Origin of the sequence: Rummeliibacillus sp. TYF-LIM-RU47, assembly GCF_008638315.1 — a bacterium.
GTDB lineage: Bacteria > Bacillota > Bacilli > Bacillales_A > Planococcaceae > Rummeliibacillus > Rummeliibacillus stabekisii.
On the sequence record NZ_VVIR01000001.1, the window covers coordinates 403701 to 519043 of the forward strand.

At 38.1% G+C, this 115343-nt stretch carries 113 protein-coding genes and 1 tRNA gene (1 of these 114 only partly in view); 75 read left to right on the forward strand and 39 right to left on the reverse strand.

What is annotated here, in order from left to right; genetic code table 11:
* On the forward strand, positions 1-69 hold the 3' end of the coding sequence (locus tag F0527_RS01905; protein WP_150283607.1) for a Ger(x)C family spore germination C-terminal domain-containing protein. Its footprint begins 510 nt before the window's first position; the window shows 69 of its 579 coding nt (coding positions 511-579); its start codon lies beyond the left edge, outside the window; its stop codon occupies positions 67-69.
* Between the two features lie 112 nt (positions 70-181).
* Here F0527_RS01905 and F0527_RS01910 read toward each other — a convergent pair whose 3' ends face one another.
* Both F0527_RS01910 and F0527_RS01915 read right to left on the reverse strand, forming a co-directional pair.
* Positions 182-1393: a SpoIIE family protein phosphatase gene (locus F0527_RS01910; protein WP_150283608.1), complete on the reverse strand. Its 1212-nt coding sequence runs from the start codon at positions 1391-1393 to the stop codon at positions 182-184.
* Between the two features lies 1 nt (position 1394).
* Positions 1395-2231: an alpha/beta fold hydrolase gene (locus F0527_RS01915; protein ID WP_150283609.1), complete on the reverse strand. Its 837-nt coding sequence runs from the start codon at positions 2229-2231 to the stop codon at positions 1395-1397.
* Positions 2232-2580: 349 nt separating this feature from the next.
* Between F0527_RS01915 and F0527_RS01920 the strand changes: the two genes are divergently transcribed.
* Positions 2581-3246, forward strand: a complete 666-nt coding sequence (locus F0527_RS01920) for a YoaK family protein (protein WP_147194995.1) — start codon at positions 2581-2583, stop codon at positions 3244-3246.
* Between the two features lie 89 nt (positions 3247-3335).
* Entirely contained in the window at positions 3336-4820 is a 1485-nt protein-coding gene (locus F0527_RS01925) for an FAD-dependent oxidoreductase (protein ID WP_150283610.1), read from the forward strand.
* 114 nt (positions 4821-4934) lie between these two features.
* Here F0527_RS01925 and F0527_RS01930 read toward each other — a convergent pair whose 3' ends face one another.
* The 3 genes from F0527_RS01930 to F0527_RS01940 all read right to left on the reverse strand — a co-directional run bounded on the left by F0527_RS01930 (position 4935) and on the right by F0527_RS01940 (position 9208).
* Positions 4935-6098 (reverse strand): oxalate decarboxylase family bicupin, encoded by a 1164-nt coding sequence (locus tag F0527_RS01930; protein ID WP_150283611.1) that lies wholly within the window; start codon positions 6096-6098, stop codon positions 4935-4937.
* Between the two features lie 46 nt (positions 6099-6144).
* A complete protein-coding gene (ggt, locus tag F0527_RS01935; RefSeq protein WP_150283612.1) occupies positions 6145-7776 on the reverse strand; it encodes a gamma-glutamyltransferase in 1632 nt (543 codons plus the stop codon).
* An 82-nt stretch (positions 7777-7858) separates the two neighbouring features.
* A complete protein-coding gene (locus F0527_RS01940; protein ID WP_223823508.1) occupies positions 7859-9208 on the reverse strand; it encodes a uracil/xanthine transporter in 1350 nt (449 codons plus the stop codon).
* Between the two features lie 184 nt (positions 9209-9392).
* On the opposite strand from F0527_RS01940, the gene F0527_RS01945 reads away from it, so the two are divergent.
* A complete protein-coding gene (locus F0527_RS01945; RefSeq protein WP_150283613.1) occupies positions 9393-10256 on the forward strand; it encodes a pentapeptide repeat-containing protein in 864 nt (287 codons plus the stop codon).
* Positions 10257-10448: 192 nt separating this feature from the next.
* Here the strand turns inward: F0527_RS01945 and F0527_RS01950 are convergent, their stop codons facing one another.
* The 4 genes from F0527_RS01950 to F0527_RS01965 form a co-directional block, all read right to left on the reverse strand.
* A complete protein-coding gene (locus F0527_RS01950) occupies positions 10449-11504 on the reverse strand; it encodes a DUF5776 domain-containing protein (RefSeq protein WP_150283614.1) in 1056 nt (351 codons plus the stop codon).
* 48 nt (positions 11505-11552) lie between these two features.
* Entirely contained in the window at positions 11553-12671 is a 1119-nt protein-coding gene (locus tag F0527_RS17175; protein WP_150283615.1) for a C39 family peptidase, read from the reverse strand.
* 183 nt (positions 12672-12854) lie between these two features.
* The gene (locus F0527_RS01960) at positions 12855-14396 is read right to left on the reverse strand and encodes a sodium:solute symporter family protein (protein WP_150283616.1); all 1542 of its coding nucleotides are present in this window, start codon (positions 14394-14396) and stop codon (positions 12855-12857) included.
* 91 nt (positions 14397-14487) lie between these two features.
* Complete coding sequence (locus F0527_RS01965) at positions 14488-15357, reverse strand: N-acetylneuraminate lyase (RefSeq protein ID WP_066784367.1); 870 nt, start codon at positions 15355-15357, stop codon at positions 14488-14490.
* A gap of 193 nt (positions 15358-15550) precedes the next feature.
* Between F0527_RS01965 and F0527_RS01970 the strand changes: the two genes are divergently transcribed.
* The 6 genes from F0527_RS01970 to F0527_RS01995 all read left to right on the forward strand — a co-directional run bounded on the left by F0527_RS01970 (position 15551) and on the right by F0527_RS01995 (position 19938).
* Positions 15551-16267 carry a FadR/GntR family transcriptional regulator gene (locus F0527_RS01970; protein WP_150283617.1) on the forward strand — a complete coding sequence of 239 codons (717 nt, stop codon included), beginning with the start codon at positions 15551-15553 and terminating at the stop codon, positions 16265-16267.
* A complete protein-coding gene (locus tag F0527_RS01975) occupies positions 16245-16916 on the forward strand; it encodes a FadR/GntR family transcriptional regulator (RefSeq protein WP_150283618.1) in 672 nt (223 codons plus the stop codon). Before F0527_RS01970 ends, F0527_RS01975 begins: the two co-directional genes overlap by 23 nt.
* Positions 16917-16925: 9 nt before the next feature.
* Complete coding sequence (locus tag F0527_RS01980) at positions 16926-17801, forward strand: ROK family protein (RefSeq protein WP_150283619.1); 876 nt, start codon at positions 16926-16928, stop codon at positions 17799-17801.
* Position 17802: 1 nt separating this feature from the next.
* Positions 17803-18477: an N-acetylmannosamine-6-phosphate 2-epimerase gene (locus F0527_RS01985; RefSeq protein WP_150283620.1), complete on the forward strand. Its 675-nt coding sequence runs from the start codon at positions 17803-17805 to the stop codon at positions 18475-18477.
* A 156-nt stretch (positions 18478-18633) separates the two neighbouring features.
* A complete protein-coding gene (locus F0527_RS01990) occupies positions 18634-19089 on the forward strand; it encodes a GNAT family N-acetyltransferase (RefSeq protein WP_150283621.1) in 456 nt (151 codons plus the stop codon).
* A gap of 135 nt (positions 19090-19224) precedes the next feature.
* A complete protein-coding gene (locus F0527_RS01995) occupies positions 19225-19938 on the forward strand; it encodes a CAP domain-containing protein (RefSeq protein WP_066784393.1) in 714 nt (237 codons plus the stop codon).
* A 34-nt stretch (positions 19939-19972) separates the two neighbouring features.
* Here the strand turns inward: F0527_RS01995 and F0527_RS02000 are convergent, their stop codons facing one another.
* Both F0527_RS02000 and F0527_RS02005 read right to left on the reverse strand, forming a co-directional pair.
* Positions 19973-20464 carry a TspO/MBR family protein gene (locus tag F0527_RS02000; RefSeq protein ID WP_150283622.1) on the reverse strand — a complete coding sequence of 164 codons (492 nt, stop codon included), beginning with the start codon at positions 20462-20464 and terminating at the stop codon, positions 19973-19975.
* A gap of 269 nt (positions 20465-20733) precedes the next feature.
* A complete protein-coding gene (locus tag F0527_RS02005) occupies positions 20734-22188 on the reverse strand; it encodes an MFS transporter (RefSeq protein ID WP_066784405.1) in 1455 nt (484 codons plus the stop codon).
* 423 nt (positions 22189-22611) lie between these two features.
* Between F0527_RS02005 and F0527_RS02010 the strand changes: the two genes are divergently transcribed.
* The 14 genes from F0527_RS02010 to F0527_RS02075 all read left to right on the forward strand — a co-directional run bounded on the left by F0527_RS02010 (position 22612) and on the right by F0527_RS02075 (position 39489).
* Positions 22612-23676, forward strand: a complete 1065-nt coding sequence (locus tag F0527_RS02010; protein ID WP_190323361.1) for a glycosyl hydrolase family 8 — start codon at positions 22612-22614, stop codon at positions 23674-23676.
* Complete coding sequence (locus F0527_RS02015; RefSeq protein WP_147194941.1) at positions 23660-24514, forward strand: diguanylate cyclase domain-containing protein; 855 nt, start codon at positions 23660-23662, stop codon at positions 24512-24514. The genes F0527_RS02010 and F0527_RS02015 overlap by 17 nt, the downstream gene beginning before the upstream one ends.
* Positions 24504-25952 carry a DUF2334 domain-containing protein gene (locus F0527_RS02020; RefSeq protein WP_150283624.1) on the forward strand — a complete coding sequence of 483 codons (1449 nt, stop codon included), beginning with the start codon at positions 24504-24506 and terminating at the stop codon, positions 25950-25952. The genes F0527_RS02015 and F0527_RS02020 overlap by 11 nt, the downstream gene beginning before the upstream one ends.
* Entirely contained in the window at positions 25945-27204 is a 1260-nt protein-coding gene (locus tag F0527_RS02025; RefSeq protein ID WP_150283625.1) for a glycosyltransferase family 2 protein, read from the forward strand. Before F0527_RS02020 ends, F0527_RS02025 begins: the two co-directional genes overlap by 8 nt.
* Before the next feature lie 11 nt (positions 27205-27215).
* On the forward strand, positions 27216-29255 hold the full coding sequence (locus F0527_RS02030; protein ID WP_150283626.1) for a cellulose biosynthesis cyclic di-GMP-binding regulatory protein BcsB: 2040 nt from the start codon (positions 27216-27218) through the stop codon (positions 29253-29255).
* 227 nt (positions 29256-29482) lie between these two features.
* Positions 29483-30457: a LacI family DNA-binding transcriptional regulator gene (locus tag F0527_RS02035; protein WP_150283627.1), complete on the forward strand. Its 975-nt coding sequence runs from the start codon at positions 29483-29485 to the stop codon at positions 30455-30457.
* 11 nt (positions 30458-30468) lie between these two features.
* Positions 30469-31344, forward strand: coding sequence for a ribokinase (rbsK, locus tag F0527_RS02040; protein ID WP_150283628.1), 876 nt, complete (start codon positions 30469-30471; stop codon positions 31342-31344).
* Between the two features lie 5 nt (positions 31345-31349).
* Positions 31350-31739 carry a D-ribose pyranase gene (rbsD, locus tag F0527_RS02045; RefSeq protein WP_150284891.1) on the forward strand — a complete coding sequence of 130 codons (390 nt, stop codon included), beginning with the start codon at positions 31350-31352 and terminating at the stop codon, positions 31737-31739.
* Positions 31740-31756: 17 nt separating this feature from the next.
* The gene (locus F0527_RS02050; protein ID WP_150283629.1) at positions 31757-33253 is read left to right on the forward strand and encodes a sugar ABC transporter ATP-binding protein; all 1497 of its coding nucleotides are present in this window, start codon (positions 31757-31759) and stop codon (positions 33251-33253) included.
* Positions 33219-34175 carry a ribose ABC transporter permease gene (gene rbsC, locus F0527_RS02055; protein ID WP_150283630.1) on the forward strand — a complete coding sequence of 319 codons (957 nt, stop codon included), beginning with the start codon at positions 33219-33221 and terminating at the stop codon, positions 34173-34175. The genes F0527_RS02050 and rbsC overlap by 35 nt, the downstream gene beginning before the upstream one ends.
* Before the next feature lie 11 nt (positions 34176-34186).
* Positions 34187-35107 carry a ribose ABC transporter substrate-binding protein RbsB gene (rbsB, locus tag F0527_RS02060; protein ID WP_150283631.1) on the forward strand — a complete coding sequence of 307 codons (921 nt, stop codon included), beginning with the start codon at positions 34187-34189 and terminating at the stop codon, positions 35105-35107.
* A 595-nt stretch (positions 35108-35702) separates the two neighbouring features.
* Positions 35703-36365 carry a hypothetical protein gene (locus F0527_RS02065; RefSeq protein ID WP_150283632.1) on the forward strand — a complete coding sequence of 221 codons (663 nt, stop codon included), beginning with the start codon at positions 35703-35705 and terminating at the stop codon, positions 36363-36365.
* A gap of 15 nt (positions 36366-36380) precedes the next feature.
* A complete protein-coding gene (locus tag F0527_RS02070) occupies positions 36381-37790 on the forward strand; it encodes an efflux RND transporter periplasmic adaptor subunit (RefSeq protein ID WP_150283633.1) in 1410 nt (469 codons plus the stop codon).
* A gap of 271 nt (positions 37791-38061) precedes the next feature.
* Entirely contained in the window at positions 38062-39489 is a 1428-nt protein-coding gene (locus tag F0527_RS02075; protein WP_150283634.1) for an aldehyde dehydrogenase family protein, read from the forward strand.
* Positions 39490-39542: 53 nt separating this feature from the next.
* Here F0527_RS02075 and F0527_RS02080 read toward each other — a convergent pair whose 3' ends face one another.
* The gene (locus F0527_RS02080; protein WP_150283635.1) at positions 39543-40364 is read right to left on the reverse strand and encodes a hypothetical protein; all 822 of its coding nucleotides are present in this window, start codon (positions 40362-40364) and stop codon (positions 39543-39545) included.
* 107 nt (positions 40365-40471) lie between these two features.
* On the reverse strand, positions 40472-40846 hold the full coding sequence (locus tag F0527_RS02085; protein ID WP_150283636.1) for a hypothetical protein: 375 nt from the start codon (positions 40844-40846) through the stop codon (positions 40472-40474).
* A gap of 146 nt (positions 40847-40992) precedes the next feature.
* Between F0527_RS02085 and F0527_RS02090 the strand changes: the two genes are divergently transcribed.
* The 3 genes from F0527_RS02090 to F0527_RS02100 all read left to right on the forward strand — a co-directional run bounded on the left by F0527_RS02090 (position 40993) and on the right by F0527_RS02100 (position 41922).
* Positions 40993-41232, forward strand: a complete 240-nt coding sequence (locus F0527_RS02090; protein ID WP_150283637.1) for a hypothetical protein — start codon at positions 40993-40995, stop codon at positions 41230-41232.
* 29 nt (positions 41233-41261) lie between these two features.
* Complete coding sequence (locus F0527_RS02095) at positions 41262-41537, forward strand: hypothetical protein (protein ID WP_150283638.1); 276 nt, start codon at positions 41262-41264, stop codon at positions 41535-41537.
* Between the two features lie 118 nt (positions 41538-41655).
* On the forward strand, positions 41656-41922 hold the full coding sequence (locus F0527_RS02100; RefSeq protein ID WP_446738968.1) for a YqhV family protein: 267 nt from the start codon (positions 41656-41658) through the stop codon (positions 41920-41922).
* A 41-nt stretch (positions 41923-41963) separates the two neighbouring features.
* Here F0527_RS02100 and F0527_RS02105 read toward each other — a convergent pair whose 3' ends face one another.
* Both F0527_RS02105 and F0527_RS02110 read right to left on the reverse strand, forming a co-directional pair.
* Positions 41964-43220, reverse strand: a complete 1257-nt coding sequence (locus F0527_RS02105) for an MFS transporter (RefSeq protein ID WP_150283640.1) — start codon at positions 43218-43220, stop codon at positions 41964-41966.
* A 52-nt stretch (positions 43221-43272) separates the two neighbouring features.
* A complete protein-coding gene (locus F0527_RS02110) occupies positions 43273-43902 on the reverse strand; it encodes a LysE family transporter (protein WP_150283641.1) in 630 nt (209 codons plus the stop codon).
* Positions 43903-44062: 160 nt separating this feature from the next.
* Here F0527_RS02110 and F0527_RS02115 point away from each other — a divergent pair, with 160 nt between their 5' ends.
* The 6 genes from F0527_RS02115 (at position 44063) to F0527_RS02140 (ending at position 48929) form a co-directional block, all read left to right on the forward strand.
* Entirely contained in the window at positions 44063-44320 is a 258-nt protein-coding gene (locus F0527_RS02115) for a hypothetical protein (protein ID WP_150283642.1), read from the forward strand.
* Positions 44321-44687: 367 nt separating this feature from the next.
* The gene (locus F0527_RS02120; RefSeq protein WP_150283643.1) at positions 44688-45338 is read left to right on the forward strand and encodes a C40 family peptidase; all 651 of its coding nucleotides are present in this window, start codon (positions 44688-44690) and stop codon (positions 45336-45338) included.
* Positions 45339-45537: 199 nt separating this feature from the next.
* Positions 45538-46992, forward strand: coding sequence for a methyl-accepting chemotaxis protein (locus F0527_RS02125; protein ID WP_223823572.1), 1455 nt, complete (start codon positions 45538-45540; stop codon positions 46990-46992).
* A gap of 155 nt (positions 46993-47147) precedes the next feature.
* Complete coding sequence (locus F0527_RS02130) at positions 47148-47555, forward strand: hypothetical protein (RefSeq protein ID WP_150283645.1); 408 nt, start codon at positions 47148-47150, stop codon at positions 47553-47555.
* Between the two features lie 122 nt (positions 47556-47677).
* Positions 47678-48016 carry a DUF5658 family protein gene (locus F0527_RS02135; RefSeq protein ID WP_150283646.1) on the forward strand — a complete coding sequence of 113 codons (339 nt, stop codon included), beginning with the start codon at positions 47678-47680 and terminating at the stop codon, positions 48014-48016.
* A 310-nt stretch (positions 48017-48326) separates the two neighbouring features.
* A complete protein-coding gene (locus F0527_RS02140; protein WP_190323362.1) occupies positions 48327-48929 on the forward strand; it encodes a competence protein ComK in 603 nt (200 codons plus the stop codon).
* 130 nt (positions 48930-49059) lie between these two features.
* Here the strand turns inward: F0527_RS02140 and F0527_RS02145 are convergent, their stop codons facing one another.
* Positions 49060-49446 carry a PaaI family thioesterase gene (locus F0527_RS02145; RefSeq protein WP_223823573.1) on the reverse strand — a complete coding sequence of 129 codons (387 nt, stop codon included), beginning with the start codon at positions 49444-49446 and terminating at the stop codon, positions 49060-49062.
* A 264-nt stretch (positions 49447-49710) separates the two neighbouring features.
* Here F0527_RS02145 and F0527_RS02150 point away from each other — a divergent pair, with 264 nt between their 5' ends.
* From F0527_RS02150 to F0527_RS02165, 4 genes are all read left to right on the forward strand, one after another.
* Entirely contained in the window at positions 49711-51453 is a 1743-nt protein-coding gene (locus F0527_RS02150) for a bifunctional metallophosphatase/5'-nucleotidase (RefSeq protein WP_066784486.1), read from the forward strand.
* 134 nt (positions 51454-51587) lie between these two features.
* Complete coding sequence (locus F0527_RS02155) at positions 51588-52067, forward strand: hypothetical protein (protein WP_066784490.1); 480 nt, start codon at positions 51588-51590, stop codon at positions 52065-52067.
* A complete protein-coding gene (locus F0527_RS02160) occupies positions 52055-52345 on the forward strand; it encodes a DUF2653 family protein (protein WP_066784491.1) in 291 nt (96 codons plus the stop codon). Before F0527_RS02155 ends, F0527_RS02160 begins: the two co-directional genes overlap by 13 nt.
* Before the next feature lie 738 nt (positions 52346-53083).
* On the forward strand, positions 53084-55522 hold the full coding sequence (locus tag F0527_RS02165; RefSeq protein WP_150283649.1) for a hypothetical protein: 2439 nt from the start codon (positions 53084-53086) through the stop codon (positions 55520-55522).
* 225 nt (positions 55523-55747) lie between these two features.
* Here the strand turns inward: F0527_RS02165 and F0527_RS02170 are convergent.
* From F0527_RS02170 to F0527_RS02190, 5 genes are all read right to left on the reverse strand, one after another.
* A tRNA-Thr gene (locus tag F0527_RS02170) sits at positions 55748-55818 on the reverse strand.
* 130 nt (positions 55819-55948) lie between these two features.
* On the reverse strand, positions 55949-56335 hold the full coding sequence (locus F0527_RS02175) for a potassium channel family protein (protein ID WP_066784496.1): 387 nt from the start codon (positions 56333-56335) through the stop codon (positions 55949-55951).
* A 161-nt stretch (positions 56336-56496) separates the two neighbouring features.
* On the reverse strand, positions 56497-57135 hold the full coding sequence (locus F0527_RS02180; RefSeq protein ID WP_150283650.1) for an O-methyltransferase: 639 nt from the start codon (positions 57133-57135) through the stop codon (positions 56497-56499).
* Positions 57119-57451 carry a hypothetical protein gene (locus tag F0527_RS02185; protein WP_150283651.1) on the reverse strand — a complete coding sequence of 111 codons (333 nt, stop codon included), beginning with the start codon at positions 57449-57451 and terminating at the stop codon, positions 57119-57121. The genes F0527_RS02180 and F0527_RS02185 overlap by 17 nt, the downstream gene beginning before the upstream one ends.
* A 181-nt stretch (positions 57452-57632) precedes the next feature.
* The gene (locus F0527_RS02190) at positions 57633-58346 is read right to left on the reverse strand and encodes a WecB/TagA/CpsF family glycosyltransferase (RefSeq protein ID WP_150283652.1); all 714 of its coding nucleotides are present in this window, start codon (positions 58344-58346) and stop codon (positions 57633-57635) included.
* Between the two features lie 320 nt (positions 58347-58666).
* Here F0527_RS02190 and F0527_RS02195 point away from each other — a divergent pair, with 320 nt between their 5' ends.
* Positions 58667-60148, forward strand: a complete 1482-nt coding sequence (locus F0527_RS02195; protein WP_223823574.1) for a S1C family serine protease — start codon at positions 58667-58669, stop codon at positions 60146-60148.
* Positions 60149-60227: 79 nt separating this feature from the next.
* Here F0527_RS02195 and F0527_RS02200 read toward each other — a convergent pair whose 3' ends face one another.
* The 3 genes from F0527_RS02200 to F0527_RS02210 all read right to left on the reverse strand — a co-directional run bounded on the left by F0527_RS02200 (position 60228) and on the right by F0527_RS02210 (position 64475).
* Positions 60228-60962 (reverse strand): C40 family peptidase, encoded by a 735-nt coding sequence (locus tag F0527_RS02200; protein ID WP_147194847.1) that lies wholly within the window; start codon positions 60960-60962, stop codon positions 60228-60230.
* Positions 60963-61262: 300 nt separating this feature from the next.
* On the reverse strand, positions 61263-62573 hold the full coding sequence (locus tag F0527_RS02205) for a C40 family peptidase (protein WP_150283654.1): 1311 nt from the start codon (positions 62571-62573) through the stop codon (positions 61263-61265).
* Between the two features lie 210 nt (positions 62574-62783).
* Complete coding sequence (locus F0527_RS02210) at positions 62784-64475, reverse strand: methyl-accepting chemotaxis protein (RefSeq protein WP_150283655.1); 1692 nt, start codon at positions 64473-64475, stop codon at positions 62784-62786.
* Between the two features lie 578 nt (positions 64476-65053).
* On the opposite strand from F0527_RS02210, the gene F0527_RS02215 reads away from it, so the two are divergent.
* Positions 65054-66370, forward strand: a complete 1317-nt coding sequence (locus F0527_RS02215) for an NAD-dependent malic enzyme (RefSeq protein ID WP_150283656.1) — start codon at positions 65054-65056, stop codon at positions 66368-66370.
* A gap of 321 nt (positions 66371-66691) precedes the next feature.
* Here the strand turns inward: F0527_RS02215 and F0527_RS02220 are convergent, their stop codons facing one another.
* Together F0527_RS02220 and brnQ are read right to left on the reverse strand one after the other, a co-directional pair.
* The gene (locus F0527_RS02220) at positions 66692-68269 is read right to left on the reverse strand and encodes an FMN-binding glutamate synthase family protein (protein ID WP_147194834.1); all 1578 of its coding nucleotides are present in this window, start codon (positions 68267-68269) and stop codon (positions 66692-66694) included.
* Positions 68270-68568: 299 nt separating this feature from the next.
* Complete coding sequence (gene brnQ / locus F0527_RS02225) at positions 68569-69891, reverse strand: branched-chain amino acid transport system II carrier protein (protein ID WP_150283657.1); 1323 nt, start codon at positions 69889-69891, stop codon at positions 68569-68571.
* 624 nt (positions 69892-70515) lie between these two features.
* Between brnQ and F0527_RS02230 the strand changes: the two genes are divergently transcribed.
* Positions 70516-71553, forward strand: a complete 1038-nt coding sequence (locus F0527_RS02230; protein ID WP_150283658.1) for a glycosyltransferase family 4 protein — start codon at positions 70516-70518, stop codon at positions 71551-71553.
* Between the two features lie 386 nt (positions 71554-71939).
* Here F0527_RS02230 and F0527_RS02235 read toward each other — a convergent pair whose 3' ends face one another.
* Together F0527_RS02235 and F0527_RS02240 are read right to left on the reverse strand one after the other, a co-directional pair.
* Positions 71940-73151 carry an LCP family protein gene (locus tag F0527_RS02235; RefSeq protein ID WP_150283659.1) on the reverse strand — a complete coding sequence of 404 codons (1212 nt, stop codon included), beginning with the start codon at positions 73149-73151 and terminating at the stop codon, positions 71940-71942.
* A 137-nt stretch (positions 73152-73288) separates the two neighbouring features.
* The gene (locus F0527_RS02240; protein WP_150283660.1) at positions 73289-73924 is read right to left on the reverse strand and encodes a YigZ family protein; all 636 of its coding nucleotides are present in this window, start codon (positions 73922-73924) and stop codon (positions 73289-73291) included.
* A gap of 186 nt (positions 73925-74110) precedes the next feature.
* Here F0527_RS02240 and F0527_RS02245 point away from each other — a divergent pair, with 186 nt between their 5' ends.
* The 17 genes from F0527_RS02245 to F0527_RS02325 all read left to right on the forward strand — a co-directional run bounded on the left by F0527_RS02245 (position 74111) and on the right by F0527_RS02325 (position 88688).
* Positions 74111-75256, forward strand: a complete 1146-nt coding sequence (locus F0527_RS02245) for a sensor histidine kinase (RefSeq protein ID WP_150283661.1) — start codon at positions 74111-74113, stop codon at positions 75254-75256.
* A gap of 32 nt (positions 75257-75288) precedes the next feature.
* Positions 75289-75963, forward strand: coding sequence for a response regulator transcription factor (locus tag F0527_RS02250; RefSeq protein ID WP_066784550.1), 675 nt, complete (start codon positions 75289-75291; stop codon positions 75961-75963).
* A 206-nt stretch (positions 75964-76169) separates the two neighbouring features.
* Complete coding sequence (locus F0527_RS02255; protein ID WP_150283662.1) at positions 76170-76799, forward strand: nuclear transport factor 2 family protein; 630 nt, start codon at positions 76170-76172, stop codon at positions 76797-76799.
* Positions 76800-76930: 131 nt separating this feature from the next.
* A complete protein-coding gene (locus F0527_RS02260; protein ID WP_150283663.1) occupies positions 76931-77773 on the forward strand; it encodes a DegV family protein in 843 nt (280 codons plus the stop codon).
* A 123-nt stretch (positions 77774-77896) separates the two neighbouring features.
* Positions 77897-79339, forward strand: coding sequence for an ATP-dependent helicase ComFA (locus tag F0527_RS02265; RefSeq protein WP_370454622.1), 1443 nt, complete (start codon positions 77897-77899; stop codon positions 79337-79339).
* Positions 79336-79935 carry a ComF family protein gene (locus F0527_RS02270; protein ID WP_150283664.1) on the forward strand — a complete coding sequence of 200 codons (600 nt, stop codon included), beginning with the start codon at positions 79336-79338 and terminating at the stop codon, positions 79933-79935. The genes F0527_RS02265 and F0527_RS02270 overlap by 4 nt, the downstream gene beginning before the upstream one ends.
* A 128-nt stretch (positions 79936-80063) precedes the next feature.
* Complete coding sequence (locus tag F0527_RS02275; protein ID WP_066784569.1) at positions 80064-80480, forward strand: TIGR03826 family flagellar region protein; 417 nt, start codon at positions 80064-80066, stop codon at positions 80478-80480.
* 170 nt (positions 80481-80650) lie between these two features.
* Positions 80651-80914, forward strand: coding sequence for a flagellar biosynthesis anti-sigma factor FlgM (gene flgM / locus F0527_RS02280; RefSeq protein WP_150283665.1), 264 nt, complete (start codon positions 80651-80653; stop codon positions 80912-80914).
* 12 nt (positions 80915-80926) lie between these two features.
* Positions 80927-81421, forward strand: coding sequence for a flagellar protein FlgN (locus tag F0527_RS02285; protein WP_150283666.1), 495 nt, complete (start codon positions 80927-80929; stop codon positions 81419-81421).
* Between the two features lie 29 nt (positions 81422-81450).
* Positions 81451-83046 carry a flagellar hook-associated protein FlgK gene (gene flgK / locus F0527_RS02290; RefSeq protein ID WP_150283667.1) on the forward strand — a complete coding sequence of 532 codons (1596 nt, stop codon included), beginning with the start codon at positions 81451-81453 and terminating at the stop codon, positions 83044-83046.
* 17 nt (positions 83047-83063) lie between these two features.
* Positions 83064-83933: a flagellar hook-associated protein FlgL gene (gene flgL, locus F0527_RS02295; protein ID WP_147194797.1), complete on the forward strand. Its 870-nt coding sequence runs from the start codon at positions 83064-83066 to the stop codon at positions 83931-83933.
* Positions 83934-83987: 54 nt separating this feature from the next.
* The gene (locus tag F0527_RS02300) at positions 83988-84542 is read left to right on the forward strand and encodes a DUF6470 family protein (protein WP_150283668.1); all 555 of its coding nucleotides are present in this window, start codon (positions 83988-83990) and stop codon (positions 84540-84542) included.
* 13 nt (positions 84543-84555) lie between these two features.
* Positions 84556-84993, forward strand: a complete 438-nt coding sequence (gene fliW / locus F0527_RS02305; RefSeq protein WP_150283669.1) for a flagellar assembly protein FliW — start codon at positions 84556-84558, stop codon at positions 84991-84993.
* Positions 84994-84997: 4 nt separating this feature from the next.
* Positions 84998-85210, forward strand: a complete 213-nt coding sequence (csrA, locus tag F0527_RS02310; RefSeq protein ID WP_147194788.1) for a carbon storage regulator CsrA — start codon at positions 84998-85000, stop codon at positions 85208-85210.
* A gap of 145 nt (positions 85211-85355) precedes the next feature.
* Positions 85356-86186 carry a flagellin Hag gene (gene hag, locus F0527_RS02315; RefSeq protein ID WP_150283670.1) on the forward strand — a complete coding sequence of 277 codons (831 nt, stop codon included), beginning with the start codon at positions 85356-85358 and terminating at the stop codon, positions 86184-86186.
* 471 nt (positions 86187-86657) lie between these two features.
* Complete coding sequence (locus F0527_RS02320) at positions 86658-88301, forward strand: pre-toxin TG domain-containing protein (RefSeq protein ID WP_150283671.1); 1644 nt, start codon at positions 86658-86660, stop codon at positions 88299-88301.
* Between the two features lie 12 nt (positions 88302-88313).
* A complete protein-coding gene (locus F0527_RS02325; RefSeq protein ID WP_150283672.1) occupies positions 88314-88688 on the forward strand; it encodes an immunity 22 family protein in 375 nt (124 codons plus the stop codon).
* A 129-nt stretch (positions 88689-88817) separates the two neighbouring features.
* Here F0527_RS02325 and F0527_RS02330 read toward each other — a convergent pair whose 3' ends face one another.
* The 10 genes from F0527_RS02330 to F0527_RS02375 all read right to left on the reverse strand — a co-directional run bounded on the left by F0527_RS02330 (position 88818) and on the right by F0527_RS02375 (position 98359).
* Positions 88818-89951, reverse strand: coding sequence for a bifunctional cystathionine gamma-lyase/homocysteine desulfhydrase (locus tag F0527_RS02330; protein WP_150283673.1), 1134 nt, complete (start codon positions 89949-89951; stop codon positions 88818-88820).
* Positions 89952-89953: 2 nt separating this feature from the next.
* Complete coding sequence (locus tag F0527_RS02335; RefSeq protein WP_150283674.1) at positions 89954-90877, reverse strand: PLP-dependent cysteine synthase family protein; 924 nt, start codon at positions 90875-90877, stop codon at positions 89954-89956.
* Positions 90878-90892: 15 nt separating this feature from the next.
* The gene (locus F0527_RS02340) at positions 90893-91363 is read right to left on the reverse strand and encodes an S-ribosylhomocysteine lyase (protein ID WP_150283675.1); all 471 of its coding nucleotides are present in this window, start codon (positions 91361-91363) and stop codon (positions 90893-90895) included.
* Positions 91364-91365: 2 nt separating this feature from the next.
* On the reverse strand, positions 91366-92010 hold the full coding sequence (locus tag F0527_RS02345) for a class I SAM-dependent DNA methyltransferase (RefSeq protein WP_150283676.1): 645 nt from the start codon (positions 92008-92010) through the stop codon (positions 91366-91368).
* Between the two features lie 461 nt (positions 92011-92471).
* Positions 92472-92687, reverse strand: a complete 216-nt coding sequence (locus tag F0527_RS16910) for a hypothetical protein (RefSeq protein ID WP_190323364.1) — start codon at positions 92685-92687, stop codon at positions 92472-92474.
* 56 nt (positions 92688-92743) lie between these two features.
* Positions 92744-93655: a D-alanine--D-alanine ligase gene (locus F0527_RS02355; protein WP_150283677.1), complete on the reverse strand. Its 912-nt coding sequence runs from the start codon at positions 93653-93655 to the stop codon at positions 92744-92746.
* Between the two features lie 4 nt (positions 93656-93659).
* Positions 93660-95108 carry a MocR-like pyridoxine biosynthesis transcription factor PdxR gene (pdxR, locus tag F0527_RS02360; protein ID WP_150283678.1) on the reverse strand — a complete coding sequence of 483 codons (1449 nt, stop codon included), beginning with the start codon at positions 95106-95108 and terminating at the stop codon, positions 93660-93662.
* A gap of 357 nt (positions 95109-95465) precedes the next feature.
* Positions 95466-97118, reverse strand: a complete 1653-nt coding sequence (locus F0527_RS02365; protein ID WP_150283679.1) for a peptide ABC transporter substrate-binding protein — start codon at positions 97116-97118, stop codon at positions 95466-95468.
* Positions 97119-97388: 270 nt separating this feature from the next.
* On the reverse strand, positions 97389-97592 hold the full coding sequence (locus F0527_RS02370; protein ID WP_066784624.1) for a zinc ribbon domain-containing protein: 204 nt from the start codon (positions 97590-97592) through the stop codon (positions 97389-97391).
* 89 nt (positions 97593-97681) lie between these two features.
* Entirely contained in the window at positions 97682-98359 is a 678-nt protein-coding gene (locus F0527_RS02375) for a TrkA C-terminal domain-containing protein (protein WP_150283680.1), read from the reverse strand.
* A 267-nt stretch (positions 98360-98626) separates the two neighbouring features.
* Here F0527_RS02375 and F0527_RS02380 point away from each other — a divergent pair, with 267 nt between their 5' ends.
* From F0527_RS02380 to paaX, 15 genes are all read left to right on the forward strand, one after another.
* Entirely contained in the window at positions 98627-99955 is a 1329-nt protein-coding gene (locus F0527_RS02380) for a phenylacetate--CoA ligase family protein (protein ID WP_150283681.1), read from the forward strand.
* Positions 99956-99980: 25 nt separating this feature from the next.
* The gene (locus tag F0527_RS02385) at positions 99981-101003 is read left to right on the forward strand and encodes an NAD(P)/FAD-dependent oxidoreductase (protein WP_150283682.1); all 1023 of its coding nucleotides are present in this window, start codon (positions 99981-99983) and stop codon (positions 101001-101003) included.
* 37 nt (positions 101004-101040) lie between these two features.
* Positions 101041-101280, forward strand: a complete 240-nt coding sequence (locus F0527_RS02390) for a ferredoxin (RefSeq protein WP_147194708.1) — start codon at positions 101041-101043, stop codon at positions 101278-101280.
* Between the two features lie 158 nt (positions 101281-101438).
* Positions 101439-102377, forward strand: a complete 939-nt coding sequence (gene paaA, locus F0527_RS02395; RefSeq protein WP_150284893.1) for a 1,2-phenylacetyl-CoA epoxidase subunit PaaA — start codon at positions 101439-101441, stop codon at positions 102375-102377.
* 24 nt (positions 102378-102401) lie between these two features.
* Positions 102402-102746 carry a 1,2-phenylacetyl-CoA epoxidase subunit PaaB gene (gene paaB / locus F0527_RS02400; protein ID WP_150283683.1) on the forward strand — a complete coding sequence of 115 codons (345 nt, stop codon included), beginning with the start codon at positions 102402-102404 and terminating at the stop codon, positions 102744-102746.
* Positions 102743-103555, forward strand: coding sequence for a 1,2-phenylacetyl-CoA epoxidase subunit PaaC (gene paaC, locus F0527_RS02405; protein WP_150283684.1), 813 nt, complete (start codon positions 102743-102745; stop codon positions 103553-103555). Before paaB ends, paaC begins: the two co-directional genes overlap by 4 nt.
* A 26-nt stretch (positions 103556-103581) precedes the next feature.
* Positions 103582-104082, forward strand: coding sequence for a 1,2-phenylacetyl-CoA epoxidase subunit PaaD (gene paaD, locus F0527_RS02410; protein WP_223823509.1), 501 nt, complete (start codon positions 103582-103584; stop codon positions 104080-104082).
* Positions 104083-104101: 19 nt separating this feature from the next.
* Positions 104102-104410 carry an EthD family reductase gene (locus F0527_RS02415; protein ID WP_150283685.1) on the forward strand — a complete coding sequence of 103 codons (309 nt, stop codon included), beginning with the start codon at positions 104102-104104 and terminating at the stop codon, positions 104408-104410.
* A complete protein-coding gene (locus F0527_RS02420; RefSeq protein WP_150283686.1) occupies positions 104407-105183 on the forward strand; it encodes an enoyl-CoA hydratase/isomerase family protein in 777 nt (258 codons plus the stop codon). Before F0527_RS02415 ends, F0527_RS02420 begins: the two co-directional genes overlap by 4 nt.
* Positions 105184-105195: 12 nt before the next feature.
* A complete protein-coding gene (locus tag F0527_RS02425; protein WP_150283687.1) occupies positions 105196-105969 on the forward strand; it encodes an enoyl-CoA hydratase-related protein in 774 nt (257 codons plus the stop codon).
* Positions 105970-105983: 14 nt separating this feature from the next.
* On the forward strand, positions 105984-107501 hold the full coding sequence (locus tag F0527_RS02430) for an aldehyde dehydrogenase family protein (RefSeq protein WP_150283688.1): 1518 nt from the start codon (positions 105984-105986) through the stop codon (positions 107499-107501).
* A 70-nt stretch (positions 107502-107571) separates the two neighbouring features.
* Positions 107572-108444, forward strand: a complete 873-nt coding sequence (locus F0527_RS02435) for a 3-hydroxyacyl-CoA dehydrogenase (RefSeq protein ID WP_150283689.1) — start codon at positions 107572-107574, stop codon at positions 108442-108444.
* On the forward strand, positions 108441-109646 hold the full coding sequence (locus F0527_RS02440) for a thiolase family protein (protein WP_150283690.1): 1206 nt from the start codon (positions 108441-108443) through the stop codon (positions 109644-109646). The genes F0527_RS02435 and F0527_RS02440 overlap by 4 nt, the downstream gene beginning before the upstream one ends.
* Before the next feature lie 97 nt (positions 109647-109743).
* Positions 109744-110520, forward strand: coding sequence for an enoyl-CoA hydratase-related protein (locus tag F0527_RS02445; protein ID WP_150283691.1), 777 nt, complete (start codon positions 109744-109746; stop codon positions 110518-110520).
* Between the two features lie 71 nt (positions 110521-110591).
* Complete coding sequence (gene paaX / locus F0527_RS02450; RefSeq protein WP_150283692.1) at positions 110592-111482, forward strand: phenylacetic acid degradation operon negative regulatory protein PaaX; 891 nt, start codon at positions 110592-110594, stop codon at positions 111480-111482.
* A 135-nt stretch (positions 111483-111617) separates the two neighbouring features.
* Here paaX and F0527_RS02455 read toward each other — a convergent pair whose 3' ends face one another.
* Positions 111618-112136: a gamma carbonic anhydrase family protein gene (locus F0527_RS02455; protein ID WP_150283693.1), complete on the reverse strand. Its 519-nt coding sequence runs from the start codon at positions 112134-112136 to the stop codon at positions 111618-111620.
* An 80-nt stretch (positions 112137-112216) separates the two neighbouring features.
* Here F0527_RS02455 and F0527_RS02460 point away from each other — a divergent pair, with 80 nt between their 5' ends.
* From F0527_RS02460 to F0527_RS02470, 3 genes are all read left to right on the forward strand, one after another.
* A complete protein-coding gene (locus F0527_RS02460) occupies positions 112217-113227 on the forward strand; it encodes an NAD(P)H-dependent flavin oxidoreductase (protein WP_150283694.1) in 1011 nt (336 codons plus the stop codon).
* Between the two features lie 217 nt (positions 113228-113444).
* Positions 113445-114803 (forward strand): sodium-dependent transporter, encoded by a 1359-nt coding sequence (locus F0527_RS02465; protein ID WP_150283695.1) that lies wholly within the window; start codon positions 113445-113447, stop codon positions 114801-114803.
* 47 nt (positions 114804-114850) lie between these two features.
* Positions 114851-115306, forward strand: coding sequence for an Lrp/AsnC family transcriptional regulator (locus tag F0527_RS02470; RefSeq protein WP_066784673.1), 456 nt, complete (start codon positions 114851-114853; stop codon positions 115304-115306).
* The last annotated feature ends 37 nt before the right edge of the window (positions 115307-115343 follow it).

Here is a 115343-nt window from a genome sequence, read left to right on the forward strand (position 1 = left end):
TTATATAAGGATATGGAAATAGAAGCGAAAGTAAATGTACAAATCGAAAGAAGTGGTAGCACTAGATAAGCTATCTGTCTACTGATTGTAATTTGGTTAGTATATTACTACTTATTAAAACAAACATGAATGTTACACATTCATGTTTGTTTAGTGAAAAGGCTATAGAATCTTGAATACTTCATTTTATATCAATAATAATAAAGCACTGATCATCACTTTTAGAGTTATCAATCGGACAGTTGGAAAGTGTTTGTAACATTTTTTTCTTAAATGCAGGCAAAGATAGAGATGCATTTTCCATAAGGAATGGATGCAAATACTCTGTACCAAGTGGGTCTACCCCATCTGTATATAGAAGTAGCCTACCACTGTTTTGATATAAAAGTGTTTGGGTTTCAAATTCCACATTTTTAAACAATCCAAGAGGAGGTGTAGTAGAGTGTAATTCAAATTGTGTACCATTCGCATCTTGCCACAGTGCAGATGGATGACCGGCATTTATGTAATCGATTTGCTGTTTATCTGTATCAATTAAAAGGAAAATAGCAGTACAATAATGCCTTGCATCTTCATTACTTTGAAACAATTCATGTAGATGATTATCCAACCCTTTCATCACTCTTTCAACTGTATGGCCTTCTTTCATAATTAATCTATGGAAAAGGGCATGAAGAGACATCGTGATTAATGCTGATGAGATACCATGTCCCATTACATCAAGAAGTATAATCCCGTATCGGGTTGAATCAAGTTGATATATCCCATAAATATCACCAGATAATTCTTTAGATGCTTTATAGAATGTTTCCATTTCAATATCTTCATTTTGAATAGGCATTGTTAAAGATGTCTGTTGGATTTTTCGAGCCAGTTCAAGCTCTCTTTTTGTTTCTATTTTGAATTGTTGGTTTTGTTCATTCAGTCTTAGAAGTTCCTCTGTTTGAGCTTCTAATGCTTCTAGTGTTACCTGTAATTCTTCAATCGCATCATGCTTAGCTTTTAGAGCTGCTTCAGCTTCTTTTTTTGCGATTAACAGTTCGTTTTCATACTTATTTCTTTGTCTAATTGGAATTAATATGCATGCCACATTGTTTCTTTCATTCATACTTTGTTTAGAAGCATTTATGAGTACAGGAATTTCTCCGCCATTCCTTGACTTTAAAGTTATATACAATTCTTCAACATGGCCCTCTAAAGCTATGAGTGGCATCAGATAAAGCTGAACAAAAAGACATGATGGGGAGGTAAGAATTAAATTAATATGTTCCCCTATCAAATTCTCTTTCTTATAATCTAGCAATTCTACTAAAGTTTGATTTACCAATGTGACAGTTCCGTCTTCTTCCATATTCAGAAAACCACATGGTGCACGATCCAATAGCTCATCCATTTCATAAAATCTCCTCTGTTTGTTTTTTCGTTAACTGTTCTTCTAAATATTGTCGGATCGTATTTGATAATTCTTCAGGATGGCTCATATGTGGACAATGTCCTATAGCATTCAATTGTTTTAACACACTGTTCGGTATATGCTGATGCGTATATTGTGTCACTGTTTCTGGAGCGATAATATCATTAGAGCATTGAACAATAAGTGTAGGATGTATTACATTTTCAAGATCTTTTCGGTTATCTGCAAAAAAAGTTGCCTTAGCAAAATTAAGCGCCATTATAGGGTCCGTCGAACAAAAACGGGTTTCTAGCTCTTGTTTAACTTGTGGACGACTTGGATTATTTGTCACGGTTGCTGCAAATATATTTGCCCAGCCTATGTAGTTTTTCTCCATTAATTCGATTAAACCAAGGAGCTCACTCTCTTGAAAGCCTCCGATGTATTGGGGTGGCTCATTAAGGTAACAAGGAGAAGGACCAACCATTATCAGATGCGAAAAGTATTCGGGATGTCTAAAACTTGCGAGCATGCCAATCATACAAGAAACAGAATGGCCCACGAAAATAGCATCTGTTAACTGTAAAGTAGCACAAATCTCTAATATATCTTGGGCATAGCCTTCAAGTGTACTATATCTATTTGAATCGTAGAAATTTATATCAGTATTTCCTGAACCGACGTAATCGAATAGAACTACTTGGTAATCGCCTTCAAATTTCTGTGAAACTGCACTCCACACTGTTTGATCGCAACCAAACCCTGGTGCAAAGATGATCGTTTTCGTACCTTTACCAGTTAATCGAACATTATTACGCAGTAAGATATTATTTTCCATACTGATATCCCTTTCTTCTATTATTCTAAATCGAGTTTAATCATAACATACTTAATCTATGGAAAGATAATTTTCAAGTTTTACAGTTTGGAGTCAAATAATTATTAAAAAAGTCCTAGGGGCTACACATTTTCTATGGAAAGAGCTTAAGCTGAAAGCTAAGCATTAAGCATGACGAGATGGAAGTCAAGACTGCGTAAGGTGATGTCTTTAGTACGAAGCAATTATGAATGAGCGAGGCAGAGTGGTTTACAATGTGGTCGAATACTTTTATAGTGTTGAGGGTAATGGGTAATCATACATACTTTTAAGCTTGAAATATAAAACCCTATTAATAGGAGAAGGTCTTATGTCAGAAAAACAAAAGTCATCCAATCGAGTTATTACACTTTTGACAATCATTGCAGCATTTTTGATGGGATTTATTGATGCCTATACTTTTATGGCGCAAAACCACGTGTTTGCGAGTGCTCAGACAGGGAATATGGTGACGTTTGCCGTGAAGCTGTTTTCTGGAGAATGGCGGCAAGCTGTCCGTAATATCATCGTGTTCTTTGGATTCGCGCTAGGTGTTTTCTTAGGAGAGATTTTTCTTGTGAAGTTTGCGGAGCTGAGAATGCTCAAATATCGATTGTTTCTCTATTTCCAGGCTGCTCTACTATTGTTGCTAGCTATATATCAGCTTCAATTAGATACGCGTGTGATGGGCGTATTACTTGGAATTTTATCAGGCTATGAATTAACAATGTTCCGGAAAATTAGAGATACACAAGTGAACAATGGAATTATGACAGGCAATGCGAAAAATTTAATGAACAGCTTATATCGTATTCTATTCAATAAAGAGAAGAAGGCAAAAAGCGATTTCCTCAATCAATTGACAGTCATTGTGATGTTTATCTTCGGCGTAGGTATTGGGACGCTCGTTGTGCAATGGCACGCTACCTATAGCTTATGGTTTGCCTTCTATCTTGTTTGCTTGTCCATTGTGAGCATGTTTTTTGTAAAAGAATAAGGGACAATCCTCCTATTTGGATGTTTACTTTTTACCATTAAAGGTAGAAGTATATAAGGTTTAAATATCCAGTATAGGAGGATTTTGTATTGAATAAATTAGTTGGTGAAAGCCGTTCCTTTTGGCGCATGTCAGCCAAAGGGCTAAGTTACACGAAGCTTGCCAATACGGTCGAAGTGGATGTGGCTGTTGTAGGTGGAGGAATTTCAGGTATTTTGGCATCTTACTTTTTAGCAAAGAAAGGCAAGAAGATAGCATTATTGGAATCAAGAGAATTAATTAGCGGCACAACTGGAGGTACGACTGCAAAGCTGTCGGCTCAGCATGAGCTCGTTTACAATAAACTAATTAAACAAAGTGGAGAAGAGTTAGCAAGACTTTATTATGAAGCGAACTCAAAGGCTATCGATATGGCCGAGTCCCTTGTAGAAGAATATGGGATTGATTGTGATTTTGAAAGAACAGATGCGTACGTCTTCTCACAAAAAGAACGTTCTCTAGAGCAATTAGAAAGTGAGGAAATTGCTTACCGGAAATTAGGAATAGATGGACAGATGGTCGATGACATTCCTATTTCTTTTGATATAAAAGGGGCGCTTGTTATGAGGAATCAAGCACAATTCCATCCGGTTAAATTTCTGCAGGGTATTTTAAGAGAATTGGAAGACATGGGGGCCCATATTTATCAGCACACTAAATATATAGGTTATGAAAGAGACGGGGATCGTCTTACTCTTAATACGGATACGCAATTCCAGGTTAGATGTGATGATATGATCCTAGCTACATTGTTCCCCGCAGAAGATCCAGAGTCATTTTATTCGAAAACCATGAAACCCTCTACAACACATTTAACCGCGTTTGCTCACCTGAATCGAAATTTGAAAGGTATGTATATAAGTAATGATAGGCCGGAGCTTTCTTTTAGGTCCGCGTATTATGAGGGAGAACCTGTTTTAATTATCGGTGGACAATCTCATCCAACTGGCGATAATGCCTCTACAGCGGAAAGGTATGAATCTATTAAAGAAAGAGTAGAAAAAGAATTTGGCTTAACCGAAATGATGGACTATTGGTCAGCACATGGTTATCTTACACCCGATTCACGTGCCTTCATAGGGAAATTGCATGAAGGAACTGATTCCATTTACGTTATGACTGGCTTTAATGAATGGGGTATGACAACTGGCATAGTGGGAGCAGAGTTGATTACCGATTTAATTATGGGAGAAGAAAGCCCATATCAGCCATTGTATGACCCAAATCGCAGTTTGCCAACGCAACAGGGTCATGAGAAGAAATCAACTCCAACTATTTTAGATGAAGCAGCTGAACTTAAGGAAGGGCAAGCGAAGAAGTTTGAAGTAGATGGAAAACCTGCAGGGATGTATAAGGATGCAAATGGCGAGGTTCATTTTATGAACTTAGCCTGTACACATCTCGGCTGCGAAGTGAAATGGAATGATGGAGACCATACATGGGATTGTCCATGCCACGGTTCTATCTTTGATGGAAAAGGAGAAGTCATATCAGGACCTGCAAAAGAACCGTTGAAGAGAGTGAACCCATTTTAAAGTATGAAAAGAAAGCTCTAAATCTTTTAAAAGATTTAGGGCTTTCCTTATGTTAAATCAAAGGAGGAAGATATAAAAAAGCCAGCAGGGTAAATCTGCATGGCTTTACGGTTATTATTTAAATTTTACATTCGGACGTTTATCGCTATGCAATGCATTTTTGATAAATTCATCGCTTAGAGGTAAGTGTTCTTTCAGAAGTGATTTTGGTGTTTGAGACATCCATTGATTAAGTGAGATATCTGCATAGTGATCACTCTTGAAGATTTCAAGGAAGCGGAGAGGAGTATCTCCTGTATTTTGGACATAGTGGCCCATCGCAAATGGAACATAGCCAACATCACCAGCTTGATAATCATATGTCCGTGCTTTGCCGCCAGAGGCAAACACAGTCATGCGGCCTTGTCCTTCAAGATAGTACTGCCATTCATCATTGTTTGGATGCCAATGTAATTCACGGACAGCACCAGGTTCTAATTCAACAAGGGCTGCTGCCACTGTCGTAGAGGCTGGGAAGTTATTTGAATCTGAAATCCATACTTTACCGCCGTTTGTTACAATTGGTTCTACATCATGGAGTTTGAAGCTATAAGGGTTTTTAACAAATTCATTTGCATCTTCCGGTAAGTCTTGCGCAATCGGTCCAGGTACCTTTCCTTGGAACATATAGCGTTCGCTGCTAGGGAAATTATCAAATTCCTCTTCTGAAACCCCAAAGTTTGCAGCAAGGACGTCTTTTGGTGTGTGTGCGAACCAATCTGTAATCGAGAATGTACTATTCTCTGAGAAACTACCATCATCAAATGCGAGCAGGAATTCGGCTCCTTCGCTTAGACCCTTGATAGAATGTGGAACACCTCTTGGGAAATACCACAAATCTCCTTCCTCTACATCGTCTACAAACTCACGGCCATCAGGAGAGATAGCTGTAATTCTCGCTTTTCCTTTAATCATGTAAGACCATTCGCCTTCTTTGTGCCAATGAAGCTCACGTACCCCTCCTGGCTCTAAATGCATATTAACGCCAGCGATAGTAGTAGATGCAGGCATCTCGCGAACTGTTACCTCACGAGACCAGCCGCCATATTCTACACGCATATGTGATAAAGCATACGGGAATTTTAAGTTTGGCATAGTCCCTTTATCAGTCGTAGGGGGAACTAAAATATCTGGATTTTGGCGGTCAATTTCCGGATTTTGGGCACCCCAAATTTCTCCTCCGCGCTCACCGCTCATTGGTTGTGGGTTAGTGTTTTCATTTTGTTTATTTAAAGTCATTCTTGAATTTCTCCTTTCAATATGATTGGATTTTTCAAAAAACGAGTTAGTTGCCAATTGCTAGTCCGCCAGCACGCGGATCTGCTCCTGACTCAAGGCGATCAGGCCAGATGCGAATTGCCTGCGCATGACCCATCAAGTCACTGAAGTTTTCTACCATGGAAACGTTAATATGCCCTAGCTCCTCGAGTTTTTTTGCAATTTCTTTATCATAACGGCTCTCTAAACGAAGTCCTCGTATATCATCTCCCCATGTACGGCCGAGAAGCCATCTTGGAGCATCGATTGCTTCTTGGACAGAGTAATGCTGGTTTAATATTCGCATGATAATCAGTGCTTGTGTTTGCGGTTCGCCGTCTCCGCCCATTGCTCCAACAACTAACTCGGGTTTGTCGTCTTTGAATACCATGGAACAAGTCAACGTATGGGCAGGGCGTTTATTAGGTTCTAAAGTGTTGTGCGCTTTTGGATCAAGCGAGAAGTAAGCACCACGGTTTTGAAGCATCATGCCTGTCCCTTCTGCGACGAAACCTGAGCCCCATTCCCAATAGAGGCTTTGGATGACTCCAACTGCATTGCCTTCTTCATCAACTGCACAACTAAATGTTGTATCGCCTTTCTTGGCATATCCGTTTTCCGGAGGTCCAAGCGATGGATCATGCATTTTTTTAACGCGTTCTTCAAAGTATTCTTTACTTAGTAAGATATCAGTTGGAACTTTATTGAATGCGGGGTCATCTAAATATTGGTCCCGGTCCATAAATGAAAATGCAGTAGCCCGAGTAAAGTAGTCAATAAATTTTTCCTCTTGGCCAATTAGGCTTGTGATATCTAAATGATCCATCATACCAAGAATTTGGAGTGTGACCATTCCAGCTGAATTGGGCGGCGGCGAAATGACTTTGCGGTCGCCGTATTCTACAGAAACAGGTTCCACCCATTCTGCTTTGTGATTAGCAAAGTCTTCTCTTGTTAGCAATCCTCCATTTTTTTGTAAAAATGCTGTAACCATATCGGCTATTTCACCTTTGTAAAAGGCATCTTTACCGTGTTCTGCTATTTTCTCGAGAGTTTTTCCTAGATCAGGATTCTTAAGGATGTCGCCTTTGATATACGGAGCGACACCATCTTTGAGGTAAACCTTAGCTGTCGATGGGTATGTGCGGAGTAATGTAAGAGCACTTTCTGAGAACTTAGCAAGAGAGTCTCCAACAGGGAATCCATTGTAAGCATAATCAATCGCTGGCTCTAAACAATCTTTTAATGGAAGCTTTCCAAACCGCTCATGCGCTTCAATCCATCCGCTGACAGCTCCTGGTACAGTAGTAACTGCTTTAGCTCCGCGGATGTCCATGCCATCTTCCCGATTGAATTGATCGCGCGTGACATTTTTGCCGGAATGTCCAGTTGCATTTAAGGCGTGACGTTTACTTGTTTTTGCATCATAAATTAACCAAAAAGAATCGCCTCCTGCTCCTGTCATATGAGGGAAAACAACACCTAGAACTGAGTTGGCTGTAACCATCGCATCAATGGCATTTCCACCTTTGATAAGAATCTGGTTTGCGGCCATGGAAGCAAGTTCGTTAGGTGTGGCAACTGCATTTTTGTTAGATATAAAGGAGTTGCCGTAGCGAGGATCAATATCTTCACCATATACACTGGATTTTTGAACCATTTAAGTACCTCCAAATTAGAAATTTTATAGGTAATTTTGTCCCTATAACTATGCATACCCTTTTACATATGGGTAAAACATATTAATTTTTAGAAGGTGGTTTAATACGATTCCATTTCACTACGTTTTCTAAAATAAGGGCCATCAATATGCCCATTAATAAGCCATTGCCGACAATTGGCTGAACTACCTTTGGAAGGGAAGAAAAATAAGAGTCAGGCATAATCATAATAACGATGGCTAAAAAAAGGGGAAGGGCAGAGCGATATACATTTCGCTTGTTCAGTTCTATTTTCTTAAAGAAATCCATGGATGATTTTAATAGCTGCAAATAAGCAACAAAGAGGACCATACTGCCTATGCTAAGAGGAATATTGGAAAAGAAATGCGCGGCAGGCGGTATCAATCCCATCATGAAAAATAGGACACTGCCTATTACAAAAGGAAGGCGCTTAACAATGCCTGATTGTTCTAAAAACCCGATTGATGAAACGAAGGGTGCATAAGGAACTAATCCAAATAGACCGCTCAATCCAGACAATACACCTGAAATGGTGAGGCTGCGCTTGTATTGTTTCTTGCTCGTTTCTTCATCATATAGATTTTCAGTTCCTTTTAAAGCACCAAATGTATTTGCCAAATTCATCAAGCCTGTAATGACAGCCATCACTATAATGCCAATATTCCAAGCGGGTTTGCCCAAATTAAATAGTTGGAACTTAAAGGTAGCATCTGTTTTAACAGAATGCTCTGGTCCAAAAATAAGAGCATAAGCAATCCACCCGACAACTATTCCGCCGAGAAGTGAATACTTGCTATATTTAGTGGGCGCTTTCACATTGATAAAAATCATTATGGCTGCGATGATAAACGTCAAGGCCGCTACTGATAATTTGATTTTTGCATCATCAGGCGCGTTACCCATTGGTATACCTAACATGCCTTTTAAAAAAATTTGGATTAATTGAATGCCAAAAAGTAACATAAATACAGCCATGACACCTGGTTTGAAAAGCTTTGAAATAGCAGGTCCCCAGCCAAAAAGCCCAATAGCTATATTTAAAACAGCGGAAATCAGGATTCCAACTGTCAAACTGCCCCCTAATTCCCCGAGGGAAGTCCCTTGTGCGGTAGCCATGCTGACAATTGATAAAATCATTCCCCACCATAATCCAGATTGACCTTCAAGAATGGCTCTTTTGTGGCCAATGAAAGCTTGCAATAAACAAGCTGCTCCTGTCACTAAGAAGGATAACTGTAACGTGGTAATAATACTGTCTTGTCCAAGCTTAAATGCTTTTCCCACTGTTAATGGGATGATGACAATATTGGCGAAAATAAAGAAAAACCACTCAATCCCTGCAATCCATTGAGATGGCTCCTTTAGGCCAGAAAACTCCTTCTTCATTTCTTTTTTCATATTTTGTTCCATTACCTAACCTCCAATCTTTTAGGTTAGTAGAAGATTCCCTAAAAAAATAAAATAAAACGAAATTAGGTTTATTAATACTATTAAAATCTAGATATATATACCTTAAAAATGTAAATACATGTATGAAATATTATGCTATATTTTAGGTGATAGACCATTGATGGGATGGAAGTGAGAAATGACAATGTCTAAAACTACTATAATTGATAAAGAAGCTGCTCGTCGGATCAGAGAGGGAATGAAAGCAGATTGCACAAAATGTTTTAGTCTCTGTTGTACTGCTCTAAATATTGTTGCTTCAAGCGATTTTTCAATTAATAAACCGGCAGGAACTCCCTGCCTGAATTTGCAACCTAATTACAGCTGTCAAATACACAGCCAGTTGAGAGATAAAGGCTTCAAAGGATGTACAGTTTTTGATTGCTTGGGGGCGGGGCAGGTCGTTTCTCAGGTTACTTTTAAGGGACAGAGTTGGCGAGGAAATCCTGAAATAGGGAAGAAGATGTTTCAGGTATTTCCAATTATGGAGCAACTCCATGAAATGATTGCATATGTTTCAGAAGCTCTGTCTTATGAAATACCGGAAGATATAGCAGATAAATTGAGCAAACAGTTAAAGAAATTGCAGTATTTAACTGAGTTGGATGCAGATGATTTACTTGCCCTTGATTTAATAATGTACCGTTTTTCTTTAAATGAGCTTCTAACTATAGCAAGTAATTTTGTTAGGGAAAAAGCGATTAGTAAACTGCCTGGTAATCGAAATATAAAAGATTTTGATCATGCAAGAGTCGACTGGATCGGAAAGAAACTAGAAGGAAAAGATTTAAGGGCTTCTGATTTTAGAGGAGCTTATTTGATTGCTTCAGATATGAGAAATTCAGATTTGAGAGAAGTAAATTTCATTGGTGCTGATTTACGAGATGTTAATTTGGGTGGAGCTGATCTTTCTACTAGTATGTTTTTGACTCAAATGCAAATCAATTCAGCAAAAGGAAATGAGATGACCCGGTTGCCAATATATATACAGAAACCTTCTCATTGGTAAAGGTAGCTATCGCTGTCTGTTCTATATTTTTAATCTTCAGGTAATATGAGCTGCTGAATAACCCTAGCGTTTGATAAAACCGTGCAGTTTCTCTGAGGGAAGCTCTGAAAAGCATGTATGCTTGCTTATTTACTTTTATTGATGACAATACAAAAAGGCCTTTGTTCAGCGTCTTGAACAAAGGCATTTCTCTTATACAAATGGACGTCTTACACCTGCAATTACATTACAGTGTGAATTGACAACTGGTGAAATCATTACCTTCTGTGGCCATGATTCGATTACTTTGTTGTCGCCGAGATAGATTGCTACATGCCAGATAGTGTGTGTACCTGGCTCATAGTAAAAGATTAAATCACCGCGCTGCCGCTTGTTGTAGCTTACTTTTTTAAATTTCGAAGAAGCAAACAGTTTGCGGCTGTTCCACTCATTGCCAGGGTGTGCGTGTTGGATGCTTGATACTGGGACAGGGTTAATCCCGCCTGCATACAATCCTTGCGTTACTAGCCCACTACAATCTAGTCCATAGCTTGGTGAAGAGGAAGCGCCGACGATATAGGGTTTTCCTAAATATTTATAGCTTTGTGTTATCATCGCTTCGATATGTTCTTTACGTCCATCCCAAGCAAAGGCTTTTAGTGGTGCAATATACTGGTCAATGCTATACCATGATGCTTCACTGAAACCTAATTTCTTCCAAGTTTTTATATCCACATTACCTGTAACGGGCAGATGATTTTTGGCTTGGAAATTACGTACGGCATTATATGTGGCATCGTTATATTTAGCATAGCCGTTGGGTCCGATAATCCCAAGTTTATTCATAACTTTCCATGTCTTGATTCCTTCGTAGCCTCGACTTAAATTATAGCCAACTTTCCCTGTGGGCTTGATTTGTTTATATTGAACTTGATAGTAGGCTTTGGGATTTTGATAACCCTTCGTTTTTACCACAAAGTGTTTATGAGCGGTAAAATAGTTGCCATTCGTCAATTGAAGGCGCGGTGTTCCTTTAGAAGAGGAGACAATTCGCTTAACATGCAAATAGGTGCCTTTCTTTTCAAAGCTTACTTTCTTTTTAAATTCAACATCTTTATACATGGAGGTACCTGCTATTACCTTTACAATCACAGGATTGGTCTTATAGAACGTTGATACTTCTTTTGCCTGTGCAGTAGATTCCTTGCCAATCGCAGGGGAGAGCAAGAGAATACTTGCCATCAAACCCATTAACCATTTTCGCTTCATCTGTTAACCTCAACTTCCATAGTAGAATAAAAGACTTAAGTTTCTCCTTTAATAGCTGATTGCCCGATATTTGTCATCTTTCCAATGTTTTTTAAATGTACTGATTTTCATGCTGCTTTTTTTACCTGTCCATGGGTCATTAAAATAAACTCTTGAATTATCATAACCTGTTACAGTTAATGCGTGATTTACAAAACCATCGACATTCGCTACCCATACAACTACCGGGTGATTACGATTGATTTGTTTTTTAATCGATGTAAACGATTTGCCTGTCATGTTCACCGAGGAACCGGCATATTTTTTGACTAGTTTCATCAATGCAGGAGGGAAGATCCACCAACCTGCTTTACTATAGGGACTGCCAACGAAGCCTAGATTGCCATTTAATGTACTAGTTCTTGGCATTTCCCTGGCCATTTTCATCTTATCCACTTTGGCTCCTTTATACTGGAGCATCATGGTGACGGCAGTAATTTCACAACCAGTTGGCAACTCAGGAAGCTGATTAATGACCTTTACGTTTAGGTTTTTATAATATTCGCTTAAGCCATTTGCTTCAATCCACCCTAACAATTTGCCATTATATGAAATTCTGTACCATAGTTTTCCGCCAGCTTTAGCAGATCTGCTTATGTACATTTTCTTGCTCTTATAGTTGAAGCTGCGGTGGCTTGGTTTCATGGAATTCTTGTCTACATTATAGGGATTATGTTTATAGATAGGGTAATTTTTCTTTTGCACTGTTTTGATTTTTAGATAGAAATTCTGCTTTTTTTCATCTATCTTTTTATAGTAAAAATGTTTTGCCTTTAAAGGTGTTTCCTTCGGTGGTTTCGTTTGTGGAACTTCTTTACTTTCATCTGATTCTTCAGAAGGAGTTTGTGGATTGGTTGGTTTATTTACCTCTCCGTCGCTTTCATCATCGGTTTTAGGAATAGCCTCTGTAGCACTGGTTGGTGTGTCCTCTAGCAACTGATCGACACGCTGATTTTCTTCGTGTATAGCTGGTGTCTGTTTTAAGATTCTTTGCTGATTTAGCTCATTTGCCTTTGGGAGTTTGGGTGTTTCATTTGCCGCATGAACAGAATAGAGAGAAGGCTCTGCAAATAGAAGCGAAGCAGCCACTATAGTAGATAAGCCAATTTTCTTCCTATTATTCTTCATTTATAGTCCCTCCAATGTTAATTTATTTATAATGTATTACCCATTCATGCTAAAAGTATATAGGTTAATGGGTTAATTTACAAAAAAATTAAAAAATGGAATGTAGCTTATAGTCCTTTTTCTTTATATTTATTTAAAAAAGTTCGCTTAAAAAATAAGCGAACTTGGTTAAGCTATTTTTGTTTAGCTGATGCTCTCGATTGAAGGCTCCACTCCTGCTTCTTGATTGGGTTTTTTATAAACTTCATCTTTGGTATAGATAGTTAAACCTGTTGTATCTTTTGTTGATCGTGAGAATAGCAGACTTATGATATATCCATATACATATGCAGAACAGAATGAAACGATACTAACTGTAAACGGCGTTAAATTAGTCTTTTGAACAAAATACGCTGTAATTGCACTTAAGAATAGGCCGATTAATACACCTGGTGTATTTGCGCGTTTTGTAAATATACCTAATGCAAAAATGCCGGCAATAGGTACACCAAACAATCCGGTAATAGCTAGGAAGAGATTCCATGTTTCTGCACGATTAGTTGAAATTAGATAAAGAGCTGCAGCCATACCGAGTAGGCCTGCTATGATGACGATGATACGAGCCAACCAAACATCTTTTTTCTCATCTTTTCCAAAGAAACGTTGTTTAAAATCAACCGTTACACAAGCAGAAATACTATTCAAGCTTGATGAAATAGTTGATTGGCAAGCTGCGAAAATAGCAGCAATCAGAAGACCTGCTACGCCTGCCGGCAAACTGGAAACGATAAAGTAAGGAACAAGAGCAGACGTATTAAAACCTTCGGGAAGTGAAGTAACATTGTTGTAATAACTGAAAAGCACAGTTCCCATACCGAAGAAAACAGGAATTGTTACCAAAGCTAAAATGCCGTTTGTCCAAAGAGATTTATTGGTTTCCTTAATGGAACTCGTGGTTTGATAACGCTGCACCACATCTTGGCTCGCCGTATATTGATGTAGATTATTAAAAATAGAGCCCAAGAAAATAATGGGAATGGCTGCAGCTGCACCTCCGAATTGGAAGTTTTTCGCCGTGATTAATTTATCATGGTCCATCGCGTTTTGCATCACCGTAGAAAAGCCGCCGTCAATCGCATGAATCCCTAAAAAGACAAGCAGAATTGCTCCGCCCAATAGAATAATTCCTTGGATAACATCACTCCAAATAACACCTTCCATACCACCTAGGAATGTATAGATGATACATAGACCGCCAACAGCTGTAGCGATAATAATCGGATTAATATCAGATACAAGTGTGATAGCCAATGTCGGCAAATAAATAACGATGGCTACGCGTCCAATATGGAACAGTGTGAATAGCAAGCTGCCAATAAAGCGAAGAGATACCCCAAATCGTGCTTCTAAATATTCATAGGCAGTTGTCACATTTAACTTTCTGAAGAAAGGAACATAAAAGTAGATTAAGACCGGAATAATCACCAAAATCGTGAGATTCCCGGCTGCATAGGACCAGTCAGATAAAAAAGCCTGTTCAGGTGTTGACATATATGTAATCGCACTTAAAGTCGTTGCATATATACTAAACCCGGCAGCCCATGCGGGAATTTTGCCACTAGCTGTAAAGAAAGCATCTGTATTTTTGCTTGATCTCTTTGTGAAATAAATCCCTACCGCCAACATAGCCAGCAAATAAAGAACAAGTACCGCCCAATTGGCCGTTCCAAAGCTAATTTTCTCCATCAAACTCACCCTTTCAATAAATAAAACATTTTTTATTTATACAAAATTCTTTCAATTTAGCCCGTAGCAATCTACTAAAAGATTGCTAAAATTATAGCTCATATTTTTCCACAAGGTGTTTAACTGCATCTTTCTTTGCTGGATCAAGAGAAGACATTGGCTGTTTGACGGTGCCGGCTTGAATGCCTTTTACGTTCAAAATTTCTTTTAACGTTTGATACAAGCCAAGCTCTAAAATCTTTTCAATCAAATCATTGGTTTTATGTTGTACTTCGTAGGCCTCTGCGACTTTGCCGGTTTGGCATAAATCCCATATTTGTTTTGCTTGTTTTCCGTTTACGTTATAGGTGCTGCCGATTGCTCCGTCGACACCGCTGATCGCTCCGTAAATTAACATTTCATCAAACCCTGAGTAAATAAGTTTATTAGGATATTGTTTTCTAAGACGTTCAAGTAAGAAGAAGTTACCGTCTGTATATTTCACACCTATAATCTTTTCATTTTGGAAAAGCTCATCAAACTGAGCCATTGACATAGAAACACCAGTAAGCGCAGGAATAGCGTAAATAATCATATCGTTGCCAGTTTCACGAATAATTGTTTCATAGTAAGCTTTGATTTCTTGGAATGTAAATTTGTAATAGAAAGGCGTGACGGCAGAAAGGCTATCATATCCAAGTTCTGTTGCATATTTACCAAGCTCAATTGCTTCATTAAGATTAAGCGAGCCAACCTGTGCAATTAATTTAACTTTACCTTTATTTTCATCGCTTACAATTTGAAAGATCTGCTTCTTTTGTTCCGTGGAAAGTAAGAAGTTTTCTCCTGAACTTCCATTTACATAAAGTCCATCAATTTGTTGAACATCAATGTTAAACCTTACGACATCACGTAAACCTTGTTCAATTATTTGACCATTTTCATCAAATGGTACAAGCAATGCAGAAAATAAACCTTTCATTACTCATTCCTCCTATTTACTAATTGATAAAACAATACGCAAAATATATAATATTGTCAGACCAATTTTTAGTTAGTACCATCATAAAAGGCTCAAATTGAAAAGTCAATATTTTTTGTAAGGGTTTTCATATAGTTGCGGCTTATAGATCAGAGTCGTTATGATAGAAAAAAAGAGGAGAAGAAGGTGAAAGATGGTTATCCAGAAGATATCTTTGGTCGACCTTGCAATTGATCGAATAAAAAATTATATCAAAGACCAAGATTACAAACCGAATGATAGATTCCTATCTGAAAAAGAGTTGGTAGCCAAGCTTCAGGTAAGTAGAACGGTTGTTAGAGAAGCGCTCATATCTCTCCAAACCATTGGCATATTGACTATCAAATCAGGTGGCGGAGTTTATATTGCAGAACCAAAGCTTGATTCCATTACAGAAATCTTGAAATTTCATTATGATACGTATGGGATAAAGCTTAAAGAATTAATTGAAACGCGAGAGATTGTTGAAATGGGTGCTCTAAGATTAATCATTGAAAATAATACGCTCGCAGATACAACCAAATTAACAAACTTAAATGAATCCTACTATCAAGCGATTATAGCAAAGGATGATCCTAAGCCGTATGATCGACTATTTCACCAAGCTTTAATGAAAGCTACTGATAATAGTACGTACTATTTATTTAGTGAAATTATCAACGAATACTTTTCATTCGTTTGTATTGATGTAAAAGAAAAAGAAGACGAACTGCTACAAGCATATACAGAACATAAAGCTATTATTGAAACTATAGAAACAGGAAACCTTCATGAAGCGCAAAATAAAATGAAAAAGCATTTTGAACCTATTTTTAAATTGGTTCAACAATTAAAGGAGATACCTGACGATGGAGCCGATTCAATCATCTGAAAGAAAGTCATTAAAGAAAATGATCATCCAAGAAATTAAGCAATATATTATTGATCATGAATTAAAAGCTGGCGACCAGCTCCCAACTGAAAGGAAATTCACAGAGTTATTCGGAGTGAGCAGATCTGTGGTCAGAGAAGCACTGAGCTTTCTTGAAAATACGGAAATCATTACTGTACGCCAAGGACATGGAGCATTTTTAAACGAAACAAATTTTGAAAATTTATTGGACAACTTTTTCTTCTTATGGCAAATCAATAGCGGGAAAATGAAAGAAATTGTGGGCTTAAGGGCACTTTTTGAATCAAGTGCTATTGATGAAATTGTGAAGGCAAATCGCAAGGACGAATTAGATCGCCTAAAAGAATTGGTGGAAAATAGTGCAGGGCTTACCACCCCGGAAGAATTCAGAATTGCTGATCTTGCCTTCCATAAGGAGCTTTTGAAAGCAACGGGCAATGAGTTGTTTATACAAATGACTAATATGATTACAAGCTACTTTTTCCAAGTGCAGCATGTACAGCTGACCCATGCAGAATATCAGGCCATTATTAAAGAACATCAGGAAATAGTTGCAGCCTTGCTAGCGGGAGACGCAGAACGAGCCAAAAAGCTCTTGACAAATCACATGAAAAATACACGTGCATAGGGGGCTACCATGGCTAAATATTTAACAATAGATATCGGCGGCACCTATATTAAATATGGATTGGTTGATGAGCAGCTACATCTTATTGATAAGGGAAAAGTAGCTACAAAGAGAAATATGGAGTCTGCCATTTTACAACAAGTAGACGAGATAATAGAAAAATTTTTAAGCGTAAGCTCATTAAATGGAATCGGTATAAGCACAGCCGGAATTGTTGATAGGCAGAAAGGCGAAATTGTATACGCCGGGCCTACAATTAAAAATTATAAAGGCACTTCCTTTAAAAAACATATAGTTGAAAAGTTTGATTTGCCTGTTCATGTTGAGAATGATGTAAATGCTGCATTGTTAGGCGAAATATGGAAAGGTGCGGCGCAACATCACGATCAAGTCTATTGCATTACACTAGGTACGGGGATAGGTGGTGCCTATTATGATGAGGTAATTGTAGATGGCTACCATTTGCAAGCTCACTCGGTCGGCTATTTATTATATGACCCTGCTTCTAAAACAAACTATGAAATGAGGGCTTCCACCTCTGCTTTATCAAGGAAGGTTGTAAAAGAATTAGGCACTGATTTTACAGTGCAAGATGCCTTCGACAAAGCGAAACTAGGTGATGTGGGCTGCACCGCTATGATTAGAGATTGGTGTAAGGAAGTCGCGAGGGGGCTTTCTGAAATTATCCTGTTGGTTGATCCAAGCTGCATAATAATTGGTGGAGGCATTTCTCAACAAGGAGACTTTTTATTGCACCTCATTGAAGAACAGGTGGAGGAGTTCTTGCCATCCCATTTTTTAAAGACGGAAATTAAAATGGCGCAACTTTATAATGATGCAGCCTTGTACGGCGCTGTATACCCATTTTTTAAGGAGGAAAAGTAGAATGATCCAACAAGTCAAAGACGGTCTGATTGTTTCATGCCAAGCTTTACCGAATGAACCATTACACAGTTCTTTTATCATGTCAAAGATGGCGTTAGCTGCCTGGCAGGGGGGCGCAAAAGGGATACGTGCAAACTCAAAGGAAGATATTATAGCGATTAAAGAAGAAGTGGATTTGCCTATTGTAGGCATAGTAAAGCGCGATTATAGAGATAGTGATATCTATATTACAGCCACTACGAAAGAAATTGATGAATTGCTAGAAAGCCAATGTGACATGATTGCGCTGGATGCAACAAGCAGAAAACGCCCTGGTGACATTCATTTAAGTGAGTTGGTTGCGTATGTGAAAGAGAAGGCTCCTGAATGCCAGCTGATGGCAGATATTGCAACGCTTGAAGAGGCAATCGAAGCAGAGAGATTGGGTTTCACTTGTATCTCTACGACATTGCATGGCTATACAGAAAAAACAAAGGGGAAGAAATTATATGATAATGACTTTGAATTTCTTAAGAACGTTCTCAGTCAAATTAAGATACCAGTTATTGCAGAAGGCAATATTTTGACCCCTGAAATGTATCAGCGATGCATGAAGATAGGTGCTCACGCATGTGTAGTTGGAGGAGCAATCACACGACCAAAAGAAATCACTCAGCGCTTTGTGGAAAAGTTTTAAACTGTAAAGTCTTTAATCTCACCAAGGTTAAAGGCTTTTATTATATATATCAAATATCTGGTGAGTTCTTATATATACATAATATTTGGGTGAATCACACATAATTTTATATAATTAAAATGAAGTATTAAATTTGATAAGAAGGGTTTTGAAATTATGGTTGCGAGTATTCGTAACATTACCATCTCCAACAAAGATGAAATTTTAGCACTGCATGTAGCTAAAGCGCAAGAAGGGTTTATTGAAACAACACAAGAATGCTTAGAGGAAGCCGGTGAGAATGCCAATTTTGTCCCCGTTGGTTTGTATGTAGACGACATTCCTGTAGGGTTCGCCATGTATGGTGCCTTTCAGGATGAAAAAGAGGGACAACGAGTGTGGCTAGATCGGTTTTTGATTGATTCGCATTACCAAGGAAAGGGTTATGGTCGTCTTTTTCTTGAGCAATTAATCCAGCATTTGATTGCAAAGTATCAGTGTAAGAAAATCTATTTAAGCGTATATGATAACAACAAGCATGCTATCCATTTGTATCAGCAATATGGGTTCTTCTTCACCGGTGAACTAGATACCAAAGGAGAGAAAGTAATGGTTAAGGATATTTCGAACTAAATTTTTAAAAAAATCCAACGAATAAAGTTGGATTTTTTTGTTTATGTAGTGCAAAAAAGGGTATAAGGTGTTATCTTAGCATGTGTATACATATGTTAGACAATGTGCATTTTTATTTCAAAGGGAGGAAATAAAATGAAAAAATGGTTAGTTACAGGTTTATCAATTGTGTTAGCAGCTACCCTTGCTGTTGTCCCAGCAACCCCAAGCGTTTTAGATGCAGGACCTAAAACAGCATCTGCGGCTACAAAGACAACGCAAACTTACATGCTGAGTACGAAGAAAACTTATGTACGTAAGGGTGCAAGCACAAAAAATACGGCTGTTGGATATATTGACAAGAAAGTACGCGTAAAGCTGAAGATTACAAAAGGTAAATCTTGGGCTTACTTTAGCGAAAAAGGCTTAAAGGGCTATGTAAAACTAGCTGACTTTAAGGATTTAAAAAGAAAGAGCAGCAGTGAAAGAGAATCAAAGATTATCACGCTTGTTAATAAAGAACGAAAAAAAGCAGGCTTAAAACCTCTTAAAGAAAATAAAGTGATGAACTATACAGCTTATTACAAGAGTAAAGAAATGGCACAAAAAAATTATTTCGGCCACGATGGCGGAAAGTATAAAACATGGTCTAACCTAATTACTAGCCATATTGGCATAAATATTACAGGAATGGGCGAAAACATTGCCTATGGTTATCCATCCACGAAAGAAGTAATGATTGCATGGATGAATTCAAAAGGGCATCGCGAAAATATATTAAATAAAAACTTCAAGGAAATGGGTGTTGGCGTTTATTACGATAAAAGCAACAAACGTTTCTATTGGACGCAACATTTCCTAACAAAATAAGAAAAGAAAAAGGATATCTCGTGGGAGATATCCTTTATTCGTTCAATTTCCATGTAGCATAATTCAAGCTTAGCGCGAAGATAACCCATCCTATATAAGGAATCATCAATGTGCCTGCTGCTCGATCAACTTGGAAGAAGTCATAGGCAGTGAGTGCAATCGCGCCGAGTAATACGGTCATTTCCACTAATGCCGTGCCACGAAGCTCCCAACGAAAGAACAAAAATGACCATAAGAAATTAAGTCCAAGCTGTAGTTCATAGATGGAAATTTCCTTTTTTCTTTTACCTTCTTGCTGTTTGGATACTCTATATTTTGCGAGTCCCATTAATCCATATAATGTAGTCCAGGCAATGGGAAAAACGGCGGAAGGTGGAGAAAACGAAGGTTTTTTCAGTTTCTTATATTTCTCTTGAGCATGTCGATTGGCAAGCCAACCGGTTATAGAACCGCCAATAATAGGGACGAGGACATGCTTGGCCAAGCTCTTTGTATCCATCTTTCCATTAACTTTCAATAGTTCCATAGAAAATACACCTCCTGACTATCATCTTTCCCTTATAGTAGTAATCCAAACAATACCTAATGAGTCTTAACGGATAATTTTTTACTGTCGTTTAAAAGCAATTTACCACCGTTCCGAGGCAAAATACTACCGCAATTCGATGATTTACTAACGCTAAACTAAAATTTACTCCCGGAACTTAACAAATTACGTCTTATAGAGAAACTGTCACATAATAAAAACCCCCTCGATTAAATTCGAGGGGGTTGCTACATCTAACAACATAAACATTAGTCAGCCATTTTTGCCTGGAGTTCTGCTTCTTTTGCTTCCATAGTTTCAGATTGCCACCAAAGGACATCATCTGGGTCTTGATCTAGGACTTCTTTAAACTCTTTACGTGAATCCACAGCTGGGAATGAGCCTTTTAGTGGACGTCCAGATGTATCGCGGAATAACCATGTAAAGATTACGAAGCCAATAATACTAATCACCATTAGATAGATGGCAGGTGACAACGGATTTTTTGTAGCATGTACAAGATAAGATGCTACAAGTGGTGTAGTACCGCCAAAAATTGAAACAGAGATGTTAAACGATACAGCTAATGCACGGTATCTGACGTCTGAGAAGAAAAGTGTTGGTAATAGCGACGGCATAGTACCTTCATAACAGCTTAGGAAAAAGCCCAGCAAAAAGACGCCAGCGAAAATCCAGCCGATATGGCCATAACCCATCATTGAAAATGCAGGGACTGCTAAAATAAGCGTACCAAGCAAACCAATTTGAACAATGCGTTTATTACCAATCTTATCACTCCAACGACCAAAGAAGAGTGCAAGTGGAATCATAATCATCATCACAACTAATAAAATGACTAAGCTTACTGTATTGTGAATATGCAATACCTCTGTCATATAAGAAGGAATGTATGACAGTATCATATAATTTGTAATGTTAAAGAAAGCCACAATTACAATACTTAGTAGTAAATCTTTTTTATAGTACTTGATGATATCCCTAAATGGAATGTGTTCTTCGTTTTCACGAGCTTCTTCCATCTCTTCAAATACAGGAGATTCATCTAAATGACGGCGCAAGTAAAGGCCGACTAAACCAATTGGCGCTGCAATAATGAACGGTAAACGCCATCCCCATGATAGCATTTGTTCATGCGACAGCATAAAAGTAAGTAGTGTGACAACCCCAGAGGCAAAAATATAGCCAACGAGCGTACCAATTTCCAGGCCGCTGCCGAGAGTCCCACGTTTTTTATCAGGAGAAGATTCTGCAATATAGACCATTGCGCCTGAGTATTCGCCGCCTGTTGAAAAGCCTTGAATCATGCGTGCTACAAGCAGTAAAATAGGTGCCCAAACACCGATTTGTTCATAAGTGGGTAAAATACCGATTAAGAGGGTAGAGATTGCCATCATAATAATGGTCGTACTTAAGACGATCTTTCGTCCATATTTGTCCCCGATCCGGCCAAAGAATATGCCGCCGAGTGGACGAATTAAGAAAGCAACCGCAAAAGTGGCGAATGTAAAGACGAGTTGAAGACTGGGGTTACTTACTCCCGCAAAGAATAATTCACTGATTACAACAGCTAGGTATGCGTAAAGTCCAAAATCAAACCATTCCATCATATTACCTACACCTGTTGCAAATACAGCTTTCTTTGCTTTCTTTGAGCTTACGATATTAATATCCGAAGGCTCAATATCAAGATTTTTTTGTACCATATTTCTAAAACAGCTCCTCTATTTAGTTTTTGCTATTTTCGAGAAGCTCCAAAAAGATACCTATGTTTAAAAGAAATAGCGGAAACTTAAAAACAATCTCCGTACCTTTTAAGAGACCATATTCAGTTGTATTGTTGCAAAGTAATGAGTAAAAAGAGATGAAACTATGAAGTTGTTAGATGTGAAAAAAGATAAACGCATTTCCTAATGATGAATAGGTATACTATTATAATAGAAGAAACTAAATTTAACAACCCATAATGTCCACCATGTTCTGATTCCCTATTCAATCAGCCTATAAACATATTAAAAATAGATAAAATTTTTTGTGAGTGAAATAGGTTCTTATTTCATATAAATTCAACAAATTTCGACATTAATAAGGTATATTAATATATGTATTTTTTATTGGAGGGAAGCCATTTGAATCGCCGAGGTATCAGTATATGTCTGCTGCTCATATGTTGTTTGCTTGTATTAACGAGCTGCATGAAGAAAAGTATTCAATCCCAGGAAGTAAAGCCTCTTTCATCTACCGAAAAATTTGTGATTAATCATTTAGTCAATGAGGATGGGCTTTTGCGCACGAATTTAACTGATCAAAAAAATGTCTATTTATCTGAATCTGCCGGTTTATGGTTAGCTTATTTATATGAAAAAGGTGACCAGGAACGTTTTCATCACCAAGTAAAAGTGATTAAAGACCATTTTTTAAAAAACGGATTGCTTGCATGGAAAATTGATGGAGAAAAACAGGCAACTGTCAATGCGTTGATTGATGATGAAAGAATTGCAGGTATTTTACTAAAAGCAGGGGACAAATGGCATAGCGCAGCATATACCAAGTTAGGGAAGACAATCAGCCAATCGCTAGTAAAAGACGGAATGCAGGATGGCTTTTTTGTTGATTATGTAGATGTAGATACATATAAAAAAGCAAATGTATTAACGCTGAGCTATATAATGCCACAATCATTAAAGGAAATGAAAAAACATGATGTTCTTACAGAAAAACAATATCAAAAGCAGCTATCGATTTTAAGTAAGGCGCCTCTATCAAAAAATGGTACCTATCCAAAGGCCTATCAGATTGATAATCAACAGTACGTATATGACGATGATTTGCACTTAGTTGATCAGCTTTATGTCGCATATCACCAAGCATCTGTTGGTCAAAATACCCAAACTTTCAAAAAATGGCTTATTAAGATATATAGAAGGGAACATAAACTTTATGGCAGGTATACAGCAAGTACTGATAAACCCTCTGTGCAGTACGAATCACCCGCAGTTTACGCACTTGCTACACGCTATATGCTTAAAGTAGGAGACTTCAAAATGGCCCAAGAATTTTATGGGAAAATGAATGAAATGAAAATTAATAAAAAATCTGGTTACTATGATGCAAAAACAAAAGAAACTCATGCATTTGATAATCTATCCCCATTATTAGCAGAAAGGGAGATGGCGCATGCAACTAAAAAGTAAATGGCTAAGAGAATTATTTGGCTTTGGGGCTTTATTTATTATACTGAGTCAATTGCCCCCATATTTTCTGTTGAATGGTGAAAATACACGGCTGTTATTATATATCCTATTGCTTCTTATCTTTTTCTTTACTCTGTGGCGTGGGTTGGTAGCAGGATTAATTAGCAGTTTAATTTATCTGTTTATAACAGGTACAGCCCTGATTTATACGGAGTTTTCAGGTGAAGCTGTATCAACGACTCGTATGCCATTACAGTTATTTTTAGGATACGGGATTGTGCTTTTGCTTGGCGTCCTTGCCGCAGGGAAGATACAAGGAATACTTGTGACGCAACAGGAGTATAACAAAAGGCTTCAACAAGACATCAAGAATTTTGTAGCGGTGGATCCGGAGACGGGTTTTGACAATGAGATGCGTATGCGTTTGACATTAAATGAAGAGATGCGAAGAGCTGATCGTTATCATCATACATTCACCTTCATTCTCTTAAAGCTTGAGAATTATAGTCAATTTAAAAAACTATATGGCATGAAAGAAGCAAATAATCTTTGGAAGCAGTTAGCTTTAAGAATTACAGGCAAGCTCCGTCATATTGATAAAAAATTTCGGTATCAGCAGAATGAAATCGGTTTGCTGTTGACAGAGACATCAGACGCTTCAATTGATATCATTTATCAAAAATTGGATGACATACTCAAAAATCATCAACTACTCAATGGCAAATGGATAACACTCCAATACAAAACAAGCTACATTACCTATACACCTAATAGCGAGCGTACCCTTGATGAATTGCTAGGAGAGATGGAAAGGGAGATGAGGACAAGTGAGCTATAAGGAGTTTTGGCTGTTTACTCTTGTTCTTTTAGGAAGTGTTATTTATGCAGGAAATACATATGCTTCTGCCAAAGAAAAGGACACTGCAATCGTCTATATGACAAGCGACGGGCAAGTCAATGAAGACATCATAGCATTGCAGGAGATGTTGGAATCTGTAGTGTCTGTCGATATATTCCCCGTAGAATCTTTAACTGATAACAACTTGAAGCAATATCGCAGGCTAGTGTTTATTAGCACCTATAAGGAGAAAGTTCCCCTTAAAGCAAAAAGAGCAATGGAACATTTCAAAGGGCCGGCACTTACTATTGGCGAGAATGCCACACAATTAAAACCCTTTGGAAAGTGGAGAGACCGTGAATATGTAAAACTACGCAAAATTGGCAACTATACGTTGACAGAACCAATTAGGTGGCATGCTATAATTCCTCCGAAAGAACAATGGAAAGTCCTTGTACATGCCTCTACGTTAACGCAAAAAGTGCCATTCGTATCGCGTTCCCTTCATTCAAACTGGTCTTATATGGGCGATTTGATGTCGTCAACAGAATTTGTCTACAGCTGGCCGCATCTCTTTAGCCAAGTGCTGGGCATTCAGTTTCAAAATACACATCCAGCCTATATCGTTCTAACGAATATAAATATGAAAACCAATTTAACAAAGCTAAAAGAAACAATCAACGAGCTTTCATCTCGTCACATTCCACTTCATTTAGCAATTACGCCGATATATAAAGAGAAAGATGGCTCATCCTATTATATTCAGGATAACAAAAAGCTGGTTAAGTACCTGCGTTCTCTTCAACAAAAAGGGGCATCGCTTATTCTATCTCCTTCTGGCAATGAAGTAGATAATAGCTTGGAATATATGGTTTTAAATAAGCTCTATCCTACAATCATCAGCAATCCAACTAAAGGCTTTACGGCTGCCCTGCATGAACATAGCCAACACTTTTATATGGCAAAACAGGATGGTCATATAATATATCCGCTAAATGTAAATCAGATACAAGAATCAACGGAGACGTCCATTAATCAGTTTCAGGCATCGCTTGCTCGATTAAGAAATGTGCCAGGTTCAGCGATAGGCATGCCTTATCCAGTCTATCTAGGAGCTCCCTTGATGGGAAAAATCATCAGCACATTGGAAGATACCCAAATGCCAATCGAATGGATTGATTTTCGGAAGAGTCAGCTTCAAATCAAGACAAAGAAAGTGGATATCAAACAGGAAAAAAGCGGAGCCCTGCACGTGAAGAAGTCATTTACTATAAAGGATCGGCTACAAATGTATTTCCAGGAAAGGCCTTTTGAAGTTATTTTGTGGGCTATTCTAGTGGTTGTAACAGTATTTGTAGTGATTTTTTTCATTAATACGCTTCGTTTGCGTATAACATTGCGCAAGCGATTGTTTGAGGAGAGGAATGAGCATGGCTGATCTTTTATTTTATATAGCACTATTTCTTATATGGGTAATGCTGTTATATCATATGTTTCTAATGGAAGGGGGCTATCTCCATTTCCGCAGTTTTGAAAAGCCCATTTCTGAATGGTCCAGAAATATGGAGGAGCTGCCAACTGTTAGTGTCTTTATACCAGCCCACAATGAAGAACTCGTTATCGAACAGACTTTACGAGCGATGTCTCGGTTGTATTATCCCAAGGATAAGCTTGAAATCATTGTTATTAATGATAATTCATCTGATGATACGGGGTTGATTGCAAGTAGGTTTGCGGAAAAATACCCATTTATCCGAGTCCTTGAAACAGTGGAACCAAATAAGGGAAAAGGCAAATCCTCTGCATTAAATTCTGCGCTTGCTGACTCTTCCAGTGAGATTGTTATCGTATATGATGCGGACAATACGCCGGAGCGAATGGCGGTTTGGTACTTGGTGATGGGACTTCAAAATGACCCCAAAGCCGCAGCAACTGTCGGCAAATTCCGTGTCATCAATGCGGAAGAAACATGGCTGACTCGTTTTATCAATATTGAAACGATTTGTTTTCAGTGGATGGCACAAGGCGGACGTTGGAAATGGTTCCGTGTTGCCACCATCCCTGGTACTAACTTTGCTATTCGCCGCAGTATTTTAGAGAGGCTTGGCGGTTGGGATGTTAAGGCATTAGCAGAGGATACAGAGCTGACCATTCGTGTTTATAATCTTGGCTACCATATACGCTTTTTCCCAAAAGCTATTACATGGGAACAAGAACCGGAAACCTTGAGTGTATGGTGGAAACAGAGAACACGGTGGGCGCGTGGTAATCAATATGTTGTGCTAAAGTTTCTTCGCCAATTTTTAACACTGAAGAGAAAGAGTATTATCTTTGATTTGTTTTATTTCTTTTTCACTTATTTCCTATTTTTCTTTGGAGTAATTCTGTCGAATGCTTTATTTATCATCAATTTGTTCTATGATATCGGTCTTAGCATTGGTAATATCTCTTTAATTCTCTGGGGGCTTGCATTTTTACTCTTCTTAGGAGAAGTGATGGTCACATTAAGTATTGAAAAAACAGAGATGAATTGGAAGAATTTCATATATGTCATCGCCATGTATTTTACATATTCACAGATGTGGATTGTGTTAGTGGTTCGTTCTTTATATTTAGAAATCAAGCGTTTGATTACAGGCCAAGAAGTCAAATGGTATAAAACAGAGCGCTTTGCGAAGAAGCCAAAGTAAGGAGGAGAAACATGAGAAACATTATATATTTTGCAGCGTTGTTCTTCAGCCTGTTTCTATTTTCTTTGCCTGGAAAGGCAGCAACGAATATTACAGTGAAGCACCCTATTACAATAGAAGGCACAAGTAACGAAGAAAAACCGCTTACCAATAAAGTAATCGAATTGCAGGGGCCATCATCTTCCACTGACTTTTATTATTCACTAGAAGAAAGTGAAAGAAATAAAAAGCATAGTGCTACTTTTCACTTGGAGCATTCGGAATTACTAAAATCCCCTTCATCATTTACAGTGAAAGTGGATGGATTGCCCGTTAAGTCAATTTCTCTTGCAGGCAAGAAAACAAACAATAGCGTGACGATTGATTTACCAAAAAGAGCCTTAACAAAAGGAGACCACACGATAACAGCGAGTTTTTATGGAGTGGTAAAAGAAGGCGTATGTGTTGCGCCGGGAGATCAAGGTAACTGGCTTAAGATTGATGTACTTTCAACTATCTCCTCGTTTGCAAAAGAAAAAAAAGAAATAGCATTAAGCGATTATCCATCAGCTTTTCAAACAGGGAACACCCAGATAGTATTACCAGACAATCCATCAACAGCTACTTTAAATAGCGCTTATCAGCTAGCGGCATTTTTATCAGAAGAGGAAGACAGCGAGGCTACAGTATCACGAGAAACTCATCTTCGCTCAGTAAAAGGACCGGTTATTTTTATTGGAGCTAAAGATGAGTTTAAAACATCGGAAATACAACGCATTTTGTCTAAGGCAAATGTCAGCTACAAAGATGGAATCTCACTCAAAAGCGGAATATTGAACAATCAAGGCAGCAAGAATGAGGTTCCTGCACTTTTTGTAACTGCAGCAAGCAGCAGTACCATTGAACAAAGAATTGATCTTTTATTAAAAGAAGATTTAACAAAGCAACTGTCGGGGCAACAGATGACGGTAGACCAATTACCGCAGTCAAAGAAGAAGGACGGCACCCATATAAAACTTAACGAATTAGGCTTTAAGAGTGAAACCTTATCTGGCGGTAACACAACATCAAAAGATTATTATGTTTCATTGCCTCGCATGGAAGAAGACAATCAAGCAAACCTTCATTTGTATTTGAAAAAATCAGCAACCATGCCAGTAAAAGATAAAGAGAATGACCGAAAAACAGAGCTAATCCTTTATGTCAATGATGTTCCTCATTCTATTGATCTTAGCAAACTAAAGAAAACACAATCAGGTATATATGAAGCGAATGTACCCATTCAAACGAATTTATTAAACAAGCATTCGCTCGTTGATTTGAGATTCGAGGTCACAGGTTTCCAATTAGAAGATCCCTGTGAGCATACAGGTGAACGATTTGAGTTGTATATTGATGGAGACAGCACGTTGAATCTTGCTAAGAAAGCAAACAATACGGTATTTTCATTGCGCGATTATCCCAATGCTTTTGATCATCAAACACTGATCATCATGCCTAATCAAAAGCAAGTGAACGATAGTCAAATGCTCGCTCTATACAAAACATTATTTATTAACGGTGAGCTCCCACCTATTAAATTGAAAAAAGAAAAAGAGGTTTCGCAGGCTGAACTGCAAAAATATGCGCTAATCTTTACAGGGGAAGTGAACGATTTTAACTTATTAAAAGATAGAAGAGACCAACTCCCATTATCAGATGAAAAAATGATGGAAGAAGGCTTCTTGCCGCAGGCAGTCGCATCAACTGCTTACATCACACAAAATTTCTGGCAGTCTAGCGAACCGTTGCTCGTCCTTGAAAACCGAGAGCAATCTCTCCAGGATGATGATTTTTATCGTCAGTTGAAAAACTCAAACGCTAACAAATCAGCAGCAGTTGAAACAAAAGACGGTCGCTTTATTGTTTCTACTAAAAAAGTTACTGAAACAAATAATGTCTCCAAAAACGATACAAAGAAACAAGCTGTACCGTATATAGTTGGTTTTGTTATTCTTATCGCGGCTATTGCTCTTATTCTTTACATGACCATACGGAGAAAGAAAAAGAATACGACCCACAATGAAAAATAAACGGTTTAAACCCTTTTCTATAAGAAAAGGGTTTTTTTTAGGTGATTTAAGGGATCAACCATTCTTTGAATACTGTTAAAGTGACATACTAATCAAGATTTATGGGGGAAATTTAGATTTAGTATGACATAAATTAATTATTATGTTGACATAATTAAAGTTTTTAAGTATATTATGTGTAAACGATTACATATGTAACCGGTTACACGTTCAATAAGGAGAAATTAATGGTAACAATTAGGGATGTGGGGAAACACGCAGGCGTTTCGGTTGCGACCGTTTCGCGTTATTTAAATGGCAAGGGCTATGTAAGCGAGGAAACAAAAAATATACTCAAGAAAACGATTCAAGAATTAGGATATAAACCAAATCAGATGGCACGTTCACTGAGTACAAAAAAGACAAATATTATAGGATTGCTTGTTCCTGATATTACAAATCCTTTCTTCCCAGAATTGGCGAAAGCCGTAGAGGAAACAGCTTTTTCGAATGGATATACGGTTGTCCTTTGCAACTCTTCTGAACAACAGGAGAAAGAAAAGCATTATATACAATCTTTGCAGCAAAATTATGCAGCAGGGCTGATTGTAACGACTAATTATACGGAAGCGGAATATTACCGCCATATCAAATTGCCGATAGTTGCACTCGACAGGCGATTAGATCCTACCATACCGACTGTTACGACAAACAATGTAGAAGGCGCAAAAATGGCGACCAGCTATTTACTTGACCAAGGATGCAAACATATTCTTTGCATACGAGGTCCACAAGGAATCGGAGTAGCCGAAGATCGGATGAAGGGATTTCTGGAAGTAGTCAATAATGCGTCAGATATTCAAGTCGAAATTATCACATCGCCATTTGAATTTACAGAAGCAGAACAAAAAGCTTTCAACATACTCAGTGCTTTTCCAACAATTGATGGGGTGTTCGCAGCAAGTGATGCATCTGCCATCGGTGCTATGAAAGCAGCGCAATCGCTGGGTAGAAACATTCCAGATGATATCCAAATTGTAGGGTTTGATGGAATTAGCCTTGGAGCGCTTGTCACACCAGAACTAACCACAGTCGCTCAAGATATTTATCATCTTGGTAAAGTAGCGACAGAATTATTGTTAAAGAAAATTAAAGAAGAACCTATAGATAATCATCTCATCGAATTGCCGACAGAGTTAGTCATTCGGCGCTCGACAAAATAAGGAGGGGTCAAATGATTACAGTCATTGGAAGCATCAATATGGACTTAGTAGTAGATACAACGATTTTTCCTAAACAAGGAGAAACCGTGCTAGGTAATCGTTTTGAAACAGTGCCTGGCGGAAAAGGCGCAAATCAAGCGGTCGCAGCAGCAAGACTAGGCGGAGAAATTCATATGGTAGGCGCTGTAGGACAAGACGGATTTGGCCAAGAACTCACAGCAAATTTATCAGCAGAAGGCATTCACACACGTTTTGTTGCCACTGCACAGGAAACAGCAACGGGCATTGCCAATATCCTTTTATATGAAAATGACAACCGGATTATCGTTGTGCCCGGTGCAAATGGACTTGTAACAGAAGCGGGAATTGACGAAGCGAGAGAATTAATCGAGCGCAGTGAACTAGTCATCATGCAATTGGAGATCCCGCAAGAAACCGTCGATTATGCACTTCGGGTCTGTAAAAAAGCAGGCATTCCTGTTCTGTTAAATCCAGCGCCTGCGAAAAACTTTAAGGAAGAATGGATGAATAACATTGCTTACTTAACTCCAAATGAAACAGAGTGCGAAGAAATCTTTCATAGTGAAATAGAAGAAGCTCTTGAGAATTATCCAAACCAATTAATCGTCACATTGGGTGCAGCTGGAGCTCGCTATTATAACGGCAAAGAACATATATTCATTGAAGGCTTTAAAACAAAAGCGGTAGATACAACAGGAGCCGGTGATACATTCAATGGCGCACTTGCATACGCCATAACATCAGGACAGCCGCTAAAAGAAGCAGTACGATTTGCGAACATTGCAGCATCCTTATCTGTAGAGAAATTCGGAGCGCAAGGCGGCATGCCAACACTTCAAATGGTGGAAGCCCGCTTGAAAGGATGAGCAGTTTGAAAAAACAAGGAATTTTAAATCGGGAGCTGGCAGGCATTTTCGCAAAAATCGGCCATACAGATACCATCATGATTGCTGATTGCGGTCTGCCGATTCCGGACGGGGTCACATGTATTGACCTTGCCTATACAATGGGAAAACCGAGTTTCATAGACATACTCGAAACTGTGCTTGGTGATTTCAAAGCAGAAAAAGCTTGGATAGCAACAGAAATGGACGCAGAAAATGTGGAGCTTTATAGTCAGCTAACACCTTTTCCATGTCCAATAGAAAAGGTCAGCCATGAACAATTAAAACAAAAATCGGTGGATGCCAAAGTTATTATCCGCACAGGAGAGGCAACACCATACGCTAATATACTTTTGCAATCAGGTGTGATTTTTTAAAAGGGCGGTGTTACGAAATGATTGAAATGACAGGCATTGATAAAGCCTTTAACGGAAATGTCGTGTTAAAAGGCGTCAATTTTTCTCTCGAGGATGGAGAAATCCATGCGTTGATGGGGGAAAACGGAGCAGGTAAATCAACGCTAATGAAAATTTTGACAGGCATTTATGAACGGGATGCAGGCGTAATCAAAGTGAATGGACAAGAAGTCAACTTTAAATCTCCCAAAGAAGCGGAAGCACTAGGCATCGCCGTCATCCATCAAGAGCTTAATATTTTGCCGGATTTATCGGTTGCAGAAAACCTATTTTTAGGGAATGAGCAGACCCTTGGCAGGACAGGCATTTTAAAAACGAAAGAAATGAACAAAGAAGCTTCACGTATTTTAAGCCAATTAGGGCTCGATATAGATGTCAAAACGCCAGCTGGACAACTTTCTGTTGGGAAACAGCAGATTATTGAAATTGCTAAAGCCATTGAAACGAAGGCAAAGGTCATTATTATGGATGAACCGACGGCAGCTCTAACAGATCGTGAAATACAAACACTATTTAAAACTATTCACAAACTACAAGAACAAGGTGTTTCATTTGTTTATATTTCACATCGGATGGAAGAAATCTTTGCGATTTGCGATCGTATTACGATCTTACGTGATGGACAATATGTCGGTGTTCGGGTGATTAAAGAAACTACTTTTGATGAGATTGTCAAAATGATGGTTGGACGTGAACTAGGTGAACGTTTTCCAGAACGCAATGCTGAAATTGGCGACGTCAAGCTTGAGGTGAAGGGCCTTACAAGAGATGGTTATTGTGAGGATATTAATTTCAAGCTTTGTAAAGGCGAAGTCCTTGCAATCGCAGGATTAATGGGAGCTGGTCGTACAGAGGTGGCACAGGCCATCTTTGGATATCGCAAAATGGCAAAAGGCGAAATCTTCATTGACGGCAAGAAAGTAAAAATCACGAATCCGCTTCACGCTAAAAAACATGGCATTGGATATGTGACAGAGGACCGCAAATCGGAAGGTTTAGTTGTTGATTTCTCAATAAAAGACAATGTGTTGCTGACAAACCTAGACAAAGCTTCAAACATGGGTATCATCAATCGAACAAAAGAAAAGAGCTTTGTAAGCGATTTAATCAAAAAGCTGGGTGTTCGTACATCAGGCCCTATGCAAACAGCCAAGTCTTTGAGTGGTGGGAATCAGCAAAAAGTAGTCATTGCTAAATGGTTAGGCGATGAACCGAAAATCTTGATCCTGGATGAGCCGACGCGCGGTGTCGATATTGGGGCTAAAAAAGAAATCTATCAAATTATTAATAACCTTGCTGAGCAAGGTGTCGCAATCTTAATGATTTCCTCGGAACTACCAGAAGTAATCGGCATGGCAGATCGCGTGCTCGTTATGCATGAAGGAAAAGTTACAGGAGAAGTAACAAAGGAAAATATGACGCAAGAAAAAATTATGTATTATGCCACTGGAGGAGACAAAGTTGTCCAAATCTAAAGATTTAATTCAAAAACTCGGACCATTGCTAGGACTTCTTTTAATCATCATTATTATTTCATTTATGAGCCCTAGTTTTTTAACAGCTACAAATATCTTTAATGTTCTGCGCCAAGTATCCATCAGTGCCTTAATCGCATTTGGGATGACGTTTGTCATTTTAACAGGCGGGATCGATTTATCGGTCGGCTCGACATTAGCGCTGACAGGAGCTATTAGTGCAGGCTTACTTGCAGGTGGTATGAATCCACTTTTAGCTATGCTTATTGGTTTACTATTAGGTGCATTGCTTGGAGCTATCAATGGGGTTATTATCGCAAAAGGCAAAGTAGCACCATTTATCGCAACACTTGCCACTATGACTATTTTCCGCGGTCTAACACTTGTTTATACAGATGGTAAACCGGTCTCAGGTCTAGGCGATTCGCAGGCATTCCAACTATTCGGGAAAGGGTATTTATTTGGAATACCTGTGCCAGTAGTGACTATGATCGTGGCATTCATTGTTCTTTACTTTATTTTAAAACAAACAACATTCGGCCGCAGAGTGTATGCAATTGGCGGTAACGAGGAAGCTTCCCGTTTGTCTGGCATTAATGTAGACCGCATCACCATCGCTGTATATGCACTAACAGGTATGCTTGCTGCATTGTCTGCTTTAATTCTTACTTCTCGTTTAAATTCAGCACAGCCGACAGCAGGTCAATCCTATGAATTAGACGCCATTGCAGCAGTTGTATTAGGCGGTACTTCTTTAACAGGCGGACGTGGCTGGATCTTCGGCACATTAGTCGGTGCACTAATTATCGGCGTATTAAATAATGGCTTAAACTTAATCGGCGTTTCATCCTTCTTCCAACAAGTCGTGAAGGGGATTGTCATTCTAATCGCAGTACTACTTGATCGTAAAAAAACAGCATAGGAGAGATAAAGATGAAAAAACTATCATGGACACTAGCGTTATCAGCATCATTATTACTAGGAGCTTGCTCTATGTCACCAAATGGTGATGATTCAGCTTCGAAAGACTCGAAAAAATCAAATGACGATATGAAAATCGGTCTGTCTGTCTCAACTCTAAATAACCCATTCTTCGTTACATTATCAGATGGCGCAAAAAAAGAAGCGAAAAAAGAACATGTAAACTTAACAGTAGTAGATGCACAAGATAATGCATCGAAACAAGCTTCAGACGTAGAAGATTTAATTCAACAAGATGTAGATCTAATCATCATCAATCCAACTGACTCAGAAGCAGTAGCATCCGCAGTCGAATCAGCAAACGATGCAAAAATTCCAGTTATCACAGTTGACCGTTCATCAGACGGCGGTAAAGTTGTAGCTCATATCGCTTCCGATAACGTTAAAGGTGGAGAAATGGCAGGCGACTATTTGAAATCATTGATTGGCGATGGAGCGAAAGTAGCTGAGCTTGAAGGTGTTGCAGGTTCATCAGCAGCCCGTGATAGAGGAGAAGGTTTCCATAAAGTAGCAGATAAAGGCTTAGATGTAGTCAAAAAGCAAACAGCTAACTTTAACCGCTCTGAAGGTCTAACAGTTATGGAAAATATCCTACAATCTAATCCAGATATTAAAGGCGTATTTGCGCACAATGATGAAATGGCTTTAGGCGCACTAGAAGCAATTGAAGCTGCAGGCAAAAAAATCAAAGTAGTCGGCTTTGATGCAACTGATGATGCTGTAAAAGCTGTAAAATCAGGTAAGTTAGCAGCAACAATCGCACAACAACCAACAGAAATTGGCGAAATTGCTGTAGAAACAGCTGTTAAATCCCTAAAAGGTGAAAAAGTAGAGAAAAATATTCCAGTCGACCTAGAACTAATTAAGAAATAAGAGTAGCAAAAAAAATCACACTTCATTTGAAGTGTGATTTTTTTATACCTCATTCAGAGTGAGTACCCCGAATGATTCGTATAATTATCTTCTATTTTCAGAGAAATAACATATCCCTCTTAGTCATTTGCAAACTGGTGTCATGTGTCAATGTGTCGGTAAAAGTATATGCCAAACCCAGAGAACGTGGCTTTGTAGTATGTGTGAACAAACAATACCACAGGCAACAGAAAATGCATTGCTCGATTGGTTTTTACTTTTCAAACCTTCTATCACTCATGAGGAATGTAAAAAATACCTTCAAGAGTGTTCACAAAAATCTATTACAAGATCGATTAGTAGGACAAGTCTCCTACAAAACGGGAATACCCGGTCGAGAAAATACATCTATCGATACAATCAGCCTCTTTTCGTCAAATTACTTGAAAAATCCCCCAAATAAAGTTGCAATCTTTTACATTCCTATCTAAAATAAAAGAAAGAATGTGCAGTATATTCGCAGATTTTCTTGCTCTGTTTGAGACTCTCGTACAGGGCTTTCTTCATTTTCATTCTATGAATCTTGAAGAAGGATGCGATTAAAGGAGAAAAAAATATGATACTGAGGATAAACCCGTTTAGAGGGATTTTTACACCCGCTGTTTATAGAGGAATATTAGCGGAAGCAGAGCATTATAAACGTTATCGTCTTTCTATTATTTTATTATATCTGGCAAGTATTTTAATCTACATGGTGGGTAGCTCGCTTGGCATTGGGAGTGAATCCATCTCGAAGGAACTACCAACGCTCACAGATTCTGCCTTTGAAGCGAGAAAGCAACTTTTCTTAATAGGAAAGCTGCTGCAAGCCCTTATCATTCCAACCATCTTCTTATATTTAAGCAGCTTATATTATGTGGCTTTTGCCAATGGACAGTTCCGCAAAATGATGATTATGCAAATGAATGTATTGGGACTTTTCCTTATTGAGAAACTCCTCCTTATTCCATTATTTTTGGGACTAAATATTGGGTCTGCATCAAATGTTTTTTCATTTGGCGTCATCGCACAATATATCACTTCGAATGTTATTGCTATACACTTTTTAAGTGAACTCACTTTATTCCGGGTAGCGATGTTCTTCTTATCATATTTCTATCTAACGAAGTTAATTGAGGGACGTAAGCAAACGCTATTCGTACTGAATGTGATACTATATGCCATTTATTGGATCTTTGCAGGTTTCATATCTTATATGAAGATAGAATTCTTTTTCTAAAGGAGATTGGAAAAATTGAAGAAGTGGAGCAAGTCGATTATTGCCGTATTGGCCATTGTGTTTGTTCTATGCAATGTGTATCTTCTTTTAAAAGAAAATAGCAAAGCTGAAAGAACAATTAATGTTCGAGATTGGACAAGAGTAGAAAAGGATAATGTGAAAAAATTATTTTATACAAAAGGTGTGACAGAGCCAGAGTCTGAAACCCATGTATATTTTGATAAACGCAAGGGTTCATTAGATAAAATCCTTGTAAAAGAGGGCGAAACGGTGACTGCTGGAACCCCGTTATTTGTGTATGATGCGCAAAAATTGGAGGACAAAAAAGCAGTACTAGAAGACCGGAAAGAACGGCTGCAAAGCGAGATGAGCAGTGTGGAAAATGAAATTACAGAATTGCAGCAAATTAAACAACAAGCTCCAGCGGATACAGCAAAAACAGAAACAGAAAACAAAAAAGTAAAAGTAGATGTAAATATAGATACCTCTCCAATTATTGATAGCAATGTACAACAAAAAATAGCTGCGGCTCAAACGGAAAAGAGCAAGCTAGAAGCAACTCTAGCTGAAAATGATGCGAAACTATCACGGATTGATGAGCAATTACAAGATTTAAATGTAGTGAGTCCAGTTGATGGGCAAGTAACAAATATTAACCCTGAACTGCAGGATCCTATGATTACAATTGCCTCTGCTAGTTCAGCGGTAAAGGGAAACTTGCCTGCAACACGGGTGCACGAAGTTCAAGAAGGACAAGCAGTTAAATTGTATTCACCGCTGTTGGATCAGTATTATACAGGTGAAGTATCGCAAGTTATTGCTATTCCTGACTATAAAACTGCCAAAAAAGAACCTATGTATTCTTTTTTGGTTAAATTAGGGAATGAAAGTGACAACAGTGCAATTGAGGATACACCAACTGATGAGGCAACAGGAATCACAAGCGAAGCTGAAGAAAATACCACAGAAACAAGTGGCAACACGGATGCCGCGAAAAGTACAGACAAACAACCAAAGGTAAATCTAAATAACGAGGCGTCGACGGTAGCTGAAAAAGAAAAACCGTTGTTACTCGGTACAAAAATGGATATGCAGGTAACGTTAGCTGAAGCTCTTCAAGTGCCTGTTATTGCATCACAGTCTATTGAAAAAGAAAATAAAAAATATTATGTATACCAAATGACGAAAAATGGCATGGTCCGAAAACAACCGATTCAAATAGGGGTATCTTATAAGAAAAAAAATCAGGTTATTGATGGCATTCTTACAAAGGATACAATCGTAACAAATGAACAAAACGTCAAAGTTTCTGATCCATCTCCGTTTATTACACCAAGTAAATCAGAGAACTTGAATAAAAAGGATATCAAAGCGTTACCTTCTATTCAAAAGGCAAAATATATCCTTATTGGTCTTTTTGAATAATAGTAAGCTGTAGGCGAGTCAAATCTCGTCTACAGTTTTTTTTGTTTATGCACCTTTTGTCGATTGATGCTAGGTAACTACTTTGTCGTATAATGGCTTTTCCTTTTAAATAAACGAGGGGTTCATACGACAAATATGGATACTATTTGCTATGCAGGACCTCATCCTTTATGGATCTATCTTATTTATGCTATATTCGAAAGAAGGGAATAAATGGAGAGAAGTAAAAAATCTCATGTACCCTTTACTATTTGAAAAAGGAGCGATAAATATGAAATCTCGATTAGAGCATTTTATTAATGGCGAATGGGTTGCATCTACAGGAAGCGAAACAATTGATGTCATTAATCCTGCAACGGAGGAAGTAATTGGCCAAATCAGCAGTGGGACAGAGGAAGACCTAGATAAAGCTGTTGCTGCCGCACGGGAGGCTTTTCCTTCTTTTTCACAAACTTCAAAGCAAGAACGCATTGATTTACTGAACCGAATTGCGGACGAATATGAAAAACGCAAAGACGATATTATAGAAACGATCACACAAGAACTTGGTGCGCCAATAAAAATGAGTGAAAAAGTACACTACAATATGGGGCTTTCTCACTTTAGACAAGCAGCTAAAGAGCTTGAAGCTTTAGAGTTCACCGAAAAAAGAGGCTCCACTCTTATTACAAAAGAGGCGATCGGAGTGTCTGGGCTAATTACACCTTGGAATTTCCCAACTAACCAAACTTCTACAAAGCTTGCAAGTGCCTTTGCGGCAGGAAGTACAGTTGTTTTAAAACCTTCTGAGCTAACACCTTTTGCTGCCATTATCTTGGCAGAAATCTTTGAAGCAGCAAATGTACCAAAAGGAGTGTTTAACCTTGTAAACGGTACTGGTGAAGTTGTCGGAAATGGCATTAGCTCTCACCCTGATATCGACTTTGTTTCATTTACAGGTTCAGGTGCTGTCGGCCAAAAAATTACTGAAAATGGCGCGAAAACGATAAAAAAAGTAGCATTAGAACTTGGTGGGAAATCTCCTCTTATTGTTCTTGATGATTATGATGTAAAAAAAGCTGCAAAAATTGCAGTGGGCAATATTTTATCCAACTCAGGCCAAGTCTGTGCAGCTGCGACGCGTACGTTAATTCCACAATCAATGAAAGATGAGTTCATTGAGGCAGTTCAAGAGGTTCTTCCAGAATTCCCAGTTGGAGATCCATATGACCGCAGCACGTACTTAGGGCCACTCGTATCTGAAAAACAATATAATCGAGTACAGGATTATATTAAAAAAGGGCAATCTGAAGGTGCCACACTTGTTGTCGGTGGTACGGGCAAACCTGAAGGATTAGATAAAGGCTATTATGTAAAGCCAACTGTTTTCGCGGATGTGAAAAATGATATGACCATAGCTCAAGAGGAGATTTTTGGTCCAGTAATGTCTATCCTAACCTATGAAACTCTTGATGAAGCCATTGAGATTGCGAACGATACCATTTTTGGATTAGCAGGTTATGTTGTTGGTGAAGATAAAGACATATTATTAAAAGTGGCTTCTTCTATCAGAGCGGGCCGCATCACTATAAACCAAGTACCAGCTGATTATGCTGCTCCATTTGGCGGCTATAAGCAATCAGGTATCGGACGAGAATGGGGCGTATACGGAATCGAGGAATACTTAGAAATTAAATCGATTATCGGTATGCCATCATAATATATTGAAGCATAAAAAACATCCAAGTTCCGTAATAGAACTTGGATGTTTTTTTACATCTCAATAAATATTTCATTTAATTTATTAAAGCCCATTACAATTCTTCCGCTATTCGTAATACTCATACCTTCAGGTTCTCTATTGGTGTTCAACCGTAGTTTCTGGCTTTGGCTTCCATCAGGATTCACTATCATATATTCGCCATTTGAAAGGATATAATATTTCCCCTTGCCATATGCAAAGCCTTGTACTTCCTTACCTGGGGTTGTTCCGACAAGTCCGTTAATGTGTACCTTTTCTCGCCAATCACGACCAGCCTCTTTTCCTTTTCCTAAATGAATCTTGTTGAGGTCATAACCATTGCCGGATTTAGAAACGCCAACAGCTGTATTTTTATCCAACATGGTAATAACATTGGGATGGATTGTCGACGGAACCAGCCATTTGCGTTCCACTTTAAATGTTTTTACATTGATTTTTTGCAATGTATACCGGCTTTGTCCCCGTATATCTGCTAATTGATATAAGTAGCCATCTTTATAGGCAATAGCTTGGCCATGACCAATCGTGAGACGCTCACTCTTTTTCAAAAGTTTCCCTTTGGAGCTATATTTATAAATATACCCGTACCGCGTTTTATCACCTGTTGAGTAGGTGAGGTAATATTGTTGATGCTCATCGACTGTGACGCCTTGTAATCCCTTTGCTTTTGAGCCTGTAACACCTGCTGGGTCTCTGTAGGGATAAAAAAGTGTCTTCGCTTTTAATTGCTTACTCAACTGTAATGTATGAACTGGATTAGATTTGGCTGTAGCTGATACTTGTATAGCTAAAAGAACAACTACTAAAAGTAGTAATAATCTCAGATTTTTCATGATGATTGAACTCCTTTTTGATAAATTATAGTTTAATTATCGGTTAGAAGTTTGATTTATTCACAAAAAAGCTCCTTCTGTTTGTAGCCAAACAATAGGAGCTTTTTTTATATACCCATTCCGCCATCTGCAGGCATTGGATCGATTTCTTCGTTGTCGACATCAATTTTTTGAGAGTCATCCACAGGTTTTATAGGGTTATCATGATTTTTTTCTATATACTTTATCAGTTTTGTCTCTTTCTCCTTATCTTCATGGAAGAGATTGTCTAGTTGATTATCAATAAAATTCATTGATGTGGATAACACAAGTTTGACGTCATCGTATACAGAAGAAAGTGTGGCTGGTGCAGCGGCAAATAATTCAACACTATTTTTGTTCCAATCTAGAAACTTAGTTGATGATGTATTCAATGTATAATAAATGCCTGCTCCAAAAGATATGGCGCAAATAAGTGCTATACTGATTAATTTTTTCAACATACATAATTCCACCTTTATAAACATTCGTTAAGATCATTATGGACAAAATTATACAAATTTAATCAATCAACAGGATAGAAATCGACAGCCCTCTAAAACCGGATAAAATGCACTTTTTGAGGAAACCTAAAATAGGAGGTGATCTTTTGAGTTTAGACAATCATTCAAAAAAATCATTGGATTTTAAGAAAGTATACGATCAAAATTCACAGGTTGAAGCTACAAGCGATGCAATCAAAACGATTGTAGGTCAGTATGGCGGAACGATGACATCTGCCTACAGTCATCCAGTCGATTATGAGAAACCCCCCTTATTTTCATCCGGTGGTGTCAGTCAACATCAAGCTAAAGGAGAACCTGATCAACCACAATCCACAGATGTGTGAATAAACAAAAATGAAAGGAGAGACAACAGATGAATAAAAAATATACTGAAGTGGGTACAGACATTGAGGACGTCAAAAGGCAAAATGCGATGTCTGGTCCATCTTACAATGAAATAAAAGAAATAGTAGCAAATCATGAATGGACAGATACACAATCTAATGGCAATATGATTGACCCGGAAACGCCAAAAAAGTATACATGGACTGGAACGGATATTGAGGAAGTCAAAAGGTTAAATGCCACTTCTGGTCCTAGCTATAAAGAAATCTTTGATATGTTAGATGAAAAGTACAGCAACAGATAGGTTAAAGCCTCCGAACATTTACGGAGGCTTTTTCATATGCTTTTTAAAAATTAAATATAAATTGTCCACATCAGACATATAGTGAAATATAGAAACGAAATGGAAGATTGGATGATGAATTATAGATAAATCCGTATTAATTATGGTTGTGATGCGCCTGATTTCAGGAAGTCTTGAAATTACTGCCGCATTATTTATGTTTAGGTTCAACAACCTAGAGAAGGCATTTTATATCAATACAATGCTAGCGTTAGTGGGTCCGACTGTACTGATTATTACCACAGCCGTTGCCATGTTTGGGCTAGCAGATAAGATTTCTATGACGCGCATGATCTGCCTATTTGCTGGCGTTACGCTGATTCTTATTAGTATGAATGCCAAATGAATGATAAAAGAAGGACCGATTCAAAAGAATCTGGTCCTTTTTTATTCTGTCTTTGGTTCCAAGTTTTTATTTTTTGAACCAATCTCTTCCGCTTTAATCAATTTGACGACAAGCCATACCAAGATCAATCCTAATATGCTAGCGGTGATATAACTATGATTCAAATAGTTTTTCATTACAAGAGACATGACGGGTGGGCCAGCAGCAACGCCAATAAAGCGAGCAGCACTGTAAAAGGAGGTAACTGTACCGCGTTCTTCCTTTTTAATATTTTGAGTAATAATGGCATCTAGTACAGGAAGTAAGCAGCCTAGGGCAATGCTGGCAATACTTGCAACGATCAAAAGGAAAATTAAATGATCCTCTAAAAAACCAATAAAAGCAATACTCGCAGAGGTGATGATTAGTGAAATCAAAATCAGCTTTTTCAATGCTTTAATTTCGCCCTTTGCTTTTTTACCCGTAATAAAGGAGGCGATACATAGCATCAATAACGGAATGGCCAAGACAAATCCTTTCTTCACCCCTTTAATATCATGGGTGCTTTCCAGAACCTCAGACAGGAAAAACAACATGCCAAATAGTACAAGCATGACATAAATACCGCTTAAAAAGACAACAGACAGCCACTTGCCTTCTCTTGAAAATGTTCCTTTAACGTTGGACACAAATTCTTTGAAGGCGACAGGCTCGTCTTCATCCTTGGGGACTTTAATGAAGAAGAAAATTAAAATGATGGAAATTAAACTGAAGAAAGAAATCGAGAAGAAAGGTAAAAACCACAGAAAAGCAGCAAAAATTGAACCCAATATAGGACTCAGCACTTTACCGAATGTATTAGATGTTTCAATAATGCCAAGGCTGGATGTAGCCTTTTCTTCATCGCCATTAAAAAGATCCCCAACAAGAGGAATAACGATAGGCATTGCCCCCGCTGCGCCTATACCTTGAAGGACTCGTCCAATAATAATCATGGTGTAGGGGCTATCCAGCTTCCATGAGGCGATGGCTGATATTAATCCACCGATCAGAGCTAAAATTAAACATGGCAAAATAACGATTTTTCGTCCGAATCTATCCGATAAATAACCAGCTACTGGTATAAACAGAATGGCTGCAATAGAGTAGCTGGTAATAATCATACTGGATTGGAAGGAAGAAATATCAACTTTCTTTTCTAATATTGGCAATACAGGAATTAACATTGAATTGCCGAGCGTCATGACTAGAGGGATGGAAGCTAAGCTGAATATCGCCCAGAATCCAACCTTCACATCATCTTTATCCGTATTCCCCATGATAACACCTCAATTTTATTTGTTAGAGGTAGGTTTTCCGTAATGCACTTTTTTATGCAAACAGGGCTTGATAAGCTTGGTAGCCAAAATGAATACCGAAACCAATCATAGATAGAGACGATGCAATTGATATCCCATTTAAAAATTTTGTAGATAGTATTTTTCGTGAGCCGCTTGAAATACTAGCCATAAATAAATCTACAACGACGATTCCACATAAAATCACTAAACTAAATAATGCAACTTCCCATTGTTCCAACTTTCCGGTTTTTCCTACTAATACTGATCCATAGATACCCAGCCAAAAGAGGATGGTCAATGGATTTAATAGTGCAATAAAAAAACCTGACATAAAAGAATGCCGTAATCTTGTTGCTTTCTTAAAGTTACCATCAAGCTTTAGTTTATGAAGTGTTAATAAATTTTCAATCCCTGTGTACAATAACACGAAACAGCCAAACGACCATAAGATTGTTTTTACAACCTGGTATTCAATAAATTGTCCAATACCAAAATAAACTAATGTCATGTACATCATGTCAGTTGTAATGGAGCCTAAGCTAAAAAACCAAGCGTGAAAAAACCCGTTTTTTATCCCAAGGTTTAGCAGGGTTGCCTTAACTGGTCCAATCGGTGCGGCTAAAGATATGCCTAATAAGAAATAAGGGAAAAAAGAGTGCATTGTGGTTTCCTCCGTTTTGTGGTGTCTTACATCCTATTCAGCGGAGACAACCATTACGACTAATAGAGAAAAAATTTCTAAGGAGGAACCGAGTGATTAAAGTTTTAGTATGGCTCAGGATGGATATGCTTACACATATGAGAAAAGAGGAGTGTTATTAATGAAAGAATTTAAAGTAACTTACTTTTTTGACCAAGAACATTATGTACGACGTTTCATTTTTGTCGAGTCGCAAGCAGAAGCAGAAGCATTAATCCAAAGTGAAAGAGATCAATACATCCACTTTACAGATTCTAGAGGTATTTATCATGAACTCTTTACGGGGCATGTACGGGTTATCCAAATTTCAGAGTATCATAGAATAGATAAAACAAAAAAAGCGAAAGAGATAATCGACGGTAGTCATTTTTATTCATAGTGAGTGGCTCGCTTCTTAAATTAGATGCGAGCTTTTTTTTTGTAATATAAATTTGTTCTCATTATCACATTCTTGTCATATTCACCCCTTATAATGAACATGTTCAATAAATAACTACAAAAAATAAATATAACTAATAAAGATAATAACTGAGTTAATTTCATTTCACTAAAAAAGAGAGTATGGATAGTATTACGGATACGGCATCTTCTAAGGGATGCGATCGAGCTGGAAGCCTAGCGAACATGAAGCAATAGAGAGAGAAAGCTAATGTCGCTGAAAGTGCTGTCTGGAGAACAGATGACTGTTCGTCTATATGCTATTAAAAAGACTTTATGAGATTGATTCAACTAAGGGAGAATATTAAATGAGAAAACCATTATTAACAGCAATCGCACTAAGTTCGGCACTACTATTTACAACAGTGGGAGAAGAAACAACCGCATCAGCAGCTACAGTTACATACAAAGTAAAATCAGGCGACACCCTTTCTAAAATAGGAAGCAAATATCATATTTCATACAAAACAATCATGAAATTAAATCATATGAAGTCTACAAAAATATATGTAGGCCAAAAATTAAAAGTAAAGAAAACAAAAGCTAAAAAGAAAGCTACGAAAAAGGTTAGCAAAAGTGTTGCAGGCGTTTCAACCTCGTCTAACGGTTCCAAAGCTCTAGCAATTGCTCTTAAGCAACAGGGGATAAAATACGTTTTTGGCGGCTCGTCAAAAAACGGTTTTGATTGCAGCGGACTTATTTACTATGCATATAAAAAAGCAGGATACTCTGTATCACGCACAAATGCCCAAGGTTTTTATGCACGTTCATCTGCAACCAAATCACCTCGTATTGGCGATTTAGTTTTCTTTAAAAATACATATAAATCAGGAATTTCACATATCGGTATTTATATGGGCAACAGCAAGTTTGTTAGTGCAAGTGGTACAAAGGTTCAAGTTAGCTCTGTGAATGAATCTTACTGGAAAAAACACTTTGCTGGTTACAGACATTTATAATTTGATATAAACGAAAACCATTTAGTTGAAAAACTAAATGGTTTTTTTGACATAATTAAGGGTAGGTTCTGTAATTTTTTTCATTTTACATTGAAAAGTTGAATCTCTCACTGTTATAATAATGATGAAAAAAGGCCTAATTATCTTTTAAGATAACAGGAATTTTTACTTAATCGCTGAGGAAGTGAGAAATTTGACGATGGATGAACTAAAATGGGAAGACCTTCAAAAGAAAAACTTTTACCTATTTTTAATGGTCTTTATTTGCTCTGGGTTAGGCACAATTGCGCAGCTTATATTGTCATCAACAAATTTGGTAAGGATTAGTCTGGGAATATCTTTTATACTTTTTATAATCGCTTATGTTGCACAGAAAAAAATTAATGCCTTAAAAATTGCTTTCCCATACTTTGTTATTGCCATGATATTTCTAATTAGTATGACTTTGATTTTTGGCCAAGGTGAATCAACACTCGGTACTATTGCTTTAAGCTTTTTCTTAATTATAGTGGCAAGTATTCATTCTAATCGAAAGATTTACTTTACCGGAGTAATCCTCGGCCTTATTACAATTTATATGAACTATGCCAATTTTAAAAATGAAGATATACATAGTCAATTGGCCAATGTCGTATTAGTTTATTTATTAATGATTATTGGATTATATCTACAAATTTTGCAAAATGGTAGAGTGCTCGACCAAGCGTTGGGCTACTTACGCACAGTACATGAGCAGGCAGAAAAGGAAAAAGATACTTCGAATAAGCTGAATACAACAGTCGGTACAATAACTTCTAATTTAAACGACATTAAAAATACTTTCGAAAACACCACTACTTCATATCAAGAGATGCTAGGGGCAGTGAGTGAGGTAAGTGCTGGAGCAGAACAGCAGAATTATCGGATCAATGATATCGCACAAGATATCCAATATATGCACAAAACGGTCCTCGATATTGGACGCTCGTTAGAAGGCGCTAAAAATGAAACAGAGGAAGCTGGGCAACAAGCAACACAGGGTGCGAAAAATATGAAAGAAATGAAGGATGAAATCGATAATTTCTCTGGATTTTTCCAACAGCTTTCACAATCCGTTGAAACGCTGACTTCTAAAATTCAAGAAACCAATACATTCACAGTTGCGATTAAAGGGATTACAGAACAAACTAATCTGTTGGCCCTCAATGCTTCTATTGAGGCTGCACGTGCCGGTGAATATGGGAAGGGCTTCGCTGTTGTAGCAGAAGAAATTCGTAAACTGGCTTCCACTACTGCAGATACATTGGTGAAAATTGATGAAAATCTAAGCAATGTCAACACATACAATGAAAGCACCTTAAGCCAATTACAAGTAGGGGCAAAACGTGTCGAGCAACAAGTAGAAACTGTAGAAAAGTCAGTAAATGCGTTTAATCATTTATATACTGCTATGCAAAACCTGAATCAGCAAATGATAGTAGTAGCAAGTGAAATTAAAAGTGTTGAAGACAAGACAGGCACTATTGAAGCGAATACAAATGAATTTGCGACAATTATTGAGGGAAGCACTGCTTCATTAGAAGAGCTCAATGCTACACTAAGTATGCTAGCGGATGACCAGAAAAAAACTGCCAGTAATCTCGTGGAAACATACGAGGCGGCTACACAACTATAGATGAAAAACCAGCGATTGCTGGTTTTTTTGTTGGTCAAAGAAATGTTCCTTTCCGATACTCTTTACTCATTGTTAATCTATTGGTATAAAGGCCCAATTGCCTTAGTCATTTGACCATATGATACAAAGAATAATGAAAAGGGAGTGTTTAAAGAATGGTTCAACCTTTTGATGGGCAAGGCGTTAATTACATGAGAGAAAATATGGAGTATAACCCATGGATGTCACAAATGAGTCAACAGCACGGCGGGTGGCATTCTGGCGATCAATGGGGACAGGGTCATGATTGGAATCAAAACTATGGACATATGCAGCATCAACAACATGGCAACTGGAATATGGGACACCATGGAGGTCATGGAGGTCATGGAGGGCATGGAAGTCATGGAAGTCATGGAAGTCATGGATATCCAATGCATCATGGCTACCATCAATCCTATCCTTGGCAATCAAGTCAACAACACTGGCGTCCAACACAACAACATTGGCAAACATACCCGATGCACCATGATGGCCATCATCAACAATGGCAACAATGGAACCCAGGCCATCCATGGATGTAATTTAATATAAAAGTAGAAGGGCTGGCACAGAATTTTTCTGGCCAGTCCTTTTTGGTATGTGAATAAAAACCTTTCTATTTGCCTTAGACTTATTCAACATTGGCAATATAGGAGGAGTTTTAGTGGAGCAATCTATAACACAGCCAGCTAGTAAAAGGCAATTTATGAATGTTTATATATTATTTATATTATGCTTGTTAGATACAATTTTAACAGACATAGGCTTACGCACTCATATTATTGGAGAAGCCAATCCTTTAATGAATTGGATATATAGCTCGAGTAAAATAGCCTTTTATTTAATGAAATTAGCTTTGCCTGTAGCTCTCATTGTTATTCTAAGTAAGATGAGGGCTACTTTATTGGTAAATCTATTTTTAAGAGCAGCGCTTGTTATCTATAGTATTGTTTTTCTTATGCATATTAGTTGGATTGTGAGTGTATTGGCGCTTTCTATTTAAATAATTTTAACCTTTAGTATGGTTAAAATTAACGTAATTTAGGCCGTTTAAGTTAAGAAAGTAATGAAAAAAGTTAATCAGCTTTTAACAGTGTAAAATAACAAAACCGCTAATTAACAGGTTTTTGAGAGAAAAAAGGGATTTTATAGTGAATTTAATAGGAAAATATGTTTATTTGACACTGGGTTTTAATAGTAATAATATAATATAAAATTATCCTGATTTATGTCGAATTTACAAATTATGTTTGATTTGATGGCGGGGAATTTTGTTTTATCGCTTTTATTTTATTAATGAGGAGGGAAATGAATTGATTAAACATGTTTACGCTTTATCTATTGAAACGCTTGCACTTATCCCATTTTACGAAAATGCGACAGGGAAGGTAAAAACTAAAATTATGGAGTTGGGGGGAGTTACACTAAGCGGTTTAAATCCAATCGAAATTATGGATGCCAATTTAAAATTTTCAGGCTCTAGCTTAACAGGCGCAGGACAAGGGACAAAGCATATTCTTGGTAAAGTTAAAATGCATCCGGTCACTATTAATGAAAGAGTCTGGTTTCCCGTTTTTTCGCCAAAGAAAGATGGCTGCATATGGTTAGCACTTAACCATATAAAAAGGTACAGTGCATACGGTAGCTTAGGCACTATTATTACTTTTACTAGTGGAACCGAATTAATAATGGATATTACAGTAAGTACATTTGAACGGAGAATGAATCGTGCATGCGCATTAAAAGCGCAAATAGAATACTATACGTTTTATATGCGAATTCCTCCAAAAGAAAAGAGAAACTATGCAAAATACGAGATTATTAAAGAAGAGAATAGCATCAACTATCAAATTAATAGAAAAACAAATCAAAAGGTTAAAGGTGACGATGAAGGCGAAGGCAACTTAGTACCTTAGTATTACTAGCAGAATAGAGAGGGAGACAAGCACAAAAGCCAGAATGGTAAAGTATGTAGGCGCCTCTTTACCTACAATAGAGACATATAAAAAGATGCCCAATCTCTTAAAAGAGTGGGCATCTCTATCCTTAATTACTACCTTTAAATGTACCTGTCGCAAATCCAACGAGTTCATCTTCTTCGTCATAGAGACGGCCTTCTACAATGGTTGTTGAACGAGTTTGCGATATGATACGCGCTAGCCCTTTCACACGACCGTGAGTAACCGGCTTTAAAAAACGCGTTTCTAGTTGAATAGTAATTACATCTTTAAAACCAAGCGTATGTGTTGCAATGCCCATAACCGTATCAAGCGCTGACATGAAGACACCGCCGTGCATTGTACCCACCACATTGTTTAAGTCTTTTTTATAGTCAAAGGCAATTTCGGCAATTCCATCTTCAGCATGTATATATTCAAGTCCAAGTGTTTGCCAAAAAGGACTTTCTTCAAAACGTTGTTGAACAGATTTCATTGTTGTCAAAATAAATTCCTCCCCAAATTTTAACAGGCACATCTAACTATAAGTTCTACGTAATTATATCATATTTAGGCAAAATTCTTCAAAATTTTTAATAAAAAAGCGCTTTCATTCATTGGAAATAATGATATAGTATTATCTGAATAGTCTTACATACTATTATTATATTATTTTTAATTTTGAGTATTGTATTGTTATATAGCAGACTATACAATGAAGAAGAAACAAACTTACATATAAAATGGGAGAGTGTAGAGAGTGTTTAAAACAAAAATCGTCGCAACATTAGGGGCTGCTGCATTATTAATGACGCCTATGTCAGCTTTTGCCAAAACAACGCCAGCAAAACCAAAAGCACCAACAACTGTGCCAGTACAGTTTCTATCTATCAATGATATGCATGGTAATATCGGAGAGAGTTATAAAGCTACAGATGGTACACCAATCGGGGGAGCACCAGCTCTTGCTTATCACTTTGAGCAAGAAAAGGCAGCATTTGCTAAGAAGTACAAACTGAAAACAGCCGCAGCGAATACTTACAGAATTAGTGCAGGCGACTTAGTAGGCGGAAGTCCATCTTATTCAAGCTTACTTCAAGACGAGCCAACAATGAATGCAGCCAATGCAATTAAATTTACTGTTGGAGCACTAGGTAACCATGAATTTGATGAGGGAATCGATGAATTCAAACGAATTTTAAACGGCCTTGCACCGACCGAAGCAACACAAAACTATGAATTAGTAAAAGACTATAAATTGACTAAAAGCAATATGGAAATCCTAACTTCCAACATTGTGGATAAAAAATCTAAAAAAATCCTTAGTGGCTTCAAACCTTATACAGTGAAAAAATATGGTGGAGTTAAAGTTGGATTTATCGGTGTCGTTACACCAGACATTAAAACAGTAGTACTATCTAAACACGTTGAGAATATCGAAGTGGTAAATCCAGCAAAAGCAATCGCGAAATATTCAAAAGTTTTACGTAAACAAGGTGTAAATGCAATCGTTGTAGTTGCACACTCTGGTGCCTATAACACAGATGCAGACACATCAATTGAAACACAAGGAAAAGAGAAAATTTTAGGCCAAACAGTGGATATGCTGAAAGAGCTTGAAAAAATCGATTCGAAACACTCTGTAGACGTAGTAATCGGCGGCCATGATCATAACTTTGCAAATGGCGTTTACAAAAATACACGCATTATTGAGGCAAAATCGTTTGGTAAAGCTTACTCAGTTGTAACAGGTAAAATTAGCAAAAAGACAAAAGACTTTATTAAAACACCATCTGGTATTGTAAAATATAACTACTTGCCAACTGAAGAACAAATCAACAGCAACAAAGTATCTAAGAAAGTAAATGGCATTGTGAATGAAGCAAAATCTTTAGTAAAAGAGAAAATTGATGCGCCAATCGCAACAGCATCATTTGAATCCATTACAAGAGACCGTGTCGCTCATCCACTAGGCGGTTCTCCAGTAGGCAACTTAGTAACAGATGGACAATTAAGCCAAGCCAAAGCTCTAGGCTACAATGCTGACTTTGCTATGACAAACTCTGGTGGTATCCGTGCTGACCTTACTACAGTTAAAGACGGAGACAAAAATGTTATTACATGGGGTAAAGCGCAAGCAGTTCAACCATTCGGCAACTACTTGAAAGTTGTAGACATGACTGGTGCCAATATTAAAGAAGCAATCAACCAACAATTCACAGGTGGTTATGGCTTAGAAGTATCTGGCTTGCACTATACTTACAACTCAAAAGGTGTTGTAGATGTATTTGTAGGGGATACAAGTGAAAAAATCGATCCTGCAAAAACATATTCTGTTGTAATTAACGACTTTATTGCAACAGGTGGCGATAACTTCAAAGCATTCACAACAGCAACAAACGATAAAACAATCGAAGTAGACACTGATGCATTCATCAACTACTTAAAAGGTAAACAAACAATTGAAGAGCCAACAGAAGTTCGCAATGTAAAAGTGGACTAACATATTAATAAAAATCCTCTTGCCATAAAAGCAGGAGGATTTTTTTTGCCTTAGCGTTTCATTTCATATAATGTAAGGAAAATGATAAGATAAGAGTAAGTAATATTAATTACACACTAATGGAGGGTATTTAATTGAAATTTAAAAAACTTGCGGCAGCTTTATTTGCAGCTACTCTTGCTTTCTCAACTGTAGGGCCTGTTGTTTCAGACCATTTCAGCATCACAGCTGATGCAAGAGGTTACAAATCAGGCAAAAGAGGTTTTAATTCAAACGGTAATTCCAACAATTCTATTTTCAATAACAACAAATCCAATACAAATCGAAATACACAAGATAACAAAAACTCAAGCTTTAATAACAAAACTAACAAATCAAAAACTGCTAATTCAACTCCACGAAAAGGCGGGTTTATGCGTGGTATGATGCTCGGAGGACTGGCAGGACTTTTATTTGGCGGAATGCTTAGCAATATGGGTGCAATGGGCAACTTATTTGGTTTATTAATCAATGTTATTGCCATCTTGGTACTTATTATGTTAATCATGAAAGTCTTCCAAATGTTCCGCGGCAACAAAAAACGTGATGAGGACCGAAATGTATGGAAACAATAGTCTTATCAGAAGACCAATTAATTAACGCATTATGCGTATACCATGCACGCCAAATCAATGTAATGCCCGAAAATGTAGAGATCGAGCTTTGCTTTGATGACGATGAAGGTTACTCTGCTGATGCATATTATAATAATCGACAAGATACGTATCGTGTAGCCAATATGTTGTCCGCTATCCGCGCCTACTTACAGGAAGAAACGAACGTAGATCCTTATGCAGCAAGCATCCGATTAGAAATTGATGATGAAGAGGGCATGATTGCCGTTATAGAATAAGAAATAAAGCCATCCAATTATGGATGGCTTTTATTGTGGATAAAAATAAATTTATATTCATGTCTTATATATCTGAAATACAAAGTAATACTATATAGTTTGAAATTAACTAAGCATTTTATTGCTATATGTAGAAACTCTGTAGTGGTGGAATAAAGAAATAGTATATACAAAAAGTACTATACACTAGCGGGGAACAGGAGTATAAAAATAAGATGTTGTTTCACTTACTTTTTTACAAATATATTCAGTAAAAAGCGAATGTTAGTCAAAATTTGTCGAATAAAGTGGTATTAAACCAAAAAAAGACGAACTTTGTAGTTCAAAAGTTTATTTTCAAAATAAAAAAGAACTAGGAAATTGTTAAGGAAAATATAATAATAAAGCTTATAGATAAACCAATGAAAATTAAAAATATGTTTTTATGTAAAAAATTTTATAGTATTTTATCTAATATTAAACATTAGTGGAATTTATAATAAAAAAATACATAATACTAAGTAGAATAATAGTAATAAAAATTGGAAAATGATATAAATTTATTGGATATAATTATATATTATTCATATTTTATTCGTATTTTAATAAAAAAATATAAAAAACTATTATGCAAATTTAAATAATGTGATAATATAGTCGTTAAGGATTACGAATTGAAGGATTTTGGAAAAAAACTTATAAAAATTACGTAGTATCGTAATCCGTAAAATAGTTCATCTATAAAGGAGAATGGGAATTTTGAAAAATTATAAACTTATTAAAACTGCTGCTGCTGTTGCTCTAGGCGCTTCTGTCATAACAGCCGCCTTAGTGCCAGGTTCAACAAGCGCATTTGCAGCTTCTAAATACAAAGTATCAAAAGGTAAATTAGTAAACGCTAAAACTGGTAAGGTTGTAAAAGGTTATGTTGTTTATAATTCAAAACTTTACTACAATGGCAAATTGAAAACTGGCTACAAAACAGTTGGTTCAGGCAAAACAATCAAACTTTATTTCAATGGATCACTTAAAAAAGGTTACAAAACAGCAAAAGAAAATAAATTGTTGTTCTACAATGGATCACTTAAAAAAGGCTACAAAACAGCTGGTAACGGTGAACGCCTTTACAAAGATGGCTATCTTGACAAGGGCTACGAAGTATATGGGGATGTTGATAAAGATCCATCTCTATACTATAACGGCTACCTTAAATCAGGTTACAAAACAGCTAACAACGCAACTTTAATGTTCTACAATGGTAAATTATCAGAAGGCTACAAGACTGATAAAAATGGTACAGTTCTATATAATGAAGGTCGCTTAAACAAAGGATTTGTAAAAGTAGAAGATAAATTTTACAATGACGCAGAGCTAGCTAATGGAACTTTTGAGTATGAAGGTAAAAAAATTGAAATAAAAGATGGTATGGTAGTTTCTTTAAATGTTGAATCTGTAAAAGCTATTGATACTACATCAGCAAAAGTTTCATTTAGCAAAGCAATTGACTCACTTGACAAATCTGCATTCGAAGTAGTAAACAAAGCGACTGGTGAAAAACACGTAGTAAAAGCAGTTACATTGTCTGAAGATAAAAAATCAGCTACTTTAGAATTCTATAATGCATTTGCAGCTAATACTACCTATACTGTAAACACTAAAATAGGTGAAGATAATGTTACAAATGATTTAGTAATAGGTTCATTAAAGCCATCATCAGTGGAAGTAGCAAATCAAACTGTACAAGCTGATACTAATACAGTACTAGATTACAAAGTTAAAGACGAAAGCGGAGTAGATATTACTGCTTCATACCAACCTGGAACAACTGGTGTATCATTTGAATCAGCGTCTACTGCGATTAATAAAACAACAGGTGTAATTAACCTTGCTAAAGGTTCATCTATCAAAGCGAAAGTTGTAATTAAAGATGCTGATAAAGTTTTAGCTGAAAGCTCTGAAGTAACTATTTCTGCACAGGAAGCAGTAGCTTCAACAATTTCTGCTTGGACTGTAACAACTAGTGTTACTCCTGATTTCTCTAAACCAGCTTCAACAATTTATGGTTCAGGATATTCTTTAAAAGCTCAAGCAAAAGATCAATTAGGTAATGTAATTGCTGGTAATTTCACATATGAATCACAAAATAATGGTGTGGCAGTAGTTGATAAAACAACTGGTACCATTACACCTATGGGAACAGGCGTGGTTCCTGTGAAAATCTCATTAGTGAATGATGGCAAAGTAGTAGATACTAAAACAGTTGAAATTAAAGTAAACGCTGCAAAAGCAGTAGACTCGATTAAAGCTGAAAAGTCTTCTTTATTATTATCTAATACATCTGCAGATTCACAAGATTTAGCTGTTTCAGTTAAAGATCAATACGGTAATGCTTTTAGTACTGAGTTGAACAAGGAAGTTTTAGATAAAGACGGTAAAGCACTTGCTAAAGATGTAAATGTACCAACTGTAAAAGTGGAATCTGTAGCTGAAAAAACAGGTGAGTACACAGTAAATATTGCAACAGATAGTACGACAACTGCTGGCACATATACTGTAAAATTAGTAGCTGGTGAAAAATCAGCTACATTCACAGTAACTGTAAAACCTTCTGGGGAAGCAACTTCTTACGTTGCTAAAGAAATTCCAACGACAGTTGATTTAAAAGAAGCTTCTTTAAGCTTTTCTCCTAAGTTATATACTTCAGATGCTGAGGGTTTAACAGTTAAAGATGTAACTTCTGATGCAACAGTATCTGTTTCAGATAACGAAGGTGTAACTGTAAGTGGGGGTACAGTAACTGTTAATAAAGAAAAAGTTAAAGCTGGGGATACATTCACAGTTGTTGTAAAAGTTGGTCTTAATACTGTAGCTTCTAAAGTTGTAACTATAGTTGATACAACTTCAAAATATACTGCTGATTTTAAAGGGTACACTTTAACAGGAGAAATTAAGGGCAATCTAACTAATTTACTATCTAATAATGTAAGAGTTTTGATAGACGGTAAAGAAACAGATGTTTCAAAAACATTGAATGTTAAATCTACAAAATTTGTTGCAACTGATTCTACAGTAGTAAAGAATGATGGAGAACTTGCTGAAGGTACTGCGACCGTATATGTACAAGAAATTACTCTTTCAAATGATAAAGTTGTTACTTTCAATACACCTGTAAAATTCACTGTAAATGTTACTAAATAATTATCTCAAATGCATGGAACTAGTTTATAGGTAAACAGTTTAAGAAAAAGACCTTGATCTCATAGTAGATAAGGTCTTTTTATCTTTCGAGAAGTTCTAAGAGTTAATTGGTGTTTATCTTTTTGTGTGAATATATATTTTGAGGAAATACAAAGTAAACTACAAAAAATAAAACCCCTTCAACGTGAAGGGGTGGCATGTATTTAAGTTGTCGATTTTCTAATATGCCGACTAAGAGAATCGAACTCTTATCAGTGGATTACGAGACCACCGTTTTGCCATTAAACTAAGTCGGCAACAGTTATTTACACCAATAGTATAGCACTTTTATTTTCTTAATTCAGATTTCATGATTTAGGTGATATTCAAAAATGCCCTAGCATTATCTTGACTTATTCTTCTCCAATGCAACTGGGAAGAAATGAATTATTTTTCTTCCTCTTGTCCCTCGCGTTTCCACTTTCCACTTTTAAAGGTTTTCTTAAAATCATCATCATTATTGATGGTCGATTTGGCCAAAAGTATGAGTGTTAGGAGCATTGTGCCTGTTCCAACGATAAGATAGAACATAGTGAATACTTTTCCTATCGCTGTTTCAGGGGAAAGGTTGGTATCGATGCCGGTTGGAATAATGCTCACAACGCAGAAATAGATGGCGTCTAGAACGGCCCAGCCTTCTTTTTGTGTATAAAATAACACGCCTGACAGAATGATGAAAAATAGGGTAGTAATAAGCGATAAAAATAAAGGATGTTTTGATGATTTATACAAAGCTTCTAGCAGTCGTTTTAGTGTTAGGATAAATGAAATCAAAGTGAAAGAATTCCTCCTCGTTATTATTCATTGAATACAGTATCATGCAAGGGAAAATATTTCTAGGTTGAGGGGTGGGGTAGTCGGATAAGCAGGATTAGAAATTGAAAAAACTGCTCACAAAGCATATAGCATTTGCTAGCAGTCAGCATGTTGTATAACTACTTTATAACGCGTGAAACCGTCATTCCGTCGCCGATCGGTATTAATACAGATTGCAACTGAGAGTGTTCTGCGACTGTTTTATTGAACTCTTTCATGAACTCACTATAACGTTTAGGCTGTGAATTTGAATCTGCAACACTCCCGCCAGCTAAGACATTGTCTGTGACAATAATAGCACCATCTTTGGCAAGCTCGATACAAGCGTTTAAATAGTTGATGTAATTTAGTTTGTCTGCATCTATAAAGAAAAAATCATATTGTTTATTATTTTCTTTTAGAATTTGGAGGCTTTCTAGTGCTGGACCAGTCAAGTAGGTAACTTGATTACCAAAGCCTGCTTTGGTTAAATTTTGATGAGCGAGGGTAGCATAGTTTTCCTCTAATTCGAGTGATGTTAAATAACCTTCGCTGCCAAATCCTCTTGCCAAACATATGCCGCTATAGCCGCCAAGTGCTCCAATTTCTAGTACTTCTATAGCTTGTGATAAAGACACCAGCATTGTAAGAAGCTTACCAGAGCCGGGTGATACGGAGATAGAACGCATTCCGTTTTCTTCAATTGATGTCAGCACGTCCTCTAAATCTGTATCTGTTGGAGCGAAGAGGCTATCGATGTATTCATTGATTAATTTCATCTGCTGGATCTCCTATCATTTCTGAAGATTCTTTAGAAGAATCTTCAGTGGTTACAATTTCATCACTTTCTTCTAAATCAAATAGCTGTATAAATTCGTTGATAACCATGTCGAGTGCCTTTAACTCGCCGATTAAGATTGACTTAATAGTTTCAAATTCGGGTTCGTCTAGTTGCTGTTTGATAGTCATACGTTTTAGCTGAAGTATCTCTAAAAATGCTATTGCTCTTCCGCGCCTAAATGTTTTAGGACCCTTTGTATGATGGCCGCCGCCATGATGACGATGTCGGCCGCCTCTTTCCTCATTTGGTCTCATATCGCACCTCTTTCTGTATACAATTGTATACAATTGAATATAAAATTATTGTATACAATTGTATACAATAAATCAATATAAATTATAAGAGCGAATTCTTATTAATAAGATGCTATTGGATTTTTGAATGGAAATTGGGAATATAAAAAAGCCGATTCAATTTAATAGAATCGGCAAATTGTTATTTTGATTGCAACACCTTAAGCAGAAAAAGAGGTATCTTCATCATACGTTTTATACGGGTGGGTTGTGTGATTAGGCGATAAAACCATTCAAGATTAAGCTTGATAAAGAGTTGTGGCGCACGGCGAACATTGCCTGATAACACGTCCAAACTGCCGCCTACGCCCATCATGACACAGTGCTCGAATTGATGGCGGTGGCTAGCTATCCATTCTTCTTGTTTGGGAGCTCCCGTAGCAATAAAGATAAAATCAGGCTTTAAGGACGCTGCCTGAGTAGCTACTGCGTCTCTGTCACCATAGCCATCAGCAGTCCCCACAATATTAATATGGGGGTAGAGGGCGATTGCCTTTTTAGCCGCTGCTTCTGCTATACCAGGCTTGCCACCATAAAAGAAGAATCGATTTTTATTAACATCAGCATTTTTCATAAATGCATGTACTAATTCATAGCCTGGTATCCGTTCCCGCAAAGGCGTACCTAATATTTTAGAACCGATGACAACGCCTATACCGTCTGCGACTACATAGGTGGATCGCTGTACGTATTGTTCATATTGTGCATTTTCTTTTGTTAGCATAACAATTTCTGGATTCGCTGTTACGATTGAAATGGGTTCCTTATTGCTGGTTGCCAAGGTCAAGACATGGCTAACAAACTCTTTTTTGGTAGTATCTACAAAAGGAATGCCCAATATATTTATCTTTTTCATTCAACTTACCTTCCATAACACGTTTTCCCTCATTATATACCACGGAAAGGAATCTTTAAATAAACCGAGTAGACATTATAAAGGAGACCTATGGAAAAGAAAGTAAGGTGTGCATATAGTGCTGAAAATAGGGTAAAACAAATAAGTAGAAATACCTTCGAAAAAAATCTATTTTCTCATTCTATTCTTTGGAATTTATGCTATGATAATCTTTGTGAAATTGAATCTAGAAAGCCGAATTGATAAAATTTTGAAACTTTCATATAGGCTCATTCGTCTATAGTATTGACAATTAAATAATGATAGGAAGTGGATGTGTGATGACTAAAAATCGACGGTATCAGCCAAAGAAAGCATCCATCAAAAGAATAGCTGTATCCATTGTATTAATAGCAGCCATTATCTTGGGTGCGTTTATGCTCCTAACCAAAAATGAAAAGTCAGCAAATGAAAATGAACATATTAAAGTAGAAAAAATCAATAAGCCTAAAAAGGAAGAGACAAAAAAGAAAGAAGAACCGAAAAAGGATCAAGAGGATAAGGTGACAGCTAGCCGTCAAGAGGGAAGTGTGACCAATGATATTCCAGCAACTGGCCAACCAACGACGACCAAAGAAGAAACAAATGTTGTTATGCCTAAAAATGATACCTCTGCAATTATTGCAAACGCTAAAACGCAAGTCTATACGATCGTGACAGATTTGCAGCAAGGTTCTGGATTCCTATTTAACAAAAAAGGAGACATTATCACGAACGCCCATGTGGCGAAAGATGCTTCTTATGTTTTAGTTTCAAATGAGCATGGCCAAGAGTTTCAAGGTCAGGTAATTGGAATTTCTAAAAAGACAGACGTTGCTCTTATACGTGTACCAGAACTGGAAGGGAAAGACCCGCTCGTTTTAGATACAGCACCAGCAAGACTTAACACGCCTGTTATTGCAATTGGTAGCCCGAATAATAAGGGCGGCACTTCAACTGAAGGAAAAATCACAAACATCGGCGCAGAGTTTACGGATGAATACACATATAGCGGACTATACGAAATGACGGCTCGTTTGCATCCTGGTTCTAGCGGTGGCCCACTGATTAATGCAGAAACAGGTAATGTAATTGGTATTAATTCGATTATTTTAACAGATCAACCTGAAATAGGTTACGCTATACCAATTAAACAAATAATGAATTTGATTACAGGATGGTCAAACAAAGATGTAGAAATCGATATTGATAACGATCAAGATTTTGATAATGATCACAGAGATGAAGCATATCTAGGGAAAGACTTGATAAAAGATTATATCGATAGCTTCTATGATCTTGTACCACTTGCTATTAAAGACCCTGTTAAAAGACCTTCATATGAGTCCTATATTCTACCAGGAAGCACAGCGCAAAATGCAGCATCTAAGATGTTAGAAACATACACAGCTGAAGGCAGAAAGTATAAAGATTTAAAACATTCAATCGGCAATATTCAAATCACAGACGATTATGCGACTGCCGAAGTTGACTCTACATTCACTTATGTAGATAAAAATAAGCAAGAGCATCAATTGAAAGAAAAAATAATCTATAAAATTGTTATCGACGACTATGCAGATTATCAATTTAAAGAAATTACAATCAGCAATACTCAAGACGATGGAGCCTCTGCAGAGGAGTTGGAGACACCAGAGCAAGATACTGATGTTGAAGAAACACCAGCCGTACAAACGAAAAGCGTTAAGGAAAACAAATCTGTTGTAGAACCAAAGTCAACTGATCCTGCAAGTGAAGAAGAAACTTATCAAACTGCATCCTAATAAAAAAGCTCAGCTACGTTAGCTGAGCTTTTTTAACGTACGATATATTGTTCTAACGGGCACTACTTATAACGTTCAGTTAGCGAATGCTACCGTAGCTATGAATGTAATTTTTCCAATAAGTGCTCATTGTTTGGTATTGTACATGGCTGCCTGCTGCATGTACAATCATGCCATTGCCTGCATAAATTGCCACATGTGTAATAGCACCGCCACCTACATTAAAGAATACTAAATCTCCTGGTTGTGGATTGCTTGTATATGGTAGGGCAGTACGTTGCTGACGACTAGTACGTGGTAAAGTAATACCATGTTTGCCTAACACGTAGCGTGTAAAACCACTGCAGTCAAAGCCAGATGGAGTGGTTCCACCATAAACATAAGGAACACCCAAGTAGTTTTTAGCTGTATTTACAATATCACTTTGATTTGTACTAGAAGAAGTTGTTTTAACGCCAGCGCCAGCTTTTAAGTAAGCTGCAGACATCCAGCCTGTTTTGCCTTGTGCACTAACTTTAAACCATGTTCTACCTGAAACAACTTTTTTGTAGCTTGCATTTACAGTTTTATTTTTTTTGAAGTAACCTAACTTTCCTGCAGATAGAGAAGGTGCCTTACGTAATGTTAAGGAATTTGCAGTAACATGGTATTTGCCGCTGATTTTAACAGCTTGTGAGCTTGAAACCATTGTAATAGATGTATGTTCTGTAGTAGTTGCTGTATCGTGTTGTTCCGCTGCTTTTGCTTGGCCAAATCCAATTGTTAATGCTAATGCGCCTGATGCGATAGCCGTTAAGAAAGTTCTCTTTTTCATGAAAGGTCCTCCAACTATTCTAGTGAGTTTTTTTATATCTCGTAGTTATTTAAGTTCAATCGTTATAGTTCAAATGTTATGTTTTATTTCGTTTTTTACAAGTATAACTTTATAAAAAATCTGATAAATTAACAATGCTATTTCGTTTACAGTTATATTACAGTCTTGTAACAAAAATAGAGCATAATGATTACAGTTCGACAAAAACGTTGATATATCAAGCTTTCTCAATGTAAAAAAACCTTATCCAAAAATATTAGATAAGGTTTAAAAGTTAGTATTATAGGGAAAATTTATAACTTATAAATCATAAAATCGTTTATAGCTATCAAAGTGGCTCTTCCAATAAGATTCATTTACAGAAGATACCTGTACATAATCACCACCGGCATGGACGAATTGGCCATTCCCAATATAAATGCCTAAATGCGAGATACCAGTCTTGTACGTATTTTTAAAGAATACTAGATCGCCAGGTTTCGGACTGGAAACATAGTAAGAACGCGCTTCGTAGCTAGCAGCGCTTGTGCGGCTGATGTTTTTATAACCAGCTTGTTTAAATACATAGTAAATAAAACCGCTGCAATCAAAGCCGCTTGGTGAAGAACCTCCCCATACATAAGGTGTTCCTTTCATAGAAAGCCCAATATTAATAGCATTTTTTAATACAGTAGATGACGCTTGTCCAGGTGTTGGATTAGAAACACCTGTTGTATTCTCTTTATCTTGTTGGACTGTTGTTCCGCTATTTTTTACAGCGAGGACTTGCCCAACGCGAATCATATCTGAAGTTAATCGATTCCAAGATTTTAGCTGTGTGATTGTTATACCGAATTTGTGGGCTATTACCGAAAGCGTATCACCTGACACCACAGTATATTTTTTTGCGTTTGAAGGCGCTGCTGGAGTCTTACTAGGTGTCGCTGGTTTCGTGTTATTGCTTGCTGGTTTTGTTGAAGACCCATTAATTTTTAACTTTTGACCAACATAAATAACATGATTTTTTATGTTATTATTTTTTTCGATTGACGCAATGGATACGTTAAAAGCTGCAGCAATCTTTCCTACATAATCACCTGATTTGACAGTATAGGTCGTTGCCTTTTTGCTTGTCGTTGGTTTTGGAGAATTATTCTTGTTAGAAGAAACATGAGTGACTATAGTGCTTGAGCCAGGTATCTTCAATGTTTGGCCAGCAAAAATAAGGTCATTTTTTAGGCCATTAGCTTTCATTAAGGCTGATAATGTAATACCATGATTGGCTGCAATTTTTGCGATATAATCGCCTGGTTTTACTTTGTACGTACCAGACTTTTTGGTAACAGTTGTCGTTTTACTTGTTGTACTTTTTTTCGGAGCAGAGGTTTTCTTGCTCGCACTGTTGCTCGTTGTGCCTGAGGTTTTTAAGGTTTGTCCTACATAAATAAGATCTGAAGTCAGATGGTTCAGTTTTTTAAGTTTGGTAATTGTCGTATTTTTCTTTTTTGCTATGACATATAGTGAATCACCACTTTTTACCTTGTATGTATTAGTACTTGCTTTCGCATCTTGGTCATGTATTACAAAAGTGGTAGCACATACAGCTAGAGCAGAAACGATTGCTTTTTTCATATAGGTCACTCCTTTTGGGTTGGATCTTATGAGTATATTTTATTAACTGTATTGTAGAGAAAAATGGGATTTAATACAATCAACTGACGAAAAAAGGGAGTTTTGATAGATAGATTGAAATATTTTTAAAATATATGTAGGAGTGGTAGCTACTAAAGGACCATTAAATAAGTAGGTAAAAATAAAAAAAGCGCAATTTGCGCTTTTTCTTTACACTTGAAACACTTGTATTTGTTTGTTTAATGTTTCTGCTAACTGGCTCAATTCTTCTGCTGAGGCTGTAATTTCTTCAACAATTGCATATTGCTCCTCACTTAGGTTAGCAATCTCTTGAGTTTTTGAATTTGTTTCTTGTGAAATAGCATTTACATTTTCAAGGGAAGCTGCCGTTTCCTGAGAGGCTGCTGCCATTTCTTCGGTAATAGTCGATACTTCTTGTATTTCATTAGAAAGATTGATAGACATTGTATAAATCTCCTTGAATGCTTTACCTGTTGTTTGAATACTATTGAAACCATCATCAGCCTTTAAATTGACTTGTTCCATTTGCTGTACTGTTTTATGCATATACTTTTCGATATTTTCGGTTGTTTCACGTATTTCATTCGCTGAACGTGCCGATTCCTCTGCAAGCTTTCGAACTTCCCCGGCCACTACCGCAAAACCTTTACCATGCTCCCCGGCACGAGCCGCTTCTATTGCTGCGTTAAGTGCTAACAGATTCGTCTGCTCCGAAATCTCAGTAATCGTAGAAAGCATGCTGTTAATTCTCTTTGAACTATTCGCGAGCTCTAATAAAGAAGTTTGGGTTTCTGCCACTTCTGCTTTGATCTCTTTTATTTGTTTGACCGTATTCTCTAGATGCTTTCCACCAAATACCGTTTTGTCTGATGAGTTTGCAGCTGATTTAGCAGCAGAAGCAGCTGATTCGGCTACAGCGCTAATTTGGCTAGCAACAACATTCACTGAATTCGTTCCATTTGTTAAATAGTCAGTTTGCATCGCAGAATCAAGTGCAAGCTGATCAATTTTTTGGCTTACATTTTTAGTTGTATTATTGGTTTGCTCAGTACTCGCGTACAATTCTTCGGAAGAAGCTGCTAGATGTTCGCTCGTTTGTGTTAATGTATGGATCATGTCTCTTAAATTTTGGTACATGCCATTAAATGCTTCCGAAAGTTCATCGATTTCATCTTCTTGTCCATGGTGAATTGGTTCAATTGCTAAATTGCCATTCGCTACTTCTAAAACAAAATTCTTTAGTGAGTATATAGGTTTCATTTTATGAGAAAAATAAGATAGAACTACTGCAATATAAATCATAAATAGCGCTAGAAGACCAGCCATTGTGATAATGCTCACTTTTACCTGCGTTTTAGCTTTTGCTACTTGTTTTGCTGTTAATTTTTTTAATGATTTGTCAAAAGAATCAATAGAGCTGCTGATATTATCCTTTAATAAACTATATTCAGTTCCATAAAGTATATCTTTAGCTTGGACGAATTCCTCGGATTTTGCTAATGCGATTGCTTTTTCTTCTAGTGGTTTAAGTTGTTCTGATTGTGTAATCGCGTATTCGGCAAGAGCAATAATATCTTCTGGAAGTTGATTGCTCTTTAATTTTTTTAAAGTCTCATCAGCGTTGAGTGAGGATTGGACCTCACGTTCATAAGCTTGCAAGAAACGGCTAGAGCCAGATTCTGCGTATGTACGAATATTAGAAGACTTCGTTTCAGTATTCTTCATCAATGAAAGAGCAATTGAACTGTCTTCACGGTTAATTCTTTCGATTTTGTTTTGGTTGGATATACTTTTTGCCAGGTATCCTAAACTTAATCCGTTAAGAATAACTAAAATAGCTGTAATTATGATTGTCAGACGAATCATCTTTTTAATGCTCATTACCACACCTCATATTTTCACAATGAATTTTGTAACTTTTGACTGAATTTACTTATACTTTTACTAGTATAAATGTAACTGCTCCATCTGAAAATAGGCTTGTTTGCATTTTCGACAAATTTTTCTTAATTTAGTGCAAAAATAAGATGATTACTTTAAAATAAAATAGAATTACTGTGTAAAAGAGAAGATTTAGTATTCAATACAGGAGGAATAAAATAAAAATAAAGGTTATTCCTCGGGAAATAAGTCGGATTAAATAGTAAAAGAACCGCTAAGGGGGAAGCGGTTCTCTTGGGGGAAGGTTTTTTCACATGAATTTATATTTCAAATCGAAATATGCTATGGGAGTTGGATGATTATATTTCCAGTATAACTAAGTACTACAACTTCTATACACTTAATTTCTAATGGAATTAATTTTCTTGTAGCAAAATGAAAGAACTTCTAATCCGTTTATTTTGAACAGAAATCTTGTAAGTTTATAGGGAGTATATTTACCTTTAAAGACGAAAGGGGTAGAATGTATTTCTAATCGTCACAAAATAGTCATAATAGTGTAAGGTGGAGGGAAATATATGGCAATACAAAATATTATACGTAGTCTAATAGTAGAAACACCATCAAAACCAGGAAATTTCGCTAAAGTTGCAAAAGCGATCGGCGACCAAGGTGGCGATATCGGCGATATCAAGACGCTAAAGATTGGCACGTTATCTACAATTCGTGATGTTTCTTGTACATGCGACAGTGTAGAACAATTGGATGCCATTGTGGGTGCGTTAAATGGTTTAGAAGATATTACTGTCCGCGCTGTTTCCGACGATGTAATGAAGGCTCATGAAGGTGGAAAAATACATATGTCCAGGAAGATTGATGTTCGTTCACTTAGTGATCTTCGACGTATTTATACACCTGGCGTGGCAAGTGTCTGCCAAGAAATTGAGCGCTCACCTGAGAAAGCAAATTACTTTACAAGCATTGGTAATACAGTAGCGATTGTCACAGATGGTACTGCTATTTTAGGGCTTGGTAATATAGGATCTGTTGCTGGGATGCCTGTCATGGAAGGAAAATCTGTGCTGTTTGACCAATTTGCAGGAATTAGCGGTATACCAATTCTACTTGATACGAGTGATCCTGATGAAGTCGTTGAAACAGTAAAGCATATTTCACAAGGGTTTGGCGGGATTCTTCTAGAGGATATTGGTTCACCTCATTGCTTTGAAATTGAAGAACGCTTAAAGAATGATTTAAATATACCTGTTATGCATGACGACCAACATGGTACTGCGGTTGTAACATTAGCTGCAGTTTTATCTGCTAGCCGTTATGCAGGAGTTGACTTAAAACAAGCAGTTGTTGGACAAGTAGGTCTTGGAGCTGCAGGACTTGCCATTTCTCGTATGTTGATTGAGTATGGCGTGAAAGAAGTATGCGGTAGTGATTTACAAGAAAGTTCTTGTGACCGCTTACGTAGTTTCGGTGGTACAGTCATGAATTCTTTAGAAGAGCTCATGCAAAAATGTGATATTGTGATTGCGACAACTGGTGTCAAAGGTCTTATTAAACCAAGCATGGTGAGAAAAGGGCAAATCATATTGGCGTTGTCCAATCCATACCCTGAAATCACACCAGAGGAAGCATTACAAGCAGGAGCAGCCTATGCGGCTGATGGACGACTTGTAAACAATGTTCTTGGGTTCCCAGGTATCTTCCGCGGTGCTTTAAATGCTAATGCAAAAAGCATTACTTATCCGATGTTGCTGGCTGCAGCAAATGCAATCGTGGATGCTACACATAATGGCGATTTAGTGCCACACCCACTAGATCCGAATGTCCACAGCTCTGTTGCAAAAGCAGTGGAACGAATTGCATTAAAAGAGTTAGATTAAAATAGGTTGGATAACGGAATATCCTGCCTGCTTTCTAAATAAAAAAGGCAACTTTTGTTGGGTTTTCAACTGAAGTTGCCTTTTTACTTTAATTTTAGGTTTGCCAGGTATAAATATATATAAATGGTCTTATATTAAGATGGTAATGCTAGCATGTATGTTTTTAGTTGATGGTAAGTGAGGTAGATTCCAACAGTTGTAATAATCTCTTTGAAGAATGGCTTTATACGAAAAAACGAGCATAAGAACGACGGAATCATTCTTATACTCGCTTGTATTCATCATCCTGCTAAAAGAGCAGGGGAATTCTTTCTATTTAAATTAAAATTTAGGATTAAGGTTTTCTACTTTATATACACGGCCATGTTCATCTTTATAGACAATATGTTCGCTATTAAATTTAGTAGGAGAATCCAGGCCGGCAGCAGCTGCTACTCGGTAAAGGCCTTCCCGCATTGTTAAAATATAGTTAGTAACGCGGAACTTTTTCTCATCAACGATTAAACCATTTTGAAGTTTTGGATCTGTTGTAGCTACTCCTGCAGGACATTCATTTGTGTGGCAACGTTGGGCCATAATGCAGCCTACTGAAATCATAAATCCACGTGCTACATTGATTAAATCTGCGCCAAGGCCAAGGATAACTGCTGCACGATCTGAAGTGATAATTTTACCGGAAGCTATGATTTTAACACGGTCTCGAACACCATGTTTTACAAGTGCGTCATGTAAAAGGACAAGACCGCTGTGCAATGGAAGTCCAACACTATCAGCTAAATCTTGATAAGTAGCACCAGTACCGCCTTCAGCACCATCGATAGTAATGAAGTCAGGGCCTTTGCCAGACTCTTTCATATATGAGGCAAGGTTGTCTGCATCATCTGGACTGCCGATTACCACTTTAATGCCGACTGGAAGTCCGCCTACCTCACGAATTTGTTCGATAAAGTCGAATAATGATGGGAAATCATCGAATTGGCGGAAACGGTTTGGACTGTTGATTGTTTTACCAGGTACTACGTTACGGATACGGGCAATCTCTTCGGTTACTTTATCACCTTCAACGTGGCCGCCTCGTGTTTTTGCACCTTGAGCCAATTTTAGTTCAAAAGCTTTTACTTGTGGTATAGCAGCTTTTTCTTTTAATAATTCAAAACTGAAGTCGCCTTCAAGTGTACGGAAGCCAAATAAACCAGAACCAATTTGTGCGATTAGGTCAGATCCACCAGCTAAATGGTGATCGGAAACGCCACCTTCACCAGTGTTCATCCAAGAGCCTTTGGCTAAGCCGATCCCTTTTGATAAAGCGCTAATTGCATTTTTCCCTAAAGCACCATAACTCATCGCTGATTGGCCAACCAAGCTCTTCACATGGAAAGGCTCACGGCAATTAGGTCCGATGACTACGGCGTCTTCATCAGGCAATAACCATGGTTTAGCGACAATTTTTTCAGTATGCTCTTTACGGCTAATTAGGCTATCTGAATCAATTACATATTTTTGTGTTTCAACTGTTTGTGTTTGGTCTACGCGCATTTCTTCTACTTGTTTAGTAAATGTGGCATTACGAATATAATATCCTGGTTCTTCAAAATTTCTTTTTGAACCAAATCCGATGACATTACTCAAGTATTTCCCAGGTAATACGACATGTAAGAAGTCTTCTCGACTAAATGGTTTCCCTTCATTGTCTCCGTCGAATAGATATTGTCGAAGCTCAGGACCGACTTTTTCTGTAATATAGCGGACCCTGCCAAGAACCGGGAAATTTCGCAAGATGGCATGTTGTTTTTGTTTTTTGTCCATTATTTGCAGGAATAATAATGCGATCCCTAGAACAACAACAAAGATTGCCAATAAAATTAAAATAATCGAAGCGACTAATTCATACCACTCCATTTTTGTTACACCCTCAATCCTTTGTGTCTAATTTATGAATATATCTCAATAGCGTATTAAATATATCACACTATGAGATGAATTCAAGCTTTTGTTCTTAAAAAGTTGAGTCTTTTATAAAACTTTTGAAAGCGTTTTTTTATAGTTGTAAATTTAATCAAAATTAATAATTATATAGGAGGTAAACGATTGCCTATCTCAGGTTAAAGGGAAGGTTTAAAATATTGTTTTATCCTATTAAATGAAAGCACAATAAAAAGCGATTAGAGATTCGCTCTAATCGCTTAAATAATAATATATTATTTTCTTTTTAGGAAAAGAGAAATAATCCAGCCAATCACTGCACCTATTAAAGCGGGAATGAGCCATCCAATTCCTGTTGTATAGAGTGGAATTTCTTTCAAAAATGCCTCATAGCCTGGCCATTTAATATTTGCACCTTTAAGACCGTCGTAAATACTAATGAGGGCAGTAAAAATTAGTGCAGTAATGTATACAGAGCGTGCGTCATTGAACCATTTAGAGACCAATGTTAATATCATTAAAACAATTGCTAGCGGATAAATAGCTAATAGAACTGGTGTGGAAACTGCAATTAGTTGTGATAAACCTATGTTTGAAACAACGGTAGAGAAGATTGCGAAAATCCAAACCCATGCTTTATATGAAATCGATGGGAACAATTTATAGAAAAACTCTGATGAAGCTGTCATTAATCCGATTGAAGTTGTCAGACATGCCAGCAAAATCACCGCAGTTAATAAAATATTACCGAATTGTCCATATAGAATGTAGGCAGACTTTGTAATAATATCTGCACCTTCTTTAAATTGGCCAATTGATTGATAGCTGGAAGAACCTATATAACCAAGAGCTATATAAACGAGTGCAAGCCCAGCTGCTGCAATAAAGGCTGCAAAAACAGTTGTTTTCACAACAGTTGGTTTATGCGTAATATTTTTACCCTTTAATGCTTCGATGATTACGATACCGAAAATTAATGCTGCAAGAAAGTCCATTGTCAAATAGCCCTGTACAAAACCTTCGCCGAATGGATTTGAGACATATTTACCAATCGCTTTTCCTGCTCCATCCATTGGGGTTACAACAGCTTTTACGGCAAGAGCCGCGATTACAATCAGAAGTGCTGGTGTTAGAATTTTTCCTACTCGGTCAATAAGCTTGCTTGGATTCAATGCAAAAAACACTGTAATTAAGAAGAAGAGTATTGTAAAAATAATTAGTGGCCAGCTCATAGAAGCGGTATGTTCTGATAAATAAGGTTTTACCCCTAATTCGTATGAAACGGTACCGGTACGCGGCATGGCGAAGAAAGGACCGATAGCTAGATAAACAATTGCTGTGAAGATGATTCCAAATAATGGGCTTATTTTAGAAGCCATATCCTGTAATTCGCCGCCTGACTTAGCAACTGTAATAACGCCGAGTAAAGGCAGACCTACACCTGTGATTAAAAATCCTATAATGGCTAATACAAAATGTTCGCCTGATTGTTGTCCTAGCAATGGTGGGAAAATAATGTTGCCTGCACCAAGGAAAAGGGCAAATAGCATAAAACCTACCGAAATTTTTTCTCCAAGTGACAGTTTTTGAATTTCCATAGAAAAACTCCTTTTTACTTAGGCACTGAAAAATCTAAGAAGTGTTTTAGTGTTTTTCATTGGCCTGTGTTTTGCCGTATATCATTTTTTAATTAGAATAGTAAGTGAATTTATTTAATATCTGAAAATTCTAATTAAAATTTCAAAAGCTATTGATTAGAGTACCATAAAAAAATATCGAAAAAAACACTATTTTGTGATAAAAAGATGAATATTTTTATAATTTGTCGAATACATTAAAATCTTAAAGCTTTTTAAATTTATTTATTTACTATTAACAGTTCTATTTTGAAGAGATCAATAGTCTGGTAAAATGAAGAACAATAATTGGAACAATTTGTTCTTAAATACGTCTTGTAATTTTAGAGTATCCCAATTAATATATAGTGAAGATTAGAAATAAGTAGAGCGACTGCATTTTGTCTATGTGTATAAAGAATAGAATTGGGGAAGAAGTACATTTGTGAATATGAGTGGCCCAATGAATTCCTTGAAAGAGACTGCTATTTTGCTAATTTCGTGCTATAATATTCTTTGTACTTAATGAGAAATAGTATATCACTGCGTTATTGGGACGCATATTTCATATAAAATGATGTAGAGTTCGTAAGGAGGACGGGTAATATGACTTACCTAGCACTAATTGTAGCTTTTGTTGCTTCAATACTCTTGACTCCGTTCGTTAAGAAACTCGCATACCGCATTGGCGCTGTTGATAAACCAAACCATCGCAAAGTACACAGCAGTGTAATGCCGCGACTTGGCGGTTTAGCCATTTTTATAGCCTTTCTAATAGGGATTGCTGTAGCACATCCTATGGATAAGTCAATGGTTGCTATTTTAATTGGTGGCTTTGTGATTGTTATAACTGGGGCTCTTGATGATATGCTTGAAATTACGCCAAAAGCAAAACTGCTTGGCCAACTGGCAGCAGCATTAATCGTCATCTTCTTTGGCGGCGTTCAAATTGATTTTATCAACTTGCCTTTTGACGGAAAATTAACCTTTGGATATTTTAGTATTCCATTAACAATACTTTGGATATTAGCTATTACAAATGCAATTAACTTAATAGATGGATTGGATGGCCTTGCTGCTGGTGTTTCTACGATTGCTTTAGTTACACTTGCTGGTATGGCGTTTATTATGAGTAATGGTTTTGTACTTGTGATTGCTTTAATTCTTGCTGCAAGTACTTGTGGTTTCTTATTTTATAATTTCCATCCTGCTAAAATTTTTATGGGTGATACAGGCGCGCTGTTCCTTGGATTTATGATTGCCGTTTTATCATTACTTGGTTTTAAAAATGTTACGTTTATCTCTTTGGTTATTCCGATCGTAATGTTGGGCGTGCCAATTTCGGATACGTTCTTTGCTATTGTGCGCCGTTTATTAAATAAACAACCGCCATTTAGTCCTGACAAATCCCATTTGCATCATCGTTTGATGAGTATTGGATTTACTCATCGCCAAACAGTACTGTTAATTTACGGTATTGCAGCGATGTTCGGAGTAGCGGCAGTTACATTCTCGATGGCTACAGTATGGGGAGCTATTTTACTAATCACGGTAATCTTGATTGCCATTGAATTATTTGTTGAAGCGATTGGACTAGCTGGACAAAATTACCGACCACTTTTAAATCTAGTAAGACGTAAATAACTAGTGATTTAAGACGACGTGAAAGATATATCTTTCACGTCTTTTTTTAGTTAATAAATAGATATAGGAGATGAACGACAAAGTGAAGTTTTAGTAAAGAGAGGAAGGATGACTCAGTTCTTATTAAACTCAAAATAGATGGACTATTATAACTAGTGTAGTAGATACGATATCTCCTAATATATGCGTGATCTGAAAGTCCTGCATGAACGTAGTGACGAAGAGATGGAACTAAGCGCGCAGAAAGTGCTTCTTGAAACGGAACTATTATTGCGCAATACTAATATGGATTGAAAAAATTATTGTGAAAGATCAAAAAACACCCCAAAGCTAGATTTGATTCTAACGTTTGGGGTGTTTCTTATTTATTAGCCAATGAAGCGACTTTATTGATTACCGCCGGAATTGTAACTGCCACTATAGTTGTTAGTGGATCCAGATTGATAGCCAGCATTGTTGTTTCCGGCATTATTATTTTGTTGGTTCGTGTTTTGCTGTTGGTTATTCGTGTTTTGTTGATTAGTATTGTTTTGCTGGTTATTATTATTTTGTTGATTAGTGTTGTTGTCAGTTTGTTGATTCGTTTTGTTTAAATCACTGTCACTTATTCCCAATTGTTTTTGCAAAACTTGGCGTGTTTCAGCTAAACCATTTTCGTCAAGTTTATAGTAGTAAACACCTGTAGACATATCATCGTTACCTTTTAATGATAACGACTTAACTTTAGGCATACCGTTTTTCACATATGCTGCAAGTGACTTCATTTCGCCGAACGTCATATTGGTTTTCATATTATTGCCGATTGCTTCCAGGATGTCATCATATTTTGTGAATGATGAAACGGAAGAAGCTTTTTTAATAATGGCTTTTAAAATCATTTGTTGGCGTTCGCCGCGCTGTATGTCGCTGTCTTGATGACGTGTACGTGCAAGCGCTAATGCTTCACTACCATTCAGGACTTGCTTTCCTGGTTTTAAATTAATGGTCCGTTTGTCATTTTCATCTAATTCATGTAGGGCGTACGGTACTTTCACTTCGATACCGCCTAATGCATCTACAATCTGAATAAACGCATCAAAGTTCAATCGATAATAGTAATCCACTGGAACATTCAACAAGTTTTCAACAGTATCGATTGTTGCTTGTGTACCGCCATATGCATGGGCATGCGTAATTTTATCTTGGTAGCCTACATAGGGAATATATACATAAGAGTCACGCGGAATGCTCAATAGTTTTACTGATTTATCTTTGTTATTTAAAGTGGCAAGCATTAACGCATCTGAGCGGGAATGATCAGTGCCTTGTTCTCGTTTTTCGCTGTCGTCAATCCCAACAAATAGGATTGAGATATTGTCTTTCAACGGTTCTACTTTTTCAGTACGCAAATCAGATTTTTCACGTTCGTTTTCATTGTCATATGCTTTGTTAGCAGCTTTTTCGCCTTGTTTATATAAATAGTATGCATAGGCACCGCCAGAAACGAGCATTAATGCAATGACAATTAAAAAGACTTTTAAAGCGAGACGCGACTTTTTCTTCTTAGGCGTCTTTTTCACTCTTTTCTCTTTTTTTGCCTGTATTCTAGAATTTGTCATATATAATCTCCTCTAAATTTAGGAATACTAAGTGTAGATAATTATTTGACGCTATTCAAAAGAAAGAAGTTTCTTTTAGCACATATAGCGAACTTCATTATACTATGTGAAAATGTAAAGGTAAAATTAAAATTTCATTATATTTTGTCGAATTCACGAAATACTTTGTCAACACATGTAATCATTACTTGCCCATTAGTCATGTTTGTTAACCATTCGCTAAACTCTGCTTCTTGTTCTTCAGGAACATATACGTAAAATTCTACATTATCTGCGTAAGCAATCTCTTTAATTAAATAAGAAGAATTTCGAATTTCATTTTCTAGTTTTCCGAGCCAGGTATAGTCAATTGCTGCTTTCATAACATTATGTAACTTGCGTTCTACAACTCCGCTAGCCTCAATACCAGCAGACGCTGCTTTACCATACGCTCGTACTAAACCGCCTGCACCTAATTTTATGCCACCGAAGTAGCGAGTGATGACAATGACTGTATCTTGCAAGTTTTGTTTTTTGATAACTTCCAATATAGGTACACCGGCAGTTCCACTAGGTTCCCCATCATCATTTGCCTTTTGGTATTGGTTATTCTCACCGATTATATATGCAGAGCAGTTGTGATTTGCAGAATGATGCTCTTTTTTTATTGATTGAATAAAGTCTAATGCTTCTTCCTCATTTTCCACTCGTTTACAGTTAGCGATAAATCTTGATTTTGATATTACAATTTCATTGGAACCAGCGCTTTTTATTGTTAAATAATTTTTTCTCATGTTACACTCCTCTTTATATAGGTCCTATTTCGTGAAGCCTTAGACATCTGTTTGTCATCATAATTTAATAGTCTTAAGTCTGACACGTGATATAATAATGATGTGAATACAGTAGGAAAGATATATAAGCCAGCAAACAGGCGAAGTATTGATTTAAATGTAGCACAAAAAATAAGGGTGATGTGAATGTTAAACGATAAATTCGACTTAGAATCGTTGGATTTAATCTTCAACCGAATGATTAAAACCATCGACGAATCAAAGAATGACATCTTCACTATCAGTGAACAGAGTCGCAAAACATTTGATGAAATGAAACTCGAGCTGGAACAAGTTCGTTCTAAAATAAAGGAAGTAATTCTGGAAAATGATGTGCTAGAGAAAAAGTCACGATTGTCGAGAGTTCGTTTAGCGGAAGTTTCTAAGAATTTCAACATTTATAGTGAAGCAGAGATTCAAAAAGCCTATGACCAAGCAAATAAGATTCAAATTCGTTACTCGATTCTTCAAGCAGAAGAAAGGTTATTACGTGATAAGAGGGATGACTTAGAAAGAAGAATGCGCTCCCTACTCGATACAATTGAACGGGCGGATCATTTGGTTAGCCAAGTTAACGTGGTGCTGAATTATTTGACCGTTGATTTGAAGAGCATTCGTCCGGCATTAGAAAATGCGAAGATGCGTGAAGACTACACCATGAAAATTATTGAAGCCACTGAAGAAGAAAGAAAACGGATTTCAAGAGAAATTCATGATGGTCCCGCACAAATGCTTGCTAATGTATTGCTACGCACTGATATAATTAATCGTACATATCAAGAACGAGGTATTGAAAAAGCTTTGCTGGAAATAGTAGAACTAAAGGGTTTGGTGCGGGATGCCTTGCATGAGGTAAGACGTATTATTTATGATTTACGGCCTATGGCTCTAGATGACTTAGGAATCGTGCCGACCTTGAAAAAATACCTAAGTTCTGTAGAAGAGTATCATCAAGGAACGAAGGTTTATTTCCAAAGCATTGGAGAACAGACCCGGCTTGATTCAAAATACGAAGTGGCCATTTTCCGTTTGGTGCAAGAGTGTGTAAATAATGCAATCCAACATGGAAAATCACATCAGGTGTGGGTTAAACTAGAGAGTTGTAAAGACTTTATCAATATCTCCATTAAAGATGATGGCATTGGGTTTAATCCACAAACTACAAAACAGAATTCTTTTGGCTTGATTGGAATGAAGGAACGTGTCGATTTGCTAGGTGGCGAAATGAATTTAAATTCTGTAGAAAAACAAGGAACGCGCATCATGTTTAAAATACCAATTAAAACAAAATAGAGAATTTAGGTGCAATTTAGGAGGAAGTTTTCATGACAAAAATTATTATTATTGATGATCATCAATTATTCCGCGAAGGGGTTAAACGTATATTGGACTTTGAAGATTCATTTGAAGTCGTTGCAGAAGGCGATGATGGTACGGATCTTATCCAACTATATGAAGAGTATCAACCAGATGTTGTCTTGATGGATATTAATATGCCACAAAAAAATGGCGTCGAAGCAACAGCTGAGCTTATTGAAGGACACCCTAATGCTAAAGTGATGATTTTGTCCATCCATGATGACGAGTCATATGTATCGCATGCATTAAAATCAGGTGCATTAGGTTATATGCTTAAAGAAATGGATGCGGATGAAATTGTTGATGCGATTAAAATCGTAGCTGCTGGCGGCTCCTACTTGCATCCAAAAGTAACAAGAAACTTAGTAGCGGAATACCGTCGTTTAAGCGAACGCGAAAACAAAGGTTCATTCCATCAAACAGAAATTCGCCGTCCATTCCACTTGCTTACAAAGCGTGAATGTGAAGTGCTACAACTTTTAACAGATGGTCAAAGCAATAGAGCAATTGGTGAAACATTATTCATCTCAGAGAAAACAGTTAAAAACCATGTATCAAGCATTCTTCAAAAAATGAATGTAAACGACCGTACGCAAGCAGTTGTTACAGCAATTAAAAACGGCTGGGTCGAAGTAAGATAAGAAAATTAAAAAGCTAGAGTATAGCGGAGTTCGAGCCGCTACTCTAGCTTTTTACTATTTATATCGTGTTAAGGTGAATGCCGAGGAAGTTAAAAGAAGATGACACGCTATCTTAACTGGATTATACTGATATTGTTTGAAATGAAACATATTAATTAGTTTGACGTCAATATGTTTGCTGAATACAAAGTAGGAGGGCCTCATCCATGTTTTTACGAAAGATAGCGCTAATCGGTGTATGTGCGTTGATGCTAGCTGCATGTGGCAACAACGATGAAAAAGCGAGTAGCAATACAGGGTCGACCAAAGATAGTGATTATACATCTCAAAATAACGCGATTAATCACGGTATTTCCGATACGAAACAAAATACAGAAACGAATGAACAGGCCGCGAAACCATCTGTCTCTTCAGATGATGAAGGTGTAGGTTTTGAGCTAAATTCAGACGGTAAAGTTGATGAAGATCAAACAGCGCCAGCTGAAGAGAAAAAAGCTATATTAGCCGTCTTCGATGAATATATTGCTGCTTTTAATGATAAAGATATTGATCGATATGCCAAAACCATTGCTGATAAACCACAAGGCTTCGATTATAAAGAAGAAATTGACTACACTAAACAAGCGTTTAAAGACTATGATGTAAAGCGTACCGCTAAAAATATTACCTTGAAGAAATACAAGGACAATTACGCAGAAATTTTTGCGAATATCAAAACAGTTGTGAAACAAGATAGCAACTCCTTCACACAACCACTCAACCAAGTGACAGTGATGACGAAGGAGAACGGCAAATGGGGCGTTTCTGCTGTCTATGTCATGGGAACAAAAAAATAGAAGTACTGCTAATGGACGCGGAGAAATCTTTGCGTTCATTTTTGTTTTGCCGGGTTTAGCTATTTCCCATTGAACATAACAAGTGATCTATTATAGAATTGTATTTATGTAGGTAGGGGAGTGAACAATTAATGACAACCGCCATCGTTACAGATAGCACAGCCTATCTGTCAGAGGATGAAATAAAAGATTTAAATATACATGTAGTCCCACTAAGCGTTATTTTTGAGGGAGAGTCTTATGAGGAAGGTGTCGATCTAGACGTAGGGACGTTCTATAAAAAAGTTCGGGAAGAAAAAGAGCTTCCTAAAACATCGCAGCCGCCAATCGGCAAATTTGTCTCCTTGTTTGAAAAACTAGCGAAAGACTATGATGAAGTCGTAACTATCCATTTATCAAGTGGTATTAGTGGAACATATCAAGGCGCTGTACAAGCTGGTGAGATGGTCAAAAATTTAGATGTACATGGTTTTGATAGTGAAATTGCCTGTTACGTCCAAGGCTTCTATGTCATTGAGGCAGGTAAAATGGCCAAACAAGGTGCTTCTGCAAAAGAAATCATAGCGAAACTTGAAGAAATGAAAAAAACAGTTCGTGCTTACTTTATGGTGGACGATTTGGCGCACCTGCAACGTGGTGGCCGCCTGTCAGCAGCATCAGCTTTAATCGGTGGGTTGCTGCAAGTAAAACCTATCTTGCATTTCCAAGATAAAGTGATTGTCCCATTTGAAAAAATCCGTACACGTAAAAAAGCGCTTAAGCGTATAGAAGATTTACTAGGAGAAGATGTAGCAGTCCATCCAAATATTAAAGCTTCCGTCATCCATGGTAACTGTGAAGAGGAAGGGAAAGAATGGATGCATGTCCTTCAAGAAAAATATCCATCCGTTGAATTTACATTAAGCTATTTCGGTCCTGTCATTGGTACGCATCTTGGCGAAGGTTCACTTGGGCTTGGGTGGTATCGAAAATAATAGTTAAAATCCCGTTGATGCAAGTTTGTCTATCGGGATTTTTCTTTTATGAAATATCCCTTGTTATGACTCCCGAATATCGCTAAACTTAATTCAATCCAACCCCAGAATTGGAGGGAATCATTGCGATTTCAGTTAAACAAATCACAGCTTAATCTTACTCCATCTTCCCCGTTACACCTTTTGCATCATCAGCTGCGAGACTTTTTAACTGGCAGGCTATGGCTACGCAATCAATCATTTTTAAGAAGTGAAACAATCGATCAGCAAATTAAGCTTGGCTATGTAGAAGTCATCCCTGGTATTCAATTAATCTCAGCAACCAATCATTTATTTTCCAAAGAAAAATGGCAATGTAATCGTTGCCGCAATATAAAACAACACTTTTTCGCACGTTTTTATTGTGCAAAGTGTGAACAAACATGTGTGTATTGCAGGCATTGCATTAACATGGGCAGAGTCAGTACCTGTACACAATTAATAAAATGGATCGGTCCTCGAAAGAAAATAGTGACCAAAGGAAATACGTTTGAATGGGAAGGTACCTTTACACCTCAGCAAGAAAAAGCTTCTGTCGAGCTGATAGAAAGTGTACGCCTAAGTAGAGATCATCTTACTCATGCAGTATGTGGCGCGGGGAAAACTGAGATTTTATTTCCAGCCATTGCTGAATGCCTAAAGAGCCATAAACGAGTATGTGTGGCGACGCCTCGAACAGATGTAGTCCTCGAGCTTGCTCCGCGGATTCAAAAAGTGTTTCCACAAACATTTGTACAAGCACTTTATGGGGGAGCGGAGGTAGATAAACGCTATTCCCAACTCATCATTGCAACGACACATCAGCTTTACCGTTTTGAAGAGGCATTTGATGTAGTCATAGTTGATGAAGCGGATGCCTTTCCATATACATCTGATCAAACATTACAAGAAGCTGTTCAGAAAGCGAAGAAAGCAGAAGCACCCATTCTTTATGTCACCGCAACACCATCTGGTGAATTAAAAAATAGGATTAAAAAAAGCAAGGGTGGATATTCTTTTATTCCTAGAAGATATCATACACACCCTTTGCCTGTGCCGCGTTTTGATTCATTGTTCAGTTATCAAAAGAAACTTACAAAAGGCAAAATTCCTCAAAAGCTAAAGCAATGGGTCTGTGATCGGCTGGAGAAAGAAGAACCTTTTTTAGTCTTTTTTCCTACAATTGAGCTAATGGAAAAGTCGGTTGGATTATTCCAGCAATTGCATCCAGCTATACAAGCTGTTCACGCAGAGGACTCATACCGAAAAGAAAAGGTGCTATCTTTAAGGCAGAGTAAAATACCAGGCCTTTTGACCACAACTATTTTAGAACGTGGCATCACCATTCCACGAGTGCAAGTAGCAGTGGTTGGTTCAGAAAGCACCATTTTCAACAAAAGTGCGCTCATACAAATTGGTGGACGTGTCGGCCGTTCAGCGGATCATCCTTCAGGAGATTTAGTATTCTTCCATCATGGCATTACGTTGGAAATGGATGAGGCACGAAGAGAAATCGTAAAGCTGAATGAAATGGAAGTGATTCAATGATACACTGCTATTTATGCTCAGCAGCATTGCGTCAACATCTTACTTGGAAACTGCTTTTTACCTCTATTCCCGAGCCAGTTGTTTGTGAGAAGTGCTTGGGGAAATTTGAGCGGGTACTAGACAACGAACAAAAATATGAAGATGTCTTTGCGCTATATCACTATAATGAAGCGATGCATGATTATCTTCATCAATTCAAATTCGGGCAGGATGTTGTTTTGGCAGAAGTTTTTCGTTCAGACATTGCTACTTATTTGAAAAACAGTTGTACCTCCATTGTTCCAATTCCTATGCATCCTTTAAAGAAAAAAGAACGGACATTTGCTCAGGTGGACGAACTGTTGAGGGCTGCCAGCATCCCTTATACACATTGCCTAGAGAAAAAGACTACGCAAAACCAGGCGACTAAATCAAAAATGGAGAGGGAGCAATCAGTGCAATTTTTCAGTTTAAAGGAAGACTGTCAAATAGAACATATCGATTATTTGTTGGTCGATGATATTGTGACAACAGGTACAACCTTGAAACATGCTGCTGCGTTACTAAGGGAAGCAGGGGCGAGGACAGTAACGTCATTTGCACTGATTCAAGGATAATTTTACTTGTAGTAATATAAACTCTTATTGACTTTTCACTTAATTTTCTATAGGCATATGCTTTTTGTTTTGCTATGATGTCCATAGAATGCCAAAAGTCTTAGTGGCTATAAGTTGGAGGAATGACAATGGGAGAATTGCGAAATTGTCCGAAGTGCGGCGGCTTCTTTAACTATACCGGTGTAAGGGAAGTTTGCCCGAAGTGCACTCAGGATGAAGAAAATATGTATGAAGTTGTCTACCGTTTTTTGCGTAAACGAGAAAACCGCGCGGCGACAGTTGAACGGATTGTTGAAGTCACAGGCGTGGAAGAAGAGCTTTTATATAAATGGGTTAGAAAAAATAGGCTTCAACCGGCCTTATTCCCAAATTTAGGATACCCGTGCGATCAATGCGGGCGCATAACAACTTCAGGAAAGCTTTGTAACGAATGTGCAGATGGTTTGAAAAAAGACTTAAATAAATTTAATGCGGCACGTGAATTCAGGCAAGCAAGAGAGAATCAAGATAAGGCAACTTATTTATCTGACAGAAATAATAAATAAAGCATAAACCTTCATTCCTTTTGGCGAATGAAGGTTTTTAATTAGAAAAAAGTACTATACTAAATAACAAACAATAGGAACTCTTTCGTTTTATCGCGTATTGGCTTAACATTCACCAAATTGTACCGAAATAAAAAGTATACGATTATAAAAAAGAGGAGGTCATTACGTTGAAAATTCAAAATTATGGTGTGAACAAAGTAAATCCATATCAAAACCAATCATTAAAAACAGAGAAACTAAAGAAGAGTACGGTCAATATGACGGACCAAATTGAAATCTCATCTGCAGCGAAAGACCTTCAAGGAATCAAAAGCTACAGCACCGACCGTGCAGAACGTATTGATCAAATTAAAGAACAAGTGGAATCAGGCAATTACAAAGTCGACGCAAATAAATTAGCATCAGACTTATTGCGTTATTACCGCAAATAAAGGAGAGAGAACATGTCCATAGAGCCGCTGTTAACCAGCATGGATAAACTTGAAAAAATGCATAAAAGCCTGCTCAAACTAGCTTATCGCAAAACAGATCTAATCAAAGTCGGCGATATGGAAGCTCTCGACCAAATTTTGAAAGACGAGCAAGCACATGTACTAGCCATATCGCAGCTTGAACAACAGCGCCAGAAGGTAGTAACGGATTACTTTAAAGCAAAGGGATTTGCTTCCTCTGGCAGTAATACTGTTGTACAAGTTATGGAAGCAGCTAGCAGACAAGATGAAAAAGATGCATTGAAAGAGGCTAGCGATCGCTTAGTTAGTCTCATAGATTCACTGAAGCAGCAAAATGATTTAAATCAAAAAATGATTTACCAATCGCTACAATATGTCAATATGACGCTCGACTTGATGCGCCCAGAGCAAAATCAAGTGAATTATTCGAAAAACGAAGCCAGAGGCAGCCATTTGCCGAAAACTAATTTTGATTCGCAAGCATAAATGCACGAATTGCTATAGGAGGAAAAAGAATGGGCTCCACTTTTATGGGTTTAGAAACAAGCAGACGCGGCCTTACAACCCAACAACAAGCACTTTACACAGTTGGCCATAATATCTCCAATGCCAATACGATCGGCTATTCACGTCAACGCGTCAACATGCAGCCGACACAAGGGTTCCCAGGTACAGGAACGAATTCGCCACAAATGCCTGGGTTTTTAGGTACGGGCGTCGAAGCAGGCTCAATAGAAAGAATCCGCGACAAATTTGTCGACAATCAATATAGACAAGAGACCAATAAACTTGGTTATTGGCAATCCACATCACAAGTCATTATACAAATGGAAGATATCTTAAACGAACCATCCAATTATGGACTTGCCCAAACAATGAATGAATTATGGAATTCATTGCAGGACTTAAGCGTACATCCGGAAGACGGAGGAGCACGTGCCGTTGTTGTTCAACGTGGCGTGGCGGTAGCAGATTCATTTAACTATATGGCAACATCGCTTAAACAAGTGCAAGATAACACGGGAAAAGAAATTGGTATCTCATTAAAGGATATTAATTCACTTGCCGAACAAATTGCCAATATCAATAGACAAATCAAAGATGTGGAACCAAACGGTTACTTACCAAATGATTTGTATGATGCGAGAGATAATCTTGTTGATGAGCTATCTAGCTATTTTCCGATTGATTTGGAATATCAAAAATCAGGCGGCAACGCATTAGCTATTTCGGAAGGTTCTCTTACTGTTTCTATTAAACTTGCTGATGGTACGAAGTTGAAATTGGTAGATGGGGCAGATCATGCTGAATTGCGTACAAAAGGTTCAACAGACGGCGTAACACCGACAGAACCTGTTACAGGCTTTTACCTTGTAAAAAAAGAACTGGATGCCGATAAAAAGGCAATTGATAAACCAGTTAACAACGATTGGTCAGCAGAAGGGGAAGAGGTTCATTTAGCAAACAAGTTTACGGAAACAGGCAAGTTAAAATCATTAGTTAATTCCTACGGCTATCGTGTAGACGGTACATCAACTGGAAACGTTACGGGAAAATTGCCAGAAATGCTAGCTAACTTAGATAAAATGGCTAAGGCTTTTGCAGAAGAGTTTAATAAAATTCACAAAACTGGTACAGATTTGAATGGTGTTCAAGGACAGGATTTCTTTGTAGTAAAAGACGCATCAAGTGGCATGTCTGCTAGTAATATTGTCGTGAATGAGGCGATTGTTAAAGATCCAAAGCTAATTGCTGCATCTGATTCTACAGATGCGGAACCTGGTAATGGAAAACTTGCTCAAAAACTAGCAAATATGAAATTTTCAGCACTGACAGATTTAGGTGGCGTTAGCACGCAATCCTACTTTGAAGGACTAATAGGTCAGCTAGGAGTCGACGGCCAACAAGCAAACCGCTTGCAATATAATTCAGAAACATTGCTGCAATCTGTCACAGAACGCAGAGCATCCGTAAGTTCTGTATCCTTGGATGAAGAAATGACAAATATGATTACATTCCAAAAAGCATACAGCGCATCAGCTCGTATGATTACGGCAATCGATGAAATATTAGATAAGATCATTAACGGTATGGGCCGAGTAGGTCTGTAAGTAGGAGGTAAAGTGAGATGCGTGTAACACAATCGATGCTCTCAAACAATATGCTACGCAATCTATCAAGTAGCTACGGCAAAATGGGGGATTTACAACGCCAAGTGGAAACAGGGAAAAAAGTAAACCGCCCTTCAGATGATCCTGTTGTTGTTATGAAAGGGATTAACTACCGTACAGCACTTGGCAAAATAGAGCAGTATGAGCGCAATATTGGTGAAGTCAATAATTGGCTGGATACATCTGATAATACATTGGATAAAGTAAATGCTGCATTGCAGCGCACGAATGATTTACTAGTTCAAGCGGCAAATGGAACTACCACTGAAGAGGACCGTGATAAAATAAAGGCCGAATTAAAACAATTACGACAACATGTGCAAGATATGTCCAATACAAAAATCGGAGAGAAATATATTTTTAGTGGTACTAAAACAAATGTACCTCCTTTTGATAAAACTACAGGGACTTATTCAACCGATCCTGCTTTTGAAAAGACAATAAATATAGAGATTTTTGACGGCATTTCTTTGCAATCAAATATTACACCACTCAACACATTCCAAAGTATTGATGATATGTTTGCAAGGTTAGATAGTGCTACAACAACTGAGGATTTTAGTAACTCCTTAACCGAGCTTAATAAAAATAGTAATGAATTATTGACGATTCGGTCAGATATTGGGGCTCGTCAAAATCGTGTAGAATTGATGGAAGATCGCCTGGCATCGCAAGAAATCTCTGCAACTAAGCAAATGTCAGATAATGAAGATGTAGATTACGAAAAGGCGATTACCAATATGATCACACAAGAATCTATCCACCGAGCTGCATTATCAGTAGGAGCTCGTATTATTCAACCGTCATTGACAGATTTTTTAAGATAAGATGAAGAAGCGTTTGGAATTTTTCCAAACGCTTCTTTTGAGAGGTGATACTTTATGGACATGCCAAAATTGCACCTTGAATCAACGCAAGGTAAACTTGGTTTAAACATTCAGCAGCCAATTCAAGAAATTCAACAGCCTCAGGCTGAGCTGGAGTTAGAGCAACCAGCCGCGATCCTTGAAATTAGTACGATAAAGCCGGAGCTTTCCATCGATACAATAGAAGCACGTGCAGATTTAGATTTGATGAGTAGCATACGGCGTACGGCCGAAGTTGCTAGTTATAGCAGAGGACAGCTCTTAGAAGGGATTTCAAGAAGGGCGGGTGAAGGTGACGACTTGATGCATATTGAGAATGGGGGTAATCCAATTGCTGCGCATTCCAAACAGTCTGGCAGACAGCCTTATTCTAGCTTAGGTATTAAGTTTATCCCTTCACCAGGCAGCGTTAAAATTTCATTCCAACCGGGAAAGGTAAATATAGAAGCCCAACCGCAAAAAGTAATTAACAACACGAAAATCAATAAGCCAATCCATGAATACACAGCGGGTAAAGTGACAACAGAAATGCTTCAATACCCTTCATTAAAAATAGATTGGCAAGTGTAAGGGGAGATTAAACATGAATATTCTAACAGCCTATTTAGGGGAAGTAGAGATTGAATCATCTCAAATTCTTCAATTCGAACATGGCATACCAGGTTTTGAGGATGAAAAAGGGTTTGTGCTACTCCCGATTGAAGATAATACTGCATTCCATGTCCTGCAATCGATTAAAACAGCAGAACTTGCCTTTATTGTGACTAATCCATTTGACATTACAACTAACTACAGCTTTGAAATCGACGAAATCATCACGCACTCCCTGCAAATAAATGATCCTAGGGAAGTTGCAGTGCTATCGATTGTTTCATTAAAAGAATCAATTGAGCAATCTACGATTAATTTAAAAGCGCCAATTGTTTGGAATACAACGAATAACAAGGCAAAACAAGTTATATTAAATAACGAAGATTATGCAATACGACACCTTATCTCAACAGAAAGCGTAGAGGGGTGAAGAGATGCTAGTACTATCACGTAAAGTCGGCGAAACTATTTGGGTAGGGGACGACGTGGAAATTGTCATCACTGAAATTAAAGGGGACCAAATTAAACTTGGTATCAAAGCTCCTAAAAACATTGGAATAGTACGGGGAGAACTCCGAACAGAAGTGTCACAATCTAATACGGAAGCGGTGCTCCAAAATTTAGACATATTTAAAAAGAAAAAGTAAAAAATTTAACTAAAACTATTAAACAATTACGTAATGCTCCGATAGTAAGTATGTAACAGGGAAAAGAGACCGGCCGGCTTAATTCCCTGTCAAAACACTGAGATCCACAAGGATGTGGATTGTATATTCCAAGGAGGAAATTATAATGATTATCAATCACAATATTGCAGCTCTTAACACACACCGCCAATTGAATAGTGCAACAAACGCACAATCAAAATCAATGGAAAAATTGTCTTCTGGCCTTCGTATTAACCGTGCAGGCGATGATGCTGCTGGTCTATCAATTTCAGAAAAAATGCGTGGACAAATTCGTGGATTAGATCAAGCATCTCGTAACTCTCAAGACGCTATTTCTTTAATCCAAACTGCTGAAGGTGCTTTGGGTGAAACTCATTCTATCCTACAACGTCAACGTGAACTAATCGTTCAAGCTGGTAATGGTGGAACATTAGCTGACGAAGACCTTACAGCAATCAAGGATGAAATTGGAGAATTAAATAAAGAGTTAACAGGTATCTCTACTCGTACAGAATTTAATGGTAAAAAATTATTAGATGGTACTTTTGAAGAGGATTTCCAAATTGGTGCTAATGCAACGCAAACACTTCAATTAACAATTGATGCTGGAACAGGTAAAGGATTCAGTGCAGCTGATTTAGGAGTAAGTGCTTTAGCTCCTGATGGAACAACTGGTCAATTTGATACTGATATTGCGTTAGTTGATACTGCAATTAAAACAGTTTCTGCTGCTCGTTCTAAACTTGGTGCAAACCAAAACCGTTTAGAGCACACTATCAATAACTTGAACAATGCTTCTGAAAACCTAACTGCTGCAGAATCACGTGTTCGTGATGTGGATATGGCGAAAGAAATGATGGAGCAAACTAAAAACTCTATTCTTTCTCAAGCAGCTCAAGCTATGTTAGCACAAGCTAACCAACAGCCACAAGGTGTACTTCAATTACTTCGTTAATCTTAGCATAGTCGCTTAGATTAATTTAAAAGGACTCTAGGGATTATCCTAGGGTCTTTATTTATTTACTTTTGAATTTTTAAAAGGTGCTAAAATCTTATTGTTTAAATGTTTAATACATAAAAGGGTAATTTTACCTACATTATATTGTACTTGTTATAAAATATTAATTACTTTTTTGAGAAAGTCTAATTATGGTTAATTAAGAATTTAAATATATACCAAAATACTTATCAACTGATTGTAAAATAGATATCTTTGCATACATAACATTAAATCATCTATCTATTTCCTGCATATTTAACAACTTAATATGATTGATTTTAGAATATTATGCTTTGCTGGTATAACTGCTAAACTATAATACTCATTGACGGCTATATTTCTCTTTTTTAAAATGGAATTATAAATTTTTTACAATTGAGGAAATGTAATGATTGCTTCCCAATTGTTTTAAGAGGTGTTCAGTAGGTGAAGATTCTCTATGAAGAGGCGAAATGGAAGAGCATAGCTTCGGCACTGGAAAAAGTGAATGAAGCACACGAATATGACAATAAGTATGAGTATGCAGATGACCTTTTTAAGGACTCGAAGAGCGAAATAGCAGACAAAGATATTGATAGAGCCATTTCTTTTAGCCCCCAGACATACCACCCAGAAGCAAAACCCATACGCGAGAAGTACAAAAAATTATATGATTATGCCAAGGGAATTGGTAAAATTATAGATGAAAAAGTAGACGAACCTTTCTATAAAAGCATCAATGAATATATACAAAAGATGGCTGATATGAATGCTACGGCGTATACCACAGCAAATACGATTAACGTTCAAACAGGACCCTTTTTTTATAGACATGATAAAAAGGAGATCAAGCTAACGGACTTATATGAAACTGACACGGAGTATTCTGATAATCTGAAAGCTGAATATGAGGCATGGAAGCTACAAAATCCAGATGTCAAAGCTTCTCAAGACGATTATGAAACAGCCACTTTAAATAGTGGGGCCTTTGAATATGAAGGAATCCGTGCGGGCCAGGAGAAGAAGGAATTTTGGTTTAATTTAATTGCTACGGGGGTTGTGGTAGGCTTAACGATTGTCTGTCCACCCGCTGGACTCGTGGCAGGGGCTGCCTATACGGCTATAGATGTCGGAGGAGCCATCAGGGGAGAAGATCTTATATCCGGCAGAAAACTCTCTGATAATGAACGCCTAGTAAGAGGGGCATTTGCGATTGTGCCTGGTGCCGGCGCAGCAGCGGGAAAAGCCTTATTAAAAAATATGCCAGCTCTTGCGAATGTAATGAAATCAGCCTATAAAACAGTTGAGAATGGAGGGGGATCTGCCTTAAAGTCGACGCTGGAACATGCGAGAAATCTAGGGAAAGCACATGGCGATCAGCTGAAATTTACCCTGAAGCATCCCGTTCTCGCTGCAGTCACATCAAAGACAGGCCAACAAACGGTCCGTGAATCCGCTAAATTTATCGACAACGCCCTCCGCCCAATCGAAGTCCGTGCGGTCCAAACAACCGCTGGGAATGTAGTCACCGGAGTAGAGCGAGGTCTTCCATCAGGCAAACTCCCTGCGAAAGCAGATGAGTATTTAGCTATCAAGCAGGTGGAAAAGGATGGGGTTTTGAGTGGTAAGGGTGTAGATAATAAAAATACTAAAGATATAACTAAATTAACTGCTGATGATATACCAACTGCAAAGAGTGGGACTTTTAATAAATTCTTCAACTCCCTAACAAGTCGTGAACTAGACGAACTTTGGAAAGATAAAAAGATTAGGAAGAAAATTGAACGTCAGCTTAGAGAACCTGGAGGTTTACATGAGTGGCACTTAGTTTCAAGAGCTCCGCAATTTAAGTATTGGAATATTGGTGCGGAAGAGATTAAAAATTTAAGAACAGCTATATCTGATGTTAAATTTATCAATCCAAATGGTATTCATGGAGGATTGGGCTCAACTAAAGCACATAATGAATTATTAGCAATAATAGATACTTCTAGCGACTATAATACATTTGTTAGAAGGCTGAATAATTGGGCTAATTATAGATTAGCGGGTGGGGATTCGTCTTTACCTCAAGGTCTAAGATTAAAGTAGGAGGAAACAATAATGGAAAAACAAGGATGGGTTTCAATTTGGTTAGGGAATATTAAAGATGAGAACTCAATAGGAGAGTATGTTGATTTATCATATGATGAGGATGGCGAGTCTGTCCCTTCTCAATTTTTTATGGATTTTAATATTGATATGGATGAAACAGATGAGGATACTATAGAAAAAGCTGTCTATAAGAATAGTAGTAGTGATTTTTCAGTATTATTAGATGGATGTTCGTATGATGAAATTATCATTCCAAGGATCAAGAAAAATATAAATCTAAAGAAATCATATAATGCAGTAATCTTAATATATAATTTTGAATATAACAATGAAATTAGCTCAAATGGCGATTTTGATTTTATTGCTACTACAAATTATGAATAAGAGAACCCTAGGTATTGAGAATTGATTTAGCTGTTGTATAGGCTTAATCCTGAATTTTCGCCCTCAGAATAACAAAACTATAGACACAAAAAAGCTGCAGAATAAAATTCCGCAGCTTTTTAGTATTCCTTATTTCCGCAAAGCAGAGCGCAAATCTTCCACAAGGTCTTCGGCATCTTCCAGTCCAACCGAAATCCGTACAAGTCCATCCTCAATGCCCAGTTCTAATCTCCGTTCTCGTGGAATTGAAGCATGAGTCATGAGAGGGGGAACAGAGATCAAGCTTTCGACAGCACCAAGGCTTTCTGCCAATGTGAAGTAGCGAACATTTTTCACAACTTCTCGCGCTTTTTCTTCGTTTTCCACGGTAAAGGAGACCATACCTCCAAATCCGCCAGCTTGGGATTGGTGGACTTCATGTCCCGGATGATCTGCAAGACCCGGATAAAAGATTTTGCCTACTGCTACCTCTTCTTGAAGCATCTCTATAATCGCTTTTGTATTCGACTCAATTTCTTCCATGCGGATACCGAGCGTTTTGATGCCTCTCATCAAGATCCAACTGTCTTGTGGTCCTAGTATCCCGCCGGTAGAGTTTTGGATAAAATGGAGTTCTTCTCCAAGCTCTTCTGTTGCCGTAACGGCGAGGCCCGCCACGACATCACTATGACCCCCAAGATATTTCGTTGCACTATGCAGGACAATATCCGCACCTAGTGCAATCGGGTTCTGCCAGTAAGGGGTGCTAAATGTGTTGTCAACGATGAACAGTAAATGATGCTCTTTCGCAATTGCGCTGACCGCCTTAATATCCGTCACTTTCAATAGAGGATTCGTAGGCGTCTCTACAAAGATGGCCTTTGTCTCAGGACGAATCTCCGACTTAACAGCATCTAGATCTGTTGTATCTACAAACGAAACCTCAATGCCAAAACGGTTGAATACCTTCGTCATGACACGGAAGGAACCACCGTACACGTCATCGGTTAAGATCAGATGGTCGCCAGATGAGAACAAATGGACTACTGCTGTAATGGCAGCCATACCAGATCCGAATGCAAATCCCCGAGCACCGCCTTCAATATCAGCAATCAGCTTTTCCAACGCTTCTCTCGTCGGGTTGCCTGTTCTTGCGTATTCGTATGTGAAATTGCCGACGCCGTCCTGCTTGAATGTACTAGACTGGTAGATCGGTATTGAAACTGCACCAGTATATGGGTCACTGCTGATTCCACCATGTATTAATTGTGTTTTCTTTTTCATCTTTATTTCACCTCGTCATATATTCTGTTACTTATATATCGTTCGCTGCTATCAGGAAAAATGGTGACAATATGGCTTCCTGGAGGCGCCTGTTCCGCTTCCTTTAACGCTGCTGCTAGCGCAGCGCCGGAAGAACTCCCGACCAATAGGCCTTCTAATTTTGCGGCTTCCCTTAGATAATGGAATGCTTCCTGATCAGAAATCGTATGAATTCCATCGAACAATGTAGTATCAATAAATGGGGGAAGGAATTCCATACCAATTCCTTCTGTCTCATGGCTTCCTGGCTTTCCGCCGTTCAATATGGATCCTTCAGGTTCTACCACGACACAGCGGACACCGGGAACGTGATCCTTCAAATAGCGGGCAGTTCCGGTAAATGTCCCGCCTGATCCAGCTCCCGCTACAAATATATCAATCTGTCCTTCCATTGCTTCCACAAGTTCAGGACCGAGTGTTTCATAATAAGTGGCAGGGTTCCATTCATTCCGAAATTGTCCTGGATAATAGGAATTAGGAATTGTTTGAAGAAGCTCTTCTGCTTTCTTTATGGCGCCTTCCATCCCGAGCTCTGTCGGCGTATTCACCACTTTTGCTCCAAGCGCCTTCATTAAAATTTGCTTTTCTTGGCTAAATTTCTCTGGGGTGACGAACACAGCTTTCACCCCGTAATGGATGGCTGCAAGCGCCAAGCCGATGCCAGTATTACCAGCAGTTGGTTCAATCACCGTGCCGCCTTTCTGCAGTTCTCCTGAACGAAAAGCCTGCTCAAGCAAATATTGACCGAGCCGGTCTTTTACACTGCCACCAGGATTGAAAAATTCTAATTTGGCAAACAGTCTGACTCCTTCAGGCAAAGGAAAGGCAGTCAATTCAAGCAAAGGGGTATGGCCAATCAATTGTTGAATGTTTTTTGCGTACTTCATGCTGCTCCCTCATTTTTAGGCAAATACTTCTGTCCATTCATCTCTTTTTGCCAGCATTTTTCTCGCTGCTTCTCTTGCACCTTCCAGGCTGTGGCTCGCTGCCCAGCCGCATTGTACTTCGTTGCAGGCAGGTACTTCGGTTGCTATGAGAACATCATTCAGCGTTTTTTCAAGAATATCGAGTACTTCTTTATAATTATCATGGTTGATTAACGCCATGTAATAGCCTGTTTGGCAGCCCATTGGTCCAATGTCGACAATTTTATCGGAATGGTTGCGGCTGAATTCTGCCATCATATGCTCAAGCGAGTGCAAAGCGGGCATTTCTAAATGCTCTTTGTTCGGCTGGCAAAAGCGAATATCATATTTGCGGATGACATCTCCGTTGATCCCTTCTTTGACACCTGCAAGTCGGACATAGGGTGCTGCTACTTTTGTATGGTCGAGATTAAAGCTTTCTACATTCATCTTTTGTTGTGCTGCCATAGTTATCTCTCCTTTTTTATTGAATCTATGAGCCATACAAACTCATTTTGCTGTTCAAATTTTACGAGAAAACCATTCTTCTCGAATAATTTGGTCAGAACCGGAATGGTCGTGTAGTACTCACTCTTTAAATCTTCGGCAAGCCGGAAGAATCCCTTTTCCTCGGACTCTTTGATTTTTGCTTTATAGGCATTATCGTCCAAGAAAACAGTGTCAGCAAAAACAATTCTCCCATTCTCATTGAGCACTTCATGAAAACGGCCAATCGCTCTATCTTTCTCTTCATCTGTCAAATGATGAAAGGCATAGGTGCTGACAATTGCATCGGCTTTTACGCGAGGATCGGGAAACTGAAGAAAATCACCGTCAATCAGCGTGAGATCAGGGAGCTTCTCCTTTGCTTTTTCTCTCATCCCTTGGGATGGTTCAACAGCATAGACCTCACTTCCTTTGCTAACAAGCTTACTCGTCAGGTTGCCGGTTCCGACACCAAATTCAATAACAAAACCGGATGCTCGGTCTGCCACTTCCTCTAAAATCTCATCATACCTTGTAAACACTTCTGTATATTCAAGATCATGGCCCGAAATCGTTCCATCATATGTCTGAGCCCATTGATCAAACAAGTCGTTGAATTCTCTTCCCATACTCATCCCCTCTTTTCGGATTACTTTACTAGGAATTAAAATTAGACTACCAGATGTTTTCAGAAAAATCAAGAATGTCAAATATCTTTTTATCGTGATGATAAAAATATTGAAGTACCATTACACTGACAGTGAAGCATACCGGTTGATTTAATATATGTTGATATCAATCTTTTTGACTGTTGTTTTCAAATCTTTAGAATCAGTGGGGAATAGGTTGTAAATACTGCGGCGATGCAAGAATCAGATATTCGTTTCCCCTGTGGAGGGAGTTAAACAATCAGGTGTAGGTTATGAATATGGAGAAGAGGGGGGGAATCCTATACAGAAACTCACGTTATCAACCTACCAGATGAGCTGGAATTGCCGTATATTCCTGAATAAAATCATCATAAAAACGAGAAACCTACTATAAGAGGTTTCTCGTTTTTATGATAACCATAAGGTTTAGTCAGATTAGGCTAACATTTTGATAAAGTATTTCGGTGATTCAGAATACCCTTGTCGCGTATAAAACCTATGGGCATCGGTTCTTCTTGAATGGCAATGCCATTTGGGTCGCGAAAAAGTACTTCGAGCTTCTCTTTAATAAATGATTCAGTATTCGAGTATTCTAACTGGTCTAATAGCGAAGAAATCTGTTTCCAATCCTCTATAACCGCTTTTCTTATCACCATCTTATTTCACTCCTTATTGTTTCCGATAGAACAAATAATTCTCATCAGGTTATATATTAAGCTTCGTTTTTCCTAGCTTGAAGTGAACTTTCAATAATAGAATCAAGCAATTGAGAGTAAGGTATTCCTGCTGCTTCTGCACTTTTCGGCATTAGACTATTTTTTGTTAATCCAGGTAGTGTATTAACTTCTAACACATAGGGAACACCGTTGTAAATCATCATGTCTACTCGGGCATAGACGCTACATTTCAGTGCCTTATAGCAAGAGATGGCTGCATCAGCAACACGATTATGTGTTTCAATAGGGAGCTGAACCACTTCTTCAATGGTAGCTGCATCATCATATTTCGAGGTGTAATCAAAGAATTCACCCTGATGCCGGATTGAAATCGTCGGTAAAAGCTTTCCATTCAATATAGGACAAGTGATTTCCTCACCAGAAATAACCTTTTCAATAATCACTTCTGTATCCCATTTGAATACGTCTGCTATCGCTGATTTAACTGATTCCTTGTCATACACAATTTTTACACCTACACTCGAACCGCCTGAATTAGGTTTCACCACTACAGGGAATCCCAATTGATCTAATTCGTCCAGATTAAGTTCATCATTATTTGAAAGGTGAATCCAATCAGGTGTTTGTACGCCTTCATATCTGATGACCTTTTTCGATATATTCTTATCCATACATAAACTGCTGGACAAGACATTGCTTCCTGTATAGGGAACGCCTAAAGTATCTAGAGTACCTTGAATAGTCCCATCCTCACCATATTTACCATGTAGCGCCAATAATGCAACGTCAAGATTCCGTGCTTTTTCTATTAGGTCTTCTTTTTTCTCAATCCGAATCGTTACGACCTCATATTTATCTTTATCTAAATGTACCATCATTTCTTCACCTGTCATGATTGAAACTTGCTTCTCGGAGGAAATCCCTCCCATAATGACGCCAACTCTCATTTGTTTAACCTCCAAAATTAGTTTTTAAGGTGTTTCCTATAATTTTAATTCCTTCAACAATCTCGTTTTCTTGTAGCCTAGAAAAGCCTAAACGCAGCGTATGTTTTCCATTATTGTCCGTATAAAATACATGGCCTATCGAAAAAACAACGCCTTTTGGGTAACATGCTTCCAGGAGCTTTTGTGTATCTATATTGTTATTTAGTTCTATAAAAAGGTGTAGTCCGCCGTCACCAGTTATCCGTTTACAGGGGATATATTGCTTACAATAATGGACAGCAAGCTCATATTTTTTCTTATAGACTGCTTTTGCTTTTTTTATATATTTTTCAAAATAGCCATCATTTAAATATTGATATAACACTGCTTGATCTAATGTTGATGTATGAATGGTACGAGCTCTTTTCATACTTTCCAAGTAATAAATCAACTCTTTGTCTGCTAAAATCCACCCCACCCGTAAGCCAGGAAAAAGAATCTTAGAGAAGCTACTAATATATATGACGTTATTGCCAAGTCCACCAAAGGCAGCTAACGGTGCTAGATGTGATCCTGAGTAACGTAATTCTTCATTAAATCCATCTTCAATAATTGGCAGTTGATAGGATGAAAACAGATCCATCATTTTCTTCCTTTTTTCTGAGGATGTTACGATACCCGTTGGATTATGGTAAGACGGAATCAAGTAAGCAAAATCATATTCCTTTTCGGATAGGGATTTTTCTAACTTCTTCACATTAACACCATCGTTTTCCATTTCAATTCCATCGATTTCAAAGCCGTGTAATTGAAAAAGCTTAAGGGCAGAATGATGGGTTGGATTTTCGCAAATAAGACGGCCATTCTTTTTATTTAAAGAGGATAAAAGTAAATCAAGGCCTTCTGTAAATCCATTTGTAATTAAAATATCTTTGTTACTAGTATCGATTCCTTTAATCTCCATGTAATGAAGCAGATATTCGATAAGTGGTTTATAGCCCTTTGCATAGCCGTAGTTGAGAACAATATCTCCCTCTAGGGACATCCGATTTAAAAAAGCTCTTTTGAAATTCTCTACATCAAAAAGCTTTTCATCGGGGGCGATGCTAGTAAATGAGATCATTCCTTTTTTCCAGCCCACTCCATGCTTCATGAGGTCCATCTTTTCTGCTAGAAAGGTTTGCCCATTGATCTTTTCCGTCCAATTCAAATGGATGGATTGGGATTTGAATGTTTCAACATGGCTTACAAAGTGTCCTTTTCCTTTCACTGCATAGATAAGCCCTTCTTGCTCCAAATCTGTATAAGCCGTTAGAACGGTATTTCGACTGATGGATAATAATGAGCTGAATTCTCGGGTAGATGGAAGCTTTTTGTGTTCAAGTAAATGTCCGTTGGTAATCATCCTTTTAAGATAATCCTTCAGTTGAATATATATAGGACGGTCTTCCGTTAGCTTAAAATCGTTAAACAATGAATTCATCCCCTTAATAACATTTTTACATTTCTGAATTGATTTCGAAAGGTCCACGTATTATGTATTTTTCCAATCCTGTGGTTGGCCACTAAGTTATTAGAGGCAGTGATAGAGAAGTTTATTATTGATGTTTTATTGAATCCAACACAATGAGTTGTACTCTGGCATTAATTTCTGTGGTACCTTTTTTACAAAGTAGGGAAGCAGGAGTGGGAAAAGAGAAGATCGACGAAAGTTAAGTGATTTAAATGAGAAGTTAAATAACCAGTGTATTCTTTATTATAAATTATACAAAACTATAGGAAACTAAAAAACTGCTTCCAACGAATTAACGGTGGAAGCAGTTTTTTAAAGTTATTTTTCGATATCTACAGCTTTAAGGTCAATTTCACCTAGCTTGTTTGGTGCCATGTTTTTCACATAATCTTTTTCTACATAGTTGTTTACATAGAAGTAGATTGGTGCGATTGGCATTTGTTCAGCTAGCACTGTGTTAGCTTCTTTTAATAAATCAAGACGTTTGTTTTCGTCCGTTTCTTTTGTTGCAGAAACTAGTAAAGATTTGTACTTTGGATCTTCCCAAGCAGTATCATTGTTACCATTTTTAGCAGTATCATAACGTTCTAGGAATGTGTAAGCATCGTTAAAGTCAGCGATCCAGCCCATACGCGCTACATCATAATCTAGGGCAGTTACTTTATCAAGGAATACTTGCCATTCTGAGTTATCCATTTTCACTTCGATACCTAGGTTTTTGTGCCAGCCTTCTTGAATATATTGTGCGATAGCAGCGTGTGCTTCACTTGTGTTGATAGAAATGCCGATTTTGATATCGCTAGCTTTTTTGATACCTAATTCTTTCATACCTTCTTCAAGTGCTTTTTTCGCTGCTTCGATATCGTTGTCTTTGAATTTGTTGTTTTGATCTTCAAATCCTTCGATTGCAACTGGTACATTGCTCAATGCTGGTTTTTGTCCGCCTTTTAATACATTATCAGCTAAGCCTTGACGGTCGATTGCGTAAGATAATGCTTTACGGATGTTTGCATTTTTAGTGAATTTACCTTTTGTATTGAATTTGTACTCATAGATAGCAGCATATGGCATAGATTTTAAAGTTTTGTCTTTTTTATAACCATCCATTGCATCAAGTGGAACAGTTTGGTATGGAGAGCCTAAGTAATCTAGATCTCCGCTTTTGAACATACGGTTAGCAGTTGTTTCAGATTCAACCATTTTAACGTTAACAGTAGATAAAGCTACGTTGTCTTTATCCCAGTAATCAGCATACTTTTTAAGAGTGATTGAGTCATTGTGTTTCCAGTCGCTTAATGTGAAAGGACCGTTTGTTACATAAGTATCGCCAGCTTCAGCGAACCATTTTTTATTATCTTTAACTACTTTTTCGTTAACAGGCATATAAGTATAGAATGCTGTTAATTCTAAGAAGTAAGGTGTTGGGTTTTCAAGTGTTACTTCTAATGTTTTCTCATCAACTACTTTGATGCCTAAATCATCAGCAGAACCTTTTCCACCGTTAAATGCTGCCGCGCCTTTAATAGGGTAAAGGATTGAAGCATATTCAGAAGCGTTCTTTGGATCTAAAGCCCATTTCCAAGCATAAGCGAAGTCGCCAGCTACAACTGGATCGCCATTTGACCATTTTGCTTCACGCAACTTGAATGTGTACGTTAATTTATCATCGCTTACTTTTACATCCTCCGCCATTGCGTTTTGAACATTACCGTCTTTATCTACACGAGTAAGACCCTCAAACGCTGCACGAATGATAGCACCAGAAGTACTGTCCGTTGCCAACTGTGGATTCAAGCTTGGTGGTTCAGAAGCAATTGAAAGATTTAACGTTTTATCTTCGTTTTTGGTAGTGCCAGAAGATGATTGCCCGCCGGAAGAGGTATCTTTTTCTTTCGTTCCGCCGAAGTTACATGCAGCAAGTACTAGCATTAAAGCTGATAATAGCACAAGCGATAAAAACCTTTTCTTCATAAAAATCCCCCTTATCTAATGAAAAATTTAGCTACTTGAGAAGAGTAACTATTAATACTATATCAAAGGATAAAGTAGAATAAAACAGAATTATTAAATTTATTAAAATTTAATGAATATTCAGCACTATTATTTCGCATATCGAAATATATCGTTCTATGGAATATGAAATATATTTAAGAGGAGAGAACTAGATAATAAAAAAGAGAAGTGGCTTCTCACTTCTCTTTTTCTTGTTTCATCTTATGCAATTAGCGAACTACATATCATCTAACCAAAGAATAAATCTAAGATATTAGAGGAAGCAGATGACTTTTTGTTATAAAATTCTGCATACCCACAGTTTTTGCAATACACCACAATAAATTGATTGTGCTGAATATCAAACATCTTGGACAAACCTGTGCCCGTCATAGCAACTTCTTTTGTAACAGCATCCGTACAACCACACTTAATACAACCTTTACCTTCCAATTCAATTCCTCCTTTTCATTTTGTCTATGATTCATCTACGAATAATTGAACCAAAAGATTCATTACGATTTTTATATTATTAGAATACGTTAGATCTTCCTCTGATTTAGTTCCCGAGCAAATTTTTCTTCAATCTCTTTTTTATTTCCATAGAGAAGTACTTGGTCACCTTGATTTAAGGTACAGGAGAATAAATCCTTTCTTATCCAAACTTCTCCTCTTTTAATGAATAATATACGTATGTCTTCTTCCTCATCTAATATGTCAGAAATCCTTTTGCCCACTAGTTTAGAGTGTTCAGTAATATCCATTTCCGTTACAAAATCCTCACTGTCTAGATATAAAACATCTTTTAGAGGGCGCTCATATATTTGAAATTCATTCTCTAACTCTCGTTTAAAAGATCGTGTTAATTTTTTTCGAGTTAAAGGTAATTTTAAAATCGCCAGAATTACAAAGAGTACACCGCAAATGATGGATAGCTCCTTAAGTCTTAAATCGTCCGACAGAATATTGCTGATGGAGGAAATAATGACCGCAAGTGAAAAGGCACCGAATAATATAAGAAATGATGCAATTTTTCTTCGTATCGGATGATCAATGATAATCTTGGATTCATCTGTCGTGAAGCCAGTGGCTGTTAGCATTGAGATGACCTGAAACCTCGATATTTTTGTTTTGAGGCCGGTAAAGTGAAATAACATGACAGAAATCTCAATAACGAATCCAATAATCACAAAATATAACATAATAAATACGTAGCCCATCTTAGCTCACGCTCCTTATCCCTCCTTTAATTACCCGATTCTTGCTTCTTGAGAAACATGCTACTTTTGTTATCTAAATCTCAAATGCTTTTAAGATATAGAAGGTAACCCTCAAATATAAAAGAATTTTCAGAATTTACTGTTGACAACTGGTAAAACGAAAATTAGAATTTAATTGTATTACAACTAAATAATTAATCGTTTAAAAAGTGTTATATAGTTTCAGATTTTAATGTTCCATATTCTACAATTAGGGGGTTACACCACATGTACAATCCGCAAATTGAAACAATGGCGCGTTCTGAAATGGAGAGCTTACAGGTTGAGCGCCTTCAAAACACAGTAAGGTTAGTCTATGAAAATGTAGAATTCTATAAAAATAAATTTAGTGAAATAGGGATTACACCAGAGGACATTAAATGCTTGGATGACATACTAAGGCTCCCATTTACAAAAAAACAAGATTTGCGGGATCATTATCCATATGGTTTATTTGCTGTTCCACAAGAGAGGCTTGTGAGAATCCATGCTTCATCAGGAACAAGTGGGAAGCCGACTGTTGTTGGTTATACAGAGAATGATTTAAAAGTTTGGAGCGAAATTGTCGCCCGGTCCATAGTGGCTGCGGGAGGGAAGAAAACAGATATTTTCCACAATGCATATGGCTATGGATTGTTTACAGGTGGGCTTGGCTTACACTACGGTGCTGAAATGTTTGGAGCGGCAGTCATTCCCATATCAGGAGGTAATACAGAACGGCAAATCACGGTTATTGAAGATTTCAAACCGCGTGGAATTTGTGGAACCCCATCTTACATTTTAAACATAGGTGAGAAGATGCTGGAGATGGGTAAAGATCCGAGAGAAACATCAGTCGAATATGGCATTTTTGGTGCTGAGCCCTGGTCTGAAGAGATGCGGACTAAGCTTGAAGAGATGTTTAATTTGAAAGCAGTCGATATTTATGGATTGAGCGAAATTATGGGGCCGGGTGTTTCAATTGAGTGTGCAGAAGCGCAAGATGGCCTGCATGTACAGGAAGATCATTTCTTTGTAGAGGTAATTGATCCGATGACATTGGAACCAGTCTCAGATGGAGAAATTGGCGAGCTTGTTTTTACAAGCTTAACAAAGGAAGCGTTTCCAGTTTTGCGTTATCGTACAGGTGACCTTGCCTCTTTATCAAGAGAAAAATGTAGCTGTGGACGGACAACAGTCAGAATGTCTAGAGTAAAGGGACGTACGGATGACATGATTATTATCCGCGGTGTAAATGTCTTTCCATCTGAAATAGAGCGGGTGTTACTTCAAATCGATGGACTTGTGCCGCATTTCCAAATCCATCTTATCCGCAATGGAGCAATGGACGAAGCAGTGTTACATGTCGAGATAGAAAGCAAACTATATGAGGAAATAGGCCAAGACTTGTCAAATGAACGTGTTTCGAAAATAAAGAAAGAAATCCAGCGAGTGATGAAATCTACATGCTTAGTGACCATAAACACTGTCTTTAATATTCCTAAAACAATCCCAAGGTCAGAAGGGAAAGCTGCCCGAATTGTAGATTTAAGAAATTCTAAGGCGGTAGTAGTGTAATAGAAACATGGAAGGACGGAATTGCATGAATGAAAATCAGAATATTTTTGATATTACGATAATTGGCGGAGGACCAATCGGCATGTTTACTGCTTTTTATGCAGGTATGCGGAAAATGTCCTGCAAAGTGATTGAAAGCCTGCCGCAGCTTGGCGGTCAGCTATCGGCTCTTTACCCAGAAAAATATATCTATGATGTGGCGGGTTTCCCAAAAATCAAGGCGCAGGAGCTGGTTGATAATCTGAAAGAACAGATGGACCAATTTCAACCGACTATTTGCTTAGGGGAATCAGTTGAAATTCTTGAAAAACGAGAAGATGGCATTTTTGAGTTAACAACAAATAATGGCATTCATTATACCAAGGCCATTGTTATTACAGCAGGAAATGGGGCTTTTCAGCCTAGGAAGCTGGAGTTGAAAGAAGCAGAGAAGTATGAAGGTCAAAACCTCCATTATTTCATCCAAGACCTCAACAAATTTGCCGGTAAAAAAGTGCAAGTGTTTGGAGGAGGAGATTCAGCGGTAGATTGGGCGTTGATGCTTGAACCAATAGCTGAACAGGTTACTATTGCCCACCGACGAGATAAGTTCCGTGCACATGAGCATAGCGTGGAAAATATGAAGAATTCGTCGGTTACGATCATGACGCCGTTTGTTCCAACAGAATTAATCGGTAAAGATCGGATTGAAAAGGTTGTGCTGGAGCAGGTAAAAGGCGACCGAAAAGAGACGATTGAGGTGGATGATGTTGTCGTCACATACGGCTTTGTTTCATCGCTTGGACCTATGAAGAATTGGGGTCTCGAGATTGAGAAGAATAGTATTGTTGTTAACTCAAGGATGGAAACGAATATTGAAGGGATTTACGCTGCCGGAGATATTTGCACATACGAAGGAAAGGTAAAGCTTATTGCCAGTGGTTTCGGCGAAGCGCCAACTGCAGTTAGCAATGCCAAAGTGTATATTGACCCAAAAGCAAAAGTGCAGCCATTGCACAGCACCTCTGTGATGGGAGAAAGCGAAAAAAACATAGCAAAATCTGTGTAAACTACCCCTTACAAAGATCAAAGGAGGAACTTTTATCATGCCGAAGTACACCATGGTGGACAAAGAAACTTGTATTGCATGCGGTGCTTGCGAAGCCAGTGCACCAGATATTTTCGATTATGACGAAGAAGGCATCTCTCATGTCATTTTAGATGATAATGAAGGACGCGTTGAAGTTCCTGAATATCTCCTTGAAGACTTAGAGGATGCGGTAGAAGGTTGTCCGACAGATTCAATAAAAGTGGAAAGTGAGCCATTTTTCGCTGTGAAATCCTAAATAGTGCTTTTATTAAAAGTGGGGAAGCGCAACAAAACCTGATAATGGTGGAAATATTTCTTTGACACATAACATATAATCGTAACGGCGTGTAAATCTGTTATAGAAACTATAAATAAATTATTTTTTAAGGAGGAGAGCTAGTGTCTAATCTGGCAATGAAAAGCGAAGATGAAAAGCTTGAACAATTTATCGAGCGGATTGAAGCGGGAGACAAAATTGAGGCTGATGACTGGATGCCTGAGGAATACCGTATCGCGCTCATTAAGTTAATTTCCATGCATGGTATCAGCGAAATTATGGGAGCGCTTCCGGAAAAAGAATGGGTACCGAAAGCACCGACGCTTCACAGGAAGCTTGCCATTATGGCGAAAGTACAAGATGAAATGGGGCATGGGCAATTACTGCTGCGTGTAGCGGAAGATTTATTGAAGCCATACGGTAAAACCCGTAGCGATATCATGCAGGATTTATTTAATGGGGACTTAAAATTCCATAATGTCTTCCATATGGATACGAAATCTTGGGGAGATGCGGGGCTGATCGGCTGGCTCGTCGATGGTGCAGCGATTATTACTCAAACAAACATGCTTGGCTCCTCCTATGGTCCGTATGCACGAGCACTTCAGCGCATCTGTGCAGAAGAAGTCTTCCATGCCCAGCATGGGGAAGCCATCATTATGGCGCTTGCAGAAGGAACAGAAGAACAGAGAACGATGGTACAAGAAGCAATAAATCATTGGTGGGAATCTTTGTTGATGTTCTTTGGCCCAGCAAGCAAGGAAACAACTGGCTCCTCCAAACAGGACATTACGATTAAATATAAAATCCGTACAAAAACAAATGAACAGCTAAGGCAAGACTTCTTTACAAAATATATTCCACGAATCCTTTCGCTCGGGCTTAAACTGCCGGATCCAACCATGCATTACGATGAAGAAAAACAAATGTGGATCTACCAGCAGCCAGATTGGTCTGAGTTTAAGAAAATTATTAAAAACCAAGGACCACGTTCACAGGCACGCCTCAATCTTCGTAGAACTTCATATGAAAATAACGCATGGGTGCGTGATGCGTTAGCAGCTACAACCAATTAATTGTACCGATGGGAGGTCATATAAATGGCAGAAAAAACATTTTACCGAGAATATGAAGTGTTTAGCAAACGAACGCCAAGTTCTGCTTTTCAGCACCAATTTAGCCTGCTTGCGCCAAACAAAGATATGGCGTTTATCATGGCACAGGAAAACTTTATGCGCCGTGAGCCTGTTGCAGATATCTGGATTGTAGATAGAGAACATATCCGTTCTATGAATGCTGATGAGAAACTGACACTGTGCCGATTGGATAATAAGCAATACCGCACAACTAAAGGCTATGGCTATCTAAAAAAGAAGTGGCGCCATTACGAGCAGCAAATGCTGGATGAAAAAGAAATCCTATCGTGGGGAGGGAACAGCAAATGAGCAGCGGAGAAAACGTATTAAGCCCTGAATACAAAAAAGCATTAGAAAATCTATTGTTTCAATTAGCGGACGATGATTTTCTCATCTCTTTCCGCGGCTCTGAATGGCTCGGCCTTGCCCCGCATATAGAAGAGGATGTGGCGTCTTCCTCCATCAGCCAAGACACAATGGGGCATGCGGCTATGTTCTATACACTGCTTGAGGATCTTGGCGCTGGAAAAGCAGATGACCTTGCACACCTGCGGGAAGCTCAGGATAGAAGAAATAGTGTGCTCGCTGAACGAGTGAACGGTGAAGGCTATTACATGGAAACCCCGAAATATGACTGGGCTTACGCTGTTGTTAGAAATTTCTTCTACACCCAAGCAAAAAAAGTCAAGATGGATTCATTACGGCAAAGCAACTATAAGCCGCTTGCTGAAACGGCTGTAAAAGTAAACATGGAGCTGTACTATCATCTTCTTCACTGGAAAACATGGTTTATTCAGCTTCTCAATACAACAGATGAAGCAAAACGCCGAATGAACGAAGCAATAGAGCTTGTGATGAAGGATTTTGGCGATGTTTTCTCGTACGGAGATGAAAAAACAGCGATTGAACAGAGCGGTCTAATTGCCAGCGAAGATCAATTAAAAGAGGAATGGAAATCGAACATGGAGTTACCTTTTGAATGTGTTGCGATGAAAGTGCCAGACCTTCCAGAAGCTTCGGCAAAGAATGGACGCAATGGCGATCATACGGAAGAATTGGCATCTGCATTAACGACTCTGTCAGAAGTGTACAGATTAGATACTGCAGCAGCTTGGTAAATGAACATCAAAAGAGGTGATCTCAGGTGGTATCACTTGAAGAAGAAATTCAACAAGAAGTATTAAATGCGTTAATGGGCGTGAAAGATCCAGAAATCGATACAGTCAGCATCATTGATTTAGGTATGGTAGAGAATGTGAATGTGGAAGGAAACAACGTGAATGTAGTGCTCCTTCCCACTTTTCTGGGATGTCCTGCATTAGAAATTATTAAGAAAAATACAGTGAATGCAGTGAAAAGACTGCTATCGGTGGGTGAGGTAGAAGTCGAATTTGTATTCCATCCACCTTGGACATCTGAACGTATTACTGAAGAAGGGCACAAAGGGCTGCGTGCATTTGGCATTGCTCCGCCGCCGCAGCACTTTGAAGAAGATGGTTCATGGCATGTGGATTGCCCTTACTGCGATTCTACTTATGTAACCATGGAAAATATCTTCGGGCCTACTGCCTGCAGAAGCATTTTGTACTGCAAAAGTTGTAAGAACCCGTTTGAAGCAATGAAACCAGTATCAACAATCATGTAAAAAAGTGGAGGGATTTAGAATGGCAAAAGTAGTGGCATTATACAAACAACCGAAAGACAAAGAGAAATTTGATGAGCATTATTTTAATGTTCACGGACCCATCACAGCAAAAATTCCAGGTCTTCGTGAAATGAAAGTAACGAGATTTACTAAAAATGTGATGGCAGGCGGTGAACCAGATCTTTATCTCATGTGCGAAATGATTTATGACAGCATGGAAGATTTGAAAAGCGGCATGAAATCGGATGAAGGGAAAGCTTCCGGAAAAGATTTAATGGGATTTGCAGGTGATCTTGTAACATTGATGATCGGCGAGGAAGTAGAATGAGTGCTTTTGACTGTATCGACACATTTATAACAGGCGGAACGGCGGTCATAGAGTTAAACCGCCCCCGCCAGTTAAATGCTCTTAATCGAAAAATGGTAAGTGAAGTCGTGGAAGCAATGGAGTCATTTGACCGAAATAAAGAGGTGCAGGTGATTGTCTTAACCGGAAAGGGTCACTCTTTCTCAGCTGGCGCTGATATTGATGAAATGGCGGAAGATGATCCAATTCAACTGGAATTGTTAAACCAATTTGCGGATTGGGACCATATCTCACTCATCAAAAAACCTATCATTGGAGCTGTGAAAGGGTTTGTATTTGGCGGCGGATTTGAGCTTGCGTTATGCTGTGATCTTTTAATCGCGGCTTCTGGCACCGAATTTAGTTTCCCAGAAGTATCACTCGGTGTTATGCCTGGGGCAGGTGGGACTCAAAGGCTGACGAAACTGGCAGGACGTACAAAAGCGCTTCAGTGGCTTTGGACAGGAGAGAGGATTCCAGCAGAAGATGCTTTAACACATGGTGTGATTAATCAAATTGTTTCCCCGGAATTATTAATGGAAGAAACATTGAAATTTGCGGCCAAGATTGCAAAACAGCCCCCACTTTCTTTACGTCTGATCAAGGATTCAGTTAATAAGGCTGTCGATTATCCACTATACGAGGGCATGCAATATGAACGGAAGAATTTTTATCTTCTTTTTGCTTCACAGGATCAAAAAGAAGGCATGAATGCTTTTGTAGAAAAAAGAAAACCAGAATATAAAGGTAGATAAGGAGCTGCATCGATGTTTGAAACCATTCATTATGACGTAAGAGATGGAGTTGCCTGGCTCACGTTGAACAGACCTGACAAACTTAACGCGTTTACTGCAAGGATGAATAGTGAAATTAAAGATGCCGTTAAGACAGCTTCACGAGATGAAGAAGTCCGAACAATAGTATTCACAGGAGCAGGGCGAGCGTTTTGTTCCGGCCAAGATTTGTCTGAAGTAGATGAAACGATGGATCACGGAGATATTTTAAGATCGCATTATGGACCAATGGTAAAAGAGATGAGGCGATGCGAAAAGCCCATCGTAGCAGCCGTGAACGGAGTTGCCGCTGGTGCTGGATTTTCTCTAGCTCTTGCTTGTGATTTTCGCTTAGTTTCTGAGAATGCTAGTTTCGTTAATGCTTTTATACATGTTGGGCTCATACCGGATTCAGGCAATCTTTATTTCCTAACGAAGCTTGTAGGTGAAGGAAAAGCAGCTGAGTTAGCAATGCTGGGTGAGAAAATACCAGCAGAGAGAGCTGTTGAACTTGGCCTCGCTAATAGAGTTTATACAGCAGAAACATTTACTGATGAAGTACACACCTTTGCAGCCCGTCTCGCAACTATGCCGACAAAGGCAATGGGCTTAATCAAACGGTCACTGAAAGAGGCAAGCACACTTTCATTTGACGAATATCTTGAACGTGAAGCCCAAGGACAACGGATCGCTGGTTTGACAGCTGATCATCGTGAGGGCGTTGATGCGTTTATGCAAAAGAGAAAACCAGTTTTCCTAGGAAAATAAAAGGAGTGGAATAGATGTCAACAACTCAAGAAATCAAGGTAGAACAAGCAGCAATGAAACGAGATTTTTACCATTTAATCATTAACGGAGAGAAGGTAAAAAGCAGCAGTGATGAAACGATAAAAGTATACAATCCTGCAACCGGCAAATTGGTAGCTGAAGTAGCAAAAGCTTCAAAAGAGGATGCAGATCGAGCGGTATCTGCTGCACGTGAAGCATTTGATAACGGTAAATGGAAGAAGTACCCTGTTGGCCGCCGTGCACAAGTATTGAATAAGGTTGCTTCTATTATGCGTGCCCGTTTCAACGAACTAGTAGAACTAGAAATTCTTGATACAGGTAAGTCTATCCATGCTGCACAGGGACAGGTTATGCAAGCCATTGAAGATTTTGAATTCTACGCAGGCGCGATTGTCGGCCACCGCGGGACGGTTAATAATGTGCCTGGGCAATTCCATAACTATACAGAAAAAGAACCTGTCGGTGTTTGTGCCCAAATCACGCCATGGAATTACCCAATGATGATGGCTGCATGGAAAGTGGCACCGGCGATTGCTGTTGGCTGTTCCGTTATTGTTAAACCTGCTTCTCTTACGCCGCTTACAACGATTATCCTTGGCGAAATTTGCCTAGAAGCAGGTGTCCCTGCAGGCGTTGTGAATATTATTCCTGGTTCAGGTGCAGAAGTGGGCGATTATCTAGTGGGCCATCCACAAGTGGATAAAGTTGCATTCACAGGTTCTACGCCAATCGGTAAAGACATTATGGCCAAAGCATCGCAATCATTAAAGCGCGTGACACTTGAGCTTGGAGGCAAATCGCCTAATCTGGTCTTTAATGATGCAGACATTGATGCGGCAGTTGATGGATCATTGTTTGGTATTTTCTATAATAGCGGACAATCTTGCGAAGCGCGTTCACGCTTGTATGTGCAAGAAGATATATATGAGGAATTCATGAGCAAGTTCGTCCAAAAGGCAAAAGTTATTAAACTGGGTGATCCATTTGATAAAGGTACACATATGGGGGCAATCATCGACCAACGTCAACTTGACACAATTAACAGCTATGTAAAATCTGCGGTGGAAGATGGCGCAGAAATTCTTGCTGGTGGGAAAGTGGCGAAACCTGAAGGCTTTGAAAATGGCTTCTGGTATGAACCAACTGTAATTGCTAATGTGAACCATGATATGAAAGCAGTAAAAGAAGAAATCTTTGGACCTGTCGTTGTTGTCATGAAGTTTAAAGATGAAAAAGAAGCGATTAAGCTGGCAAATGATACCGAATATGGTCTAGGTTCTGCGATTTGGACAAAAGATGGAGCCAAAGCAACACGTGTAGCCAACGGAATTCAAGCAGGTATTGTCATGGTCAACTGTCCATTTTCTGCATTCCCGGGCACGCCTTTTGGCGGATACAAACAGTCAGGCTTTGGCCGCGAGTTAAGTATTGAGTCACTGGATCTCTATACAGAAACAAAGAGTATCCTATCTTACTATGGCAGCCGTCCCCTTAATCCATTAGGCGTTTAAACTATTTATTGAAGACGGACAGGTGATCACGATCTCTTGTCCGTTTTCCTGCATAAAGGAGGAGAAAAATATGATCAACCGCATTGGCGTCATTGGTTCAGGTGTCATGGGCAGAGGAATTGCCTATGTTGGAGCACTTGGCGGATACTCTGTCACAGTTGCAGATGTAAGCGAAGAGGCATTGCAGAATGCCAAAAAAGAGATTGAGATTATTTTTGAAAAAAACATCTCCCGCGGACACATCACTGTAGAGGTAGCAGAACAGGCTCGTGAAAATTTACGGTTTGAAACAGACTTAGCATTCGTCGCGGCAGGGGCTGATTTACTGATCGAAGCTGTACCAGAAGTAGCTGCTATTAAGAAACAAGTATTTGAAATGATGGAGGAGCATGCCCAAGAGCATTGCTACTTCGCAACAAATACTTCTACTATGAGCCCGACAGAAATTGCTTCTTACGCGAAACGTCCGGATAAAACGATTGCGATGCATTTTTTTAATCCTGTACATAAAATGCCTCTCGTTGAAATTATCCGCGGACTCGAAACAAGCGATGAAACAGCAGCTGTGATTAGAGCAGTCGCTGAAAGAATGGGTAAGGAGACCGTTGTCATTAATGAATTCCCTGGGTTTGTGACAAGTCGGATCAGTGCATTGGTCGGTAATGAGGCCTTCTATATGTTACAAGAAGGGCTCGGGACGCCTGAAGAGATTGATAAAGCGATTAAACTTGGATTGAATTATCCAATGGGTCCCTTTGAATTAGTTGATCTTGTGGGTCTTGATGTCCGTTTGAACAACTTAAAGTATTTGCATGAAAAGCTAGGTGAAAAATATCGGCCTGCACCACTTCTTGAACAGTATGTGAAAGCGGGCAGACTTGGCCGCAAAAGTGGAAGAGGCGTGTATGACTATACTGATCAAAAAGAGCTGATAAAAAAATGAGAGAAGTCGTTATTGTAGATGCAGTCCGTACGCCGATTGGCAGATATAAAGGTTCATTAAAGGATGTCAGACCGGATGATCTTGGAGCAGTTGTCATTAAAGCATTGCTTGAGCGAAACCCGACAATTCCTCCTGAACAGATTGAAGAAGTTGTATTAGGCAACGCGAACCAAGCTGGAGAAGACAACCGTAATGTGGCCAGAATGGCAGCCCTACTTGCAGGCCTTCCAGTAGAGGTCGGCGGCACCACGGTTAATCGCCTGTGCGGCTCAGGAATGGATGCTGTGATGTATGCTGCGCGAGCGATCGCAGTAGGTGAAGGAGATATCTTTATTGCAGGCGGTACAGAAAGCATGACACGAGCGCCGTTAGTCATGGCAAAGCCAAATCAAGAGTTCCCACGAGGAAATATGGAACTGCAAGATACAACAATCGGCTGGCGTTTTACAAATCCTGTTCTTCATGAAATGTATGGAACAGACTCGATGCCGAAAACGGCAGAAAATGTTGCGCAGCGTTACACCATTTCTCGTGAGGATCAAGATGCATTTGCCCATGAAAGTCAACAACGGGCCAAAAAAGCATTGGAAGAAAATCGTTTTACGGAAGAGATTGTTCCGGTTGTATATAAGGACCGCAAAGGAAGTGAAATGGTTGTTGACCGTGATGAACATCCGCGTCCAGAGACAACACTTGAAAAGCTTGGAAACCTAAAGCCCCTTTTTGAAGGTGGTACTGTGACAGCGGGAAATGCATCTGGAGTAAATGATGGGGCATCGGCATTGCTTCTTATGAGCGTGGAAAAAGCGAAAGAGCTGAATGTAAAGCCGCTAGCCAAATATATAACAGGAGCTACAGCAGGATTGGAACCGGCCGTTATGGGACTTGGTCCGATTTACGCAACTCGTAAAGCGCTTAAACGAGCAGACCTGACTGTAAATGATATCGGGCTTATCGAGTTGAACGAAGCTTTTGCTTCCCAGTCAATTGAATGCATTCGCCAGCTAGAATTAGATTCGAATAAAGTGAATGTCAACGGAGGAGCCATCGCTTTTGGCCATCCATTAGGTGCTAGTGGGGCGCGTATTTTGACAACACTTCTTTATGAGATGAAAAGGAGAAACGAAAAATTCGGATTGGCCACAATGTGTATTGGTGTGGGTCAAGGCATTGCCGCTATTGTAGAAAATTACAATGAATAAAGGTTGTAAATAGGCTGTCCCTTCAAGCACCCATGCTCTTTTATGTAAGAGCGTGGGCAAAAGACGGACAGTCTTTTTAATAGAAAGGAATGGTAGGATGTCGACTGTATTATATACGAAGAAAAATAATATTGCTTATGTAACTATTAATCGGGAAGAATCTCTTAATTGTTTTAACTATGAAACTCTTAAATGCTTACAAGCAGTCACAGATGAAATTTCGATTGACCCAGAGGTTAAAGTAGCCATATTTACTGGTGCCGGCAATAAAGCATTCAGCGCAGGTGCCGATTTAAAAGAGCGCAAACATTTAACCGAAACAGAAGTCCGACGAAATGTAAAAGCAATACGCGATGTATTCAACAGCATTGCGAGCCTCCCACAGCCAACGATTGCAGCAGTCAATGGCTATGCACTGGGCGGTGGATTTGAATTAATGATCGCCTGTGACTTCCCAATCGCAGTAGAAGATACGCAAATGGGTTTGACCGAAACAAGTTGGGCCATCATCCCAGGAGCCGGTGGAACACAACGCCTGCCTAGATTAGTAGGGGAAATGAAAGCGAAGGAACTCATTTTTACCGCCAAGAAATTTTCAGCACAAGAAGGATTGTCCATGGGCGTTGTATTGCAAGTAGTGAAGAAAGAGGAATTAATGAGTACCTGTGAACAATTGGCGGTAGATATGATGAAAAATGGTCCTGTTGCTTTAAAACAAGCCAAATATGCTATCACACAAGGAATGAACACAGACTTACAAACAGGTCTGGCTATTGAAGCTAAAGCTTATGAACTAACGATACCAACAACAGATCGCTTAGAAGCACTTCAGGCTTTTAGTGAAAAAAGGGAACCAGAGTATATCGGCAAGTAGGCATACTATCAAATTAACGTTATAATGAGAAAATAAAGAAATGTCGAAAAAAGAAGAAAGAGAGGAATGAAATGGCGAATACACAATCAATGATTTTCACCATCTATGGCGACTATATTCGTCATTATGGAAATAAAATATGGATCGGCAGTTTAATTCGTGTATTGAAAGAGTTTGGGCATAATGAGCAATCCGTTCGAGTTGCTGTCTCTCGAATGGTGAAGCAGGGCTGGATTGTATCCGAAAAAAAGGGGAACAAAAGCTATTATTACCTTACTCCACGGGGAGAAGCGCGTATGGAAGAAGCAGCTCACCGGATTTTCAAACTAAAGGCACATTCATGGGATGGCAAATGGCGCATGCTGATGTATACCATTCCAGAAGAAAAGCGGTTAATCCGTGATGAATTGCGCAAGGAGCTACTATGGAGTGGTTTCGGGAGCTTTTCAAGTGGCTGCTGGATTTCGCCAAACGATCTTGAAAAAGAAGTGAAGGCGCTAGTTGAAAAATATGAGATAAGCGAGTATGTTGATTTCTTTGTTTCAGCTTACAAGGGGCCAAATGAAGACCGTGCACTTGTCGAAAAAAGTTGGCCTCTACAAGAGATTGAAGGAAAGTATGAAGAGTTTATTGCAACATATAGCAAAAGATATATTATCCACCAAAGTGCTATGGCAACTGGGCAAATGACAGATGCGGAATGTTTTGTTGCGCGGGCGAACCTAGTGCATGAATACCGTAAATTTCTATTTACCGACCCGGGATTGCCAAAAGAGTTGTTACCTCCTTTGTGGAATGGTGACCATGCCTCACTTCTATTCAGCCAATACTATAAATTACTGGCAGAGCCAGCCAGCCGATTTTTTGAAGAAGTATTCAGTGAGGATAATGATATGCGTCGTAAAGACAAAACGTATAATGCAGCACATCATCCATATCTAGTCAATGAGAATCCAAAGTAAAACCCAGAAAACGAAAAGCTTTCTGGGTTTTCAATCTACTAGTATATAAAATATATCCAAGGCATCTTTTAACCCATTGGTTCATACTATTTACTACTAGCTGATAGTTAGATGTCTGTAGGGTGCTAACATAGTTTAATCTTGCTCTAAAGCTTTTCTAAAGTCATATCCTTTTTGCACATATGTATCAATAGACAACTGAATGAGTTCAAGGTCTTTGTCATTTAGTTCACGGACCACTTTACCAGGTGAGCCAATCACAAGAGAGCGAGGAGGAATTTTCTTGCCGCTTGGAATTAAAGTATTGGCACCAATGATGCACTCTTCGCCGATTTCTGTATTGTCTAGTATGGTGGATCCCATGCCAATGATGGAGCGTTTTCCCACCTTGCAGCCATGCAAAATAACATTATGGCCAACCGTTACTTCATCTTCCACGACAACCGGAGAACCTTCATACAAATGTATGGTTGAGTTATCTTGGATGCTGCATCGTTTACCTATTGTAATGGAGCCTTCGTCGCCGCGAAGCACAGCATTAAACCAAATGGTCGATTCTGAGCCGATATGGACATCTCCTATCAGTTGAGAGCCAGGTGCAATAAATACATTTTCTTCGAGCTGCGGATTTTTCCCGTTAAAAGCAATAATCATAGCATACCCTCCGTCAGTAATTTTCTAAATTGTTTTTCTATTTTATTTATTATAACATAATTTCAAAGGGAGGAGAAAAAATGATAGATGTTTGTGAATTTCTTCAAATAAACTATCCTATTATCCACGGGGGGATGGGCAATATTAGCAATGCCCAATTAACCGCTGCCGTTTCAGAAGCGGGAGGGCTTGGCACGATTGGGTGCGGTACTATGGATTCTGATGAGGTAGAAAAGATTATTCTAGAAACAAAACAGCTTACAGCTAAAAGCTTTGCGGTAAATATAGCAATAAGCGTATCACCTTATACAAAAGATCTTATTGATTTGGTTATCAAGCATAAAATTCCGTTTGTTTCACTATCAGCAGGTAATCCAGCACCACTCATTCCACTACTCCATGAACATGGAATCAAGGTAATTGCACTTGTAGCATCTGTTAAACATGCACAAAAAGCAGAGGCAGCTGGTGCGGATATCCTTGTAGCGGAAGGATTCGAAGCAGCAGGGATTAACTCTTCTCTTGAATTAACTACATTTACACTGATCCCACAGATTGTGGAGCATGTAAATGTACCGGTACTAGCTGCTGGTGGGATTGGGGATGGTAGAGGTCTGGCAGCAGCTCTTATGCTTGGCGCAAGCGGCGTACAAATAGGGACAAGGCTGATTGCAACAAAAGAGGCGCCATTCCATGAAGCGTACAAGAATCATCTTGTCCAAGCAGAGGATACAGAAACGATGATTTTGGGTCGCAGTGTTGGCAGGGTCAGACGGATTTTAAAAAATCCTTATGCAAAGCGCTTACACGAGCAGGAACAAGAGGGAATGACGTTAGATCAGTATACAGAATGGACTTCGGAAGATAAACATATACAAGGCGCGTTGAAAGGCGATATGGAAAATGGCTTTATTAACAGCGGCCAAATTGCAGGACTAATAGATGATGTACCGACTGTGAAGGAATTGTTCGAAAGAATGATGGAATCAGCAGATGAGCAGCTTAATTTTGCAGCACAAGAAGTGAAAGAAATCCGATTTCGTGCGGCGAAACAAGGAGCAACTGTTATCCTTGGAGAAAAGGATATATAGTAATAACGAATCCTTACAAGGGGCTTTGAGCAATGCAAATATTCCTTGTAAGGAACGAATTTTGGTGTATATAGGTGATAGAATTTTCAGAAAATAATATTGATTTTCATATAACGGGTTGATAAAATGAAGTTGGAAAAACGTTATACCAATTGAGGGGATTAAAAGAGATAAGTGTAAGCGTTTTCCTGTCTAATAAATATGAAGGGGTGGAGTATTGGAACAGAAAGAACAATGGTCATCGAAGCTGGGGTTCATTCTCGCAGCTGCTGGTTCTGCAATTGGGCTCGGCGCCATCTGGAAGTTTCCTTATGTAGCGGGTACAAGCGGGGGAGGAATTTTTCTACTCATTTTTATTCTTTTTACACTGCTTGTAGGTTTGCCGCTTTTAATTGGAGAGTTCATTATCGGAAGAAGTACGCAAAAAGATGCAATAGAATCATATAAGGAACTAGCGCCAAACTCTTCATGGCATTTTATTGGAAGGCTTGGCATTTTTACATGCTTTATCTTGCTATCATTTTATAGTGTAGTAGGCGGATGGATCTTAATTTATATTTATAAAGGTTTTACGGGGGCCTTAAATGGTCTGACAGAAGTCCAATATGGGACTTTATTTGGCGAAACGATATCCAGTCCATTCCTATCTATTTTCGGTCAATTTTTGTTTATGGCCATCACGATTTATGTGGTTTCACGGGGGGTAACAGCTGGTATTGAAAAGGCAAGCCAATTTATGATGCCGGCATTGTTTATTTTATTCCTGCTTATTATTATTCGTTCTCTAACCCTAGAAGGATCAATGAAAGGACTTGAATTTTTTCTTAATCCTGATTTATCAAAGATTACTTCGGATACAATCTTATTTGCCATGGGGCAGTCATTCTTTACCTTGAGTGTTGGGGTATCCGTCATGGTCACATACAGCTCCTATTTATCTAAGAAGGAAAGTATCCCACAATCCGCTATTTCCATCGTTGTCATGAACATTCTTGTGGCAGTGTTAGCTGGATTGGCTATTTTCCCTGCTGTTTTCTCGTTTGGTCTGAAACCAGATGCAGGGCCAGTATTGCTATTTAATGTGCTGCCAACAGTCTTTAACCAAATCCCATTTGGCATCGTCTTTTTACTTGCCTTTTTAATTCTATTTTTATTTGCCGCATTAACTTCTGCTTTTTCTATGCTAGAGATTATTGTGGCCGTACTAGCAAAGGGCGATGACAGCAAACGGATGAAATATTCATGGATCATCGGTCTTCTTATTTTTGTTGTAGGCGTACCTTCTGCGCTGTCATACGGTGTGTGGAGCGACGTATTGATTTTCAAAAAGTCTATTTTTGACGCGGCTGATTATCTTGTAAGTAATTTGCTTCTGCCGCTTGGGGCTTTGTTGATCGCCATTTTCGTTCCGATGAAAATTTCAAAAGAAAGATTAGTAGAAGAGATTTCTTCTGGCTCATCTGTTGGAAAGAAAATTTTTGCTACATGGTTCCTATTGATTAAATACCTTGTGCCTGTTGTGATTGTGATTGTTTACTTGGATGTTCTTGGCGTCTTCGACTATTTTTTAAAATAGAGTAGAAGAAAGCTATAGCGTAAAATAAAACGTTTGAGGGTGATAACATGGACGTGACAGATATTCAACTTTTGAAAATTCTTCAGGAAGATGGACGAATTACACTAAGCGATTTATCAAAAAAACTCTCCCTCAGCAGGCCAAGTGTAGCCGAACGTTTTACAAGGTTAACTGAAAAAGGAACGATCGACAAAATTGGAGCAAGAGTATTGCCTAATGCAGTAGGTCGAAACCTGCTTTTATTCATTCAGGTGAGTGAAGTAAAGGTTCTTTATGATGATTTTGAAGAAATGACTCGAAACCATCCCGATATCATTGAATGTCACCGTTTAACTGGCACTGTGAACTATTTATTGAAGGCAGCAGTCAATGATGTGGACCATTTAAATAAGCTTATTGATTATTTAATTCACTACGGTATTATTCATACCTCGATCGTGCTAAAATCACCTGTTTCGGAAAAAATAGTTTTGCCATCAGCTATTGAGCAAGAATGGCCGTGAGCCTTTAAAATAAAAGAATAATAGACTTTCATTCGCG

Bases quoted from the DNA above. Each gene is read 5' to 3' on its own strand.
- F0527_RS02240 (WP_150283660.1), bottom strand. From the start codon at position 73,924: ATGAGAAAAAATTATTTAACAATAAAAAGCGCTGGTTCCAATGAAATT.
- brnQ (WP_150283657.1), bottom strand. From the start codon at position 69,891: ATGGAAATTCAAAAACTGTCACTTGGAGAAAAAATTTCGGTAGGTTTT.
- F0527_RS02340 (WP_150283675.1), bottom strand. From the start codon at position 91,363: ATGGCAGCACAACAAAAGATGAATGTAGAAAGCTTTAATCTCGACCAT.
- ggt (WP_150283612.1), bottom strand. From the start codon at position 7,776: ATGGTTCAAAAATCCAGTGTATATGGTGAAGATATTGATCCTCGCTAC.
- F0527_RS01960 (WP_150283616.1), bottom strand. From the start codon at position 14,396: ATGGAGAAAATTAGCTTTGGAACGGCCAATTGGGCGGTACTTGTTCTT.
- rbsB (WP_150283631.1), top strand. From the start codon at position 34,187: ATGAAAAAACTATCATGGACACTAGCGTTATCAGCATCATTATTACTA.
- F0527_RS02080 (WP_150283635.1), bottom strand. From the start codon at position 40,364: ATGAAAAATCTGAGATTATTACTACTTTTAGTAGTTGTTCTTTTAGCT.
- F0527_RS02460 (WP_150283694.1), top strand. From the start codon at position 112,217: ATGATAGATGTTTGTGAATTTCTTCAAATAAACTATCCTATTATCCAC.
- F0527_RS02440 (WP_150283690.1), top strand. From the start codon at position 108,441: ATGAGAGAAGTCGTTATTGTAGATGCAGTCCGTACGCCGATTGGCAGA.
- flgL (WP_147194797.1), top strand. From the start codon at position 83,064: ATGCGTGTAACACAATCGATGCTCTCAAACAATATGCTACGCAATCTA.
- F0527_RS02355 (WP_150283677.1), bottom strand. From the start codon at position 93,655: ATGAGAGTTGGCGTCATTATGGGAGGGATTTCCTCCGAGAAGCAAGTT.
- F0527_RS02015 (WP_147194941.1), top strand. From the start codon at position 23,660: ATGCAACTAAAAAGTAAATGGCTAAGAGAATTATTTGGCTTTGGGGCT.
- F0527_RS16910 (WP_190323364.1), bottom strand. From the start codon at position 92,687: ATGGTGATAAGAAAAGCGGTTATAGAGGATTGGAAACAGATTTCTTCG.
- F0527_RS02330 (WP_150283673.1), bottom strand. From the start codon at position 89,951: ATGAAAAAGAAAACACAATTAATACATGGTGGAATCAGCAGTGACCCA.
- F0527_RS02345 (WP_150283676.1), bottom strand. From the start codon at position 92,010: ATGGGAAGAGAATTCAACGACTTGTTTGATCAATGGGCTCAGACATAT.
- F0527_RS02425 (WP_150283687.1), top strand. From the start codon at position 105,196: ATGTTTGAAACCATTCATTATGACGTAAGAGATGGAGTTGCCTGGCTC.
- F0527_RS02065 (WP_150283632.1), top strand. From the start codon at position 35,703: ATGATACTGAGGATAAACCCGTTTAGAGGGATTTTTACACCCGCTGTT.
- F0527_RS02160 (WP_066784491.1), top strand. From the start codon at position 52,055: ATGGAAACAATAGTCTTATCAGAAGACCAATTAATTAACGCATTATGC.
- F0527_RS02200 (WP_147194847.1), bottom strand. From the start codon at position 60,962: ATGAAAAAGAGAACTTTCTTAACGGCTATCGCATCAGGCGCATTAGCA.
- F0527_RS02145 (WP_223823573.1), bottom strand. From the start codon at position 49,446: ATGAAATCTGTTCAACAACGTTTTGAAGAAAGTCCTTTTTGGCAAACA.
- F0527_RS01990 (WP_150283621.1), top strand. From the start codon at position 18,634: ATGGTTGCGAGTATTCGTAACATTACCATCTCCAACAAAGATGAAATT.
- F0527_RS02180 (WP_150283650.1), bottom strand. From the start codon at position 57,135: ATGAAATTAATCAATGAATACATCGATAGCCTCTTCGCTCCAACAGAT.
- F0527_RS02000 (WP_150283622.1), bottom strand. From the start codon at position 20,464: ATGGAACTATTGAAAGTTAATGGAAAGATGGATACAAAGAGCTTGGCC.
- F0527_RS02190 (WP_150283652.1), bottom strand. From the start codon at position 58,346: ATGAAAAAGATAAATATATTGGGCATTCCTTTTGTAGATACTACCAAA.
- F0527_RS02205 (WP_150283654.1), bottom strand. From the start codon at position 62,573: ATGAAAAAAGCAATCGTTTCTGCTCTAGCTGTATGTGCTACCACTTTT.
- F0527_RS17175 (WP_150283615.1), bottom strand. From the start codon at position 12,671: ATGAAGAATAATAGGAAGAAAATTGGCTTATCTACTATAGTGGCTGCT.
- F0527_RS02365 (WP_150283679.1), bottom strand. From the start codon at position 97,118: ATGAAGAAAAGGTTTTTATCGCTTGTGCTATTATCAGCTTTAATGCTA.
- fliW (WP_150283669.1), top strand. From the start codon at position 84,556: ATGAATATTCTAACAGCCTATTTAGGGGAAGTAGAGATTGAATCATCT.
- F0527_RS01965 (WP_066784367.1), bottom strand. From the start codon at position 15,357: ATGAAAGGTTTATTTTCTGCATTGCTTGTACCATTTGATGAAAATGGT.
- paaX (WP_150283692.1), top strand. From the start codon at position 110,592: ATGGCGAATACACAATCAATGATTTTCACCATCTATGGCGACTATATT.
- F0527_RS02220 (WP_147194834.1), bottom strand. From the start codon at position 68,269: ATGGAGTGGTATGAATTAGTCGCTTCGATTATTTTAATTTTATTGGCA.
- F0527_RS02250 (WP_066784550.1), top strand. From the start codon at position 75,289: ATGACAAAAATTATTATTATTGATGATCATCAATTATTCCGCGAAGGG.
- paaC (WP_150283684.1), top strand. From the start codon at position 102,743: ATGAGCAGCGGAGAAAACGTATTAAGCCCTGAATACAAAAAAGCATTA.
- F0527_RS02095 (WP_150283638.1), top strand. From the start codon at position 41,262: ATGAATAAAAAATATACTGAAGTGGGTACAGACATTGAGGACGTCAAA.
- F0527_RS01930 (WP_150283611.1), bottom strand. From the start codon at position 6,098: ATGACTTTAAATAAACAAAATGAAAACACTAACCCACAACCAATGAGC.
- F0527_RS01995 (WP_066784393.1), top strand. From the start codon at position 19,225: ATGAAAAAATGGTTAGTTACAGGTTTATCAATTGTGTTAGCAGCTACC.
- rbsC (WP_150283630.1), top strand. From the start codon at position 33,219: ATGCCACTGGAGGAGACAAAGTTGTCCAAATCTAAAGATTTAATTCAA.
- csrA (WP_147194788.1), top strand. From the start codon at position 84,998: ATGCTAGTACTATCACGTAAAGTCGGCGAAACTATTTGGGTAGGGGAC.
- F0527_RS02050 (WP_150283629.1), top strand. From the start codon at position 31,757: ATGATTGAAATGACAGGCATTGATAAAGCCTTTAACGGAAATGTCGTG.
- F0527_RS01985 (WP_150283620.1), top strand. From the start codon at position 17,803: ATGATCCAACAAGTCAAAGACGGTCTGATTGTTTCATGCCAAGCTTTA.
- F0527_RS02430 (WP_150283688.1), top strand. From the start codon at position 105,984: ATGTCAACAACTCAAGAAATCAAGGTAGAACAAGCAGCAATGAAACGA.
- F0527_RS01945 (WP_150283613.1), top strand. From the start codon at position 9,393: ATGTCTAAAACTACTATAATTGATAAAGAAGCTGCTCGTCGGATCAGA.
- F0527_RS02445 (WP_150283691.1), top strand. From the start codon at position 109,744: ATGTCGACTGTATTATATACGAAGAAAAATAATATTGCTTATGTAACT.
- F0527_RS02380 (WP_150283681.1), top strand. From the start codon at position 98,627: ATGTACAATCCGCAAATTGAAACAATGGCGCGTTCTGAAATGGAGAGC.
- F0527_RS02120 (WP_150283643.1), top strand. From the start codon at position 44,688: ATGAGAAAACCATTATTAACAGCAATCGCACTAAGTTCGGCACTACTA.
- F0527_RS02470 (WP_066784673.1), top strand. From the start codon at position 114,851: ATGGACGTGACAGATATTCAACTTTTGAAAATTCTTCAGGAAGATGGA.
- F0527_RS01915 (WP_150283609.1), bottom strand. From the start codon at position 2,231: ATGGAAAATAATATCTTACTGCGTAATAATGTTCGATTAACTGGTAAA.
- F0527_RS02415 (WP_150283685.1), top strand. From the start codon at position 104,102: ATGGCAAAAGTAGTGGCATTATACAAACAACCGAAAGACAAAGAGAAA.
- F0527_RS01970 (WP_150283617.1), top strand. From the start codon at position 15,551: ATGGTTATCCAGAAGATATCTTTGGTCGACCTTGCAATTGATCGAATA.
- F0527_RS02435 (WP_150283689.1), top strand. From the start codon at position 107,572: ATGATCAACCGCATTGGCGTCATTGGTTCAGGTGTCATGGGCAGAGGA.
- F0527_RS02030 (WP_150283626.1), top strand. From the start codon at position 27,216: ATGAGAAACATTATATATTTTGCAGCGTTGTTCTTCAGCCTGTTTCTA.
- F0527_RS02285 (WP_150283666.1), top strand. From the start codon at position 80,927: ATGTCCATAGAGCCGCTGTTAACCAGCATGGATAAACTTGAAAAAATG.
- F0527_RS02255 (WP_150283662.1), top strand. From the start codon at position 76,170: ATGTTTTTACGAAAGATAGCGCTAATCGGTGTATGTGCGTTGATGCTA.
- F0527_RS02130 (WP_150283645.1), top strand. From the start codon at position 47,148: ATGGTTCAACCTTTTGATGGGCAAGGCGTTAATTACATGAGAGAAAAT.
- F0527_RS02025 (WP_150283625.1), top strand. From the start codon at position 25,945: ATGGCTGATCTTTTATTTTATATAGCACTATTTCTTATATGGGTAATG.
- F0527_RS02325 (WP_150283672.1), top strand. From the start codon at position 88,314: ATGGAAAAACAAGGATGGGTTTCAATTTGGTTAGGGAATATTAAAGAT.
- F0527_RS01920 (WP_147194995.1), top strand. From the start codon at position 2,581: ATGTCAGAAAAACAAAAGTCATCCAATCGAGTTATTACACTTTTGACA.
- F0527_RS02235 (WP_150283659.1), bottom strand. From the start codon at position 73,151: ATGACAAATTCTAGAATACAGGCAAAAAAAGAGAAAAGAGTGAAAAAG.
- F0527_RS02085 (WP_150283636.1), bottom strand. From the start codon at position 40,846: ATGTTGAAAAAATTAATCAGTATAGCACTTATTTGCGCCATATCTTTT.
- F0527_RS02075 (WP_150283634.1), top strand. From the start codon at position 38,062: ATGAAATCTCGATTAGAGCATTTTATTAATGGCGAATGGGTTGCATCT.
- F0527_RS02275 (WP_066784569.1), top strand. From the start codon at position 80,064: ATGGGAGAATTGCGAAATTGTCCGAAGTGCGGCGGCTTCTTTAACTAT.
- F0527_RS02125 (WP_223823572.1), top strand. From the start codon at position 45,538: ATGGATGAACTAAAATGGGAAGACCTTCAAAAGAAAAACTTTTACCTA.
- F0527_RS02195 (WP_223823574.1), top strand. From the start codon at position 58,667: ATGACTAAAAATCGACGGTATCAGCCAAAGAAAGCATCCATCAAAAGA.
- F0527_RS01940 (WP_223823508.1), bottom strand. From the start codon at position 9,208: ATGGAACAAAATATGAAAAAAGAAATGAAGAAGGAGTTTTCTGGCCTA.
- F0527_RS02375 (WP_150283680.1), bottom strand. From the start codon at position 98,359: ATGGGCTACGTATTTATTATGTTATATTTTGTGATTATTGGATTCGTT.
- F0527_RS02110 (WP_150283641.1), bottom strand. From the start codon at position 43,902: ATGCACTCTTTTTTCCCTTATTTCTTATTAGGCATATCTTTAGCCGCA.
- F0527_RS02335 (WP_150283674.1), bottom strand. From the start codon at position 90,877: ATGAAGTACGCAAAAAACATTCAACAATTGATTGGCCATACCCCTTTG.
- F0527_RS02455 (WP_150283693.1), bottom strand. From the start codon at position 112,136: ATGATTATTGCTTTTAACGGGAAAAATCCGCAGCTCGAAGAAAATGTA.
- F0527_RS02385 (WP_150283682.1), top strand. From the start codon at position 99,981: ATGAATGAAAATCAGAATATTTTTGATATTACGATAATTGGCGGAGGA.
- F0527_RS02245 (WP_150283661.1), top strand. From the start codon at position 74,111: ATGTTAAACGATAAATTCGACTTAGAATCGTTGGATTTAATCTTCAAC.
- F0527_RS02270 (WP_150283664.1), top strand. From the start codon at position 79,336: ATGATACACTGCTATTTATGCTCAGCAGCATTGCGTCAACATCTTACT.
- F0527_RS01950 (WP_150283614.1), bottom strand. From the start codon at position 11,504: ATGAAGCGAAAATGGTTAATGGGTTTGATGGCAAGTATTCTCTTGCTC.
- F0527_RS02035 (WP_150283627.1), top strand. From the start codon at position 29,483: ATGGTAACAATTAGGGATGTGGGGAAACACGCAGGCGTTTCGGTTGCG.
- F0527_RS02300 (WP_150283668.1), top strand. From the start codon at position 83,988: ATGGACATGCCAAAATTGCACCTTGAATCAACGCAAGGTAAACTTGGT.
- F0527_RS02185 (WP_150283651.1), bottom strand. From the start codon at position 57,451: ATGAGACCAAATGAGGAAAGAGGCGGCCGACATCGTCATCATGGCGGC.
- F0527_RS02390 (WP_147194708.1), top strand. From the start codon at position 101,041: ATGCCGAAGTACACCATGGTGGACAAAGAAACTTGTATTGCATGCGGT.
- hag (WP_150283670.1), top strand. From the start codon at position 85,356: ATGATTATCAATCACAATATTGCAGCTCTTAACACACACCGCCAATTG.
- F0527_RS02115 (WP_150283642.1), top strand. From the start codon at position 44,063: ATGAAAGAATTTAAAGTAACTTACTTTTTTGACCAAGAACATTATGTA.
- F0527_RS01910 (WP_150283608.1), bottom strand. From the start codon at position 1,393: ATGGATGAGCTATTGGATCGTGCACCATGTGGTTTTCTGAATATGGAA.
- F0527_RS01980 (WP_150283619.1), top strand. From the start codon at position 16,926: ATGGCTAAATATTTAACAATAGATATCGGCGGCACCTATATTAAATAT.
- F0527_RS02105 (WP_150283640.1), bottom strand. From the start codon at position 43,220: ATGGGGAATACGGATAAAGATGATGTGAAGGTTGGATTCTGGGCGATA.
- rbsK (WP_150283628.1), top strand. From the start codon at position 30,469: ATGATTACAGTCATTGGAAGCATCAATATGGACTTAGTAGTAGATACA.
- F0527_RS02215 (WP_150283656.1), top strand. From the start codon at position 65,054: ATGGCAATACAAAATATTATACGTAGTCTAATAGTAGAAACACCATCA.
- flgK (WP_150283667.1), top strand. From the start codon at position 81,451: ATGGGCTCCACTTTTATGGGTTTAGAAACAAGCAGACGCGGCCTTACA.
- F0527_RS02210 (WP_150283655.1), bottom strand. From the start codon at position 64,475: ATGAGCATTAAAAAGATGATTCGTCTGACAATCATAATTACAGCTATT.
- F0527_RS02005 (WP_066784405.1), bottom strand. From the start codon at position 22,188: ATGGTACAAAAAAATCTTGATATTGAGCCTTCGGATATTAATATCGTA.
- F0527_RS02260 (WP_150283663.1), top strand. From the start codon at position 76,931: ATGACAACCGCCATCGTTACAGATAGCACAGCCTATCTGTCAGAGGAT.
- paaA (WP_150284893.1), top strand. From the start codon at position 101,439: ATGAAAAGCGAAGATGAAAAGCTTGAACAATTTATCGAGCGGATTGAA.
- F0527_RS01975 (WP_150283618.1), top strand. From the start codon at position 16,245: ATGGAGCCGATTCAATCATCTGAAAGAAAGTCATTAAAGAAAATGATC.
- F0527_RS02230 (WP_150283658.1), top strand. From the start codon at position 70,516: ATGACTTACCTAGCACTAATTGTAGCTTTTGTTGCTTCAATACTCTTG.
- F0527_RS02420 (WP_150283686.1), top strand. From the start codon at position 104,407: ATGAGTGCTTTTGACTGTATCGACACATTTATAACAGGCGGAACGGCG.
- paaB (WP_150283683.1), top strand. From the start codon at position 102,402: ATGGCAGAAAAAACATTTTACCGAGAATATGAAGTGTTTAGCAAACGA.